This is a genomic window from Exiguobacterium sp. UBA3968, assembly GCF_002385115.1.
Classification (GTDB): domain Bacteria; phylum Bacillota; class Bacilli; order Exiguobacteriales; family Exiguobacteriaceae; genus Exiguobacterium_A.
Genome location: NZ_DGCW01000007.1, coordinates 1 through 113,710 on the forward strand (window position 1 = coordinate 1; position 113,710 = coordinate 113,710).

Here is a 113,710-nt window from a genome sequence, read left to right on the forward strand (position 1 = left end):
TGTGACCGAAGTCACGATTGACGAAGCTTGCGCTTCATTCGTTTTTGTATTCCGTAGAATACGATTTTTGCCTCATCGTTCAGTTTTCAAAGTTCGTCATTGTTTGTTTTGAAAATGGTGGGCCTAAGTGGACTCGAACCACCGACCTCACGCTTATCAGGCGTGCGCTCTAACCAGCTGAGCTATAGGCCCGTCAAAGCAAACAAAATATGGTGCACCCTGAGAGATTCGAACTCCCGACCCCTTGATTCGTAGTCAAGTACTCTATCCAGCTGAGCTAAGGGTGCGATATGGTGCGGTCGAGAGGACTTGAACCTCCACGATGTTGCCACCACTAGGCCCTCAACCTAGCGCGTCTACCGATTCCGCCACGACCGCAAATATGAAATTAAAAATGGTGTGTCATGCAGGATTCGAACCTGCGACCCTCTGATTAAAAGTCAGATGCTCTACCAACTGAGCTAATGACACATATAAACTGGGCTGGAAGGGATCGAACCTTCGCGTGCTGGAATCAAAATCCAGTGCCTTACCACTTGGCTACAGCCCAAAAATGGCGGTCCTGACGGGATTCGAACCCGCGATCTCCTGCGTGACAGGCAGGCATGTTAACCGCTACACCACAGGACCGCAACTTGAAGTTGTAAACAACTCTTTAAAAAGAAATGGTGGAGGATGACGGGATCGAACCGCCGACCCCCTGCTTGTAAGGCAGGTGCTCTCCCAGCTGAGCTAATCCTCCATATGGTGACCCGTACGGGATTCGAACCCGTGTTACCGCCGTGAAAGGGCGGTGTCTTAACCGCTTGACCAACGGGCCATTTTGTAATTAATAATTATTCTCAAGAAACATTTTCACATAAGAGGTCTGGCGGAGATGGAGGGATTCGAACCCTCGCACCAGTTTCCCGGCCTACACCCTTAGCAGGGGCGCCCCTTATAGCCACTTGGGTACATCTCCAAAAGAATGGCTCCGCAAGTAGGATTTGAACCTACGACCTACCGGTTAACAGCCGGTTGCTCTACCACTGAGCTATTGCGGAACGTTACGTTCTATTCGGAACACTTTTATATAGTAGCAACTTTTTTTCTTTCCGTCAATGCTTTTTTAAAAAAGTTTTTAGCGACGATAAGTTGTTTAGTTGCTGTCGTTTTGACGACTTCTATAATTTATCATGCTCCGAAATGAACGTCAACTACTTTTGTAAAAAATCTTTCCGCGACAACGACCACATCGATACTTTTCCGTATTCATGCGTCTTTTCCTTCTATATAATGTACTGCATTTCTCACATTCATAAAGATAGGATTTTTTTTCGTCTTCTTGTCTTCTCGGACTGTATCGAAGCCCACCGTAGCGCTCTAACCATTCTTTAAAGTCTTGATCTTGATGGCGGTGTCCCATTCCTGCTAGATGTAAATGATAGTGACACAGTTCATGAATCACAATTCCGCGGAAGACTTTCATGTCATCGATGTATCGTTTATTGAAGTCTAAGTGATGATCGCCTAAGAAGTAGCGACCACCTGTCGTCTTTAGGCGTGGGTTAAAATAAGCTTCATGTCGAAACGATAAGGAAAATACGTCGAGCGAAAGTTGCTCGACGTATCGTTGTAATTGTTCATTCGTCATTTCGGCGGAACCAGCGTCAAACCAATGCGTCCTCGCTCCGGTTCAACATTCGTCACCCATACCGTCACGATATCCCCGACAGCGACAACATCAAGTGGATGTTTGACACGCTTACGACTGAGCTTCGAAATATGGATCAATCCATTCTCTTTCACCCCGATATCAACGAACGCACCAAAATCAAGAACATTACGGATCGTCCCTTGGAATTCCATCCCGACTTGAATCATATCCATCGATAGAACATCTTGGCGAAGTAACGGTTTATCGAGTGCTTCTCGCGGGTCACGTCCCGGACGTTGTAACGCCTCGATGATGTCACGTAACGTTGGCTCTCCGATCTCGAGCGTCTGTGCCATCTCCGGTAATGCCAATGTGGACAATTGTTCCCGGAGTGCATCCGTTCCGACTTGATCGAGCGTTAAACCTAGTGTCTTGAATAACCTTTCGACTGTTTTGTACTGTTCCGGATGGATTGGCGTCCGGTCGAGCGGATGCGTTCCATCTAAGATCCGGAGGAATCCAGCTGCCTGTTCATAAGCTTTTGCACCAAGACGAGGGACTTTCAATAATTCCTGACGCGTCTTGAACGTTCCAAGTTCCGAGCGACGTTCGACGATTTTTTTCGCCGTCGCTTTCGTGATTCCTGCGACGTAACTCAAAAGCGGTTCTGACGCTGTATTGACATCAACTCCGACCTGGTTGACGACCGTTTCGACGACAAAATCAAGCGTCTCCTTCAATTTCGTTTGCGAGACATCATGTTGATATTGACCGACACCAACCGATTGCGGATCGACTTTGACGAGTTCTGCCAGTGGATCCTGCAAGCGACGTGCGATCGAAATTGCGGATCGTTGTTCGACTTGAAGCTCCGGAAACTCCGTTCGGGCAATCTCTGAAGCGGAATAAATACTTGCCCCTGCCTCGTCGACGATCGTAAAGGCAATATCTTTCTGCCCCTTCATCCAATCCGCAACGAATGCTTCTGTTTCCCGCGAAGCCGTCCCATTGCCAATCGCAATCAATTCAATACCATACGTGTCGACGAGCTTTGAAAGGGTTTGGCGCGCTTCTTTCGCTTTTTGCTCTGACATCGTCACGTAGATGACACCGACTTCCTTCATCTCACCCGTCGGATCGATGACCGCCCACTTACACCCCGTCCGATAAGCCGGATCAAGACCAAGCATGACTTTCCCTTTCATCGGTGGCTGCATGTAGAGTTGACGGAGGTTCTTACCGAAGACATCAATCGCCTGAAGTTCTGCTTTCTCAGTCAGTTCGTTCCGAATTTCTCGTTCGATAGCAGGAAAAACGGATTTTTTATACCCCGTTGTGATTGCCGCTTCGACGATGTCACGTTTCTTTGGCGCCAGTTGTGCATATGAACGAAGTAACGTTGGTAAAACCTGCTGTTCCTCTAATACGACCTTCACCGAGACGATTTTCAACGACTCAGCACGGTTGATCGCAAGAATCCGGTGCGGAACAATCTGTTGAATCCGTTCGTTGTAAGCATAGTACTGTGCAAAGACACCTTTTTCATCGACTGCGTCCTTTTTCTGTTTCGTGACGATTTCTGCTGAACGACGTATTTGCTTGCGTATGAACTCACGCACCGTCGCTTGTTCGCCCCACTCCTCAGCGATGATTGATTGAGCTCCGGCAAGTGCTTCTTCTGAATCGAGTGTACCGCTCAAACGCTGAAATGTCGCTTCATCATAGGCAGACTTGTCGCGTAACCAGTCAGCAAGTGGCGCAAGCCCTGCTTCCCGTGCAATTTCCGCCTTCGTCCGACGTTTTGGTCGAAACGGTAAGTAAATATCTTCGACTTGTTGTAAGGTCGTCGCTTCTTCAAGCGTTCGACGGAGTTCCGGCGTTAGTACACCTTGTTCCTCGATTTTTTCAAGGACGTCACTTCGTCTACTTTCAAGTTGTGTTAATTGTTTATGTCGATCGAGGATCGCTTTAATCGCGACCTCATCGAGTTCTCCAGTCTGTTCTTTCCGGTAGCGGGCGATGAACGGAATCGTACCGCCTTCTTCCGTCAATTGTAAGACTGCCTTCACTTGAGCAGGACGTACATTCAATTCACTTGCGATTCTCTTTTCCATCTGCTTCACCTCTCATTCATTATACCGAAGAATGCATGGAAAAGAAAAAAGACTGACACGAGGTCAGTCTTTTGAGAATACTTCATTTGGTTCAACTTTAATCGCTTCACGTAACTTCTGCAAAGCACGTCGTTGGAGACGGGACACATGCATTTGTGAAATGCCGAGTAGTTCTCCCGTTTCTTTTTGACTCATATTGCGATAATAGGCACATTCGAGGATAGAACGCTCGCGGTCCGTCAAGACAGCAAATGCCTTTTCAAGAATCAGACGCTGATCGACAGAGTCATAGCCATTCTCTTGATTACCAACGAGGTCGAGCAAGGTAACGGTACTACCTTCCTGATCTGCCTCAATCGAGCTATCGACGGAGAGAGCTTGATAACTCTTACCCATCTCGAGTGTTTCAAGGACTTCCTCTTCTGATACTTCAAGGCGAGCAGCAATCTCATCGATGCGCGGAGAGCGTTGTAGCTCCGTCGTCAATTCCTCGACTGCCTTCTTAATTTTCGGACCGAGTTCCTTAATGCGACGTGGAACGTGGACGCTCCATGTCTTATCGCGGATGAAACGTTTGATTTCTCCGATGATCGTCGGAACAGCAAACGATTCAAAACTGCGACCAAACTCCTTATCGAATCGACGAAGCGCCGCGAGTAACCCAATCATACCGACCTGAACGAGATCATCATGAATCGGTCGACCACGCGAAAACTTTCGGGCCAAAGCTTCTACCAAGTCTGAATAACGCTCGAGTAATGCCGCATGCACTTCCTCATCTTGGTCGTCCTGCTGATACAAATCAATCAGTCGAAGTACTTCATCATCACTGTGATGGCGTTGTTGAGACTTTGCTGGCACTTTGACCCACCTCATCTCTATTCATATATTTTGTCATATGGACAGTGACGCCGTTCGCTTTCTCGATCGTTACTTGATCCATCAATGCTTCGATCATCAAGATACCAAGTCCTCCTTCATGCAAGGAATCGAGATCGTGTGCGTCCGTAATCGGCTCACTTTGGCGTTTAACCTCATCTTTATCGAACGTAATGCCGTTATCTTTAACGATGATCTCAAGACGATCATCTGGATAGACGTTGCATGTCAAGGCGATGCTACCATCTTCTTTTCCTTCGTACGCATGTTGAACAGCGTTCGCACATGCTTCTGAGACAGCGATTTTGATATCTTCGATGTCATCGTACGTATACCCCATTCGGTTCGCGACGCCTGAAACCGTCAAACGAGCGATGGCTACATATTCCGGTTTGGCCGGTAATGTCATGTTCAGTTGTTCGTTCTTCATTGCGTTCCACCTCGTACACCACTATCAATTGTAATGATGCTTGAAAGACCTGTGATCTCGAATAGACGACGGATACGTTCAGAGACGCCAACGAGCGTGAACGATGTTCCGTTCTTTTTCGCTGCTTTGAGGGCACCGACGAACACACCGAGACCGGTTGAATCCATATAATGAACTTCATCCAAGTGCACGATGACATCATTCGTTTCGACTGCCGGGACTAATTCTTGGCGAAGCTTTGGTGCCGTATACGTATCAATCTCACCTGCGATATAAAGATGCGTCTGACCGTCTAGCTGCTCTGTTTTAATTGTTAAATCCATCTTCAAGTTCCTCCTCAAGGAAAATCTGTCTATGTGGTCTTGCTATTCATCCTACCTCTTCCCTTTATAAAAAGGTCACTTGGGTATGTTTCCCCGTAAAGAAAACTTTGAAACCCATTTTTAAAAAAAGAGGTCAAAAAAAGTCGTATACGCTAGTATCGACTCTTCTTGTGTTGCGCTTCTATGTAAGTGCCTAAAAATCAACCAAGCCTAAGCTGATTGCGACGGCACTATTTACTTTCATCATCGTGTCCGGATCTAGATGTGTGACTTTATCCGTTAGACGGCGTTTATCAATTGTACGGATTTGCTCAAGTAAGATGACCGAATCACGTTCTAATCCGTGTCGCTCTCGATATACTTCCACATGGGTCGGTAGTTTGGCTTTGTCGATCTGTGCCGTGATCGCAGCCACGATGACTGTCGGGCTGAATCGGTTACCAATATCATTTTGTAGAACAAGCACGGGACGAACTCCCCCTTGTTCCGATCCGACCACAGGTGACAAATTTGCATAAAACACGTCGCCACGTTTGACTATCAAAGCTTACACCCCGCTTACTTGACGTAGGAGTGAGAACTCCGCCTCCGTTTCAATCTGGAACATTTCGCCTACGATCGATAAATTGATTGCTGCCATTTCTTCGTAACCACGCTTCAATTCCTCACGTAGCTGACGCTTGCGTTCTTCGGTCGTATGATTCGACTTCATCCCAATCGTCTCCTTCGCTACATTTCGCTCAACAAACTGCATTTCCCGTTGTTGGACCAAGATAATGGCACCTCCAGATTCACTGAAACCTTAACGAACGACTCACTTTCTACTTCAATATATCAGTCGAATTCAGAAAATACAATCAAAATTCAAACAAATAACATATTTTTGCCATCTTATTGATGTCTTATGCGAATCACTGACGCGGAACACGTTTCGAGAATTGACAGAGAACTTCATAGTTGATCGTCCCGAGCCAATGGGCCGCTTCCTCGATTGGTGCCCCTTCTCCAATCAAGATGACTTCCGTTCCAATCGGATATTCTCGCGGTAAACGAATCATCAAGCGATCCATACAGACACGACCGACGATTTCGCACGGTAGACCGTCTACAATCAGAGAATAGCCCTGAAACTTGCGTGACCAACCATCTGCATAACCAATCGGAACGGTACCGATCCATTCATCTGTCGGTGCCGTATAAGTCGCTCCGTAACTGATCGTCTGACCCGGTTCGACTTGTTTGACCTGCATCAGACGACTTTTCAGTGAAAACGCTGGTTTTAAAAATTCATAATGTCCTGCCATCTCATCCGACGGCATCGCCCCATATAACGCGATACCGACCCGAACGACGTTAAACGGCGCTTGTCCCGCTAAGCGAATCGCTGCCGCTGAATTAGCACAATGTACGTATCGAATGTCCGGTACTAGCGCGACATAGGATAAAAATGTCTCGAGCTGACGTTCGAACAATCGACTGTTCAGCTCGTCAGCGGTTGCGAAATGCGTATAGATGCCTTCGAGTTCGACAAGATCATCATTACACTCAACCAAAATATGCTTCAACTCATCGACATGCTGCAGTCCGAGTCGCCCCATCCCGGTATCGACCTTGATATGCAAACGGAGATGATCGATTTCCGTCAGATGCCGTTTCGCTTCTTGGAGCCAACCGGCTGAAAAGACAGGAACGGCGACATCGTAATTCGAAGCGACTGGCGCATGCTCCGGCAGTAAAGCTTCAAGCATCAGGATCGGCGCTTGGATACCCGCTTCTCGCAACTCAATCGCTTCTTCAAGGAGCGCAACAGCGAGTAAGTCAGCTCCATTTTCAAGGGCAATCTCAGCGACTGTCACTGCACCGTGACCATAGCCGTCTGCCTTGACGACTGCCATCACCTGTTGCTCGCCCATTCGTGTTTTAATTTCGCGTATATTGTGTGCGATCGCTTCCCGATCGATTTCAATCCAAGTTGGTCGATACATCCTAATCCCTCTTCTCTAATAAGACTTGCGCAGACGCGTAGTGCTCTGAATGTGTAATCGAGACATGGATGACGCCATTGAATGGTCCGCTCATGATCGGTCGTCCGGTCTCATCGTTTAAAACTTCGACGTCCTGCCAGGAAACCTCTTTTCCGACACCGGTTCCAAATGCTTTAACGAACGCTTCCTTTGCGGCGAAGCGACCTGCCAGGTACTCAATTTGCCGGTGTCCTGAAAGCGATTGAAATCGTTCTTGCTCTGCCTGCGTCAAAATTCTTCCTGCAAAACGTGGCTGTCGCTCGAGCGTTTGCTCGATTCGATTTAGTTCGACTAAATCGATCCCAATTCCATAAATCATCCGAGACGCCTCCACAGTTCTATTCTTCGCCATCTTCATATAGAATGAAGATGAAGCGAGGTGTTGTCATGTTTAGTCGAACGGAAAACCTACAAACGTTCACACGTTCTTATCCGGTCGTTTCGTTGTTCATTTTAATCCAAGTCGCCCTGTTTGTCATCGAACAGTTAGGTGGACTCCTTAATCTGACGTTCTCTCCCTTAAGTGCAGGCGCAGCAATCAATCTCTTAATCGGACAAGGTGAATGGTGGCGTGTCGTCACGGCCACGTTCTTGCATTATGATTTTTGGCACATTGCGTTCAATACGTTTGCCCTTGTCATCTTTGCTCCACCACTCGAGCGGATGATCGGGCATACTCGATTTGCTGCCTTTTATTTGCTCGTCGGTACGCTTGCGAACGTTTTGACGTACTTCACGAAAATCAATGAACCGTTCTATGGACAAGCTGGAGCATCCGGTGCCATTCTTGGTCTGCTTGGTTTTTATGTCTACTTGAGTCGCTTCAAACGGACGGTCATCATGGCAGACGATACACGGCTTGTGTATATCTTCACTGCAGTCACGGCAGTCTTTACGTTACTTGGATCGAACGTCGCTGTCTTCGGTCACTTGTACGGTTTCGTCCTCGGATTCCTTTTCGGATTCGTCTTCGGCAACCGCGCCGTGCCATTCACACGTCCGTTCCAAACGGGTCGTCGGACAAGTGGTGGTCCTGTCTTCGTAAGCGGTTCTGGGCAGTTGGGTCGTATCTTCTTCTATGTCATCATCGCCTTTGCTGTACTCGGATTATTCTTCCGTTACCTGTAAACCAGCATACAAAAAAAGGACTACGCTACATGCGTAAGTCCTTTTTTTGATTATTTGCGTAGAACTTCTGCCAAGTCCTTCACATCATCAATCAAGTTATGGATCGTCTCCTGATTATCCGTATAAAGTGCTTTTAATTCCTCAAAGCGTCCTTTCGGATCTTGTTTGACAGCAGACAATTGTGTTCCTGCGCCACTGAATGTTCGTTTCACTGCCGTGAACTGCGCTTGACGCGTATCTTTATGCAGTAGTGATAAAGTAGCGCCGACAAGTGCGCCACCAAGTGTTGCTACGACAAAATAGTTCTTCTTCATCTGTTAGTCCCCCTGCATCTCACTCATTTGTTGGTGGTACGATTTGATACCGTTTCATGACGGGAGAAGGCGCGAACGACTTCCCTGCCTCTTCAGCATACTGGTCTACCGTGAGACGTTCAACTGATTTTGCATAACGAGCCCCGTCGCTTGTCTCATGGAACTGAATCAATAAGACGAGATCCGTCCCCTTCTCGACACGTCCAATCCGAAAAGCCTGGAAGCCACCATATTCTGCTCCAATGACTTTTGGATTCGACATCACTTGATGTACGAATAAATCTCCGCTATTTTGATCTGCCGGAATCGACCAGTAGAAGAGACTGCCTTCATCCGAAAAATTTCCACGTGATTCGAGCAACGTGTAGGTATTGCCACTTTGAAAAGGTGATTTCGAGTCCGTCTCTATCCAGAGGATAGCGTCACCGCTTCCGCTAGCAACACGAATGTGAGCGTCCCGAGAACGAATTTGTTCAACAAACGAACCGCTACCGAATGTGATCGAAAGTTTAGATGGCATCACAGGCCTCCGCAAGTTGAAAGTCTTTTTCCGTCAATCCGTTTTCATCATGAGTCGTCGCCGCAAGTGTGACGTTTTTATAGTCAATCACGATCCGTGGATGATGATTCAAGTTTTCGGCGATACTCCCGACTTCCTGTACGAAATCCAGTGCAGCAGGAAACGATGGAAGTGTATACGTTCGGACGATTTCATCATCGACGATACTCCAATCCTGCAATCGTTCAAGACGCTCTTCCACTTCATACTCATTCAACCTAGCCATCCCTTTCTCCTCCTCTACTATCATTTTCGTCCTATACTTTATACCCCATTCTATTACTTCTCTATACCTGTTTGTATCCGATTTCTTCCTTTCGCCTTCTATGTGAGATAGAGTACAATGTGAAAGAGAACACTAATTCAAAACCGAAAGGGGCTCACGCACATGCGCGCTCTGATTGTCATTGATTACACGATCGACTTCGTTGCTGACGAAGGGAAGCTGACTTGTGGAAAACCAGGACAGGCGATTGAAGACCGGATCGCTACATTGATGGAGGAATTTTCAACAGAGGACTACGTCGTCATTGCCAACGATATTCATGAGGAAGGTGATACGTTCCATCCGGAAACTGTCCTTTTCCCGCCGCATAATATTCGCGGAACACATGGACGTGATTTGTTTGGGAAAGTCGCAGCCATGGCACGTGTCGCTGATCACGTCATTGATAAGACGCGTTACAGTGCGTTCGCCGGGACGGACCTTGATTTACGCTTGCGTGAACGTGGTATCCGCGAAGTCCACCTCGTTGGCGTCTGTACGGACATCTGTGTCCTTCATACAGCTGTTGATGCCTACAATCTCGGATATCATATCGTCGTCCATGCCGATGCGGTCGCAAGCTTTAACGCGACGGGTCACGACTGGGCGCTTACACACTTTAAACAATCGATCGGCGCAGAAGTCGTCGGCGAATAAGAAGGGATTTGTCCGTTATGTTACAACGTAATCTTGCACTCCATACCGATCTATACTTACCACGGTGGATGTATATCTACTGGAAAGAAGGACGTCACAATGAACGTGCCGTCTTCGATGTCTACTACCGTTCGAATCCGTTTGCAGGAGGGTATGTCGTCTTTGCGGGTCTTGAGAACATCATCGAGTACATTCAAACACTCCGTTTCACGGAAGAAGACATCACGTACTTGCAAGAGATGATCGGCTTCCCAGATGAATTCAAGGATGAACTGCGTCAATTCAAGTTCAACGGTTCGATTTCCAGTGTCAAAGAAGGTGAGATCGTCTTCCCGAACGAACCATTGATTCGGATCGAGGCACGAATTTTTGAAGCGAAACTCTTACAGACCGCGATTTTGAACATCGCGAACCATGAATCACTCATCGCGACGAAATACGCACGCATTCGTCAATCGGCACCCCGTGCGAAGTTTCTTGAAGCCGGTGCCCGACGTGCGCAAGGCATCGATGCTGCTTACTTCGGAACGCGTGCTTCGTACCTCGCTGGTTTTGACGTCACAAGTCTTGCTTCAGCAGGACGCGATTTCGGAATCCCATGTGGCGGAACGATGGAACATGCCGACATTCAATTCCATGATGATGAACTAACAGCATTCCGGACATTTGCTTCTCACTATCCGGATCAATCGACGTTACTCGTCGATACGTATGACACACTCAAGAGTGGTCTGCCGAATGCCATTACGGTCGCAAAGGAACTCCAAGCCAAAGGACATAAACTGCGCGGAATCCGAATCGATTCTGGTGACTTATCTTATTTGTCGAAACGTGCTCGTAACATGCTTGACGAAGCCGGCTTCCCAGAAGTCGACATCGTCTTGTCAGGGGATCTCGATGAGTACGTCATCCAAGATTTGCGCATCCAAGGCGCCCAAGCGAATACGTTCCTCGTCGGAACACGTGGTATTACAGCTTACGAGCAACCCGCTCTCGGAATGGTCTATAAACTGGTCGCACGTGAAGTAGACGGCGAACTCACGCCTGTCATCAAAGTGTCCTCGTCAAAAGCCAAGACGACGACACCACACATCAAGGAAGTCTATCGCATCATCGATCCGGTGACGGATAAGTTTAAAGGGGATTACGTGACGTTGATGGATGAGGATCCATCGACACTGGAAGCCGTCGATCTCATCGACGTCCGGGACCCATCGTTCCGTAACCGTGTGGAGCAGTTCAAGGTCGAACGCTTGCTTGAACCGATCTTCAAAGATGGAGAGTTAATCTATACAGTTCCAACGATCGAAGAGATCCGTCACTTCCATGAAACGCAGATTGGTCGTCTTTGGGAGGAGTACAAACGTCTCCGTTTGCCAGAGATTTATGCCGTCACATTCAGTGACCGTCTCTGGAAACTCAAACTCGACATGATTCGGGAAACACGACTCGCGAGTGGTTTAAAATAAGACGCACAAACAAGCGCCGTTCTTCCTCCCTCAGGATGAACGGCGCTTTTCTCATGTTAATCCTGCTTCGTTTCCGACAGGTGTCATTTCTGTTGGCGCTTGTTCCATCTTCTTACGAAAGTACCACGCGAAACCAAGCGCACCTCCGATGAAGACGATATACGTTATGCGTTGACCGAATTCTGCTAAGGAATCCGCGTAAAAAATACTGATTAAATGATCACTTCCACTAATGAGTAGCAAACAGGCAATCAGGAGCGCAATGCGATATGCAAGCGTCGGGCGGTCTGTCGGTTCAGCATGCCAATACATGATGATATGGTGGGCAAGTAAGACAATACCCAGGATTCCTAATATTCCAATGAGTACTTGCGGCATAATGAACGATCCTCCTGTTAGTAATATCTAGTCTTATTTAAACATAGTTCACACGAATTTCGTCAGGAAAAGTTTCCCGTCCCACATTCCTCACGGTATACTGTAGAAAAATCGTAAGCGATCAAGGGAGGGCATTTTTTCATGAAAACCTTTAAATTATGCACATTGCGCATTTTAATGGACGAGTCAGGACGTGATACGACGATTCCCGTCGCCATTCAAGACGGACTAACGGTCAGTACCGAACAAACGGCACAATGGGTCGCAGAAATCGTCGTTCCTTCGAGCGATCAGCCGATCGTCGATGAATTGTTCACAAAACATTTACGTGCTTTGATTGAAATCACGATCTCACGACCCGATAATGACCCTGCCGCGATGATCGTCACGCCTCTTGAACGGACTGCCTTAAGCGAACACGTCTCCTATGTCTTCACTGGTAAGATGGTCATGATGAAGAATGATTTATCCGAATCGATCTTACGTGAAGTCGTCGAGGATGGATTCGCTGGTGAGGAACTCGTCCAAGAATACAAGGATCGTCGTTCAAAACGCGGTGCACATATCACGAGTATCGCTAAAGAAACATTTAAACAGTATCTAGCAGAACATCCAGAAACACCGATTTCTTAAGGTTTTTCGACTTCGTCCGTGATGTGATCCGCTACATTGATTCGATCAATCGTATAGTGGTCCGTATATTGGATATAATTCGCACATGCATTTTTCAAAGGTGTCCGGTAACTGAATGTCTCATCAATCGACGATAAGGCTGCTTTGATCGTATGCGAGTGACAGACGATTAAGATTCGTTTCCCCTCATACGTTCGTGTCACTTCCTGTAATGCTTCGAATACGCGATCCTGAATCGCTTGTTCCGTTTCAAGACCCGGAACACGTTTCGTATCGTTCGCTTGAACAGCTTCATAAATCGACGCAACCGGTTCACCGGAAGCAGCACCAAATTCACGCTCAACGAGTCGGTCATCGGTCGCTGTGATCGTCAATCCGACCGCACGTCCGATGATTTCTGCTGTCTCAACAGCGCGAGACAACGGGCTTGCTAGCAAGACATCCCACTTTTCATTGGCTAGATAAGCGGCGCTGAGTTCCGCTTGTCTTTTTCCTGTTGCATTCAACGGGATATCTTCTCTTCCTTGGATTCGTTCATTTAAGTTCCAATCCGTCTGACCATGTCGCACTAAACAAATTTCAGTCATGTCTCTGTCTCCTTCATTCAAGAAATATGACTGATTGTATCATGTTTTTCATCGGGAAGTTGTCGCGGTGGCAATAACAACACCTGACAAGTGAAGCGTTCAATTCGTTCGAGCAGTCGTTCAATTTTCAATGGATTTTCTGTCTGTGCAAAACTAGCAAGTGAGTGGGTACCGTTCGGAAAAGAAAACAAACGGACATCAGCTCCGACATCGGCTCCTTTTTCAACGAAGTGAAGAGCTTGGGAAAACGGAACGATTGGATCTTTTTTGCCATGCAGGAGCATGATCGGTGGGGCGTCTGACGAGAGATGCGTCACAGGTGAAACGTGAGTCATGAGCTTGCGCCATTCTTCCCGTCCACCTTTATAAAACTTAATGTGAGCGATCCAGGTCTGAATGAAAGTAAACAATAAAAAATTCGTCGGTGGATATAAGGCAATGACACCACTGATCAATGGCATGTGTCGTTCATCGCGCTCACCAACGAAAGCAGATGGGGCAAGTGCCGTCGTCAGCATGAGTGCAGCTCCGGCTGAGTCTCCCCATACCATCATCCGTCCTCTTAAAATGCGAAGATCTTCTGCTTCTTTGTTCAAAAAGCATAAGGCATCCCGTACATCTTCGAGATTATCCGGAAAATAACTGCCTTCTTCAAACAGACGATAATCGATACTACAAACAGCAACCCCAAGTTCAAGCAGGCGATCAACGATCGGGCTAAAACAGAACAGATCCTCGCGCTCTCCACGAACGAATGCGCCACCGTGCGCGTAGATCGCGACTGGAAACGGTCCTTCCCCCGGCGGATAATAGAGATCGAGTTGTAAGGTACGGTCTCCCACTTGTTTGTAAGTGAGTGTCCGCGGTGCGAGTTGTTTTTCTGTGATTGGCAAGGCGGGTTCAGTCCACCGAAGTAATGCACCGTAATTGTTCCAGATACTTGCTCCCGCAGCTGCCGTCGTTAGTAGTGCAGCTCCCCCCATTAGCCATGCAGTTTCACGTTTCACTTGATCACCTCCAAAAGACGTATCAATTCCTTCATTTTATTATCCTTTTACCCCGTTTTAAAAGAAGTCGAACGTCTCGGTATTCGTACTTGACGCTTCTCAAACGTTCCGCTATAGTGAAAAAGTCCAAATCGGAATAATTACGTTTTAATAACGGAGGTAACATATAATGAAAAAAATCATTCCTGCTTTAACGGTCGCATTCGCGAGCGCAAGTATCCTCGCAGCTTGTGGATCAAACACCGATTCATCGACTTCAGATGATAAAAAGACGGAAATCTATACATCGACGTTCGCAACAGCTGCCATTGCCCGTGAAATCGGTGGTAATCAAGTCAACGTCAAGATGATCGTCCCACCTGGAGCAGATCCGCACTCCTATGAACCGACGTCAAAGCAACTCACTGAGATTGCCAAAGGTGACCTTTTCCTTTTGACAGGTACGACACTTGAACCCTATTCAAAAAAAATCCAAGAGAGTCTAAAAGGCACGGACGTCCGGTTCGTCGAGACGAGTAAGGATGTCACTTTGCTGGAATCGGATGCTACGCTTCACGCACATGAAGAAGAGGGACATACAGAAGATGAGCATGCGCACGAAGAAGCAGGGCACGATGATCACGCAACTGATGAACATGCGCACGAAGAGGAAGAACACGATCATGGAAAATACGATCCACACGTCTGGCTTGATCCTGTCAACGCCAAAGCAATGGCACGTTCTATCACAGTCGCCTTATCAAAAGAAGTACCAAAAGACAAAGCAACATTCGAAAAAAACTTGAAAGCGTTCGCTCAGCAGGCTGACGCACTCGATAAAGAGTTCAAGCAAGCCGTCGCTGACGGATCAAAAAAAGAACTTCTCGTCACACATGCAGCTTACGGTTACCTCGCCGAACGATATGGTTTCACGCAGCTTCCAATCGCCGGAATTTCCCCTTCCGATGAACCCTCACAAAAGCAACTGGCTGCTTTAGTGAAAGAAGCGCGGATGCATGATTTGAAATACGTCGCGTTCGAAGAAACGGTTTCACCAAAGGTTGCGCGTGTCATCCAAAAAGAAATCGGAGCTAAATCCGTGACGATCCATAACCTCGAGTCGGTGACGAAATCGCAGCAAAACAGCTCGTATTTTAAGTTGATGGAAGAAAACGTCCAGACGTTAGAACAGGCACTTCAGTAAAGTACAGTTGACACGCGTTACTCAATGCGGTACGGTAAGAAACGTGTTTTACAACAATTGAATGACTTCTTTTTATCGCGAGAAACGGAGGGACTGGCCCAATGATGTTTCGGCAGCGGACGATTTGATTCGTACTGTGCCAAATCCAGCAAGCGAAAGCTTGAGAGATAAGAAGAGCGTCTTTATTTCATAAAGACCTCCTTCTTTCTTGCGAAGGGGTCTTTTTTTGTATCTTTGAGAAACGAGGTATCAACAATGAAAGAAACGATTACGCCTAACAAATGGGCACTTCTTCCGCTCGTCGTGTTCCTGGTCCTCTTCATCGGAGCCGGTATCTTCTATGACGATTTTTACAAATTTCCGATTCTGATCGCCGCTTTGATCGCGTTGATCTTTGCTGCAATCATGACGAAAGGATCGATCAATCAAACGGTCGAACGTATCGCAACCGGTGCCGGAAATCCTGATATCATGATCATGGTCTTCATTTTCTTATTAGCCGGTGCGTTCTCTGGAACAGCGGAAGCGATCGGCGCAATCGAAGCAACTGTCAATGCTGCTTTGACGTTCTTACCTCCTTCACTCCTGATGAGTGGGATATTTGTTATCGCAGCATTCATCTCGATGGCAATGGGTACCTCGACAGGAACGATTGCCGCACTTGCTCCAATCGCCTTCGGTATTCATGAAGCAACAGGTATCAACGTTGCGATCGCAGCAGCGTCAGTCGTTGGTGGTTCGATGTTCGGTGATAACTTGTCGTTCATCTCGGATACGACAATCGCTGCCGTTCGGACACAAAAAACGAACATGCGCGATAAATTCCGGACGAACTTCATGATCGTTCTCCCGGCTGCCGTCTTAACGGTCATCTTACTCGCGTTCGTTTCTGGTTCTGGCGATGCGGCAGCAGCTAAAGCATTCGAGTTCTACAAATTAATTCCGTATCTCGCCGTCATCGTCCTTGCACTATTTGGTGTCAATGTCATTCTTGTTCTCGTCGGTGGCACATTGCTCACTGGAATCATCGGTATGATCGACGGTAGCTTTGGCTTAAGTGGGTTCGTCCTTTCGATGTCTGAAGGAATGATGGGCATGGCAGAGATTTCCATCTTGACACTCCTCATGGGTGGTCTCGTCAGTTTGATCACGTTCAATGGCGGAATCGCCTACTTGAAAGAGACGTTGACGCGCAAGATTTCACAGCGTCGCGGTGCTGAATTCAGTATGGCAGCACTCGTCAGTGCGACGAACCTCGCAACGGCGAACAATACGATCTCGATTCTCGTCGCTGGACCACTCGCGGCTGAAATCGCTGATACGTATGAAATCGACCGCAAGAAATCAGCGAGTATTCTTGATATCTTCTCTTGTGGTATTCAAGGCATCATTCCGTATGGGGCACAACTGCTGATCGCAGCAGAGTTGACGAAGACAGCTTCACCAGAACTGATTCCGTATCTGTTCTATCCGTTCCTGCTCTTCGTCTGTGGATCGATTGCCATCATCTTTGGTTTCCCACGTCCGAAAAAATCAGTTGCTCAACAGGAAAAAATCTCTTCTTAACCAACGACAGGTCCGATCATGGTGATCGGACCTGTTTCATTATTTTTTCTGCTTCGCTTGTCGTTCTAAAATCAAATACGCGATTGCTGGAAGTGGAAACTGAAGGAGTCCCGCGCCTCCCCATACCCACGGGTTACGTCCTGATTTTCGTGCACTGAAAAATAGGCTAACTGCTTGCGTGACCAACAAGGCACTAATACTAAGCCAAGCTCCCTTTGATAGCTTTTTATTCTTTTGAGCCATCCTTTCTCCCCCTCTTTCTGACATACGGTCAGATGTGATGAATTCTCTTTTATTTTAACCCATTCTATTCCTCCATGAGCATGGAAACGGACGGTTTCGTTCGTTCGTGCTAAACTAAACGAGCAAATCTAAACTACGTTTTATGAGGAGGAGTAACACATGCAATACGCAAAACTTTCAAACGGTATTACGATTCCCCAAATCGGATTCGGTGTCTGGCAAGTAGACGAAGAAACAGAAGCACCCGCTGCTGTTGCTGAAGCACTACGTGTCGGCTATCGTCATATCGATACAGCTGCTGTCTATAAAAACGAGCGCGGTGTCGCAAAAGGAATCAAAGAAAGCGGCGTGAAACGTGAGGATCTCTTCTTAACGTCGAAAGTCTGGAACGATGATATTCGTGCCGGTCGGACGAAGGAAGCATTCGCAGAATCGCTCGAACGTCTCGAAACAGACTACCTTGACCTCTACCTGATCCACTGGCCAGTCGAAGGCTATATCGAAGCGTGGAAAGCAATGGTTGAACTTTATGAAGCAGGCAAGATCAAAGCGATCGGTGTCTCGAACTTCAAGGAACATCACCTCGATACATTGGCAGAAGAGGGCTTGATGGCACCAATGATCAACCAAGTCGAATTGCATCCACAATTGCCGCAACACGAACTGCACGAATACTTGCAAGATCACAACATCCAAGTCGAAGCATGGAGTCCACTCATGCAAGGGAAATTCCTCGAAATCAACGATTTCAAGGAAATCGCAGAGAAGCATGGTAAGACACCTTCACAAGTCGTCTTGCGCTGGCACCTCGACAACGGTATCGTTGCTCTTCCAAAATCCGTCACACCAGAACGCATTGCAGAAAACTTCGACGTCTTTGATTTCCAACTCGATGCCGATGATCTTGAGAAAATTGATCGTCTAGCAACGGATGTCCGCCTCGGACCGGATCCAGACGAAATCGATTTTTAATCTAAAAGTTATTGTAAAAAGAGTGATTTCCATGTGAAGTCATCTTGATTTAGATGAACGACAAGAGACCCGTTTCCAGTCGACGACTTGGAAGCAGGTCTCTTTTTTATAGATGGTACTAGTCATACGTAATAAATTAAAATCGTATCTTCCGCTTCTTCTGCCTTTTGAAAATAGGCACGCAGATCGGCGAACTGCTCCCAGACATATTCGAATTCGCCCGGTATTCCAGCTTCATCATGAATCGAAGCGAGTGCCCGTTGATCGAAGTTTCGCATCACTTCAGCGGAAATGATCAAAAGCGGTAAAGGAAGAATACCGACGATTGCCGCTTTTTCCTCATTGACGATCAACTCTTCACCAATGATCGCTCGCCCTAGATTATAGTGCGTGTCCTGATCAATATAGATATCGATTTGATTCATCAAATGGTAGATGGCATTCGTTTGTTCGAGGGCAAACAATTGTTCATGGTCGGGTTGTGTCTCATGAATGAATAATATCCAGTCCATGATGATGTGGGGATCGTTTCCGAACGACTCCCAGACCGCATCCGTGACGCGGACGAAATGTACGTTTTCCATTCTCCCCCTCCCTTCTGTACTCTGTATTCCCTTTTTAAATTCGTTCTATACAAAAAAAGAGCCAGATTTCTCTGACTCCCTTTTCCTTAGATTGCTTTTTCGTCTTCTTTTGATTCCTGCCATGCTTCAAGCGTATCTTTCCCTGGCAAGTTCGGAATTGAATCCGCATAGAAACGCGGCTCTTTCCCTGCTTTTCGTTGTGTCACATAATCATCGAGGGCAAGCTTCGCAATTTTTGCGAGACGGAAAATCGCATACAGATTGACGATCGCCATTAGTCCCATGAAGATGTCCGCTAAAGCCCACACGAGACTAGCCGACTCGACAAGTGAACCGAAGACGATCATGACGAGGACGAGTACGCGGTATGCCATCATGACTTGTTTATTTTCACGGATGAAGTTGATGTTCGATTCACCGTAGTAGTAGTTTCCGACGACGGAACTAAAGGCAAAGAGGAAGATGGCGAGTGCCATGAATCCTGTCGCAAATGATCCAACTTGCGACGCAAGTGCCCCTTGCGCTAAATCAATACCGGCTAAGGCATCTCCATTCGCATCTTTTGTCGGAACACCACTGACGAGAACAATCATCGCTGTCGCCGAACAGACCATCAACGTATCAACGAAGACCGCGAATGATTGAATCAAGCCTTGTTTGACCGGGTGGGAGACTTCAGCCGTTGCTGCTGCGTTCGGTGCCGAACCCATACCGGCCTCGTTCGAGAACAAACCGCGACGAATACCATTCAGAACGGCCGCCCCGATTGCTCCCCCTGCTAACGTCTTAAACTCGAATAACCCTTCTTGGAAAATCAATTTAAAGACGTTCGGTAATACTTCAAGATTCGTCACCATGATATACAGGGCAATCAGGATATAACCACCTGCCATGATTGGAACCATGAACGAAGCGACTGTCGCAATACTACGAACACCACCAAAAATGATCAGTGCCGTCAAGACGACCAATCCGACCGTAATCCACATCTTATCCACACCATATTGACTTTGCAGTGACAAGGAAATCGTATTCGATTGGACAGAGTTGAAGACAAAACCAAATGAGATCGTGATCAGAACACTAAAGACGATTCCTAACCACCGTTGTCCAAGCGCTTTTTCCATGTAATAGGCTGGACCACCACGCCATTCTTTTCCGTCACGTACCTTATAAATCTGAGCAAGTGTACTTTCAACGAATGCTGATGCCGATCCAATTAAGGCAATCAACCACATCCAAAAAACTGCTCCTGGACCACCTAGTGCAATTGCAGCCGCTACACCCGCGATGTTTCCGGTACCAACACGCGCTGCCGTACTGATTGCGAATGCTTGAAATGGAGAGACACCGTCTTTTCCATCATCTGTTCCTTGGAACAATAAGCGAACCATCTCCGGAATCATCCGGAATTGAACGAACCGCATTCGAAGTGTAAAATAAATGCCTAACACGACTAGAAGTGTGATCAATACATTTGTCCATAACAAATCACTGACTCTATTCACTAACCTCATTAATTCCTTTTCCATCAAAACTCCTCACTTTCATCCATCTTTTCTCTCTATTTGTATGTAAGTTTTTTTCACATGTGATTTATCATACGCAATTTTTTTTGAAAAATCAAACTCACTTATAACTCAGAACATAAAAAACGTGTTAAACCTCACATCAGATGTCAGGTTTAACACGTTCACATAGTTAATTCTTTTATTAGATGAACAGATTCAGGTTAGCACCATCTGTTGCGCCGAGATAACTCGCGACACCACCGTAATCAATGCCGTCGAGGAGTTCTTCTTTCTTAATGCCCATGATATCCATCGACATCGTGCAGGCAATCATGCGGACACCCGCCGCTTGCGCTTTTGCCATCATCGTCTCGAGCGCATCGACTTGTTTATCCTTCATGACTTTTTTCATCATTTTTTGACCAGCACCTGCCATATTCATGTTCGAGAGTGGCAGTTCCCCGGCGTGTTTCGGCATCATCATCCCCATCATCCGCTCAATACCGGCTTTCTCGACGGCAGGAGCATCCGGTTTTCGAATGATGTTCAAGCCCCAGAACGTAAAGAACATCGTCACTTGCTTCCCCATTGCTTGTGCACCTTGTGCGATGACAAAGGACGCAAGTGCTTTATCAAGATCACCACTAAAGACGACCATCGTCGCATCATCTGCCGGATTAACTTGAACCGGTGTTGCAGCAAGTGTCTCCCCTTGCCCTTTTTCAAGCAAGACCTCAACGACCCCTTGATTCATCTCCGCTGAATGGACCGTGTGTCCTAGTTTTTTCGCCCATGCTTGAACGTCCGGTAAGAATCCCGGATCCGACGCTTTGACAAAAATTTGCTCGCCATCCGTCATCTGATCGATTTTTGTTTTTAACTCTAAAATTGGACCCGGGCACTGTAAGCCGCACGTATCGAGCAACATCACTTGTGCCGGTGCAGCCTTCGTTGTTGGTTCACGTTTCGTTACCGTCACAGCTGTCTCCTCCTCCGCTTGGCTTCGTGCTTTTTGATCTCGATGCACGACCGACCATGTTTTGTAGCCGCCGCTTAAGTTTTTGACATCATAACCGTGTTGTTGCAACAATTGACTCGCAACATATCCACGTAATCCGACTTGGCATGTTACATAGATCGTTTGATCTTTCGGCAGATCATCTAACTTCTCACGTAACGTCGGTAACGAGATGTTGACCGATCCCGGAATCGCACCTAACTCGTTTTCCGATGGTTCACGGACATCGAGTAACAAACCACCGTTTGCGACGATTGCATCGATTTCGTGCCAATGAACGTTCGTACTGTCACCTAAGACGATATTTGACGCGATATATCCTGCCATGTTAACCGGATCTTTTGCTGAACTATACGGTGGTGCATATGATAGTTCAAGATCTGGTAAATCAAGCACTGTCAAGCCGCCTTTAATCGCTGTCGCGAGGACATCAATTCGTTTCTCGACACCTGTCATACCGATTGCCTGTGCACCATAAATCGTTCCTTCAATTGGATCAAATAACAGCTTCATCGAAATGGGACTCGCTCCTGGGTAGTAACCCGCATGGGATCCCGGATGGAGGTGAATCGCTTCATAACGCATACCGAGCTGACGCAATCGTTTTTCGTTGTTACCGGTAGAAGCGACTGTCAAATCGAAGACTTTCGCTACTGCTGTACCGAGCGTTCCACTGTACCGGACATCGCGCCCGGCAATGATGTCGGCGACGAGGCGCCCTTGACGGTTCGCCGGCCATGCGAGCGGTACATGTGTCGCTTCCTTCGTGATAAAATCTTTAACTTCGATCGCGTCACCAATCGCAAAGATCGACGGATCGGATGTCCGCAGTTGATTGTCGACTTGAATCGTCTGTTTGATTCCAAGCGTTAAACCAGCATCTGCTGCGAGCGTGCTCTCCGGTGCGACACCGATTGATAAGATGTTCATCTCTGTCTCAATCACGCGTCCACTTGTCAAGACGACACGACGACCTGCTTCTTCAAAACGAGCGACGCCATCTTCTAGAATCAGCTCGACGCCTTTTGCCCGAAGATGTTCATGAATGATCGCTGCCATTTCCGGGTCGATCGGAGCCATGACTTGGTTTGCCATTTCAACGAGGGTAACGTGTGCCCCACGTTCGACAAGATTTTCTGCCATCTCGAGACCGATGAATCCTCCACCGATGACGACTGCCCGTTCCGGACGTGTCGTATCGACGTATTCTCGCATCCGGTCCGTATCCGGAATGTTCCGTAACGTAAAGACATTTGTTGCATCACTCAGTCCTTTAATGTTCGGACGAATTGGTTTTGCACCTGGAGAAAGAATTAGATGATCGTACGATTCATCGTATTCTTCACCTGTGTCAACGTTACGGATCGTGACAGTCTTCGCTTCACGGTTGATCCGAATCGCTTCCGACAAGTTACGGACGTCTAAATTAAATCGTGCATGCATCCCCTCTGGCGTTTGGACAAGTAATTTATTGCGATCTTTAATGACATCTCCGATATAGTAAGGCAGTCCGCAGTTCGCGAACGAGATCTCTTTTCCGCGCTCGAGCAAAATGATTTCTGCCGTTTCGTCAATCCGGCGTAGTCGTGCCGCTGCCGTTGCGCCACCTGCGACGCCACCTACGATGATCGTTTTCATCTAAATGATTCCTCCTTGAAGTACTATCTGCCACTCAATATACCCTGTTAGGTATGTATTTTCAAGTCAGTTGCTTGCGGCTTCACAGATATGACATATCCCATTCGTTTTGTATTTTCTTCCTATCTGAACGGACATTAGTTGCATTTCCTTCTGAAATGCTTGAAACTAAATCTATAGTATATAAAGGGGGATTTTGCAATGGACCAGGAACGTAACTCGAACGAATCAAACGAGAACAATAAAGTGACACCGATTCACCAAGATCGTCAACCCGAAACAAACGAACAAGGAATCGCGCCACAACAGCAACAACACTTGGAAGCTTTCCAAGCTTTCCTCGTCGAAAAAGGCATTCCAATGGAAGCTCGTGAGAATGAGACACACGTCTTCTTCATGACACAAGAAAAAACACCTGCTGGAGCAGAACCGATGATGATGATCGTCTTCAGTAAGACGACGACAGATGTTGAATTGTTCGCTCGTACAGTGACACACGTACCAGATGGTGTCGAGGATCTTCCGATTCTTAATGCCATTAACGATTTCAACCAAGAGTTCAAATACTTCCGCGTCGTTCTCGATAGCGACCGTGATGTCACGATCGCATCGACAATTGATCTGGATCACGGCTTCAATCCAGCAGCGATCTTCGGACATTCTGTCATGATGTTCCAAGCATCGGATGAAGTCTATACGTATTTGACAAAACTGTATGAACAGTTCTGATTTTTGATTTTGGACGGCTTTGGATTCTTATTCCAAAGCCGTTTTTTATTTAAAGTTCAATTAAAAATATGAATTATTCTCCTTACGTTCAGATTTCTGAAAACAACTACATGATAGAAACTTCTTATCACTTTTGTAGGAGGTCACGATTATGAAAAAGCGCATAAAACTAGCTTCGATCTTTATGTTAGCTGGCATCTTAGCTGCCTGCGGTTCGAACGAAACCGATACGACTGTACCGAAAAAAGAGCAGTCGACAGAAACGAAATCAGCGGATGCTGGAATCGCTGCAACGACATTGATAGATGAATTGACGATCTACAGCTCGATCAAAGCAGAACTCGACAAAGCGAAAGACGGACAAGCAATGGATTGGAAGATGGTCAAGACGAGTTATGAAGCAAAACTAAAAGGTGGTGTCAAAACGGTAGCACCAGAAATCGACCAAGTCATTCAATCCGCTTTAATAGATGTTGAAGCGAAGAATCTCGATCAGAACATCGCACGTCAACTCGTCGATAAAGGTCTACAATCCTATTTCTATCAATTACAAAAGGCAACTCAAGCAAAAACTGAAGAAGCACTCGTTGCGGGTAAACCGGAAGCTGCAACAGAAGCACTCAAAGATGTCGAAGCAATGGCAAAGACCGTTTTCATCCCGACAGCGAAAAAGTGCGACGTAAGCTACGATTTCAAAAATGAAGACGCGATTGCTCAAGCAATTACTTCTGGTCTATCTGCTCAGCAAGAAGCTATTGATACTAAAAAAATCGGTGACTTCAATGTCGCGAAACAAGTGACGGATAAATCGATTTATCGTTCGTTCTACTTGGCTGCACTCGATTATGCTCAAAAAATCGAGGATGGTGTCAAAAGCGGGACGGACGAAAAAGAATTACAGGTAGGGCAAGCAGAAGGATATGCTTCCCTCCTTGCAGTTGAAAAATCTTTAGCGGATGGCGAGGAAGAGACTGTCAAAATACTAAAAGAACGTTATGACTTCTCGAAGACAAAGCCAGCTGACGTTTCTTACAAAGAAATCGAAGGATTATTCGCACAAGCGTTGACGGAAAAAGTCGACGAATCTTATGAAGAAACACAAGAAGCAATCGAGAAGAAAGACATCGATACAGCACGGGCAAAAGCAATGGAAGCTAACCTGTTCATCGTTGCGATGAAACCCACGCTTGAAAACCGTCTCGGTAAAGAAAAAGTAGCGCAAATCACTAAAGATGCGAACGAATGGTTCGCGCTCGTTGAAAAAGGTGACGTCAAAGCCAAAATGATAGGTGAACGGATTACGGACGCACTCAAACCATTTAACTAAGCAAAAATGTTATGAAAACGGAGTGCTAAGGTGAACCTCTTCATGTCTACACCAAGCTTCCGCTTTACGAGTGATGCCCGATACAAATCAGAAGACGCGCAAGCGATTTGTATCAACTAACGATGCCATGATGGCATGACTATAAAAACCATGTCGATTCCCGAATGACACTGTGGAGATCGACATGGTTTTTTCATTGCTGTATATCGTAACGACGTTCCATATAATCAAAGGTACCGCCACTAATTTCAATCGTCCGGACCGGTTTAAAGCCAAGGCGGCGATACAGTCGTTGCGCTCCAACGTTCGTTTGATCAGCGTTTAACGTAAACGCTTGTAGTCCCTGTTTCTCGCCTACTTCCGCTGCTGCCTGCAACAGTTCCGTACCAATTCCTTTTCCACCATGACGCGCATCCACTGATAAGGTATCCAGGTAATAGACCGGTCCTTCCGTCTCGACGTCGATCTGGACGTCTTGACCTGTCCACTGTTTCAATTGTTCTTTAATTGGTTCGTCGAGTTGTTTCGCCTCTGTTCCGGCATAAGCGATCACGATGCCCGCTACTTCGTCCTTGATGATTTTCACGAGGATGTTCTCATGACTGAGCCGGTTTCCGGTTTGGGAAACGAAATAAGCGAGCCTTTCTAGAACCTCTTCTTTTTCTGTCGTTCCCGTCAATGTCTCAGCAATCTCATGAATCGCTTGCTCAATCAACGGGGCAATCTGTTGTGCTTCAGAAGCATCTGCTTGTCGAATCATCTAATCGTTCTCCTTTGAACTTATTTTCTAATTAATGAACCTGAAAAATCGGACTCGACGATGTCGAATCCGATACATGATTTTTTTAGATATTCATCCGTTTTTACTGCGTCACTCTCTTTATGACAGGTGCTGGTACGATGATAGGCTCCCGTGTCATGACAGCAACGACACGACCGGCAATCGCTACGGCCAGTAACGTATATAACGTTAAGCTGAGCGGCAGATAGACGAGTGAGATGACTAACACGATGGCATCGAGTCCGAACAAAATCGTCCCGATTGATAGACCTGTCAGTTTGCTGAGTCCCATCGATAGCAAATCGTCTCCACCTGTTGCCGCTCCACTTTTCAAAACAAGTCCGAGACCATACCCGGTCACGATTCCGCTAGCGATCGCTGCGATGAGCGTCGCTGGCCAAGCCTGTTCTGGAAAGTGGAACAAATCGAGTCGGTGCCACATTTCATAAAAGAGTGATAACGCACCTGCTGATAGTAATGCTTCACTGACGAAACGCTTGCCTTTGAAGTACAAGGCACCGATGAAAAATGGAATATCGAGCACGATCATCGAGATCGAAGGATTGATATCAAAAAAGTATCGACCAAGCAACGATAATCCGATAAAGCCGCCTTCTGCTAATCCGAACTGTTCATTCAATGTGTAGTAACCGAACGCCATGATCAGCGTTCCGGTTAAGATGGTTGCGATTCGTTTCATGTTTTATTGTCCTCTCCCATTTACATCGTGGGAGAGGTTTTATACGTCCCGTTTGGGTATTCATCTATTTTCGCTCTCCCTGATTTTTATAAGCCATTACCGTCTTGTTCGTCTTGACCGGTACTGCTAAAAATCAGGTAAGCTGAATAGATGATTGGTCCTCTCGGTATCCATCGGTTTCCACCCCTTCATTAAAAATCTATTTTCATTATAACCCGAATTTCAGTAACTAAAACAGTTTTACGCATTCTTCACATAATCCAAACACCTTTGCTCACTCATTCACAATTTAGACAAGATTATGCTCAATGTTGAACAAACTACTTGAAAGTGAACTTGTGAAGGATTACACTAAGTATATCAAATGAATGTGATTTACATCACAAACAAAACACAAAGGAGACTTTACCCATGAAAGTAGCAGTCATCGGATGTACACACGCAGGAACAGCAGCAGTCAAAGAACTCGCTTCACAACAAGATGTCGAGATCACCGTTTATGAGCGGAATGACAATGTATCGTTTCTCTCTTGTGGGATCGCACTTCACGTCGGTGGTGTCGTCAAGCACGCGGAATCGCTATTTTACTCGTCACCAAGTGAACTTGCTGAGCTCGGAGCCGATATGCGTCTGAAACATGATGTACTTGAAATCGATAGTGAACGTCAAACGATCGTTGCGAAAAACCTCATGACTGGTGAAGTCGTTCACGATACGTACGATAAACTCATCATGACGACTGGATCTTGGCCAATCATTCCAATGCTTCCTGGTATTGAGTTGAATCAAATCGAGCTCTGTAAAAACTATCACCACGCTCAAACAATCATCGAAAAAGCATCAGATGCAGAGCGGATCACGGTCGTTGGTGCAGGCTATATCGGTGCTGAACTCGTCGAAGCGTTTGAAGCCTACGGAAAAGATGTTACGTTCATCGACAGTGCAGATCGCATTCTCAACAAATACCTCGACCGCTCGTTCACTGACGTCATTGAACGCGAATTAACAGATCGCGGCATTCGTCTTGAACTTGGACAAACCGTCCAAAGCTTCAAAGGAGAAAACGGTGCTGTCACACACGTCGTTACAGATAAAGGCACATTTGAAACGGATCTCGTCATTCTCTGTGTCGGTTTCCGCCCAAGCACGGAACTCTTAAAAGGACAAGTCGATATGTTACCGAACGGTGCCATCATCGTTGACGATTATATGCGGACGAGCAACCCGAACATTTTTGCTGCTGGTGACAGCTGTGCCGTCTATTACAACCCAGCTCGGACACATGCCTATATTCCACTCGCAACGAATGCTGTCCGGATGGGTACGCTCATCGGAAAAAACTTACTCGCGCCAAAGATTCGTTACCAAGGAACACAAGGCACATCTGGTCTTCGCTTATATGATTTGAACATCGCGTCGACTGGTTTGACAGAAGAAGCGGCACCCTTGTTCGGACTTGAAGTGAGCAGCACGACAGTTACAGATGCGTATCGTCCAGAGTTCATGCCAACAGCAGAAGACGTCCAATTGAAGCTCGTCTTCGAGACGGCAACACATCGTGTCGTCGGTGCACAAATCATCTCAAAAGTTGATTTGACACAGGCAATGAACACACTTTCTGTCGCGATTCAAAATGACATGACACTTGAAGAGCTCGCTTTCGTCGATTTCTTCTTCCAACCGCACTACAACAAACCGTGGAACTTACTAAACCAAGCAGCTCTACAAGCAATGAGCGAGCGCCAATCAGCTCGTGTCTAAATTTATTGCAAGATAGATTAAGTGCAATTTTTCTCTATTATGAGGAGAAAGATTGCACTTTTTGTTCATTTCGAACCGTTTTCTATAAAAGAACACGTCATGCAGTTTGCGATTTGAATGCGTAATCAATGACTGAACGTTACAGTCACCTCTTCATTTTTCCGTTTCAATCTGATAAAGATGCTGCCAGTCCTGATACGACATCGTTCCGTTCATCGTCTCCATATCAAAGCGTAACGGTGCGATCAATTCGAGTGAATTACCATCTGGATCCTCGAAGTAGATTGCTGCGTGCGCATGTGGATGATTATTGAGAACGAGCGGTTGATTTGCTCCTGCTACACCGAAGGCTGATCGAACTTCAATCCCTCTCTCCTTTAACCAGTCCTGTGCTTTGTCGATATTTTCATGCTCCATCCGAAACGCAACATGGCGAATCGACGGATGATACGGTAACTCAGCTTGACCTGCTTTCCATAGCCCCAACCAACTCTTACCGTGCTCGATCCAAAAGAAAGCGACGCGTTCATTTCGGAACGCACATTCAAGACCTAACTCTTCGTAAAAGACAATCGATCGTTCGAGCTCTTTGACCGGTAAATGGGCTTCATACAGTCCAGCAATCATCTTCTTCACACTCCTCTTTCTCGAGTGTAAGCCATCAATTTCCAAATTTACTACCATCAAAAACGTTTAATCCGACTTGTTGAGGGAACATACAACCTATACCAAAACCAACTTTCAGGAGGAATGTTTACATGGCTGCATCGAAAAATCCGTTAACAAAATACTTCAATGACGATTTCCCAAAACAATATCAGGACGCCCCAGCGGTTCAAGCAAAAATGGAACCTGTTCCCGATTGTGGAGAAGAAAGTTATAAAGGTTCTGGCAAATTGATCGGCAAAAAAGCACTGATTACGGGTGGCGACTCCGGCATCGGCCGAGCAGCAGCAATCGCCTACGCTCGTGAAGGGGCTGATATCGTCCTTAACTACTTACCGGAAGAACAACAGGATGCTGAAGAGGTCAAAGCACTCGTTGAAGCAGCGGGACAAAAAGCATATCTCTTACCTGGTGATTTAAGTGATGAAGCGTTCTGTGGACAACTCGTCAAAGAAGCACATGAATCACTCGGTGGACTCGACATTTTGGCACTTGTCGCGGGTAAACAACAAGCTGTCGAAAACATTCTCGACCTTTCGACGGAGCAATTACGCAAGACATACGAAATCAACGTCTTCTCCCTCTTCTGGGTCGTCAAGGCAGCCTTGCCACTCTTAAAGGAAGGCGCTTCGATTATCACGACGACATCTGTCCAAGGATATAATCCAAGCGCGAATCTCTTGGATTACGCTTCGACGAAGTTTGCCATCAACGGTTTCACGCGTGGACTCGCTAAACAAGTCGCGCCAAAAGGAATCCGTGTCAACTCCGTCGCACCTGGTCCGATTTGGACACCGCTTCAAATCTCGGGTGGTCAGCCAAGCGAGAACATTCCAGAGTTCGGGCAGGAAACACCACTGAAACGAAGTGGTCAACCGGTCGAACTGTCTGATGTCTATGTCTTCCTTGCTTCAGACGCTGCAAGCTATGTCACAGCGCAAATCTATGGTGTCACAGGTGGAATCGAGTTAGCATAAGGATCGAATCTCGACAGGGTAGCTTCGGCTATCCTGTTTTCGCGTGTCTTAACGGGATATCAGTTGCATCACCCGGTGCCATTTAGTCTAATGAAAGTAATAACGATGAAGGAGTGAATCAGATGACTGAAAAAGAAAAGATGATTAAAGGGGAACTCTATTTAGCACAAGATCCGGAACTCGTGGCCGACCGCATCCGGGCACAATCGCTCTGTTATGAGTTTAATCAATTGAGTGTCCATGATCGTGCCAAGCGAAAGATGCTTTTGCAACAATTATTTCAGACGGAGCAAGCCGACTTTTACATCGAACCGACCTTTAAATGTGATTATGGCTACAACATTACGTTAGGGGCTCGTTTTTATGCCAACTATGACTGTGTCTTGCTCGATATTTGTCCGATTACGATCGGCGACAACTGCATGCTTGCTCCAGGAGTACATATCTATACCGCGACCCACCCACTCGATCCTGTCGAGCGCAATAGCGGTTATGAATTAGGAAAACCAGTCGTCATCGGGAACAATGTCTGGATCGGTGGACGCGCGGTCATCAATCCCGGTGTGACGATCGGAGATAATGCAGTTATTGCCTCAGGTAGTGTCGTCGTCAAGGATGTACCGGCAAACAGCGTCGTTGGTGGAAATCCAGCTCGGATCATCAAGACGATCTAATTCTCATCAAATTCTAATCTGTTCCTCAGTTTCCTTTCACGTGGTCTGGTTATTCTAGGTATAAGAACAACAGCCACTACTCAAAGGAGGACATCATCATGACTGAAAAACGAACAGATAAAGGAAATAAACGTTTCAAAAAAGGAATCGCTACACTTGCCGTAACGGGTACAGTCTTAACAGGAGCTGGTGCGTTCCTACTCTTCACAGGCCCAGGACACTCTCTCGTCAACTCGACGGTCACCACTTCACAGCAGACAGAGCAAAAAGTCGAAGCTGCTTCGCGCCAAGTCAAACAAAAGCTTCCTGCTTCAATGCGTGACGATCAAGAAATCGAAGGCACATTGCAGAAACTATCAGATCGTTCGATGACGATCGACGTTAACGGTGACGCTCAGACGTATGACTTTGCTTCGTCAGTAGAACGTGAAGCCGTGCAAAAAGAGGATTGGGTCAAAATCGATCTGAATGCGAATCAGCAAATCACGGAACTTGAGCGAGAAGATCCAGATGATCGCAATGACCGAGAGGACGATGGCAATCGCTCAAATGATTCATCGGACGATGCGAATGAACGGTACGGTATCCTTCGTGCCCTATCACAAAGTGAATTGACACTCGAACAAGAGGGACAAGAGACGATCTACGCAATGGCGGATCGTGCGGAACGTGACGCTGCGAAATCTGGGGATATCGTAAAAATCGAATTGAATGCAGATGGTCAAGTCCGTGAGCTTGATCGGGAAGAGGATGACGAAAATCGTAATGATGTACGCGATGAAGACCGTGACGATGCACGGGAGCAAGAAGTCCGCGGTACACTCTCTAAAATAACGAATCAAGAGATCGTCATTGAACAGAATGGTGCGCAAAAATCGTACTCTCGTACATCAAACATGGAACAAGATGATGACGTCCGAGTTGGTGGTTCCGTCAAACTTGAGTTGAACGCATCAGACGAAGTGACAGAAATCGATGAATGATCATTAAAGGAGGATGTTTATGTCAACCACCATCTTAATCGTTGAGGACGACGCGAAAATCGCGCGCCTCCTTGAACTCGAACTCCAATATGCCGGGTACGCGACACGTGTCGCCCCCAACGGAAAAGATGGTCTCGCTGCCGCTGAGCATTCGGTTGATCTCGTCTTACTCGACGTGATGATGCCGGAGCTGAGCGGCTTCGAGGTGTTGCGCAGGCTCCGTGGAAAAGGCATGCACGTCCCCGTCATTATGCTAACAGCACGTGGAGAAGTGTACGATAAAGTCGCGGGACTCGATCTTGGTGCGAATGATTATGTGACGAAACCGTTCGAGATGGAGGAACTCCTTGCTCGGATCCGAGCGTTATTACGCACTCCGACTTCAACTAGTAACGCACCGCGCACGTTACAGTTCGCTGATCTTGTACTCAATCTTGATCGACATGAAGCATTTCGCAATGAAGGGCGACTCGATTTGACACCACGTGAGTTCGAACTTCTGACATATTTACTAGAAAACAAGGAACATGTCCTGACACGCGAACAAATCCTAAATCACGTCTGGGGGTACGATTACTTCGGCGAGACGAACATCGTCGACGTCTACATCCGTTATCTTCGCAAAAAAGTCGATGCCCACCCTCCAGCTTTGATTCAGACCGTTCGTGGGGTTGGTTATGTGCTACGGGAGGCGATCCCATGAAGCTTCGAACGAAGCTTGCTTTATCCGTCACCGCCTTTACGACACTCTTGTTATTCTTTTCGTTCATCGTCGTGACACTCGTCGTCCAAAATCATTTAATTGAATCGCGTTATACCCAACTGGAACAGGCAGAGGAATTGATGGAAGATGATTCATCGGTCCGGACATTGCTGACGCTTCATGAGGATGCTGTCGTCTTATCGAACGAAAATGGACGCTGGGTCATCTCAAACGATGAAGATGGCGACGACTCGTCTACTGTTAACGGAGACGTACAAGCAAATGACCTCCCCGGTATCCCACGCTCGAAGGAACCTTTTAAGTCTGGCGATTGGTTCGGCATCGTCTATCAGGATCAAGCCTATCTGTTCGAAGATGAGAGCGTCGATGATACAGTCTCGACACTCGTTTTGACCTTCACCATCGTGTTAGTCGTTGGAATCCTGATCGCGTTCATCAGTAGCTTCTGGATTGCTTATCAGACGCTCCGCCCGCTCAGGCAACTAAATGATACGATGCAACGAATCTCCTCTTCTGGAACGCTTGAGACCGTGCAGACCAAACGTGATGATGAGATCGGTCGCCTCGGTCGCGTCTTCAATCAGATGATTGGTCGTGTCGATCAGACGATGGAACAACAACGGCAGTTCGTCGCGGATGTCTCGCATGAAATGAAGACACCCTTGACCGTCATTGAGGGATACACTCAATTATTGAAACGCTGGGGCAAAACGAAGCCCGACGTACTCGATGAATCGATCGAACACATCTTGCAGGAGACACATGCGATGCGGACGACCTTGATTGAGCCTATGCTCGAATTGTCTCGTCTCGGTTACGAGGAAACATCTGTCGAAGTGATTGACTTAGCAGACCTTGGAAGCGAACTCGCTGATCGGATGTATCACGCAACAGGGACGATCATTCCTGTTGATGCCTCCGGAACGATTCGGGCAAATCGCGAAGCGGTGTTACGTATCTTGACGATCTATATCGATAATGTCCTGAAGTATGCTACTTCACCAGAATTGTACCTGCGCAAAGAACGTCTGGCTGTCCTTGATCGGGGAACGTCTCTAACGGACGAAGAACGCGCTCGGTTATTCGACCGGTTTTACCGACTCGATGCAGCACGCGATCGTTCAGGAAGTGGACTCGGATTGTCGATTGCTGCAGCTCTAGCGACGACACATCATTTTAAGGTCGGTAGTGAAGAGCGTCAGCCAGATGGAAGCTGCTTCTATTTAATCCCCGAGCAGTCTGAATGAAACTTTTTCTACAATTGTGTCGTACACTTAAGGAAGAACGTCACATGATGAAAGAAGGAATTTCACGATGGCTAAAAAACGTTGGGGTGGACTTGCTGTTGCCGGCGCCTTTCTCTTGACGAAAGGAAAGGTCATCCTTGCCTTATTGAAATTTTCAAAGTTCGGAGGCACTTTGATTTCGTTCGGAATCTCTCTTCTCTTTTACGCTCAAATATTCGGTGTTTGGTTCGGGGTCGGATTGCTCTATCTCCTATTCATTCATGAGATGGGACATCTACTCGCCGCTAAACGACTCGGTTTTAAGACCGGTCCTGCCATTTTCGTTCCGTTCATGGGAGCCGTCATCGGCATCAAGGATACATTTCGAACGCCAAAACAAGAAGCGATTCTCGCGTACGGTGGACCACTCGCTGGTCTCGTATCCCTGATTCCGCTTGCGATCGGATATGCTGTGACGGGAAATGACTTCTGGCTCGTCATCTTCCACCTCGGGGCTCTATTGAATCTCTTCAACCTACTTCCCGTCAGTCCGCTTGACGGCGGACGGATTCTTGCGGGACTTCCGATCATCGTCTGGGTCGCGGGACTTGCTGCCTTGATTGCCTACGGTATCACCCACTTTAGTCTGATTTTGCTCTTGATTGCCTTTTTAGGCGGCAGTGCCGTTTGGAAAAGGTATAAGTTCGCGAAACAATATGAGGCGAACCGGTCGACCTTAATGTTGTACCGTGCCGCACGTGAACGCGTTTTACGGGCAAAGGCAGAGCAAGAACGTGCAGACGCTGAAGTCGCACTTGCTCCAGAACTAGAAGGTGAGGAAGAACAAACAATCGAGAGTACCTACGATCCGATCGCTTGGTCACTTCGTCTCGATTTACAAGACTTGCGACAAGCGAGTCCGGAAGAGGCACGTCAGGAAGCAGACGATCTGTTACGGTATCAATATGATGCCGCCAACGATTACGATGCCTTATTGCGACGGATCGATCAGCGAATTGAACCACTTCGTCTTGCTGAAGAGTCTGTTCAGTATCATCAGATGCCGAAAAAACAACAAACGATCACGCTCCTCGCTTATTTGGCGCTCGGTGCTATTTTATTCATTGCTTTCGAATATTCGAAAGGTTACCTGCCTACACCATCTTAAATCGAGATTCATCGGATGCGCTTCATGCGCATCCTTTTTTCATAGAACGAACACATTGACTAGAGTGATTTCTTGCATCTCGTTAAAGAAGCGACTACTCTGAGTAAAACCCTACTTACCACTTGTCTAAAATAGGAGGTCCTCCTTCCATGAATAAAAACACTGCCCGTTTGGGTGAAGCACCTGTCAATCAGCTTTTACTTAGTCTCTCTTTACCAGCGATGGTCGGGATGCTCGTCACGGCACTCTACAATATCGTCGATACGATTTTCGTCGCTCAAGGAATCGGTACGGCTGCCGTGGCCGCCGTCGGAATCGCTTTCCCCGTCCAGCTCGTATTAATGGCAATCGCCAACTCGATCGGGATCGGTGGTGCTGCAATTGCGTCACAACGACTCGGTCAAAAACAAACAGATGGTGCCAGTCGTGCTTATGCCAACGTCTTGATGGCTGTTTTCTTCATCAGTATGCTCGCTATCATCAGTGCTTTCATCTTCGTCGAACCGTTGCTACGTCTCTTTGGAGCGACGGATGAGATCATGCCGTACAGTATCGCTTTCTTACGCGTCCTCTTGATCGGATCTCCTTTCTTCATGTTGACGATGGCGTCGAGTGCGATGCTCCGCGCAGAAGGACGCGCGAACTATCAGATGCGCGTCATGCTGACGACGGTTGCGATCAATATCGTCCTGACACCGCTGTTCATCTTTGGTCTTGATTGGGGCATCCAAGGTGCTGCACTCGGGACAGTCGTTGCGCAAATCGTTGGTGCTGTACTTGTTTTTCGATTCTTCTTTACGAAACGCCGACAAACTGGCTTGACGCTCAATCGGAGTGCTTTTAAACCTGATTTCCGATTAACGTTCCGGATGATGCAAATTGGATCATCGTCGTTCATCATGCAAGTCTCTCAATCCGTTCTATTCATCACTGTCAATCATATGCTCGTCCGGTACGGGGGTACGACAGAACTGGCAACGTTTGCAGTCATCAATAAGTTCATGGCGCTCGTCGGTATGCCGATCATGGGGATCGTGCAAGGGATGCAACCGATCGTCGGGTATAATTTCGGATCCCGGCAGTTTAGCCGGATGTCGCTCGCCATCAAGTTGGCAATCCGCTACGGTTTATCGTTATCGATCAGCTTGTGGTTACTCATTCAACTGTTCCCTCGTTTTTGGGTCGGCTTGTTCACAGAAGAGGCGACACTTCTACAGGAAGGCTCGAGTGCGATGCGTATCTTATTCGCCTTATCGTTCGTCTACGGAATTCAAATGATTGTCAACGGAATGTACCAATCGCTTGCAAAAGCAAAAGTCGCTTTATTCTTGTCCTTGTCACGCCAAACGTTATACACGATTCCACTCGTCTTGATATTGCCAGTGTTCTTCGGTGTCAATGGTGTCTGGTTCGCTTTTCCGATCGCTGATGCAATGGCTGTTTTGACGGCCCTTGTTTTCGCCTATAAAGATCGCGTTCTGTTATTTAAACCGGAAGAGTACGTCGCAGAGGAACAAAAAGTCGCCACCGCGAAGTGAATGGAATGGATCTAAGATCGTCTGCCTTGCAGATGGTCTTTTTTGATGGACTTCCAGAATACGAACATGTATTCTGTTACTAGTGAATGACAGAAAGGAGCCTGCTGGATGTATACATTAGCAATTGACTTTGAAACGGCAAACCGAAATAGCCGAAGCATTTGTGCGTTTGGTTGGTCCGTTCTCTCGAACGGTCGTGTCACGGAGAGTAAACAGGTCTTAATCAATCCAGAAGAAAATTTCGATGCTGGAAACATTCGGGTCCACGGAATTCGTCCGAGCGATGTCTTTGATGCGCCGACGTTACCTGAAGCAATGGAAGCCCATGGCTTATACGATTTGATTGCAGGCGCTCAACTGATCGTTGCTCACAATGCATCATTTGATATGGGGGCACTCCAAAAAGCGATTCAAAAATACGATATGTACCAGATGCCCGCTTTCACCTACGGCTGCACGGTCAAATTATCCCGCAAATTGTATCCTTGGTTGCCGAACCATCGATTGAATACGATGGCAGAGTTTCTCAACGTCTCTTTCCAGCACCATGATGCGAAAGAAGATGCCTACGTCTGTGCGTTACTCTTAAACGATATGTTGGAACGAACGAACCTACAGGATCCGGTCACATTGCATACGTTTTGCGGCGTTCGGATGGGACAGGTTGCATATTAAACAAAAAAACACTCTAGACACAAAATCTAGAGTGTTTTCAGGTTTGTAGACAACAGGGATGACTCCAAAAAATGACGCGTCTTTTCACGCCCTTTCCTCAGGCGAGACACAAGCCAGTTTTCCCGCTTCGAGCAGGAAAACGGGTCTCGTGTGTCTCTGACAGCGCAATGCGCTTTTTCCTGTAGGAGTGGCGTGAAGCGCGTTATTTTTTCTAGAAGAAGGATTCGAGAAGCGTTTTGTTCACTCGACATCGCTTTCTAGGGAAAAACAAGCAAGAGCGACCCTGCAGCGAAGCGAAGCGGCGCGATGCTTGTCCCAGGAAAACGATGCGAGACGAACAAAAAAGCGCAATCCTTCTCGTTAGAGAAAAATTGCACTTTACCTTCAGTCTCAAAGCACTCTAGACACGAAATCTAGAGTGCTTTTTGATGCTGTTCTATTATTTGCTTGCTTGTTTGATCGGGAACCAGCCTGGACGGCTTGTGATACCTGCCCATAATGCATCTGGAACGACGAGTTCTGCTTGTGCTTCTGGATCAAGTTCTGTCCGGATTGACGCAAGGTCACCCGCTTCGACTTTCTCAACCCATTTCGGTTCCATGATCAGTTCACGACCAAGAGCGATCATTGGAACGACAGCCAAACCTTGTTCGACTTCGTCCGCTGTGTGAAGCGATCCGACACCGATGATAGGTACTTGTTCACCAACACGTTCTTGAACGAGTGTAATAGGTGATGTCGTTTCATTTTCATCACGAATTGAACCTGCGAAGAAGTCCATCACGGAAACGTGCAAGTAATCGAGGTCTTTTTTCGCCAGCTCATCGACGAGGCGCATCGTATCATCGAGTGTGATTCCTGGATTTTCAATTTCTTCTGGAGAGAAACGGTATCCGACGATGAACGAAGGATGTTGTTTAGCGACAGCTTCGACTGCATCCACGACAGCTAATGGGAAGGCGAGACGTTTTTCTAAGCTACCGCCCCATTTATCTTCACGACGATTTGAGTGTGGTGAGAAGAACTGTTGGATCAAGTACGTGTTTGCACCGTGAATCTCAACACCATCAAATCCAGCTTCCATCGCACGACGTGTCGCTTGACCGAATGCTTCGATGATTGCTTCGACTTCTTCTGCCTCTAACGCACGTGGTGTCATCGCACCTTCACGCACGGGTGCAATAGCACTTGCACTGACCGTTTGCCCACCGACGAGTTCTGGTGGTGCCATACGACCAGCGTGGAAGATTTGTAAGATCGCTTTTGCGCCTTTATCTTGAATCGTTTTCGCGAGTCGCTTCAGACTCGGCACGAGATCGTCACGATGCGCACCAAACTCATTCGGGAATCCTTGACCGTCTGCTGTGACGTTCGCACATGCTGTAATGACAGCGCTGACGCCACCTGAACGTTCTGCGTAGTACGCGAGTTCCGCATCCGATACTTCGCCGTTCTCTTGTGCCGCATAGTTCGTCATCGGTGCCATCAAGACGCGGTTTTTCAGCGTCACACCGTTTGGTAGTGTAAATGGTTCAAACATTGCTTGAGTTGCCATGAGTGAAGTGCCTCCTCTAATTTCTTGAATTGAATATCGACAGTATACGCTCGTCTTCCTCTGAATAGCTACTGATGTGCTTACGCGATGTGTCACTTGCGGATCGCTTTACGACGCCCTCCCGGCCACCACCAGTTCCAGTGACCAAATAGCTTCATCAGTGCGGGGACAAGGAGCATCCGGACAATCGTAGCATCAATAAAAATTGCAAGCGCGATACCGACACCAAGTTGTTTGATCGGACTAACACCTGTAAAGGCAAACGCACCGGTGACGACGATCATGATCAAGGCAGCGGACGTAATGATTTTACTCGTCTTCGCCAGTCCCATCTCGGTCGCATGATCGTTATCGCCCGTCTCGTCATAATATTCTTCCATTCGCGAGACGAGGAACACTTCATAATCCATCGATAAGCCGAAGACGAGTGAGAAGATGAAGACCGGTGTTAGAATGCCGATCGTCTCCTGCGGAAGAACTGCGCCGGACTCGAACAAGACGACGAGTAATCCAAACGTTGCTCCTAAACTGAGCAAATTCATCAGAATCGCTTTGATTGGAATCAAGATGGATCGGAACGCGATTAGCAGAATGATGAATGTCGCCAAGACGACGACACCGATAGCCAGCGGGAGTTTCGATTCAATGGCATCATAAATTTCCTGATTAAAGGCTGCTGGTCCCCCGACAAGGTAACCGTCCGCCTGCACCTTTCGTATCCAGTCTTGCGAAGTAGCATCGCCGGGATCTCCTTTTAAATTGACGTTGATCCGTGCTTGATCGTTCTCTGATAGAAACGACTTCAGTGCATCGCGCCCAGCCGAAACAGCGAGTAACTGCTCGAGCGGAACCTGTTGCTGTTCCGCGATCGTTGCGGCGGACACGACGGAACGCACTTCTGAATCTGATTCGAGTCGAATCGTCACATCTTCGATTTTTTCTCGTCCCACCTCTGAGGAAGCATCCGCAGACAAGATGAGAACGGCGTCCGTTCCATCGTTCCCGAATGTTTTTTCCCACGACTCAAAGGCCAGACGCGACGGATAGGATTCCGGCAGGGCAGTTGCTTGCGGAATGTTCAACGTCAAGTCACGTAACGGAAATAAACAAGGTAAAAGAAGTAATAAAGATAGAATCGTCACTGTGACAGGGCGCTTCATGACGAAACGTGCGAGGCGGCGCCAACGATCTTCTCCACGACCTGCTTGTTGCCGGAAAAGTCGTCCTTTTTCTAGTACCTTCCCGAAAACGATTAATAGTGCCGGTAATAATGTCAACGCACTGACAACCGCCCCGAGTACCGAAACGAGTGTCCCGATTGCAACAGCGCGGAAGACATCAACATCAATCAACAACAATCCGGCAAGTCCGACGAATACACAGATTCCGGAAAATAAAATCGAGCGTCCTGCCGTCTCGACCGAACGAATCGCTGCCGATCGAATCCCTTGTCCGTCCTGCCGTTCTTCACGGAACCGATTAACGTATAACAACGAAAAATCAATGCCGAGTGCCAGCGAAATCATTGCGACCGCATTCAAGACGAAGATCGATAACTCTTGTTGTCCGGCAACGAAGTAAAGAACACCGGCACCAAAAACAAAAGTGACGAGTCCCATGATCAAGGGTAAGATGGTGGCAACGGGTGTACCGAAAACGAGTAGTAAGACGATCAATGCTGCCGGAATTCCGATTAACTCAGCTCGGATGAGGTCATTTTTGGACGCTGTATTCAAATCATCAACGACGACCGGTTCACCCGTTAGCCGAATCGTCCCGGTACCATCCAGTTGACGTGTGACCGCTGTTGCCCATTTCGCATCAAGTGTTGGTACACCGACTGTCACGTATCCCTTATCGTCCCGCATCGCTCGCGGATTTTCGACGGGACCAATGACGTTCCCGACTCCTTTGATGTCACGGAAGCGCTCGACATGTTGTACCATCGTTTGTCGTAGATTCTCTTGATTCTCAAATAGGACGATGATCGTATGTGGATCCTGCCCAAAATCTTGAGCGAGCACCGTTTCGACGCGTTGAAAATCACCGTCACGTGTAAATCCATTTCCTTCTAGACGATCGGGTAATTGATATGCAAAATAACCAAGCACGACGAGTAGAAGCCCCCAAACGACCAACACTCCTCGAAAATACGCACTAATCAGATGACCAAGCCGTTCCATGATGCGTCTCCTTCCTGTATAAACGTACAAAAAACATCCTTCTTGCTGAAAAGCGAAAAGGATGTTTCATTACGTCTTTTGAAAAATTTGAACCCATGTGTTGCCGAATGTAGTCGATGTCGACACGATCGCAAGACGCCGCGCCTCTTCATCGAGTAACACACTTTTGAGTAAAACGGAGGAGTAGCATCCCTCGAACTTATATTTCAGCTGACTCTTCTCATACAAGTAAAACCGAGAGGAATCGGTGATCGAAAACAATTGGTGCCGGTGGTCAACGAGTGAATACTCCGCGTAATCCGAAAAAGGAATGACCGATTCCTGATTCGTCGCGGCATCCCAAATCACATACCGTTCTTGTAGATCATCATAGGAGATGATCGTCGTAGGTGCGATGAATCGCTCGAACGTCAAACGTGTATCATATCCTCGCTCAACTAAGCGTCCGAACAGCGGCGCCTCTTCATAGTTTGAGTACCGCCAGTCCCCTGTTTGAACGTTCACACAGACGACGTCCGTTTCTGCCGTGTATAGGAAGATTTCATCATCTTGCCACAAGAATAAATTACTGAACCATGCTTCGGAGAAAGCAGCGGGTCGCTTAATGTAATTTAAATGCCCTTGCTCTAAATCCAATAAACCAAAATAAGCTGACTCTTCAAATACGATGAACAATCGTCCACCGCCTGGCTCAATGTACCAGGAGAATGGAACATACGCACATGCTGTTTCCCACAGTGGTCTTAAATCCGCATCACATTTCATAAATCCGTGGCGATCTCGAAAAAGAAGCAAATCCTCCCCGATGCGATCAAACAGTGAGACGGATTCATGGAGTAACAGCTCTGCAGCAGGTTTATACATATGCATCACTTCCTACTTCATACGGTATCAACCTTCTCAGTTTCTCGCTACTATTGATGCGCTCGGCTTGCACCTCCTGTTATACTAACTTCATGGAAAAAGGAGGACGAACACGATGAAACCTTTACAATTATCCGCAGAGACAGCTGTCGAACTTGCGAAACGTCTGAACGTACCACTTGAACAACTAATGCATATGCCACGCCATATCTTGATTCAAAAGCTCGTCGAACTCGAGCAGGAACAAGCGAACACGGAACCTGATTCGTCTAGCGAATCGGAATCTTGAGTAAGTAGCCTCTTTTCCAACGGTGGAAGGAGGCTTTATTTTTCACCTTAGGATTGCGGATGATATTCTGATTTACCATACCGGAAGACATTAATGATTGCTTTCCCATCACTCGGATAACCGTTCGGATGATCGATCGGGAAGAGGGAGAAAAAGACGAAATAAAACGAAAAATACGCGAATTGATAGGTAAAGATTGATGCTTCGAACACACCGGCGTAAATCAGACCATTGATGGCTAAGATACTCGCCACGTTTGCAATCGATCCACCGGCATAAACCAGAATGTTGGCGAATTTCGTCTCCTTACGTAGTGCCTCATATTGACACCAACCATCCCAAAAATAGACGCGATTCAAACGAATCGGACCAACACGAAGCAACGACTTTCCTGAACCGATATTGATCTCCATGTTTCCGCCGAATAATCGGGCAAAAAAGTAATGTCCCATCTCATGAATCAATGTCACGATAGGCAATAGTAAAAAGAACGACAAAAAGAATTTCCATAAATCACCGAAACCGAACATACAACGTACATCCTTTCACGTCAAAACAACATTTAAAATACTACATATGAATTGTTCCCGAAAGATGTATGTTCAAACAATCTTTCAATGATTTTCGTAAGTCAATTGTATGACAGGCTGACATCGGACTGTCATCCGCACACAAAAGAAGGACGAAGCCATTTAGTGCTTCATCCTTCTCCATTTAATCGGTTTTCTTTCGACGCTTGTTCGCTGCGTACAACAATCCGATGATCGTCAGTGCTGCACCACCTGCTACCGCGTATTTCTTGTAATCTGCTTTTCGTTCCGCAATGACCGTAGTCGTCAATGCTGGAACGACTAACTGTTTTTCTTCGTGCAACCGTGGTGCGTGTAATTTAACGGCACCCGACTCAACCAACACCTCGAATTCACCATTTGGCAATTCAATCGTGATATCTTTTTCCGTCGCATTGTGATAGACACGCTGCCGTTCGACGTATCCTTCATATGTTCGCTTCAGTTCAAAGGCAATGACACCTTCCTCTTCTTCAAGGAAACGAAGATGTTTTTTAATCATCGCCGCGTTTGCGAGACGGAACATCGGATACTGACGACGAAGGGCAATCAATCCTTTGACGTACTCGACTGCTGGACGCTCTGTTTCTGCCCGTTCATAGTCGAGGCGATTCACGACCTCTCCGGCATTGAAGCTGTCACGAATACCGTCTTTCGTCCGGAAGAACTCTTGTCCGGCATGGAGGAAAGGAATCCCTTGTCCCGTCAAAATGATCGCATTCGCAAGCATTTGCCGTTTCCGACGAATCTCTTCCGTGTCTTCTGGACGAGACACCGTCAATTTATCCCAAATCGTCAAATCATCATGAGCCTCGACGTACGAGACGACTTGATTCGGCTCATCGGCAAACCCTTGCGAAGAGACGTTACCAGCAATTCCCCGTTTGACTTCACTCGTCCGGTCAAATGCACCACTGATGAAACCACGGTCTTCTGGCGTTTGGACGTCGCCTTTGACCCCGTCCCGTAAACCGTTGTTGAAATGAGCGATTCCTGGCATCTTCGGTGCGTTGAAATAGTTCGCTTTTTCTTCCGGATCAAGTGGCGTATCGAGGTCCCAGCCTTCACCGATGATCAGAATCGATGGATCAATCCGGTCAAGTGCATGGCGCACTTGATTCATCGTCTCAACATCATGAAGTCCCATTAAGTCGAAGCGGAACCCATCGAGATGGTATTCCTTCGCCCAGTACGTCACACAATCAAGAATGAACTTTCGCATCATCAGACGTTCAGATGCAGTATCATTTCCACAGAAACTACCGTTTGAGAGACTCCCATCCGCCTCTTGACGATAAAAGTATCCAGGAACGAACTGACCAAGCGGAACCGTCGCCGCATCATACGTATGATTGAAGACGACGTCCATGATGACACGGATCCCGCGATCATGTAACGCCTGCACCAATTGTTTTAATTCAAGGATCCGCGTTCGTGGATCATCCGGATTCGAGGAGTACGAACCTTCCGGCGCAAAGTAGTTCACCGGATCATAACCCCAGTTATAGTTATCCGGGTCGTTCGGCGCTGTCTCATTGACCGAGCCAAAATCATAGATCGGTAGTAACTGGACATGTGTCACACCGAGGTCTGCCAAATAATCAAGCCCTGTCAATCCACCATTTGGTGTCCGTGTCCCTGCTTCCGTCAGTCCAGCGAACGTACCACGTGCAACGACACCACTGGCCGGATGACTCGTTGCATCGCGTACGTGTAATTCATAGACAACTGCGTCTTGCGAAGAATGGAACAATGGACGTTCTTCAATCCATCGTTCTGGTGTCACACTGGTCGGGTCAATTAATGCGCCGCGCTTTCCGTTCGTTCCGACGGCTTTCGCATACGGATCGACCGCCTCGACCTTTTGTCCGTTGATGCTCGCTTGAAACGTATAGAAATAACCTTCATATGTCGCTCGATCGAGTTCAACGACGTACGTTCCCCGTTCGTCTGCCACCATCTCGACCTCTTCGACTTTTCGTGCGCGTAGTGTCTTGTAGAGACGAATCACGACACGTTCTGCTGTCGGCGCCCACAAGCGCACGTGAATCGCTGTCTCTGAGAAGGTCGCTCCTAAATCATTTCCACTATAGGCAAATCGCTCATCCAGTTCTTGCGGTGTGAGCGTCAACATGTCTGCTGTTTGTTTCAAAGCCAAGCACCCCTTTCATTTCATGGTTTTTATTATAACAAAATTTCAAAGCAGTGGACGCTTCCGGTATTCCTCTCTAAAATAGAGAGTGGAATGAAAGGGGAGATTGAAATGGCAGCAAAAGATAATTCATTTGATATCGTGTCACAAATCAACATCGAGGAAGTCAAGAACGCGGTCCAAATCGCACTGAAGGAAATCACGAACCGCTTCGACTTCAAAGGTTCAAAGAGCGACATGAAGCTCGAAAAAGAGGATTTAATTCTAATCTCAGATGACGATTTCAAACTCGATCAAGTCAAAGATGTCTTAACAGCAAAATTGATCAAGCGCGAAGTCCCAACCAAAAACCTGCAGTATGAAAAAGTCGAGCAGGCTGCCGGGAATACGGTCCGACAACGTGTCATCCTGAAAAGTGGAATCGACCGTGACGACGCGAAAAAGATCAACAATGCCGTCAAGGAATCAAAATTAAAAGTGAAGACACAGATCCAAGATGACCAAATCCGCGTCACAGGTAAATCACGTGACGACTTACAACAAGTCATGCAGATCGTTCGTGAGCTTCCATTATCAGTCGATGTTCAATTCATTAACTTCCGTTAATCGATTGATCTGAACGCTCATATTCAAAAGATAGGCATAACGCATTTTCGGGTATCTCCTTAACAAAGGAGTGGTCGATCATGCGTTATGCCCTTTTTGCGGATCTTCACAGTTCAGTAGCTGACACAGCGGCTGTCCTAGCTGACATACGACAGCTCGCTCCCGATGCGCATTTGTTTTGTCTCGGTGATGTTCATGAATGCCATGTCGGTAAAAAGCGAGCGAAGCGCTATTCTTTCGAATCGCTCTCCCTCGTCGTGACGCTTGATGATGATTTTTTAAACCTAATTGATTTTAAGACGTTACTGGGTAATCAAGAAGAGCGCATCCTGTCGCTCGTTCCACCGCAACTATCTCCTGTCATCGATGCGTTACGCGACTGCCCTCGAAAACAACACATCGAGGGTGCATTGTTGATTCATGGAGATCAATTGAATTGGTCCCGTGATTTTTTGCCTGATCTGTCACAGCAACGTGAACCAGTACTCTTTTTTGGTCATAGTCATATCAGAGGTTTGTTTCGAAATGGTATTGCTCTGTCGAGCCCATTGTATCAATCTTTATCCATTAATGGAGGACGATATGCCATCAATCTAGGTCCTGTCGTGTTCGAACGAGAATGGTGTCTTTACGATTCAGTGCAACAATCGATCGTATTCTATCAGGCGAAGTAAGAGGATACGACAAAAGCCGTCGGGCACAGGGCTCGACGGCTTTTGTTCATGCATCTTATTGATCAGAGATAACGGACAAGCGATGCCTTGACGATATCCACTTGTGTGAAGTTCGTCTCTTCCGCGAATGCTTCGATGACTTGACGGACATCCCCTTGACGACGAACGAAGCTCGTCGGAACTGGTGTTGTACCGACAAGTTGCTCATGCAAACTCGTCAATCGATGATCATCGATGATCGTCGTCATCAAATCAAGGAACAGAAGAACATGCAGACGGTTCAAATAATCCCATGGTTTATCTTCCGAACGGAATTCATTACGAGCGAGCCATTTTTTTAATCCGATCGCATCGATTTGACTCAACGTCTCTGTCGTGCGTGCCGACTTCCAAAGCGTCAACAGTTCGCCGAGTTTTTTTCGTGTCTGTTTCTTACGCATGAAGAATTCAAAATTGTCTTTCGTGCGCAACGCGTCTCCTTCAATCGGAGCAATCAAATCAGCTTCCGGCGCCGTCACGAAATCGTGAACGAAATCGACAGACTCTCCCGGTAACCAAGCAGCGACTTTCCCGTGAAAATCAGCCATGAAGGCGACGGTTTCTGCCAAAGGCTCCTGCTTCATCTGTGAAGCAGCTTGCTGTAATCGGTCTTTCGTCTCAGTCTTCATAATCTACCTCTTCTTATTCGTGGATTGGTCTTACATTTCTTCCGGAGCGCCGACACCAAGTAAACGAAGACCTTCTGTCAAGACGATCGTGACGGACTTGACGAGTGCAAGACGCGATTGTTTTGCTGCGTCATCTTCGAGAACACGGACGTGTCCGTAGTATTTATTGAAGCTTTGTGCAAGATCTAAGACGTAACGGCTGATGATTGACGGCTCGCGACGTGTAAACGCGCGATCGATGACCGTCGAGAATTGGTTTAGCATCGAGACGACACCCCATGCATGATCATCGGCACTACCAGCGAATGGTGTGCCATCATAGCCACCTTTACGGAGCAACGAGTGCGCACGGGCATTCGTGTACTGGACATACGGTCCTGTTTCGCCTTCGAATTTCAACATCTGCTCAAGATCGAACTCGATGTTGTTCATCCGTTCGTTCTTCAAGTCGTGGAAGATGACGGCGCCGACACCTACTTGACGAGCTGTTGCTTCGGCATTCGCTAAGTTCGGATTTTTTTCCGCGATGTTTTGCTTCGCGACGTCGATCGCTTCTTGTAGTACTTCTTCAAGTAAGACGATCCGACCTTTACGCGTCGACATTTTCTTTCCGTCCTTCATGATCAGACCGAACGGCACATGGTGCATTCCGTCGACGTTCTCAAATCCAAGTTTCTTCAAGACTGCGAACAATTGCTTGAAGTGAAGCGCTTGTTCCCCACCGACGACGTAGAACGCTTGCTCAAAGCGGTACGTTTCGAGACGATAGACAGCAGCTGCTAAGTCACGTGTCGCATAAAGCGTTGCGCCATCTTTCTTTTTAATCAAGGCAGGTGGCATACCCTCTGCTTCGAGGTCAACGACCATTGCCCCTTCTGATTCGACGAGGAGATCTTTTTCTTCGAGCAAATCGATGACGTGTTGCATCTTATCGTTGTAGAAAGCTTCTCCGTTCAAGCTATCGAATTTAACTCCGAGCATCTCATAGACACGGTTGAACTCGACAAGTGAGACTTCACGGAACCACGTCCAAAGCGTCGTTGCCTGCTCATCACCTTGTTCGAGTTTTTTGAACCAGAGACGTCCTTCGTCCTCAAGCGTCGGATTTGTTTCCGCTTCTTCGTGGAACCGGACGTATAATTTCAACAATTCCTTGATTGGTTCTGCACGGACCGCTTCTTCCTCACCCCACATCGTGTAAGCCACCATCAATTTCCCGAACTGTGTTCCCCAGTCCCCTAAGTGGTTGACACCGACGACGTCGTACCCTTTTTTACGTGAGATTTGGTTGAGCGCATTTCCGATTACTGTTGAACGTAAGTGACCCATCGAGAAAGGTTTCGCGATGTTTGGTGATGAAAAATCAGTGACGATCGTTTTTCCATTCGCTTCACTTGATCCGAACGCCTCTTGCTCCGTCAGGACTTGGTTGACGATTTCTTGCGAGACGACTTCCCGGTTCAAGAAGACGTTAATGTAAGGACCAACAGCTTGAACGTTTGAGAACAACGGCGCATCAATTTTTTCTGCGAGCTCCGAAGCAATCATGTTCGGTGCTTTACGGAATGCTTTCGCGAGCATGAAACATGGGAATGCCAGATCTCCATGATCTTCATGTTTCGGTTGCTCGATCAGTTGTTCGATTTGTTCAACCGATAAGGCACCTTCCATGACTTGATGTAATACTTCTGCGTATTGCGTTTTATAACTCATCTTTATTTCCTCCTGCTTCACTGATTTTTGGCAATAAAAAACGCCCCTTGCGCCACGCGCAAAGAGACGGAATGACCGCGGTACCACTCTTCTTGGTGTCATTTTTGACACCCACCTTGTTCGGGGATAACGGGGTTCCCCCGGCTACGCCTTTTCCTTCAGGAATCGGGTAGCGTCTCAGAAGTGCGCTTCACGACCGGTTCGTCCTCAGGCTTCCACCATTCCCTGATTCGCTAGTTGACGAAAATCAACCGTTACTCTCTTCATCATCGACTGTATTCGATATCTTTCACATTATACGCAATTCTTTCTTTTCTCTCAACCTTATTTTTTTGGTAAATGGCTTATCAAAATTTCCACAATTCGGGTATAGGAATAAAAGATACTTCTCAGGGGGAGGGATGTTTCATGCGCCACTACCAACAGGTAGCCCGGACGAGCTGGATCGTTTTCAGTCTCGTCGCCTTGACGTTATTAGTGATTGGCATCGTTCATCCACCTACCTTCCATCCTTCCATCTCCATCGTCAATACTCTTTATTTGTTTGGGCTCGTTCTCCTGTTTCAGTTCGATAATGTCCGTCGTGGCGGCATTTATTATACATTCCAAGAAGGAATCATCTTATTTTTATTCCTCAATTACGGTTTGACGTACGCTTTGATTTTAAGCCAAGTCGGTATTCTCGTCTTTCAATTCATGTCTCACCGAAAAGCGATTCGCTGGAAACGTTTCGCCTATCTCTACCCGATCAACGCCTTGTTTGATTTAGTCTACATCTCGCTTCCGGTATTTGCGTATGAAGCGCTCGGTGGACCGACCGGCTCAAACTTTACGTATACGAAAGCCCTGCTTCCCTTCATCGGCTTTTTGATCACTGTCTTCCTTGTCTCTTACTTCCAATGTCTGTTCGTCAATCGCTTCCTCTACTTGAAATACGATTGGCGACGTCTCGTGAAGTTGCAGTCCCTCGTTTATGGAATCAGCATGTTAAGTGCTCTACTTGGAATCTGGTTCTACGATGAAAGTCCGCTCGTCGCGGCTACAGTATCCGCCTTGATTCTCTTCTTGTTCAAACGTCTGTTGCAAGAACGTGGTGACTCCCTTGAAGCAAACGATAATGCCAAACGATTTGATGATGCGAAGGAACACTTGTTGATTTCCCGCTTCGAGCGCGAGACGATCGATTCGTTACTCCTCGATTTACCACATCTGTTGCCGTTTTCTGAAGGTTGGATCTCAATTCAACAACAGCGGAAACAAGTCATCTATAACATTCGGACGAAACAACCAATCGACGTGTTACCACTGTTTCATTCCTTGTCAGCTGACGATTTGCATACCCCAATCATCTATGGTCTGCGTTGCGACTGGGGAAACGATATTCAAATCGGATTGCCTGTCGATCGTCACTCGATGCTAGCGATTCCTTCGATTACGAGCGGAGAGGTCGATGTTTCGATCATCCTGTTCCATCAAGTCGCAGACGCCTATGATGTGACAAATGCTGACGAATTATCTCGTTTGCTTCGTACCTTTTGTCGCGTCTTAGAACGCTCACGTGAAACGGTCCAACTCTATACGGAAAGTCGGACCGATGCTTTGACCGAATTACCGAATAGCCGTGCTTTTTATGAACACGGTCGGCAGGAATTTGCCGCTGACTCCTACCCGCTCTCCGTAATTCTGTTCGATATCGATCATTTCAAACGTGTCAATGATACGTACGGTCATAAAGTAGGTGATCTCGTCCTTCGTGAACTCGGCCGACGTATCCAGGCGATCCAATTGCAACATGATGATGTCTTTGCTGCTCGTTATGGTGGGGAGGAATTCGTGCTTCTGTTGCGAAATGGTAGTCAAGAGGCTGCTATTCAGATTGCCGAGACGGTCCGCCATGCGGTCATGGATCGTCCCTTCCTCGTCGATGGTCACCGACTGTCCTTAACCGTCAGCCTCGGAATTGATACAGTGGATGAAAGATATCAACGGACGTTCGAAGAATCGTTACGTCAAGCCGACCATGCACTCTATGTCGGCGGAAAACACAACGGACGCAATTGTACCGCGCATTATGCAAACCTTTGAAAGGTCGTGACTCTATTGTCGATTACGGAAATTGAAATGACGCTACCGACATCACAAGCCCACCGGACGATTCGAATTCATCGTCCGCCCCATTTGGATCCTTCTGAAGCATTACCAGTAATTTATATGCATGATGGACAAAACGTCTTTAGTGGAGAAACCGCCTCGTTCGGAAAAGGCTGGGAGATTCATCTTGCACTACAACAGACACAGATTCCGGCAATGGTCGTCGCGATTGACAGTCCAGAAGATAGAATGGATCGGTACGATGACTATGCTCCTTGGAGTGACGAAGCCTTATTGATGCGGAGCGCCTATCCTTCGCATCGGACGTCAATTGGTGGCAACGGTAAGGTCTATATGGACTGGATCATCCGCGAGTTAAAACCATACATTGATGCCAACTATGCGACACGCCCTGATGATACGACAATGATCGGCAGTTCGATGGGTGGCGTCATCTCGCTATATGGATTATTCGCGTATCCGGAAGTCATCACGCGCGTCGCTGCCTTATCGACTGCCGGATGGGCAAACTTCTCCTCACTCCTTGAATTCATAGAGCGAAGCCCGTCTCTGTCTGCAACGCATCGCTGTTATATGGACGTCGGCACAAAAGAAGTGAGTGGTCCGATGACCGAGACGGATTATTTACACACGAATGATGTCTTAGCGCGAGCGGTTGAACAGAAACTCACTCAAAGTCGCTATACGATCATTCCGGAAGCAATCCATCATGAAACGGCCTGGGCCAAACGTTTGCCAGATATTTTACGTTACTTGTTCCCGTCCTCTTGAATACACAAAAAAAGCCGGACGGTTTCTATTAAAGAAATCATCCGGCTTTTTACGCGTGCCTTATACTAATTCTTCTTGTTGCTCTTTTTCATAACGGTTGCGCGGATGCTCCCGGCATTCATCGGAACACGAACGCATGACTTTTGGTTCGCATTCTTCACAGCAGAAGTGCTGTCGATTACATTCCGGGTTTGCACAATTAACATAGCGCGTCTCCGGTTTTCCGCAGTAGTAACATTCTGAGACGACAGACGGATTGACGGTATTGACAGGAACTTGTACACGCTCATCAAAGACGTATAGTTCACCTTCCCAGTCTTCTCCTTGTGTCTGTTCATCTTTTCCATACATGACGACTCCGCCTTTCAGGTGGAAGATATCATCACTCTGTTGCCGTTTACGGAAGTACGCCGTGAATTTCTCACAACGAACGCCACCCGTACAGTATGTGAGAACCTTTTTCCCTTCAAACAAATGCTCGTTCTCGTCTAGCCATTCAGGGAATTCCCGTGAAGCATCGACATCGACTTTTACGGCATTCTTGAAGTGTCCGAGGTCGTATTCGTAGTTGTTGCGTACATCGAGAATGACGACGTCATCTTGTTTCATCATTTCTTTCCACTCTGCTGGTTCAAGATACGCAGCGTGTTCTTCTGGTACGTTGAATTCGTCCTCAAAACGCCATGTGACGAGTTCTTTTTTGTAACGGACGAACGTCTTTTTGAAGGCATGCTCTTCAACTTCATCAATTTTGAATTCGATGTCAGCGAATCGTGGATCCGCCGTCAAGTCCTTCATGTATTGTTCCGTTTGTTCGACCGTTCCAGAGAGTGTGCCGTTGATTCCTTCTGGTGCAATCAAAATCCGACCTTTGATACCGAGCTCTTTACAGTAAGCAAGATGCTCTTTCGTTAGCTGTTCCGCATTTTCAATTGGAACATACTTATAAAATAATAGTACGCGATAAGGTTTCATATTCCTCATTAGCCCCCATGTCAGTTTTTTGCAGTAAAACGAACGTTGGCAAACGAAGCGTCTAGCTATTGACTAGCTGGGAACGCCTGCAAAACGCACCCATTTAAGTATAATACCAACTCCCTTTCGAATGTACAATCTACAATTCCTGAATCCCTTTCAAGGAATTTCATTCCCTTTCTGAATCAGAAAGAGGTAAAATAAAACACAGTAGTACATCTCGCAAGGAGGATTCCGAATGCTCCATACACTTCGTAACTGGATCGAGCAGATGATTTTCTTTCTCCAAGACTTACCTGGAGGAGCTGCCACCGGTTTGATTGCCCCGTTTCTTGAGTCTCTATTTCCTTTCCTACCACTCGTCCTGATCATTTCCGCGAATGCGGCAACTTATGGTTTTGGTATGGGTGTTCTCGTATCATGGGTCGGGAGCATGCTTGGATCACTCGTCGTCTTCGCTTGTATTCGATATCTATTTCGTCGTCCGGTCACGCGTTGGCTTGAAAAACACCATGCCGCGCAACAGTGGATTGAACGTGTTCGTCACATGAGTCCCATCTCACTCGGATTCTTTTTTTCGCTTCCATTCATGCCTGCGTTCATCATCACGTCCATTTCTGCCATGATTCAACTATCGCTGCGGACGTATTTGATCGCTGCTGGTGCCGGGCGTCTGATCGTCGTCATCATCTTCTCGCTAATCGGAAAGGAATGGTCCACGTTCCTCGAACGTCCGATGCGTCTCGTCCTTCTATTTTTGATTTTACTCGCCATCTGGGGAGTTAGTCGCGGGACGGAAGAATGGTTGAAGCGTCGTGCCCTTTCAAAACGTGCGGATCATTTACGAGAAATCGAAGATAAGATCGAACGTCCATCTGAAAAATGACTCAAGCCTGTCTATGATTCCATAGACAGGCTTTTTAAGCTGTTCTCATTTTTCTAGGGACTAGGTCTTTTGAATCATTTTATAAAGTGATTAATATATAAAAATAACGTTCAAACAATGTTCAATATTGAAAACGCTTACATTAAATTGGTATGACCAATATTAATATAATAATGATTTTTTCTTCTTAAAAATTAGGATAGCTTTTCCAGAAACGACATCCTTATAATGAATTTACATTCATTCCTTAAAGGAGGCGTCCTCATGCATCAAGTGTCCGAAGTTCAAAAAAATGAAGCGACTCAATCTGCTCCAGCAATCGTCGAGAGTGCTACCTTTCAACAATTGATGCGCCAAAAGAACGGCTTCATTCTTCCAGCTATTAGTTTTTGCCTTATTTTTTATTTTGCGCTTCCGATTTTGACAAGTTACTTCACGATTTTGAATGAGCCAGTATTCGGTGATATTACAGGAGCTTGGGTATTCGCATTTGCCCAGTTCATCATGACGTGGACGTTCTGCATGATGTATAGCAAAAAAGCACGTGCCTTTGATCGACTCGTCGAACAGATCAAGGAGGAGTCGAAATGAATTATACTGCCGTTGCCCTATTCGCAGCGATCGTCGGTTTGACGCTCGTCATTACATACTTTGCTGCCCGTAAAACAAAAACAGCTAACGACTTTTATACAGCGGACGGCGGACTCACTGGTGCACAAAACGGGATGGCGATTGCCGGCGACTACATGTCAGCCGCCTCGTTCCTCGGAATTGCCGGGATGATCGCTTTAGCCGGATTCGACGGATTCTTTTACTCGATCGGCTTCCTCGTTGCTTATCTTGTTGTCTTGTACCTCGTTGCCGAACCACTTCGGAACCTCGGAAAATACACGATGGCTGATATGATTGCCGCTCGTTTTAACGCCTCAAAAGTTCGTGGAGTCGCTGCCATGAACTCGATCGCGATCTCGATTTTTTACATGATCGCGCAACTCGTCGGTGCAGGTGCCTTGATTGAATTGTTGTTAGGAATTCCTTATACGACGAGTGTCATCATCGTCGGTATCTTAATGACGGTCTACGTCGTCTTCGGTGGTATGACTGCGACTTCGTGGGTTCAAATCATCAAAGCGATTCTCTTGATGGCAGGAACAGCCGTCATCTCGTTCATGGTCTTCGCGAAGTTCGATTTCTCGATCTTCAAGATGTTTTCAGAAGTGAAACAAGCCACGCCGCTCGGGGATTCATTCTTGAATCCTGGAAACAAATTTAAGTTACCACTCGATACGATTTCGCTCAATCTCGCGCTCGTTCTTGGAACAGCTGGATTACCACATATCTTAATTCGTTTCTTTACTGTTAAGGATGCTCCGACAGCTCGTAAATCCGTCGTGTACGCGACATGGATCATTGGTGTCTTTTATATCTTGACGATTTTCCTCGGCTTTGGTGCTGCTGCTTTCGTTGGTTCTGAAGATATCATCGCTGCTAATGCTGCTGGTAACATGGCTGCGCCACTTCTCGCTAAAGCACTTGGTGGCGATTTACTCTTTGCCTTCGTCGCTGCGGTCGCTTTTGCGACAATCCTCGCTGTTGTTGCAGGACTCGTCTTATCCGCTGCGTCTGCCTTTGCTCATGATTTTTATAGTCATATTCTACGCAAAGGGCAAGCAACTGAAAAAGAACAGATGACGGCAGCACGACTTGCTTCCATCGCTGTCGCCTTGATTTCGATGGTACTGGCATTGTTCGCACAATCGATGAACGTCGCGTTCCTCGTATCGCTTGCCTTCGCTGTCGCGGCAAGTGCCAACTTGCCAGTCATTCTCTTGACGATCTTCTGGCGCCGTTTCAATACTGGCGGAGCTGTCACAGGTATGGTCGTCGGGTTATTCTCTTCACTGATTCTCGTCGCACTCAGTCCAAACCTTTGGGCAGTCGACGGTTCAGCCTTGTTCGTCGGGGAAGCCCTCTTCCCGCTGACGAATCCAGGAATCGTCTCCATCCCGCTTGGTTTCCTCGGAGCTATCGTCGGGACATTGTTGACGAAATCGAACGAGGTTGCCGGTAACTTCGAACGTATCTTAGTCAAGGCCAATACCGGTATCGATGCAGCAACGGAAGTCGCCGCGTCAAAAGAATAATTTCCCCTTAACGGCTCCTTCAACCCCCTTGAAGGAGCCGTCCCCTTTTACATTCTTCTCATTCATTGCCATACTAAGTGAATAATAGAGAAGAAAAGGAAAGGAAGACTGTACATGGATCTCGCTTTTTATTATTTCTTAATCCTCGGATTTTTCATTGGAATCATTTCCGGATTTTTCGGAATCGGTGGCGGTATCATCTTGACGCCCCTGTTACTCATTTTAGGATATGCTCCGAGTGTCGCGATCGCGACGAGTCTTATGCTGACACTTGGATCTACCGTTTCAGGAACGATCTCTCACTTACGTCTTAAAAATGTCGTCTGGCGCGATAGTCTCGTCGTCGGTGGCGTCGGAATCATCGGTTCGACGATCGCGACACCACTCGTTCTTCGTCTAGAGGCAGTCAATGGTGCTCATCTCGTCATCTCAATCGTTTATATCGGTCTCTTACTCTACTTCGCGAATAAATTCTTACGTCCGAAATCAACAATGGGTGAACAGACGGGGTGGAAAAATCGATATCTCGCTCTTGCCTTCACTGGTTTGTTCGCCGGATTCATTTCTTCATTACTTGGTGTCAGCGGTGGCTTCATCATCACCCCGTTACTCGTCGGGATCGTTGGCTATGAGTTGAAACGTGCGGTCGGAACGAGTATTGCTTCCGCGTTGCTGATTGTCCTATCGGGACTTGTCAATTACACGGTCGCAAGTACGAACATCGATATCCTGGTCGGAATCATGCTGATCGTCGGTGCCTTGCTCGGAGCACCGATTGGCGCGAAGCAATTGACGCACTTCGAAAGCCCATTCGTCAAAAAGTACCTCGGTATCTTCTATTTGACGGTTGCGATCAGTGTTTTACTCGAGGTCATCGGCTGGAACGTCGCTTCACTCTCTGTCCTCGTTGCGCTGAGTTTGATTTTCTTACTGACACTCCTCATCTACAGTCGTCGTCGGACGAATGGATGAATCGTCTCATCATAAAAGCCGTGGTGCCTGTTTAAAGGCATCACGGCTTTTATTCGTTTAAGCGACTCGTTTATGACCCGCCCGTTCGTAATTCCTCGTTTGTTCAATGACCAAGTGCGACAAGAACAGCATCCCGATCAAGTTCGGAATCATCATCAATCCATTTGCGATATCTGCGACGAGCCACAACGGTTCTAATTGCGCGACGGCACCATAACAGGCTGCGAGTGCAAAGAATACACGGTATCCTTCGTTGAAACGTGTCGTACCGCTCAAGTACTCCAAGCACTTCTCTCCATAGACATACCAACCGATGATCGTCGAATAACCGAAGAAGAAGACGGAGAATGCGACAGTCCATTCTCCAAATGATCCAAGGACGCTCGCAAAGGCGGTTGCTGTCAGTGCTGCCCCGGAAAGATTCGCATCATGCGTCATACCTGAATGTAGTCCGCCTGACGGATCCCAAAAGCCTGTCGTCAGAAGGACGAGTGCCGTCATCGTACAAACGATCAAGGTCACGATGAAGGTACTCGTCATCGAAATCAATCCTTGTTCGACCGGACGCTCACTTTTCGCAGATCCGGCAATCAATGCTGCTGTCCCAAGTCCTGCTTCGTTCGTGAAAATACCACGTGCTACACCGACTTGCATCGCCATCATGATCGATACACCGGTGAAGGCTCCTGCAGGCGCAAGCGGCTGGAGGGCGTACTCAAAGATTAAACCAAAGGCTGGTAGAATCTGATCCGCCTTCAATATTAAAAGGATACAAGCGGCACCGATATAAAGTAAGCTCATGATCGGAACAAAGATCGTCGAGATCGCACTGACGCGTTCAAGTCCACCACGAATCGATACATAGACCGCCAGCGCGAGCAGAATGCCGAAGAGTAGAAGCGGTACATGAAACGATTGCTCAAGCACCGTTGCCATCGCATTCGCTTGCACGGTGTTCCCGACACCAAATGATGCAATCAAACCAAATGCCGCAAACAAGATGGCGAGGAATTTAAATTTTGCACCTAGTCCCTTTTCGATATAATACATCGGTCCACTGACAGCTTCGCCGCGTTCATTTCGACTTCTAAAAAGAATCGCAAGAAGACTTTCCGCATATTTCGTCGCCATTCCGATCAAACCGATGATCCACATCCAAAAGACTGCACCCGATCCGCCCATCGTCAAGGCGACCGCGATTCCCGCGATGTTTCCGTTCCCGATCGTCGCTGCAAGAGACGTCATTAACATCTGAAAGCTACTAATTTCCCCTTCACCCTGTCCTGATTTTTGAACAGACAATTGAAACGCTTGTTTCAAGCGACGAAACTGAAGACCACGTAAACGAATCGTAAAGTACACTCCCGTTCCTACTAACAACACCATGCTTGGAATTCCCCAGACCCAAGCAGATATCAGACGTAACACATCCATGCCATTTCATCCTCTCTCTTTTTTCCGAGGCTTACCGTAGCATGGAGTTGTGTTTTCATACAATACGAAAGAATACTTTTTGTGATTTTACACAACAGAAGCTATACTAAAGATACTGAACGAGAGAGAAAGAAGGGATTCCTCCATGTTAGAAGCTTCATACCATTCGTTAGACGATTTAGCGGAAGCGATCGGTATCGCCTTAAATGCGCCGATTACGATTGAAGATCGTAATCACCGTCTCCTTGCCTATAGTACGCATACTGCTGACACGGACCCTGCTCGTGTCGCAACGATCATTGGTCGCCGGGTACCGGAATCGGTCATCGACCAACTCTGGAAAGACGAAGTCATCCAGAGTCTCGCTACTCAAGACGATCCGCTCATCATTTCTGCGCGCACGGATGTTGGACTGAATGACCGCGTCGCCATTGCCATCAAACAAGATTCAGAAATTCTCGGCTACATTTGGTCGATTGCTCGCAGTACCCCGTTCACTCCATCAGAACTAGCAGATTTAAAGAAAGGAGCTCTGCTTGCTCAACGTCAATTACTAGCGATCGACATGCAGAAAAAACGGAAGGAAGAGCAGACGGAACAATTCTTCTTTGAGTTATTACATGAAGAACTATCCGAGTCGGAGATCCTGAAGATGTTTTCTAAGCTCCATGTCGCACCCCCTGGCATTAGTCGTTTGACGGTCATCCGTTTTTCAGAAGCAATCACACCACGACTTGCGGATCGTCTGCGCTATTTATTGACGATCCAACAGACGGTTCGTCCATTACTTTACGCATATGATGAAACAGATTTTATCTTGTGGATCAGCACAAACGACCGCGACGCAGAACAAGAGCGTCTACAGTTTGACGCCTTCATTCAGTCCTTCCGTCAATTGCTCGCGGAGCGGTTTGATTATACGGATTTCGTTGCGGCAAGTAGTGAAGTCTTCACGGGCGTCCAAGCGCTTCCGGAGCGTTACGAAGAGGCGGGTATCGTCTTACGTTTGAAAGATGCCTTTCCATTCGAACTGAAGAACGTGACGCGTTACGAACGTCTCGGCTTGTTTCAGCTCTTGCCAATTTTTTCAGAACGTTTGCGACGACGAACGGTTCGTCTCGAAGAAATCGAGCGATTGCGTGCTTACGATGTGAAACATGCCTCCTCTTTATGTGAGACGCTAGAATGGTTTCTTCATTATGATGGGAACGTCAAGCAAGTCGCTTCCCATCTCCATGTTCATCCGAATACGATCCTATATCGGATGCGACGGATCGAGGAGGAAGCTGGTATCCGGATGGAATCACTACCCGAACGTTCCTTACTTTATTTGTACCTAAAAGCAGACCGATATCCTTTGTGATTTTACACAAAGGATATCGGTTATTTTTGAAAACGCCGATAAAGTAGAGCGCTTTCATCTCTCGTATAATGAAGAAGAAGAGAAATTGATTTGTTTATTTGCGAAAGGGGATCGCGTTCACATGATCATTGGAGTATTAAAGGAAATCAAAAACAACGAAAACCGTGTTGCATTAACACCTGCCGGGGTAGCAGCGTTACATGCACAAGGACATCGTGTCATCATTGAATCGATGGCAGGCATGGGGAGTGGCTTCACGAACGAGGAGTACGTCAAAGCTGGTGCTGAAATCATCGCGACTGCTGCTGAAGTCTGGGCAACAGCCGAACTGGCTTTAAAAGTCAAAGAGCCAATCGCTTCAGAGTACCAATATTTCCGTCCAGACCTGACATTATTCACGTATCTCCATCTAGCTGCTGAGCCAGAACTGACACGTGCACTCGTTGATTCGAACATCACAGCAATCGCTTATGAGACAGTCGAGAAGAACCGCACACTTCCATTATTAACACCAATGAGTGAAGTCGCCGGTCGTATGGCATCACAAATCGGTGCACAGTTCTTGGAAAAACCACACGGTGGTATGGGCATCCTGCTTGCAGGTGTCCCTGGGGTTCGTCGTGGAAAAGTAACAGTCATCGGTGGCGGTGTCGTCGGAACAAATGCTGCGAAACTCGCTGTCGGTCTTGGTGCAGATGTTACGATCATTGATGTTAGTCCAGAACGCCTTCGCCAGTTAGATGATATCTTTGGTAACTCGATCAATACATTGATCTCAAACCCGTACACGATTGCTGAAGCGGTCGCTGAAAGTGATCTCGTCATCGGTGCTGTCTTGATTCCAGGTGCAAAAGCACCGAAGCTCGTCACTGCCGACATGGTCAAACGGATGAAGCCAGGTGCTGTCATCGTTGACGTTGCCATCGACCAAGGTGGAATCTTTGAGACGGTTGACCGCATCTCGACGCATGATGATCCAACGTACGAAAAATTCGGTGTCGTTCATTACGCGGTCGCGAACATGCCGGGTGCCGTTCCACGTACGTCTACCCTGGCATTGACGAACGCAACGCTTCCGTATGTCCTTGAACTCGCGAATAAAGGCACACATCGTGCGCTTGCTGAAAACGATGCTCTCGAAAAAGGATTGAATGTCGCGCAAGGCTTCGTCACGTATGAAGCGGTCGCACGCGATCTCGGATACACGTACAAATCCGTTGAAGATGTACTTCACTTACACGCATAATTTCGAAAGTAAAAATAGCCGATGCTTCCTTTTCTAGGAATGATCGGCTATTTTTTATGAAAAGAAGAAATTGCGGACGAATCTCTTCATTATTTCTTGAGGCACCACTCGGCTTGTCATATGATGAAAATGAAAATATATGATTTTGAACTAATAGAGGGGATTTCATTACATGACACAAACCGTAACCGCTCATTCTCACGAACTTCAGAGCCATGTCGCTGAAGTTGCGTTACTCGAAGCACTGACATCTGATACAGAAGAGAACGTACGTATTGCCGCAACCGAGCGCTTACGTGTTCTTGTTCCATCCCATCCATTGCTCAACATTGCTACAGCCCATTCCCTTTATTTTAAGAACGAACTCACTCAAGCGCGTCGACTTATTGAAGAGACGCACCAGCAAATCGGCGAGCATGTGCAAGGATACATTCTTCTCGGTATCATCAGTGAAGAGGAAGGATATATGCACGAAGCAGAACAGTTTTTCCTTTCAGCCATCACACGTTTCCCGGAAGAACCGGCAGGACATCGTTCTCTTGCCGTCCATTACAATCATCGACAATTTTATGGAGAATCAGCCGTCCATGCGTTTACATATTTAAAGAAAGTTGGCGCATCTGGAATCGATACGCTGATGGCTATTGATTCCATCCAACAACTAGACGGTCATTCGATCGATATGTTGGAAACACTCTATGCGTTAATCATCGGGATATCTCATCTCGATAAAACGGCTGTCTTTCATGCGACTGCTTCTGCTAATCAAGGTATTCAATACGAGATGCTACATGCTACATTGAGCGAAGACAGCGACGATACACTCTACGCTAAACTCGACGAACGCATTTCCAATATGCTCGAGCACGGCTTGTACGCAGCTGTTTATGACGATTCCGAAGAAAAAATCTATCGCTATGTTTTCCGTGATATGTGTCGAGATATGACCATCCGTCATGCAGGATGGCGTGCGTACCCAGACTATATTCGACTACGTTTTCTCTATTTCAAACAATTGTTGTTACGCGACTGAAAGTCAAAAAGCAAACGCAACGAGTGCCGCGATCGTCCATGGCAAGATTAAGTTGTCGAGATCGCGATATGAGATTGCTTCGATTAAGGCTGCGATGTTTGCAAGCAAGAAGCCGTAACTGACAGCGAGCCAAATCGGTTGTCCATAAAATAAGAACGTTACAGTCAAAACAAGGAATGACGCTAAAAACAAAGCGATACTTCCTTCAAAGGAACGTTTCGTCTCACCGCGGACGTAAAACGTCTTCCCGAAGCGTTTTCCGACGAGTGCCGCGAGACCATCTCCCCAAGCGAGCACCATGCTTCCCGCAACGAGTGCCATCGGTTGTCGTTCGAAGAAGAATAGGACGAGTCCTGCCAATGCGAGCGGATAATAGACCGTTCCATAAGAAGGACGGTCGACGCCATGCATCTGTCCAATTCCTTTTCGTAATGTCAACAGATTGACGAGAGCAAAGAAAAGTAATGGTACGATCGCGATGTACCAGTGATCAAGCCATAGCAGCGCAAGAAATACCCAGTGACCGACAGCGACATGAATCCATTTCCGAACCGTCTCGGGAGAAAAACCGAAACGGCGTCCAACGAATTCAAGAATGACGAGAATGAAGCCAACGATTCCAATCGTGCCAATGGCAGCAAACCATTCCATCGTGATTCCCCCTTTCCTATTATTGTACGTTGTTTTAGTTGCCATTTGCCCTATTGAACCTTCATTTGATAACATAAGGTCAAATGACGTCCTAGAGAGGAAGTTTTGGAAATGTATGATGCTCAAGCAGTCCAAACATTATCAAGTTGTCTGCAACGCCTGAACGAGGGGAAAGGAATCGAACCCCTCGTCGCAATAGAAGGAACGGAATTGCCAAAGGTCATCAATCGCCTGAAACAATTCGATCCATTAAAAAATGGTTTATCGATCAATGAAATCGTTCATTTGGCAAATGCTCTAATCGGAGAACACATGTCAGCGACGACGATCCAGAACTGGACGAAACGTGAAGTTCGGGACATCATCGGCGTACCGCACCGTGGGAAAAAATACTCGATCAATCAAGCCGCCATCATCTACCTGTTGGATGATTTAAAACACCTCTTCTCGTTAGAAGAAACACGGGAACTGCTGACGATCGTCTTCCAGAACCCAAATATCGATGAGGATGATTTAATCAGCCCTCTTAATTTTTATCTCGTCTATACGCAGCACGCGGAGACAAGTGGACCGATCGAATTAACGGAGAAGCGTCTCAAACGCTCGCTCGAGCGGATTAACGCCTACCGCCCTGAAACTGTTCATGTCTTACAACTCTGCCTCTACGCCCGTCGTGTGTCGCATTTGACACACGAAGCCAAACAACGCCTCCATCATGTCCTGCAAACGACATGATGAAAAAAAGATGCCATCCATGTCATGGAAGGCATCTTTTTTTATTTAAACAGCTGTCAGTGATTTATAGTGGACGTTGTTCGTCAGACTTTTCAGGACAGAGAGTAGTTCGTACATCGAGAGCTTGTCAGCATCCTTGACAAGACGGTATTCATCACCGTCCTGCAATAATTCCGCAACGACTTCTCCGGCTGCACTCCGTACGGAGAATTTTCCTTTTGTCAGGTCGAAGGAAATCGTGAACGTACCACGCTCATATACGTTGTACTCACATTTCTTCGAGAAGAGCGAAAACTTCTCGCGCATTTGACCTACCTCTTGTCCATCATGGTTCATCACGACCCATTTCTTACATGTCGGAATGAACTTACCAAACGCTACCCCTCTACCTTCACCATTCATTACTTGAACACGACCGCTTTCGTCGTGTTGAACCGCACCGATCATTTGGTGCGCTTCATCATAAATCGCGGCATGACCTTGCGAAAAAACGCAACCCTGCACATAGACAACTTTGCGCAACAGAAATTCTCCTCTCACTGCTAAAACGTGCTGGTTTTTCGTCCCCAGTTTATTTAGACATCCTGTATAGTTTAACTTTCTTTATCTGTATGATATTTCGTTAACGAAAATGATTATTGCACCGTTTCTTCAAATTGACAACCCCCTTTTGTCGACAATCATTCGACAAGTTCAATGCAGGTTCATCTCCTTTGCAAATGCGAGCAATTCTTCCCGATCGATGAGGCGAACTTGATTCGGTTCTGCCAGTTGATACGCGGCTTCTGTAAAGGTCGAATTCGTAACGACCCATCCCTCGTCCATTTCGTAGAATGGAACCGAGGCAGCGACCTGTTGAACCGCTTCGAGCCCTACAGCCGCACTGTATCGCTTCGCCTGGATGGCAATCTTATACCCTCGTTCATCCTCTATCAACAAATCTGCTCCGAAGTCGCGTGAGGCAGGTGTCAACTCGACCCGATATCCTGCTGTTTCAAATAAATCGGCAAGCCATTCTTCAAATTCTCGTCCTTCCATTCGATCGAGTCTTTTTTCAAGCGACGGCGTTAAAACGGACAAAAGAAGAAAAAGGATACACCCTACTATACTGATGATTAAGATTAAAGGTTCCCAAGAACTCGAAAAAAAATAAGTTCCGAAAATTCCTATCATGGCAAACAAAGCTGCTAGTAACAATCGTTTTCTTTTTAATTGTTTCATCCTACTTTTCCCCTCTACTTCGTCGTGACCTTTTTTTCACTATACTAAAATTCTTCGTTGGTTGCTTCCTTCGACAGGAAACGCGGCTCGTCTTGCAGAAGTAAACTAACGAGGAAAGACTGTCTTAAAATCCACGGTCGAAGACCAGTCAGGAGGTAGCTCATGGCAGAACATTCATCTCCTTCATCGCTACGGATCATCTATTCGACGTTACGTGCTATGAAAGAACCCGTACTTCTTGTCGATGCAGATGGAAAGATTCACTTTCATAATGACGCGTTTCAACACCAGTTCATGACCGCTCCGGATAAAGAAACGATCCAGGAACTTTTTTCGATTACGGATGATTTGTTTCCGATCCAACAGGAAACCATCATTTTGACGACACATCAGTTAACAGTCACAGCGATTGAAGAGACGGACTATTTTCTTGTCCATGTCGCTTCTCTTAAAATAGAAGACTTATTCGATTCAACGCTTGATGCTGCCTTATTCATCACAGATCCGGAGTTTCGGATTCGAGCATACAACGAGGTAGCCAGTACCTTATTCCGATTCGATCTTGCTGAAGACATCATCGGTCTAAAACCGACGATTCTCCATGACGCAAAGGAAGTCGCTACCCGCCGTCAACATCTTGAACAACTGAACTTAAAAGATTTATCAGATGAACAACTCTTCTTACTCCATGGTCGGGAAGCGGAAAATGAATGGACCTATCATCGTCTGGATGGTTCGACGTTCCATGGACGGCTTTATATGACACGTCTGCCGAATGATACGTACTTTTTACTCATTCAGGACATCACGACACAAAAACAAATCGAATGGCACCTGACGAAAAGTGAACGCCGCTTCCGACTCTTCTCGGAGTCCGTCGTCGAAGCCGTCATTTTTCATGATCATGGCATCATCATCGATGCCAACCGTGCAGCAGAGGTCATCTTCCGGACGAAGCTTGAAAAGATGAAAGGAAAAACGACACTTGAGTTGATTCATCCGGATCATCATGCGCGTGTCTTACAACGAATCGAAGAGCATCGAGAAGAGCCCTATGAAGTTCTTGGTCAACGTGCTGACGGAACTTCTGTCGAAATCGAAGTTTTCCCACGTGAAATCATCTACAACAATATTCGCATGCGCGTCGCCGTCGTTCGTGATATCACGGAACGAAAAAAAATCGAGAAAATGCTTGAACGTGAAAAAAATGCCATCATGCGTCAACGTGACATCACACAATCGATTCTTCAAGCCTCTAATGAAGGATTCCTGCTGACGGAAGAGGATGGAAGTTTCATCTTCATGAACGTCAAAGCACGCAAGTTACTTGATGTACCAGGGATTGCGCCAAGTAAGATCCAAGAACGGATCAGCTTGATCCCGAATCTTGATTTGAATACCCGATTCGATATGTTACGACAAGTCGAAGAGCTACTCGCCGGAAAACATTCTGAACTATCGTTTCGTTTTACGTTACAGCGACCGAACGAATCAAGTCCACTTTATTTTGAATTTTATGCGACGGCGATCAAGAAGGAAAAGAGTCGTATTTCTCGTCATGGTTTCTTATTCGTTTTCCGTGACCGAACTGAGGAAGCAAAGATGGATCAAGTCAAGGATGAACTTGTCAGTACCGTATCGCATGAGTTACGGACGCCACTCTCATCGATCCTTGGGTATATGGAATTGCTTCGCTACCGAGAGCAACCAGCTGATAAAATCAAACGTTATGTCGAAATCGTTCATGAAGAGACCAAACGGCTGACGACACTATTAAATGAGTTTTTAGATATTCAGCGTCTAGAGGGTGGAAAACAGGAGTATATCTTTACCTCGTTCTCATTACGCGATCTCCTCACATCGACCGTCGATGCCTATCGGGAAACCGTCGAACACCGGATTGAATTGGAACTGCCGGAAGATCCTGTACTCGTTTTTGCGGATGAGCACAAAATCAAGCAAGTCATGTTGAACTTGCTTTCGAATGCTATTAAATACTCTCCACAGGCGGATCACATCCAAGTCCGTCTCTCGGCAAACGAAGAGAAAGCGACGTTCTCCGTGGCCGATTACGGACTCGGTATTCCACAAAATGCATTCGACAAACTCTTTACGAAATTTTACCGGGTCGATAACTCGGACATCCGAAAAATTGGTGGTACCGGACTCGGTCTTGCCATCTGTAAGGAAATCATCGAATCACACGGAGGAGCGATTTCAGTTGAATCAGAAATCAATGATGGTTCGACGTTCACCGTCGTTCTCGAACGCGATCCAAGAAAGGAATGGAATTGATGCGGACCTATTTCATGACGGGTTTTCCCGGCTTTTTAGCGACCAAACTAATTGAACAACTCGCACGTATTCCAGATCAAATCGCTTGTTTTCATGTGCTTCATTTATCGTCAGAACGAAACGCAGCTGTTAAGCGACGCGATGATCTTTTAGAACGCACATCCTTGCGACCTGAGCAACTCGCGTTGCACGAAGGCGATATCACGCTCGAACAACTTGCTTTGTCGTCTGATACACGGATGATCCTGCAACAAGAGGTCACACATATCTTTCATCTCGCCGCACTGTACGATTTAGCTACGGCATATGAACCTGCCTTTCGGATCAATGTCATCGGTACCGCGAACGTGACACAGTTTGCCCACACGTGCCGTGCTTTAGAACGCTATATCTACTTCAGTACAGCGTATGTCTCCGGTCTGCGCTCCGGAACGATTCTCGAAGAGGAATTACAGGCAAGTCGCTTTAAAAATGCTTACGAAGAAACAAAATACCTTGCTGAAGTTCGCTTACGCAAAGAACTCGGAACGATTCCTTATACAATCATCCGCCCCGGCATCGTCGTTGGACATTCTGAAACAGGTGAAACACCGAAATGGGATGGTGTTTATTTCGTTTTGAACGCGATGCGTCTCCTGCAATCCTTTGCTCCTCTTCCGTATCCTGGTCGAGCAAACGCGCTCGTCCATCTCGTGCCATATGATTATGTCATTGAAGCGACTGCTTATCTCAGTCATGCACCCGTCGGAAAAAATAAGACATATCATCTGACGGATCCATTTCCACATGGCGCACGCGCGATTTTCGAGATGTTACATGTCGCCTATTATGGACGTTACCCGCGTGGTATCGTACCATTTCGGCTCATCAGTACGGCGTTGACACCCACCGTCGCAAAACGACTCCAGATGCAACGTCAGACACTCGATTATTTCATCCATCCTGTTCAATACGATACAACACAGGTCTTACGTGATTTACGAGATACTGGAATCATTTGTCCGGACCTAACAGAAACGATGCCTCGGCTCGTCCAGTATTACCAAACACACGCGACACACTAAAAAAAGTCCAATTGCTCTTCCCTAAGGGAAGTCGATTGGACTTTTTTTATCGGTTACCCGATCAACATATTTTCTTTTGGATAACGAATTGTCCGGTCTCGTTGTGCCGCAAACGTGAACAAGATCGTCAAGGATCCCACACGCCCGAGCAGCATCATGAACATGATTAAGAACTTCCCAAAGCTATTTAACTCTGGTGTCACATTCAATGATAGACCGACCGTCCCGAATGCAGAGACGGTCTCAAAGAATAGACCGATGAACGATAGATTCGGTTGACTCAACGCAAGGAGCGTCGTAATCAAAGCGATGAACAATAAACTGAAGACAGCAATCGCATACGCTTTTTGGATTGCCTGTGCTTGCACCGTCCGTCGCATCAGAACGGTCTCACGCTGTCCGCGTAGATACGTCCAGACATTCTTTAAGATGACCGCCGCCGTCGTAACCTTGATCCCGGAGCCTGTCGACGCGGAACCTGCTCCAATATACATTAAGACCATCATCAAGCCGATCGAGAGCGGCACCATCGTCGTTAAGTCGATTGTCTGGAAACCAGCCGTCCGTGTCGTGACGACTTGGAAGAATACGATATGAAGTGCATGAAAGAACGACTCGTCGCGTAATGAACCTAAGTGAGACACCCATTCATAGAGCATCATCGCTAAGACACCCAGTCCGTTAATGACGAATAACGACAGCACCATCAATTTCGAGTGTAGGGAGATTTTTTTGAAGCTTCGTTTTCCCGCGATGTCAGCAATGACCGTAAAGCCTAATCCACCAATCATCAAGAGCGCCGCGATCGTCAAGATGAACGTCGTATCTTGTTGGAAACCAATCAAGTTATCGCCCCAAAGTGCGAACCCTGCATTGTTAAAGGCAGATACGGCATGGAACAAACCGTAGTAAAGTGCTTTCCCAAAGCTATATTTGTATTGAATGAACAAATCGAGCGCAATCAAGAACATACCAACGATTTCGACAAGGACTGTCGTGACGATGATATTTCGAACAAGACGAATCGTTCCCCCTGGGCTATCGAGGTTGAACATTTCTTGGATGATGATGCGCTGACGAATTCCGATTTTTCGCCCTGTCACGCTCAGCAAGACGAGCGCAATCGTCATGAAGCCGAGCCCTCCGACCTGAATCAAGAGCATCATGATAAGTTGCCCGAACAGATTAAAGGCTTCCGCGATATTAATCGTCGATAGACCGGTAACGGTTCCGGCAGAAGTCGCGACGAACAAACAATCGATGAAGGAGATATCTTGCCCCTCCTGTTGCGAAATAGGCAACCATAACAAAAAACCACCTAGCAAAATCGTCAATGTGAAACCCGTCGCGATGAAGCGTGCCGGTTTATCGAACAACTGATGGTACATCAATTCACCCACACGACCAAAACGTGCCAGTGGTGAACGTCTTTTATGCGAGAACATCTTACTCCCCCTAGATTTTTTTCAGACAGAATTGTCTTTATCATACTCCCTCGAATTAAGAAGTTCTATCGAAATATGCAATCGACTAAACGTTTTCTTATTTTTTTGGTAAACTAGATAAAAGTGGACGTGTAATCATTAAAGGAGGTTGAGGGAAACAGTGGACCCTAAGACGGCTGATCATTCGATTGAGGATGTCTGGCGAAGGCTGGAACGGCAATCACAATGGATGCCTGCGCAATTGTATTATCAATTTGAGGAACTCTTGTCACTACATTTGGAGCAACCGATTCTAAATGAATTGTATCAAGTGTTAAAAAAATACGACGTACTGACCGATATAGAGCGTGACGAACGAAACGAAAGCATTCAAATGCTAATCGATGAAAACGGCGCTTGATTCTCGGTTTTTGGATTTCCGAGCAGAAGAAGTGTCTTCTGCTCTTTTATTTTTCGTTCTTATACGCATTACATACAGAAAGGTGGCACACATCAATCATGGATATCGTGTCGATAATCGGGATCATACTAGGTCTTATCACATTGATCGGAGGAATGATCTTAAAAGGTGCGCCTCCAGTCGCCCTACTTAACCCTGCAGCCCTCGTCATCATCTTCGTCGGGACAGCCGCTGCCATCATGATTTCCTTCCCGAAGGAACGCCTAAAGGTACTACCGGCACTGTTTAAAGTCATCTTTTTCGAACAAAAATTAATGACGAAACAAGTCTTACTCGGACAGTTTCTGACACTTTCGACGCAAGCACGGAAAGAAGGACTGCTGTCATTAGAAGCAGCTTTAGAAGAAGTCGACAATGCGTTCATGAAGCGTGGTGTCATGATGGTCATCGATGGGCAGCCATCTGAATATGTCGAGGACGTCATGACGCGCGACCTCGAAAACATGACGGAACGGCATCATGCCAATGCAAACATCTTCACGCAAGCTGGAACTTACGCTCCGACCCTTGGGGTTCTCGGTGCCGTCGTTGGTCTTGTTGCCGCTTTATCCGATCTGTCGGATATTGAAAAATTAGGTCATGCGATCTCAGGTGCCTTCATCGCGACGCTGTTCGGGATTTTCACCGGGTATGTCCTTTGGTTCCCGTTCGCAACGAAACTGAAGCAAAAATCAGCGAGCGAGATTCAACTGTACGAGATGATGATCGAAGGCATTCTGTCGATCCAAAACGGTGAATCACCAAAAAACTTAGAAGATAAGCTACTCGTGTACCTGACACCGAAGGAGCGTGCGAATTATGAAGCGGAAAAAGAAGCCGCATGACGAACATATCTCCGAAGGCTGGTTGATTCCCTACGCCGACTTATTGACCTTACTTCTAGCACTCTTCATCGTTCTTTTTGCTTCGAGTAATGTCGATGCCGTCAAGCTAAAAGCGATGTCCCAGTCGTTTAGCTCCGTCTTCAATGGTGGTTCAGGGATGATTACGAACAGCTCGCTCTCCACTCAAGAAGAAGAGGATTCGAAAAAACTCGACGCGCGAACGAAGGCACAAAGCTATGAAATCGCAGAACTCGAGAAGATTAAAGACGAAGCAAACAAATATATCAAAAATGAACAGCTCGAAAAAGACATCAAGGTGGAAATTACAAATGAAGGACTTGTCTTCACGATTCGTGACCGAGCCCTCTTCTCGCCAGCTCAAGCAGAAGTAAGAGGACGCTCGCTTCAAATCGCAGAAGGCATGAGTGCACTACTCGTCAAGGCAGGACAACGTCAGATTCAAGTCTCTGGTCATACGGATAATATCCCAATCAATACGGCACAGTATCCATCAAACTGGGAACTCAGTGCAGACCGGGCGATCAGTTTCATGCGTGCCTTACAACGTAATCCAAAGCTCGAACCAAAACGGTTTACTGTCAGCGGTTACGGAGAGTTCCAACCGATTGCGTCCAATCAAACAGAAGCCGGTCGTAGTCAGAATCGACGTGTCGAGGTATTGATTCGACCATTGATCGACTTAAAAGCAAACGTACTCGACGAAACGAAAGTTAAGTCCGGCACGTAAAAAAAGATCCTTCGTGGTTACCCACGAAGGATCTTTTCAATAATACGGACGAATCATGATATAGACGATGACGCCAGTGAAGCTGACGTATAACCAAAGCGGCATCGTAAAGCGTGTCCATTTTTTATGCTTTTCGAAATTTTGATTCACAGCATGCGCGAGTGACATCAAGACGAGCGGAACGATGACTGCAGCTAGAATGATGTGCGTAATCAAGATGAAGAAATAGATCGGACGAACAAATCCTTCTCCACCAAACTTCGTCGATTCACTGACTGCATGGTACGTGACGTATGAAATCAAGAATAGCGTTGTCGTCGTCATCGCACCACCAATGAAGCGGCGATGATTCACGCGGTTACCGCGACGAATCGAAATCCATGCGCCGAGCAACAGCATGAAGGTAAAACTATTAAAGATGGCGTTCAAAAAAGGAAGTAACGTCCAATCGAATCCTGAGTCGACTTGTACAGGTGGCGCAAAAAATAAGAGAGCCACGAGTAGGTTGATGACAAGAGTCAACAGGATGACGAGTGGGACAAAATTCCGTTTAGTAGCAGGTTGTTGCATGAATCATTCTCCTTGTTTCCAGTCGAAATAACGTTTCAACCATTTTGGGATCGGACCAGCGAATAAACGCTCACGCCAGTAGACATCAGCAGCACGCTGAACGGCAGCACCACGAATCGGATACGGATGCACGACACGTGACAGTTGACCGACCTTATCTTTACGTGCCATTGCATAGACGACTTCTTGCATCCACTCGCCGGCTTGTTCTCCGATCGCATGTGCCCCGATCAGTTTCCCGCGTTTATCGGCGATGAGCTTGACGCGCCCTTCCGTCTGACCATTGATGACGAAACGATCCACTTCATCGAGACCCGTCTGGTAGACTTTGATGTCACCGTGTTTCTTACGTGCTTCTTCTTCTGTCAAACCGAGATGGAACAATTCAGGCGTTGTGAATGTTACCCACGGGACCGCTCGATAATCAGGTTTCGTCCGTAAACCGAACAAAGCATTTGTGACGACGGTTTTTCCTTCTAGTCCTGCGACGTGCGTAAACGGTAAGGAATCAATCGTATCTCCGACGGCAAAGATATGCCGCTGACTTGTCCGGAGCGAACCGTCGACTTGGACGAATCCTTTTTCGACATGAACACCAGCCCGGTCAAGACGTAACGCCTCGATGCGTGGCTTACGACCGACCGCGACAAGAACGGCATCCGTTTCGATGACACGTGATTCCCCATTTGCTTCGACCGTCACTTCGATGCCTCCAGCTGACTTGCGGACATGCGTGACCTTCGTATCGAGATGCAACGTCAATTCTTGCTCGAGCTGACGTTGAATGACTTCGACCATGTCACGATCTTCTTTTCCGAGCAGCGTCTTCATGCCCTCGATAACTGTGACTTCCGTTCCGAGGTGCGCGTAAGCTTGCGACAGCTCAAGACCGATCGCCCCACCACCAATAACGAGCAGCCGCTCAGGACGCTCTGTTAATTCAAAGATCGTCTCGTTCGTTAAATAATCGATCGTATCTAGTCCATCAATCGGTGGAATGATCGGTTGGGATCCTGTTGAGATCGCAAACTTTTCACCAACGACAAGCTGTCCCGCTACTTCGACTTCATGTGCACTAAGGAATGTCGCTTCTCCGATATAGACATCGACACCAAGATCTTCAAATCGTTTCGTTCCATCATGTGATTGAATGATGTTACGCGCACGATCAACGCTTGCTTTCGTTTTGGAATAGACCGCGTCTCCGTTCAGCGTCACGTTGTATTTTTCAGCCGTCCGCTTCATGACGTGCACGTCGTGTGCGGCTTCAATCAAAGCCTTTGAAGGAACACAACCATAATGGAGACAATCTCCACCTAGATGTGCATGACGTTCAATCAGGGCAACATGTGCACCAAGACTTGCTGCACCGGCAGCAATCGTCATTCCGGCTGCACCACCACCGATGACAACTAATTGATAGGTCTTCATCGCAAACCCTCCTCATACCGACGTGTGATGTCTTCCATCCGTTTACGGTTGACGCCCCAGTCAGAGTATCCGACACGTGATGCCGAACGGAAATGAATCACTTGCGCGGCTTCATCGAAGTAAAATTCGACGTCATCCTTGAAGCGAAAGACTTTACTCGTGAAGATGGCATGGATGTATGTTCCTTCCTCCTTAACGATTTTGACTCGGTCGAGGCTTTGTAGAATACGTAAGAGGTGGAACTTCGAATCCGCAAGCGTTCCTTTGAACGGGAGCGGACGCATTTTCATATCCTGTAGATCGGTTTGAGTAGATACCGCATTCGGTTTTCCGGAGAGCGGTTGAAGCGTACCATTTGAAACACCAAGTGCCATGACTGATTCCTCCGTTTCCTATCATCTGATCCATTTCGTACTATAATCTACTTTACTTTACCAGTTTCTGTTTCACTCTGCCTGTCTGAGTGTTTACGCTTTCGTGACAGGGAGCAGAATCGTCGCGATGACGCCGCCTTCTGGCTGATTGTCGATGAATAGCTTGCCTTCATGTGCTTCAACAAGCTCTCGACAAATCGATAGCCCGAGTCCCGTTCCGCCCTTTCCTTTTTGCACTTGATAAAACTTTTCCGTGACATGACGTAGGTGTTCTTTCGGAATACCAGGTCCTTCGTCACTGAAAGAAAGGAATAACACACGCTCGGAACGAACGAGTCGAACCGTAATCGCTCCTCCAATTGGTGAAAAACGGATTGCATTATCAAGCAGGTTCAAGAAGACTTGTTTCAATCGGTTTTCGTCGTATAGACCAATGACTTGCGCCGGTAACTTTTGCACAATCTGAACATTTTTCTCTTCCAGCTTTTGCCGTAGTTGCGCTGCGACGGTCTCGATGATTTCCGTTAAGTTGACTTCCTGACGGTATAGGACGAGACGACTCGTCTCGAGTTTTGAGAAATCGAGTAACTGTTCAACGAGCGAAATCAAACGCTCCGTCTCTGAATGAATGATGCCCATCCCAAGCGACGCCTCTTCCGGCAACTGATCCTGTTCGACGAGTAACGTCTCACTCCAGCCTTTGATCGATGTCAACGGTGTCCGTAACTCATGGGAGATACCCGAAATGAATTCATCTTTCAATGTTTCCTGTTGTTTGATCTGTTGCCCCATATAATTGATCGTCCGTGCTAGTTCTCCAAGTTCGAACGAATACTCCTCGTTCACCTTAACGTCGTAATGTTGTTTCGCGATTTGGTCCGACGCACCGATTACCTCTTGGATAGGTCGAACGATCGAAGACACCAGACGTGAGGAATAAATGAAGGCAAGTCCCCAAACTACTGTACCCAAGAGGACGATCGCTAAACAAATTTCAATCACACGTCGGTCGATTCGTTCAAGCGATGTCGTATAACGGAGCGCTCCCGTCGTCTGACCGAATGACACGACAGGTTCCGTCACTTCCAGCAAATGCTCTCCCGTCGCCTCATCGTCATATCGTTTCGTGACGGTTTGACCCGCTCTTACTTGATTGACTGCCTCTCGCGTCAATTTACGTTGCGAAATGAACCCTGTCGAGGAATAGCGCGGAATGCCTGTCGCATCCAACACTTCGATTTCTGCATCTGGATAGGCATAAGAATCGAGTACATCATGAATCGTCGCTTCTGAATCCGTGTAATCATAAGCGAGACCACTATTTGCAAACAACACCGCACTCGCATTCGCATGACGTTTCAAGACATCCGTCGCCGTCACGTAATAATAGTTATAGGTCACGAATGAGAGAATCCCGATGACAAGTAGGACCGTCACCGTGATGATCGTCATGAACCGCATTAATATCTGGCGCTTCATTCTTCGTTACGCCACTTGTATCCATGTCCCCACAGTGTCTCGATGAACTTCGGTTCCGCTGGATTTTCTTCGATTTTTTGACGAAGACGGCGAATGTTGACATCGACTGTCTTTCGATCGCCGAAATAGTTCTCGCCCCATACCGCATCGAGTAGTTCATCTCGCGACATGACTTGATCCTCATTTTTAATGAAATGACAAAGTAAATCATATTCAGTCGGCGTCACTTCGACGTCAATGCCGTCTTTTTGGACACGCTTCGCTCCTAAATCAATTCGGAACGGTCCAGAAACAAGTTCACGCGGCTGTTTTCTGCGGCGTAATGTCTCTACCCGTCGCAGGAGCGACTGGATACGTGCGAGTAATTCTGCTGGACTGAACGGCTTCGCGATGTAGTCATCGGCCCCTACGCTTAGTCCCATGACTTTATCTTCTTCTCGCGTCCGTGCCGTCAGCATGATGATCCCGACCACTTCATCCTTCGCCCGCGCCTGTTCACAGACAGCGAAACCATCGACTTCTGGCATCATGATATCCAGTAACAGAATATCAAAGGTTTGTTGATCAAATTGCGCGAGTGCCTCTTTTCCGTTTTCCGCTTCAATGACGTCATAGCCTGCCCGTTTCAAATTGATGACGATGAAACTGCGAATCGCGTGTTCATCCTCGGCTACTAGTATTTTGGTCATTCTTTTCTCCCCCTGATTCTTTATTCCACGAGTGTGACACGATTGACGAACATTTCATAATCCTTCGTCGCATCGATCACATAGACATAATCGATGCCCTCTTTAATTTTTCGTTTTTGGTCACTAGCAATGTATTGATTCTTTGGAATGATCTCTAATTCAAAATCAACCTGCTTCGTATCCCGATTGATGAAACGAACGCGATTTTCACGTTTTTCGATCGTTTCCCGTGTCGCCCAATTGGCCGGGAAACGCATAACGAAATTGTATTCCTGATCAATGTACTGCTCTTCCCGTAGTTCGAATCCACTCTCAAGAAATGGCGGATTGTCCGATCCATTCCATGTGTAGTACGCGGTGATACGTGGTTTCGGCTCACCTTCACGCCCTTCACTACCGCCCGGCGTATATTGATGACCGAACTCGACGATTCCGTCTTGATCGACATCCTTCGGAAACGTATACATCGGTTCAACGATCTCATCGACTTGACCGAAGCGCACTTGTTCCAACGTATCGTTCGCTAAACGGAATAATGCGATGTGCATCTTAGCATCACGTGTATAAGAGACAATCAAGCCTTTATTGCGCGCAGCATTGATCGTATCGACTTCAAATAAATCATGTTCTGCGAATAAATCGCCATCTTTTGTCGCTAGCGTCGTCTCTTGACGCTTTTTCGACAAGATATCCTTATAATAGATCAAACGAGATGGACTTCCCTTTTGTAGAAGCACCATATCTCGCTCGCGATCTTGATTCAAATCATCCACCGACAGGCGGTCATACCGATCCACCTTCGTGACATCTCGTTGCTTCGACAACAGCTGTTCAATGATATATAACGTGCTTTCACCATAACTGGTAATCCCGATGACTAAATGGTTTTGTTTATGTTGCGCGTCAGATACGACTTCGAGTCGATCGATGGCTCGCCCATCAGCAACTGTCTGCCGTGTCACAAGTCGCCATTTTTCACCTTGTCGTTCATGAACGAGAAGATGAATCGTGAAACGTCCATCCTGCTCACTACGGTAGAAGGTGATCGCCTCATCCTTACCGTTTCGATCTAAATCAACGAGTTCGTATAGACGGGATACTGCTTGATTTCGTGGCGCCACGATTTCTGCCTGTTTCGGCAAATCGCGGTCAATCCGCTCTTTCAACGACTGCTCCCATGCCGGAAGGGACGGATGTTGGAGTAGAGAGGCGGGATGCGGAAACATCGTACTGCATCCTGCTAATAATAGACTTGATATGATCATGAAGAGATATTTCATAAAGTTGGAATCCTTTCCGTACGGGCTCTGTTTCCACTTTATCATACTCTCTCAATGGAGAGTATATTGTCGAATGGGACACAAGTTGTTACGATATACAGATAATTGAAAGGGGTTTGAATGTATGACGTACAAAATGATTGTTCTCGATTTAGATGATACCTTGTTGACAAGTGATCATACGATTTCACCACGTACGAAAGAAGCCTTACTTGCTGCGCAACGTCGTGGGAAGAAAGTCGTTCTTGCAAGCGGTCGTCCGACATATGCGATGCTTGATCTTGCAGAAGAACTAGAACTCGCACGATACGGAAGCTACATCCTGAGCTTCAACGGAGCTTCGATCATCGATTGCAAAACGAACGAATCACTTTTCCTCAGTACCCTCTCTCCGGAGACGGTCCATGGTCTTTATGATGTAAGTAAACGGGAGGATGTCTACATTCACACGTATGTCGGACATGAGATTCTGACAGAACAACCGAACGAGTATACGACACTCGAAGGACAATTGACTGGTATGGACGTCATTCCCGTCGCTGATTTTAAAACAGCGATTCAAACACCTGTCGTCAAGTGTTTAATGATGGCAGAAGAGACACACCTCGCGCGGGTCGAGCAGACGCTTCAACAAGAGCTTGCAGGGGAACTCGCGGTTGCTCGCTCAAAGCCATTTTTCCTTGAATTCACGGAAGACGGTGTCACAAAAGGCACAAGCCTTGCCTTACTGTCTGAGAAGCTTGGTATCGCTCAGGAAGAAGTCATTGCTTGTGGAGACGGCAACAACGATCTATCGATGATCGAATGGGCAGGTCTTGGCGTCGCGATGGCGAATGCAGCCGATACCGTTAAAGAAAAAGCCCAGTATATGACTGCTTCGAACGATGAAGATGGTGTCGCCCTCGTCGTCGAAAAGTTCATGATGGATGAAGAACCGACTATCTCAAGTCACTGAGTAACTCAAAAAAGCGTGTGTTCCGCATTCAACGGAACACACGCTTTTGATTTACGATAAACACCAGTCAATTGGCTCTCTTCCCTGCTCTTTCAGCCAAGCATTCGTTTGCGAATAAGGTTTGCTACCGAAAAATCCTCGGCTCGCTGATAAGGGACTTGGATGAACGGCTTCGAGAACAAGATGACGATTCGTATCAATCAGCACCTTTTTACTCTTCGCGTGATTTCCCCATAGGATGAACACGATCGGTTGTGTCTGTGTTCCTAGGACTTCAATGACCCGATCCGTGAATGATGCCCAGCCTTTTTTAGCATGCGATCCCGCTTTTCCTTCTTCAACCGTGAGCGACGTATTCAGTAAAAAGACACCTTGTCGTGACCAAGCTTCGAGATTTCCGGATGTAGGAGCCGGACAACCGATATCCGCGACGAGTTCCTTATACATGTTTCGAAGGGACGGCGGGATCGGAACTCCGTCATGGACAGAAAAGCTGAGTCCGTTCGCTTGTCCTGGACCATGGTAGGGATCTTGTCCTAAAATGACGCACCGGACGTCTTCCAGTGCGACCGCATCAAACGCATGAAAGATCCGCTCTTTCGGAGGATAGACGGTCGTCGTTTGATAGGCTTCCTTCAAAAAAGCCCACAACTCCTGAAAATAAGGTTTTTCCTTTTCTTCTTTTAACACCGTTTGCCAAGATGGATGCACATGGATCCGCTCCTTTTTCAGTCTCAAGTCGCTGTTCGTACGTCTTGATTCTGCTATGATGGATGATGAGGTGGGAAACTATGATTCAGACAAAACAATTATTTGGACTACCATTCGTCGATGCGACACCTTCGCAATGGTATACCCATATTAAAACAATCTTACACGACCGCGGAAAAGCCTTTCTTGTCACGGCGAATCCTGAGCTCGTGTTGCGTGCATTGCGCGAACCTTCTTACGAAGCCATTTTACGGCAGGCGACGTTTATCACACCAGATGGAATTGGTGTGACCGCTGCCAGTAAACGAATGGGAGCGCCCCTCACTGCGACATTGCCAGGGATCGAGACGGCACGTGAACTATTGCGGACGGCAGATGCACTGAAGAAGCGTGTCTTTTTGCTTGGTGGACGCCCGGAAGTTATGAAATCGTTGATCCATCAGTTATCGATTCGTTTTCCGAACATCCGCTTCGTCGGAACGTTTCACGGTTTTGGAAGGACAGAGGAAGCAACGCAAGCGATCGCAGAAGTACAAGCTGATCTTATCCTCGTCGCACTCGGTGCGCCAAAACAGGAGGAATGGATCGCTTCTGTTTATGATCAAGTCGATCACGGCATCTTCATCGGTGTCGGTGGTGCATTCGATGTCTGGTCCGGACATAGTAAGCGTGCTCCAAAATTATTCCGTCGCCTCAAGCTAGAGTGGCTCTATCGTATCTCGACGCATCCCCGCGGCTTTGAGAAATTAAAAGATTTGTTGCTCTTCCTGACGCTTGTGCTTCGCAAAAAATCAACGCTCTCTTAACTCAATACAAATACAAAAAGGCTCCCGACACGGCGGGAGCCTTTTTTACGCTTATCTTATGCGTTGACAGTCGAGAATGAACGACCGAGTTCTTTCGCTTTTGCGATTGCTGCTTCTTTGATTTCTTCTGCTTTTTCTGGGTTCATCGCCATACCTTCGATGAAGAGGGCATCGTAGTCTGTTACACCAGTGAAAGCAAGTGCTTGACGGAGGTAGTCATCACCGAAGTTAAGACCAGATCCTGTGTACACGCCACCTGTCGCTTGGATGTGGAGTGCTTTTTTGCCTTCCATCAAACCTTTAGGACCTTCTGCAGTGTAAGCGAATGTTTTACCTGCAAGAAGTACGCTGTCGATGTACATTTTGAGACGTGCTGGGAAAGAGAAGTTCCACATTGGTGTGACGAAGACATACTCATCTGCTTCCATGTATTGTTCGAGATGTTTTGTCATCGTACCAACTTTTGCGATCTCCACTTCTGTTAATTCTTCGCCTGTTGCGAATTTGCCCCATGCGCTTAACACGTCTGTGTCGATTTCTTGGACTGTTTCGTTATATAGGTCAAGAACTTCTACTTCAGCTGAAGGATTCGCTGCTTTGTAGCTTTCGAGGAATGCTTCACCGACTTGAAGGCTGAAAGAGTGTTCTGTAGCTTTTGGGTTAACAGTTACATAAAGTAATTTAGTCATTATTATTTCTCCCTTTTATTTAAAGTAAATTCTGTAAATAAACATACCAACCACCTTTTCGTTTGTCAATTAGTTTGACTTTTGATTGTAGAAAAAAAAGCTCAAGTCCGTGACTTGAGCCTTTTCCATCATATGAGTGCTAATCCTTATGCATTTTCGAGCGGCGTATAATGTTCGGCTCGTAAACCGATTCGTTTCAATTGATCAATCAACTGTTCCTTTTCCGACACTGACAAATCCTTGAACAAGTCTGCTAAAAAGGCTTCATGCTTCGGGAATGTCTCTTCCATCAGTTCGCGTCCAGCTTCCGTTAATGTTCCAAACGTGACACGACGATCCGTCGCACATGATTTTCGCGCAATCAATCCACGCTTTTCGAGTTTATCGACGACATACGTCACACTGCCGCTCGTTAACAGAATTTTATCGCCAATCTGTTGTAAAGGCGTATCCCCTTTGTGGTAAAGCAATTCCAGGACTCCGAATTCCGATAAATTCAACTGATGTGTTTTGATGTCTGCCTTTACTTGCTCCGTCACCGCATGCATCGTCCGAGATAGAACAACGAGCATTTTTAATGCCAGCTTCGAGTCTGTCGATTCCATTTTACGTTCGCCCCTCTTTGTGTTGTATCGTCACAATCATAGACTTCTTTGTCTACTCGGTCAATTCTTGCTGAATTTTCTCAATCAATCCATTGCTCAAAATAGTTCTTGCCGTGAAACGCGTTTCATACCCTATCGTCTTGATATACACTAAAAAGGAGGTAATCATCATGTCGATCCATACTCGGTTAACCCAGCTATTCAAGCGGAATGTTGCTTTTGAATGGGCGATTGAACAATTGCACACACCAGCAGGCTATTATTTGTGTCAACACACGTTGGTTGATCAATATCCTGATTTGTCTCCTCAAGAAAAAACACGACTGCTCTCAAAAATCAATGAATTGGCTGAACAGACATCTCCATTCTCGGCTCCCGTCTCCCGACAGGATTGGCGCCGACTTGAACAACGATTATCTCGCCAGACCTAAAGGAGGGATGCGCGATGACGAACATCCGAGACTTGGCACGTGAAGCAAACGTGTCCGTCACGACAGTCTCACGTGTACTAAATGATCACCCATACGTGGCGAACGAGAAGCGACAAGCTGTCCGAGAAGCGATAGTAAAACTTGGCTATATCCGTAATCAAACCGCTGTCCATCTTTCGACGGGCATGACGAAGACGGTCGGTGTCATGCTCCCATTCGTTGATCATCCATATCACGCCGCCATTCTCCAAGGCATCGCACAAGCGGCTTTTGACGCCAGTTATCGTTTCTTGACATGGCAAACGAATTATGTGGAAACGCATGAGCAACTCGCTCTTGATGCGCTAGCGCAACAGGAGATCGACGCACTCATCGTCGTGTCGCACAGCCTTCCGTTATCAGCGATTTTACCGTACGAACGCTATGGACCGATTGTCTTTTGTGAACACCACGAAGACGTCGCTGCTGTCTATATCGATCACTATACGGCCTTTCAACAGGGACTTGCACATCTACGACAACAAGGACATACAAGCATTGGTATTTGTCTCTGGCGCCCCGACAGTACGAATAGTTTGGCGCGTAAACATGCGTATCAAGAAGTTGTCAGTGACACGTTCGTCTATGAACAGACATTGACGATCGAAGATGGTGCGAACGTCGCAAGGCGCTGGATGCAACAGAAACAACGACCGAGCGCCATCTTGACTGCCAGTGATCACGTTGCCGCGGGACTGATCTTGGAACTACGAAAACAAGGCTATCAGGTCCCGGGAGATCTCTCTGTCATTGGCTTTGATGGAAGTGAACTCGCTGAAGTCTTATCGATGACGACGATCGCGATTCCATATGCTACGATCGGACGACATGCTTTTCAGCTAACAGTTCGAAACGATATGAATATTCGTCCGCAAATCGAAGTACCGTCAACGTTCATTGCTGGAACGACCGTTCTTCCTTATACCTGAATCCATATAAAAAAGCGACGAGTTCATCGATTTGAATTCGTCGCTTCATTTCGTTTAAAGTGCCCCTGCTGCTACATACCGTGATCCCCAGTAGCCGCCACGGAACGATTCTTTGACAACTCTTCCATAATACGAGTTCGCATTGATCATCGTACTCCCATCGACAGCGATCCCAACGTGCTGAATGCCACTACCGTGTGTAAAGAAGACGAGATCTCCGGCGCCAGGAGCTGTACGTTTCGTCGATGAATACTGAGCAGCTGCTGTGCGCGGAAGTGATTTTCCTAGTGCTTGATAGACGTAACGTGTAAATCCAGAGCAATCGAAGCTAACTGGACCCGTCGCGCCAAAAACATAAGGGCGTCCTTTAAGACCTTCCGCTACCGATACGATTGTTGACCCTGTTTTGCTCAATCCTTTTGTTGCTTTTGCATTGTATGCTTTCGTATACATCGAAGCGATATACGCTGTTTTTCCTTGATGACGAATTTGGTACCAATCTTTCACTTTTCCGCTCACTGCCACGGACTGTCCAAGTTTCAATTGACCGACTCGCTTACTCGATGCTGTCGCTTTCGCTCGGATATTTAACACATCCACGGAGATCGTGACTTTCTTACTCGTTGCGGCTTGTGTTGATGACGGAACGAGTGTCCAGCTACTGATTAGTAACGTTAAGGTTAGCAAAACGCGAGTGACAGTTTTCATCGATTCATTCTCCTCTTATGTATGAGTATAATATGCACTTGAATTGTCAGATAATTTCTGTTTTTATCCTATCACGTTCCAGATTTTCATCATGTTACAGTTATTTAACGCGAATTCTTTTTTGTAATACTTTTGTAACAAAACAAAAAAACAGATATGCTGAATGGCTTATTCTCGCCATTTCTGCATATCTGTCCGTTTTAGTGATTTAATCGTTTTTTCAAGAATCAATTGACTTCTTTTTTCGGAAACGTGCTAAGAATTCGTACACGATTGGAACGATAAGAAGTGTCAACAATGTCGAACTTGTAAGTCCACCGATGACCGTCACGCCTAATCCTTTTGAAATTAATGCGCCACCTTCGAGTCCAAGGGCGAGTGGTGCAAGGGCACCGATCGTCGCAAGGGCTGTCATCAAGATTGGACGTAAACGTGTACCTGCTGCATCGAGTAGTGCTTGACGCGTCGATAAACCTTCTGCTTCTTTATGAATGACACGGTCGATCAAGACGATCGCATTTGTCACGACGATCCCAATCAACATCAAGGCACCGATTAAGGACGATACAGAAATCGTCTCGCCTGTAATCAGAAGTGCAACGAGCCCACCGATGATTGCGAATGGAAGTGAGAACAAGATGACGAGTGGCGTCAATGCTCCTCCGAACGTAATGACAAGGACGAGATAGACGATGGCTACAGCTGCTGCCATTGCTAGACCGAGTTGTGTGAATGATTCTTGGATCTGTTCAGTAACTCCACCTTGCTCATATGAGACACCCGTTGGACGATCGATATTCTTGACGGATTTTTCAATCGCTTGAGAAGCTTCTGTTGCTTTATCCGTTTTCAGTTCTGCTGTCACAGTAGCAACGAGTTTTCCATCGCGTTCGTTGAGTGAGTCAGGTGTCGTTCCTTTTTTCACTTCAACAAAATCGGACAGTTTACGAACACCAAGTGGTGTCACGACATCTGTCTCTTCCAAGTCTCGTATCGAATCATATGTCGTTTGTTCGTTTGGAACGATGACATCGAGTTCCTTCCCATCCACCTTAATAGTAGAAAGTGGTTTTTCCTCACCTTGGACATTCGCGATACCTTGTGCGAGTTGTGCTGTTGAAATACCGAACTCAGCCGCTTTTTGCTGATCGACTTCGAACGTATACTGCGTATAAGCTTCTTTTAAATCTGTCGTTACTTTTCGAACATATTTCGTTTCGCCTTCGATCGCATCGACGAATTTCGGTGTAACTTTTTCTAAATCTTCAATGTTATTCGCGAAGATCGAGTACGAGACACCTGACGACGCAGCTCCACCACTAAAGTCTTGCTCTTTCCATTCTCCTGTCGGAATGTCGGCATTCAACTGCTTGATTGCTGTCTGTTTAACATCTGCGAAATCTTCTGTGTCTGGATCATACTGGACGATAAAGACACCTTGTTTTGTATTCCCTGGGTTCAATGGATTTTCTCCACCGACGGTAAACTGAAGATTGTCGATATTTTTTTGTTTGTTGAAATAATCTTCTGCTTGATCAGCTGCTTTTAACGAATCATCCAACGTTTGTCCTGGTTTTGGATTGTACGTGACATACAGTGTTTTTTCTCCTTCTTGATTCAAGAAGTTGACACCAATTGTTGGTACAAGTGCAAAACTTCCGATCAATAGTAGGACGGATAGTCCAAAGACGATGAATTTATGGTTCAACGACCAATTCAGCATACGACGATAACCGTTCGCTAACTTCCCACCTTCTTCTTTTTCTGGTTTTGGTGCCTTACCGCGCTTAAAGAGCGAGTCCGCAAACATCGGAACGACCGTGACCGCTACGATCAAGGACGCAAATAGTGCAAAGACGACTGTCAATGCGAACGGTAAGAAGAGTTCTCCGACGAATCCCGTAACAAATCCGAGTGGTAAGAATACAGCAATCGTAACGACCGTTGACGATGCGATTGGAATGAATACTTCTCGTGTTGCACTGATGATCAGTTCTTTTCCTTTTAACTTTTCTGTCGGATCCGTCAAACGACGGTAAATATTTTCGATGACGACGATGGAATCATCAACGACTCGACCAATTGCGACCGTCATTGCCCCAAGCGTCATGATATTTAAAGAAATATCCATCTGCTTCAGCACAAGAATCGCCATCAGAAGAGATAGTGGAATCGAAATGACTGCGATGATCGTTGATTTGATGTTTCGAAGGAACAGCAAAATGATGACGATGGCAAATAATGCACCAATCAGTGCCTTACTAATCATCGTTGAAACGGATTCCTCGATTGGTTTCCCTTGATCAAGTGTCACAGATGCATTGACCGTTCCGTTTTCTTTTTCAAAGTCTTTAATCGTCTGCTTGACGCCATTGACGACATCAACCGTATTTGCGTCCTGCGATTTCGTCACTTGAACACCAATCGATCTTTCGCCATTCGAACGAGAAATCGATTCTTCAATCCCTTTGTCTTCAATCGTCGCGACTTGCGACAACGTGACAGTTGGTACTTGTGTTGGTGCTTGAGTTGCTTGTCCCGACGTAGCACCTGTCGATGGTGTCGTTTGGGATGCTGCCTCTCCTGTTGCTGATGGTGCTTGCCCTGCTTGCCCTGCTTGCCCTGCTTGCCCTGCTTGCCCTGCTTCAGGAGTATTCGCTGCTGGCGGTGTATATGGAAGACGAAGATCTTTTAATTCTTTGACCGTCGTTGCTTTTCCATCTAGTACAACTGCCTGTTCTTTATCTCCTAGCTCGTACAAACCAAGCGCTAAACGTGAATCATTAGCTTGAATTAATTGTTTCGCATTCTCTTCTGTTAAACCGTAACGTTCGAGTTTTTTCTCATCAAATTGAATCTCAATTCGACGAATTTCTTGACCTGCAACTTGAACCGTTTGAGCACCTTCGATTCCCTCAAGCTTCGGTTGAAGTTCGTTTTCGACGAGTTTCGTCAACTCAGACAGAGAGCGTTCCTTGTCTGAGACAGCGAATCCGATGACTGGAAATGCATCAAAGGAAATCCGTGATACTTGTGGCTCTTGGACACCTTCTGGTAGTTCTACGTTTGAAAGAGCTTCTTTTACCTTTTGCTCTGCTTCTTCCATGTCTGTACTGAAGTTGTAGTCAATTTGTAAGTTCGATGCATTTTGGAAGGACGTCGAACGTACAGTATCGACACCTGGTAAATTTTCGACCTTACTTTCAAGTTCTCGACTGACTTCATCTAAAACCTGTTCTGGTGTAGCACCCGGATAAATCGTCGTCACGGACACGGTTGGTGTCGTGATGTCTGGCAATGTCTCAAGCTTCATCGATGTTCCCGCATAAATACCGGCAACCGTGATGATGATCGTCATAAGCCAGAGGGCAAACTTATTGTTCACCGAAAACTGGATGATCTTTTTCATCGTATGGTTCTCCTTCACTCTTCAATTTGCTTGTCTAATTGTCGTGCACGTTCTATTAATTGCTGAATCAATCGTTGTCGGATAGTCGGAGAAGGTGCACCGAACTGAAAATGCTCCGACAGTTTCAAACCGTCTAATGTAAAACGAATCGATAACACCTCAACCGGATCCATCTGTTCTGTCAGTTGGCGGAAGAAATGCTCAACTTGTCGCTTTCGTTCCTCGACGAACGTCGCGTGATCCTTTAACAAGGACAATAAGTAAAGAAGCGCATCCATGTCGAGGTGGAATTCCTCTTGCTGCTGGATTTGCAACGTCACGAACGCTTCCATCGGTCCCATCGTCAACTGATGCTGTTCGTACAGTTCAAATTGACGTGCTTCTTGCGCTTCGATGACTCCCATCAGCAACGCTTCTTTCGAAGCAAAATGATACAATAGTCCACCTTTCGAGACATTTGCCTGTTTCGCGACTTCATCGAGCGTTAGCTGAGTAAAGCCTTGTTGCAATATGATCGCTGTCGTTGCTTCAAGAATCCGGCGACGTGTCTCTTGTGCTTTTGCACTAGCCAAAAGCCTCCCCCTTTTCCTATCTATTTTACTGTACCGTCTGGACGGTTTCTTTTTATAGTGTACGGATTCTCATTTCGAGATGCAATCGCTTTGCTTATGTTTCACGTGAAACTTTCGTGAACAAAAAAAACGCTTACGCATTTTATTATACGTAAGCGTTCTGAAGTGGATTATTCGTTTGCTTCACGTGCACTCTCTCGTAGCGCCGCTTGCATCGTTTCGAACAGGTGACGCTCCCGTAACACTTGGACACCACGATCCGTCGGTCCACCAGGTGCTGCAACGTCAGCAATGAGACGATCTGTGCTCTCATTAGAACGCATGAGAATTTCAGCTGAACCTTTCATCGCTTGAGCAACGATTCGACGTGCATTTCCCTCTTCAAAACCGGCATCCGTCAAAACTGGTACCATACCAGCTACGATTTCATAGAAGAATGCTGGACTACATCCAGCTGCCGCCATGAACGCTGGCATCGTTGTTTCATTTGCCTCCGCGATTTCTCCGACACGTTCAAATAATGCCTCGACTACACTTCGGATCTCTTCGTTCACGCGTGAGCCGAACCATAGTCCAGTCATTCCTAATCGATGGGCAACGGGTGTATTCGGCATGACAGCAACTGTCGGACGTTCTGTTAACCGTTCGATTTCGTCCGGTGTAATGTGAGCCGCAATCGAAACGATCGTTTGATGCGTCCATTGTTGGTTTGCTACGTAGGCAAGTACACCATCGGGTTGCATGCCAAGCATGACGACATCATATAAGGAGACATCTTCTTGCTCGACCGTTTGAATGCCGTGTCGCGCCGCGACTTCCGTCAAGCGTGCTCCACCACTGCGATTCGTCATCGTAATGTCCTCACGCTTAAATCCAGAAGCGACCCACCCTTGAACGAGCGCCTCACTCATCGCACCTGCTCCTACTACTAATAGTTTCATCGTCTATCCTTCCTTTCCCTCAAAAAAAGACCAGTCATGACTGGTCTTATGCGGGTCCATTATACACGAACAGCTAAATCTTCAACAGCGACGACACGAAGACCCTTGTCGTCAAGTTTCTTCACGATTTTTTTCTTCGTCTTCTCGTCACAATCCGTTGGTAACGTAATTAATACGCGACGCATGACACTACTCTTTGCATCGAGAGTCATCAGACTCGCCACCGTTGAATATTTGTTAACGATCTTCGAAATTTTCTCGAGCGCCCCTTTTTGTTCACTTAAGGCTACCGTTAAGACGTAACTTCCCGAATCACGATTCCACGCTTCCTCAAGCATTCCAAGCATCTTCCCGTGCGGTAAGATACCGAAGAAATGACCGTCGTCATTTAAGACCGCAATATACGGTAATTCCTTAATTGAGAAGAAGACTTCAAAGAAATTACTTCCTGTATAGATGTATTTGGATGTATTCTTAATCAGCGACATGACATTGTCGTCTAAACTGCCACCATTCATCCCATGACGATAAATGTGCATCTTATAGATATTCCCCTTGAAATCCTGTCCTGTCTGACTAAGAACCGGGACACATCGGTATCCGGTTTTTTCAAGCGTGTCAAGCGCTTCACGGATCGTCGCTGTTTCGGAAATCGTGACACATTGGTGCTTCGGGATACATAAACTTTGAACGAGCATAATAAAATCCTCCTCTTTTACCTAATTACGCAGACTTAATCATATCATTCGATTTTCATACGCCATATCCTCTTTTCCCACTTCTGATGCGCTTTTATTCTTACAATCACAAGACATTCGCTTGTAATCACAACGCAATCCAACCTATTTCAATTAAGTACACATGTAATCTCCTATTGTCAGATAATTTATTAAATCTACAATCACCTTCATATTAAGATTTATTAAGATTTCGTAAAGACGCTTCATAAATGTATTCTTTTACAATACCGTCTGCTACAATCGAACTCGTGAAGTTGCTTCACTATTCTATTCTTGTTCTTAATATGGAGGCAGAAGAAATGTTTAGTAAAAAACAAGATCCATTCGCAGTTAAATTATCAGAAATCGCAGGACACTTAAAAACGACTTCGCAATTCTTCGTTGACTTTAAAATCAACGGCATCGCGGATGTAAAAGAATTTGCACATAAAGTAAAAGACTTCGAAACAGCTGGGGACGATTTGATGCATCAGTTGATCATCGACTTGAACAACGCGTTCATCACGCCAATCGATCGCGAAGACTTACTCGCACTCGCTAACGCACTCGATGACGTCTTAGATGGCTTTGAAGAATGTTCTGCTATTTTCGAAATCTATAATATCGTTCAAGCAGACGAGCACATGATTAAGTTCGTTGATGAAATCAACATCGCTGTTTCAGAACTCGCAACGTCAATGGATCTTCTTGTTGCACGTAAATTGCAACCGATGCGTGAACATGTCATTAAAATCAAAGAACAAGAGACGATTTGTGACAACTTACGCCGTAAATCAATCAAAGCATTGTTCGCAACAGAAACAGATCCAATTAAAATCATTCAATACAAAGAAATCTATGAATCGCTCGAATCAATCGCGGACTACTGCCAAGACGCAGCTAACGTCATTGAAACGATCATCATGAAAAACGCTTAAGTGAGGAGCTAACGAGATGGATAGCCTGTTTATCATCACCGCCATAATCGTGATTCTCGCACTTAGCTTCGACTTCATCAACGGTTTCCACGATACAGCGAACTCAATCGCGACTGCTGTATCGACTCGCGCTTTGAAACCACGCCATGCCATCATTTTGGCTGCATCGATGAACTTCCTAGGTGCAATCACATTCACTGGAGTCGCAAAAACGATCTCTGGTGACATCGTTGACCCGTCAACACTTGAACACGGGAGCTATGTCGTCATCGCTGCCTTGATTTCAGCCATTGCTTGGAATCTCTTGACTTGGTACTTTGGAATTCCGTCAAGTTCGTCGCATACACTGATTGGTTCGATTGCTGGTGCAGCTGTTGCCTCTGTTGGATTTGGTGGCATCGAAGCAAAAGGGTTCTTGAAAATCGTTGAAGCTTTGCTGATTTCACCAGTACTCGCCTTTACACTCGGTTTCATCGTATATGCAGTCTTTAAAATCATCTTCAAAAAAGGAAATTTGGCGAAAACGAATCGTCGCTTCCGCCACGTCCAAATCGCAACTGCTGCATTACAATCGTACACACACGGTACGAATGATGCGCAAAAAGCGATGGGGATCATCACACTCGCTTTGATTTCGTCTGGTTTCCAAACGGATCACGAAGTTGCCACTTGGGTTAAACTTTCCTGTGCGATCGCAATGGGTCTCGGAACATCTGTCGGTGGATGGCGCATCATCAAAACCGTCGGTGGTCAAATCATGAAAATCCGTCCAGTCAATGGTGTAGCAGCTGACTTAACATCAGCAGCAATCATTTTTGGTGCAACGGCGATTCATCTTCCTGTTTCGACGACACACGTCATCTCATCTGCCATCTTAGGTGTAGGTACATCGCACCGTAAGAAAGGTGTCAAGTGGGGAACAGCGCAACGCATGCTTATCACATGGGTCATCACATTGCCGATTTCAATGGCTTTAGCTGCTATGATCTACTATATTCTCGACTTCTTATTCATTAAATAAGTACGCACCCCGCCTATTCAAGATAGGTGGGGTTTTGTCTACGCTAGAAGCGTCGACAGTTGTTGTTTTTCCCATAATTCGCTATCATGAAGAACAAGAAGGATTGTCTATTTCTTTAGGAGGAATGCCCCATGACAAAACGTAAAGCCTTAACGATTGCTGGTTCCGACACGAGTGGTGGAGCTGGCATTCAAGCTGATTTAAAGACGTTCCAAGAACTTGGCGTCTACGGAATGAATGCCTTGACGGTCATCGTCGCTCAAGATCCTGATCACTCTTGGCATCATGCGGTTTACCCAATCGACACAGAACTCGTCCGGACACAAATCCACACGGTCCTTGGAGGTATTGGTGTTGATGCGATGAAGACGGGAATGCTCCCGACTGTCGAAATCATTGAAGCCGTTGCCGAAAAAATCAAATCATCCGGCGTCCAAAACGTCGTCATCGATCCTGTTATGGTCTGTAAAGGCGAGGATGAGGTGCTAAACCCTGATACAGCGAACGCACTTCGTGATGTCTTGACACCACTTGCGACAGTCGTCACACCGAACGTCTTTGAAGCAGGTCAATTATCGGGTCTTGGTAAAACGCCAGCAACGATAGACGAAATGAAACTTGCAGCAGCGCGGATTCATGAAAAAGGTGCGCAATACGTTCTTGTTAAAGGTGGCAGTAAGATTGACCATCCACAAGCAGTTGACGTGCTTTATGACGGAAAAGAGTTTATCCTGATTGAGGACGAACGAATCGAGACACCGTACACGCACGGTGCCGGCTGCACGTACTCTGCAGCAATCACGGCCGAACTCGCAAAAGGTGCATCGGTAGAAGCTGCTGTCCGTACAGCAAAATCTTTTATCACTTCTGCGATTCGTCATTCATTCCGTTTGAATGAATACGTCGGACCAACTGATCACGCTGCACATCGTACAGTCCAGTCTTGATCCGCTTAAGAAGTCCGCGATATCCGCGGACTTCTTTCTGTATAGGAGAGGAGAATGATTTATGCAAGCCATTGATTTACAAGAGATACAGCGTTATATCGACGAACATGCGAATACACCGTTATACGTACACGTTGAGACGACGAACGGTGCCTACGCGACGCACCAAGATCCGACCTTCCATAGCGCAGGGATGTTTTTCCGTAATGCGGAAATCACTTACGAACGTGGTTTGATCACAGGAAACGGTCCTTACCGGATCGGTTTGAAACTTGCACACGGCTGGTTATACGGTGAGGGATTAACTGATTTCGAATTTGCTGGGGATCAATTGTTGATTGCCGGTCACGATGTCGAAGGACGTCTTGCGATTGCTTTTGAACTTAGCCCGACACCATTTGCTCAAGGTGCAGAGGAGGTAGACGCATGACACACGAAGATCATTTACTCGTCGTCTTCCCTCACCCGGATGACGAAGCCTTCAGTTCTGCTGGTACGATCATCGAGCACGCAGAAAATCGTGGTCCTGTCACATATGCTTGTTTGACACTCGGTGAGATGGGCCGTAACATGGGACGCCCTGTCTTTACGAACCGGGAACAGCTCGCAACGATTCGTAAACGTGAGTTGATCGATGCAGCTGAAAAAATGAAGATTTCGGATCTCCAAATGTGGGGACTTCGCGATAAGACCGTTGAATTCGAGGATGAAGCGGCACTTGCTGACCGTATCCTTACCTTGATTCAACAAACGCGCCCGACTCGCTTGATTTCATTTTATCCGGGTTACGCGGTCCATCCCGATCACGAAGCGACAGCTCGCGCCGTCGTTCGTGCCCTTCGGATGATGGATCCTGCCGATCGCCCTGAGTTCCTTGCGGTCGCTTTTGCGAACAATACGAAAGAAGAGCTTGGAGAAGGAACATTCATTCACGATGTCAGTGCCTATACGGATCAAAAGATCAAGGCACTCGAAGCACACGCTTCTCAAACAGGTGGTTTGATGAAAGTCATCTCGGAAGACTCGAACATCCGTGACCTGCTCGTCAAAGAACGCTATTACCACTATCCGCTGTAATTTCCTATTAAGAGATGCCGATCGTCCGAGCGACAATCAGCATCTCTTTTTTGGCCTTCATTAGAAAACGTCGACTTTTTTGATGGCTTCTGCTAGTGTGAATAGTTGAGACTACGTCTCCGGAGTTCGTAACCTCCTCCGTTATAAAAACTAGGAATGGAAGTGTACATTATGAAAAACGAACGTGCTCTTGTCGTCTTCAGTGGCGGCCAAGACTCAACGACTTGTCTGTTTCAGGCACTGAAACAGTACGAAGAAGTCGAAGTCGTGACGTTTAATTACGGACAACGTCATGCACAAGAACTCGAAGTCGCACGCGACATCGCCTCTGAGCTCGGTGTCAAACACCATGAGCTTGATCTCTCTCTTCTCAGTCAACTAACGAGTAACGCCTTGACTGACCACAGCCAAACCATCACGACGAACGAAGATGGTCTCCCTTCTACTTTTGTAGATGGACGGAACCACCTGTTTCTTTCGTTCGCAGCCGTCCTCGCGAAAGGACGCGGAATCCGTCATATCGTCACTGGCGTATGTGAAACGGACTTTTCTGGTTACCCAGACTGCCGTGATGCCTTCATCAAGTCACTGAATGTGACATTGAACCTTGCAATGGACTATCCATTCGTACTGCACACGCCACTCATGTGGCTCGACAAAAAAGAAACGTGGGCGCTTGCCGACTCGCTCGGTGCGTTTGATTTCGTTCGAAATCGCACGTTGACGTGTTACAACGGCGTCATTGGAGATGGTTGCGGCGAATGCCCGGCCTGTGAATTACGAAAAAATGGATTAGATGCATACATCAAGGAGGTTCAACACACATGACATTCAATTACGAAGCACCTGAAACGGTCGAGCGCCCGACTGGCGACTCGCTTATCTATACGAAATCTCGCGTCATGATCGTCAAAAAATTAACGTTTGACGCAGCACACCACCTATATGATTACGATGGGAAATGCCGTGCGCTTCATGGTCATACGTACCATGTCGATATGGGCATCAGTGGTTTTCTTGATCACCGCGGTATGACACTTGATTTTGGTGATCTTAAGAAAATCTTTAAAACACATCTCGAACCACTTCTCGATCACCGTTATTTAAATGAATCATTACCATACATGAATACGACAGCTGAAAACATGGCGGCGTGGATTTTTGAGACGCTCGGACAACACCTTCCAGACGAACGTGGACTTCGTGTCGAATTCGTCAAACTTTATGAGACGCCGACTGCTTTTGCTGAAGTCCGTCGTGAGTGGATGAACGAAGCATGAGTGCCTTAACGAAAACGCCAAAAATTCCGGTTCTCGAGATTTTCGGACCAACGTTCCAAGGGGAAGGACGATCAATCGGTCAAAAGACGATGTTCGTCCGAACCGGTGGCTGCGACTATTCCTGTTCGTGGTGTGACTCCGCCTTCACATGGGATGGTTCTGAAAAACCTGAACTCTTGACGGCAGAGACGATCATGGAACGCCTCGATGCACTCGGCTCTTACGGACATGTCACGATTTCTGGTGGGAACCCGTTACTTCATGCTTCGATCGGTACGCTGGTTGAGGCATTAAAAGAACGAAACATCACGATGTCGGTTGAGACACAAGGTTCTTACTGGCAAAATTGGTTACTTGATATCGATGACGTCACACTCAGTCCTAAACCGCCTTCAAGTGGCATGAACATCGATTTTGATCGTTTGGATGTTTTTTTCAAGCGTCTACCAGAACAACAGCGTGCCGTTAAAATCGTCATTTTTGATGAAGCAGATCTTGATTTCGCGGCGATGATTTCAGAGCGATATGCCTTAAAAACGCTCTATCTATCACTCGGAAATCCGGATCCGCACGAAGAAGGTACGATCGCCCCACGGATGCTACACGATTTAAAAACACTTTGGGAACGCGTTGCTCGTGATGAACGTTTTAATCACGCACGTGTCCTACCACAACTACACGCCCTCGTTTTCGCGAACGATCGTGGCGTCTAAGGAGAAATGATTCATGCGCCCTGAAGATCTAAACGACTTATCGTTACTCGGCCAAAAAGCCGTTCCATACATTTTCGAATATCAACCAGAAGTACTCGAAGCGTTTCCGAACCGCCATCCGGAAAATGATTACTTCGTAAAATTCAATGCACCAGAATTTACGAGCCTTTGCCCGATTACGAATCAACCGGACTTCGCGACGATCTACATTTCGTATATCCCGGATGAAAAACTCGTCGAATCGAAATCACTTAAATTGTATCTATTCAGCTTCCGTAATCACGGTGATTTCCACGAGAACTGCATCAACGTCATCGGGAAAGATCTCGTGAAATTGATGGAACCGCGCTACCTCGAAGTGTGGGGAAAATTTACGCCACGTGGGGGAATTTCGATTGACCCGTACTACAACTACGGAAAACCTGGTACAAAATATGAACGAATGGCAGAACATCGTCTATTCAATCACGATCTCTATCCTGAGACTGTCGATAATCGTTAAACGCTCAAAAGAGGAACAGTGGACTTTTCCACCGTTCCTCTTTTTCATACCCATTAACTCGACGGGATGTCGATCAAGGTCGTACGATCGTGCTGACAGATGACTTCAGATGACCAAATATAAATATGCCGTAACAAATGATCCGCAGGAATCTGCAAAGCACGGACCAGCCGCTCAATCATTGAAAAAGACGGATCCATAATGCTATTTTCGATACATTGAATCATCTCAAGTGTCATTTTAGTCAATTCAGCTAATGTATGCTGATCTAACTGATGACGTTCTCGTAATGTACGAATCCGCTGACCGTACTGCCCGATCGGTTGAATCCCTTCTTTCATCCGCCCAACATCTTTTCTTTTTTGAAACCAAACAATGTTCACTGTAGCCTTTTTCTCTTTTTTTTAAATTTGAATACCTTTCCGAACTGTCATTTTTCCACTGAAATAAATTTCCGAATGTTTTTCTTATAAAACACTAGCTTTTTAAAAAGTTATCGCTTACAATTCTATATGCAAACGGTTGCATTAATCGCTTACATTATTGCACTGTTCTTACACACATATTAGAGAAAAAGAGATAAAAAGGAGTGAATGATCTTGAAAAATGCTATTTCGTTCGATTTTTGGCAAAAACTCGGGAAAGCCTTGATGGTCGTCATCGCGGTTATGCCTGCTGCAGGAATCATGATCTCGGTCGGGAAACTGATCGGCATGTATGGAGGCGATATCGCGTTAATGCAAACGATTGCTCGAATCGTTGAAGATTTAGGTTGGGCCATCATTACGAACCTTCACGTCTTATTCGCCGTCGCGATTGGTGGGTCATGGGCAAAAGAACGTGCTGGTGGTGCGTTCGCAGCGTTACTCGCCTTCATTTTAATCAACCGTGTCACAGGAGCTATCTTCGGCGTCAACACTGACATGATCGCGGATCCAAAAGCAACGGTCGATTCATTGCTTGGTTCTGAGCTCATCGTAAAAGATTATTTCACTTCAGTTTTAGGGGCACCTGCGCTTAACATGGGAGTATTCGTCGGAATCATCTCTGGTTTCCTTGGTGCCGTTCTCTTTAATAAATTTTATAACTTCAGTAAATTGCCAGATGCGCTTGCCTTCTTTAACGGAAAGCGTTTTGTTCCATTCGTCGTCATCGGTGGATCGGTTGTTGCAGCATTCGCCTTATCACTCGTTTGGCCGTTCGTTCAAGGCTTATTGAATGACTTCGGTCGCTGGATTGCCTCTTCACGTGATTCTGCACCGATCATTGCACCGTTCGTATACGGTACACTGGAACGTCTATTACTTCCGTTCGGTCTGCACCATATGTTGACTGTACCGATGAACTACACGGAATTAGGTGGAACGTACAAAATCTTGACAGGTGCTGCTCAAGGATCGACGGTTGCTGGTCAAGATCCGCTTTGGCTCGCTTGGATCACTGACCTTGTCAACTTAAAGCAAGCCGGTAACACACAAGGATACAATGACTTAATCAATAGTGTCGTTCCTGCCCGCTTCAAAGAAGGACAAGTCGTCACATCACTTGCTTCATTGATCGGTATTGCTGTCGCAATGTACATGTCAGTCGATGAAGATAAGAAAAAAGCATACAAACCGGTCTTCCTATCTGCAGGACTCGCTGTCTTCTTGACAGGTGTCACAGAGCCAATCGAGTTCATGTTCATGTTCATCGCTCCTGTTCTTTACGTCATCTATGCTGTACTAACAGGTGTTGCCTTCGCACTAGCGGATGTCATGCATCTTCGGATTCATGCGTTCGGTGCGATCGAACTTCTGACACGCATTCCATTGATTGCAAAAGCTGGTTTGATTGGTGACTTAATTCGTTTCATCGGTGTGTGTGTGTTCTTCTTCTTCTTGAACTTCTTTACTTTCCGTTTCGTCATCAAGAAGTTCAACTATGCGACACCAGGTCGTAACGGGAACTATCTGGACGATATCAACGTATCGACTACTGAAGCTTCAGATGAGGCTGCTGCGACATCCGCTCCTGCCGATGGTTCACAAGCTTCTCAAATCATTGATTTACTGGGTGGACAGCAGAACATCGAAGACGTCGATGCCTGCATGACACGTCTTCGTGTCACCGTTAAGAATCCAGCGCTTGTCGCACAAGAAGCGGACTGGAAAGCAAACGGTGCACTTGGTCTGATCCTTAAGAACAATGGCGTGCAAGCCATCTACGGTCCAAAAGCCGATATCTTAAAATCAGATATCCAAGACCGGATCGGCGCATAAACCTGCGAGATTAGGGAACTACCTAAAGGTGAAGCTCTTTCATAAGAGTTTCACCTTTCTTATTTGAAAAATCAGGAGGATCACTCATGCGTCTACTCACATTGAACTGTCATTCGTGGCAAGAAGAACAGCCACTCGAAAAATTAAAGCAGATCGTCCAACAGATCCTCGCACAAGATTATGATGTCATCGCACTGCAAGAAGTCAGTCAATTAATGGATACACCGATCGTCCATGATGAGGTGCGTAATGATAATTTTGCTTATTTAATTCAGCAAGCCTTAAAGGAACAAGGTCAAACCTACTCCCTCATCTGGGATTTTGCCCATATCGGATACGATAAATACGAAGAAGGACTCGCCTTATTGACGAAACACCCGATCTTGAAGTCAGACAGTTATTATGTCAGCCGTAGTCAGGATACACTCGATTGGAAATCACGGAAAATCGTCCGTGCCACGATCCAAGTCGACGGAACACCCATCACGTTCAATACCTGTCATCTCGGCTGGTGGGCAGATGAAGTCGAGCCGTTCCAGGAACAATTCAACCACTTGATGGCTCGGATGGATCCACTTGAATGGACGTTTTTCCTCGGGGATTTCAACAATGATGCCTTAGAACGAAATACAGGGTATGACTATATGATGCAACGAGGATTACATGACGTTTTTCTGCTTGCTAAGGAAACGGTCGGGATTGAAACGATCGATGGCAACATCGATGGATGGGAAGACAATCAACAAGGATTACGCATCGATCTTGTCTTATCGAACCGAAAGATCGATGTCGAGCGCGTCGGTGTCGTCTTCGATGGGATTCACGGACCCGTCGTTTCCGATCACTACGGGGTTGAGGTTGATATTCGGATTCAAAAAAATGAAAATTGATTGTTGACAACGCTTTCTTTTCTGCTTTATGATGAAATCAAATCAATAGTGCGGATTGTGACAGTATGGCTGGCAAGACCGAAATGACACCTTCTTAGGAGAGGTGTCGTTCGGTCTTGCCTTTTTTTGTCTCATCTAGCGTGTTTCACGAAAAAAGGAGGACTTTTTAGATGGACTATCAACAAACTGCTAAACGTGTACTTGAACTTGTCGGTGGACGCGAGAACATCATTACTGCCGCTCACTGTGCGACACGCTTACGCCTTGTTTTACATGACGAATCAAAGGTAGATCAAGCGGCACTTGAAGATTTGGATGGTGTGAGTGGTGCCTTCTCGAGCTCTGGTCAATATCAAATCATCTTCGGGACCGGTACCGTTAATAAGGTATTCGCTGCGTTTGCACCACTCGCTGGTGTGAAAGTCGATGGAGAAGAGCCACTCGACGTTAAAAAGGCTGCATCTCAAAAATTAAACCCGTTCGCCCGTCTTGCCCGTTCCCTTTCGAACGTCTTCGTTCCACTCATTCCGGCCATTGTCGCAGCTGGTCTCTTGATGGGATTACTCGGTATGATCAAAGCATTCGGTTGGGTCGAGGGCGATTCGCCGATTGTTCAACTACTTGATATGTTCTCGTCTTCAGCCTTCATCATCTTACCGATCCTGATCGGTTTCTCGGCAGCTCGTGAATTCGGTGCAAATCCGTATCTCGGTGCCGTCATCGGGGGAATCATGACACACCCGTCCCTCTTGAATCCATGGACACTTGGGAACAGTGATCCTGAAGTCATGAAATTCCTCGGAATGAACATCGAGTTAATCGGATACCAAGGAACGGTCTTCCCGGTTCTCTTAACTGTCTGGGTCATGGCAAAGATTGAACAACAAGTCCGGAAACGGACACCCGAAACGCTTGACTTACTCGTCACGCCGTTCGTTACGGTTCTCGTCACTGGATTCCTGGCATTGATCGTCATTGGTCCGATCGGAACGTTACTCGGAAAAGGCATTTCATTCGTACTCGTCTTCTTCTATGAACAGTTCTCAGTCATCGCTGGTCTCCTGTTCGGTGGACTGTACTCGACGATCGTCATCACAGGGATGCATCACAGTTTCCATGCGATCGAAGCAGGATTACTTGCCGATAAAAGTATCGGAAAGAACTTCCTTTTACCGATCTGGTCGATGGCGAACGTCGCTCAAGGTGGTGCCGGACTTGCCGTCTACTTCTTGACGAAAAACGTCAAACTCAAAGCACTTGCCCTACCGTCTGCGTTCTCAGCCTTTCTCGGTATCACGGAACCTGTCATCTACGGCGTCAACTTACGTCTTGGAAAACCATTCATCGGCGGTGCAATCGGTGGTGCGATTGGTGGCGGTTATGTCGTCTTGACGCAAGTCGCGGCGAACGCCTACGGACTAACTGGAATCCCGATGATCGCGATCGTCGCCCCGCTCGGTGCAACGAATTTGATCAACTACCTCGTTGGATTCGCGATTGCGGTCGTCACTGCTTTTATTTCGACTGTCGTCTTGATGCGTCTTGATGCACGTAAACAAAAAGAAACAGACATTGCTGCTTAATCCTTCATGCGACCAAACCGGGTCCACTGACTCGGTGGTCGCATTTGTCGGTTCGCAAAGCTCTATGTTCGCTTTATAATAAAGAAAAGACTGGAAAGGAGGACGTCAGGCTGATTATTCATAAAATCCTCAACAACAATGCAGTTGTCGTTAAAGAAAATGGACAAGAACGCATCATCATGGGACCCGGTATCGCCTTTGGAAAAAAGAAAAAAGATCCGATCCAAGCGACGAAGATCGAAAAAATGTTCATCCCTTCGTTTGAAAATGCGGAACAGTTCAAAGAGATTCTGACGACGACACCACTTGAGATCATCGACTTATCCGAACGCATCATCTCGCATGCAGAAGGTGAACTTCAGACGCCGTTTCATGACTATATTCATGTCAGTCTGACGGATCACCTCGCTCATGCCGTACGGCTAGCACGTGAACAACTCGTCGTGCATAATCGACTAGCAGAAGAGATTCGTCTTTTATATGGACCAGAGTATGCGATCGGAGAATGGGCAGTCCTTGAAATCGAACGCGCGTTACAGGTCACCCTCCCTAAAGAAGAAGCAGCGAACATCGCGCTTCACTTATATAATGCACGCCAGACTCATCCGAACATGGCAACTGCTTTGCAGACGGTCACGTTACTCAATGAACTGCGTGAACAGATTGAAGTCTTTTTTGGAAAAACGATCGAAACATCGTCGATGACGTACTATCGTTTCTTCACGCATATGAAATTGGTCCTCGCTCGGATCGAACAGGGAGAAACGTTACACGACATGGATGACGTAATTCTATCAGCTGTCAAAACCCGTTATGCAGACGCCTACGCCTGTGCGAATCAGATGGGAGACTGGCTGGCAGTCGAACTCGATACGCGTGTCCCTGAATCAGAAATTGGTTATATGGCTTTACACATTGAACGGATTCGTCCCGACCTTGAAAGGAGTTCTACGTATGAAAATCTTTAGTTTAGGGGAAGCACTGATTGATTTGATTCCTCTTGATGCCGAAAACATGACATTTCAAAAAAATCCTGGGGGTGCTCCTGCCAATGTCTCCGTCGGACTCGCTCGATTAGGCGCAGACAGTTATTTTCTTGGAGCGGTCGGAGATGATTCGATGGGCCACTTCTTGAAAGATACGTTACATCACTATGGCGTCCGCACGGATTACCTCATCCATGATTCAACACAAAAGACAGGTCTTGTCCTCGTCACGAATGGGCAGGATGGCGAGCGGTCATTTGAGTTCATCAATGCGGAACGCGCTGATATGCATTTTCACGAAACACATGTACCAGAGGACTTCGAGTCTGTCGATTTATTACACATCGGCTCTATCTCTTTGATCACTGGTGAAGCCGTAAACGCTACACGAACAGCTATCGCTCGTGCGAAAGAACACCAAGTGCCTGTCTCGTATGATCCGAACTTGCGTGAATCGTTATGGCCAAATCTCGATGAAGCACGGACGACGATCCGGTCCGTCCTACCGGATGCACAAATCGTCAAACTCGCCGAGGAAGAGTTAACGTTTTTAACAGGACAAACAGACCTTGATGACGGGGCTGCCGAATTGTTAGCTGAATACCCGATCCGTCTTCTCGCTATCACGCGTGGAAGTGAAGGGTCGATTCTGTATACGGATCACGCGATGGCTGTCATCGATGCGATTACGGTCGACGCGATTGATACGACAGGAGCTGGGGATGCTTTCATGTCCGGGTTACTCTATCAGTGTGCGTTACGTGATTTTTCATTCGCTTGGTCAGCAGATGAACTTCATGATATCGGACGATTCGCAGCGATTTCAGGTGGGCTTGCTGCTTCCGTCAAAGGTGCAATGGCTGCCTTGCCAACACTTGATGAAGTCGCTCATCGCTTGAGTTAAATCCGTAAAAAAAGACGGAGAGATTCCGGACGCAGTGCCGGAATCTCTCCGTCTTTTTCGTTTGGTTGATGAATCGTTTCTTCCTAAAGAATCGATCAAGGCATATCGATAAATTGTTTGATTTCGTCTAACGCCTCATCTTGTTGCTCTTTTGACGTCAATGGGCTCCTGTTGTCCCCTTTTTGTGGTCCATACATACCAAAGTTCGCATGATTTCCTTGTTTGATTTCATGGAATACCGCATCTTTTCGAACATTCTTCTTACTTTTTTCGATATCAGCGATTGGTAAGACACCATCTTGTCCACCATAGACCGTTAGTGAGGGCACATCAATCGAATCAATCGGATAGGATGCGAGGAAGATGATTCCTTTAATCTTCGAATGTTGTTCGACGATTGTCGAAGCCGCGCTTCCACCTAGTGAATGCCCGATCAGATACCACTTTTTGACCTGCGGATATTCCTCGACGATATCGAGTCCTTCGTTTGCATCGAGCAAGGCAATCCGAAACGGTAGCTTCGGTATGATGACAAAATGTCCATCTTTCGCTAGTTGATTACCATAATAACTGTAAGCAGCTGCATCGACTTTTGCTCCTTGATAAAAGATGAATCCGACGTCACTCGTCTCTTTTCCAAACGTGACTTCACGTGGTGTTTCCGTCTCCACGTAAGACGCCGCTTGCTGCGAAGCGTCATAATCGAATTGTGCCCAAATCATAAAGGCAAATACGAGTAGCGCAAGTATTGCAACAATCGTTCCAAGGATTCGTTTACTCCATTTTTTCATGTCATTCCCTCCCTATAGCGTTATACCCATTATTATGTGTTAAATCACATATGAAAACAAATGATAGAATTTTCAGTCATTGTAAGCATCCCTATCTCTTTTTCATGAATTGGTTTAAGATAAAGTCACTATTGTTTTTTCGAAAGGAGATTTACGTTTTGCCGCGTACCCTTGTGTCTACGATTCAATGGTTTTTATTCATCATCTGTACCAACATTGCCCCACCCCTTGCCATCGCAGCATCGTTTGAACTCTCGGGTGCCGAGACGCTTTCCTTTTTATCTCGTTGTCTATTCGTATTTGCCATCTTAAGTCTATTTCAAGTCCTACTCGGACACCGTCTTCCAATCATGGAAGGTCCTGCTGGAATTTGGTGGGGAGTATTCGCTCTCTATTCATCGATTGGTGTCACGCTGTACGGCAGTTATTCGAACACGCTACAATCGCTCGGATTCTTACTCTTACTCAGCGGAATCATCTGTATCATCTTGACGGTGACAGGTGTCTTACGACGCTTAGTTCCGCTCTTCACTCCACAAGTCATTGGTGTTTATATGTTATTGCTGTCGGCACAGCTGTCGGGATCCGTCATGAAAGGATTGTTGAATATCGAAGACGGACGGATTCAAGCATTACCTGCCGTCATCTCGATTTTGACCGTCTTGATCTCGCTCTATTTAGAACGCAGTGATCGCTTACGACAATATGCTTTATTGATTACACTACTCGTCGGTTGGAGTATGTTCGCACTGATCGGACGTGCTGAGATGCCGAGCTTTGATGGTCCACTGTTCACTTTACCGAGCCTATTACCATTCGGCGGTATTCATATCGATTGGAGCCTATTACCGACTGCTATCATCATCTCGTTACTCTTGATGACGAACGTCTTAGCGAACATCAAGGTCATTGAACGAATCATCAGTGCGAAGCGCGGAGAAACGGTCAAAGGACAAGTCGGGACGGCTGGTATCACGGCTGGTATCGGACAACTCTTCGCCGGTCTGTTCGGTACAGTGGGTCCTGTTGCTATTTCCGGAACGGCTGGATTCATCGCCTCAACGGATAATACGGACCGCAAAGCGTTCGTTTATGCGAATATCACGTGTCTCTTCCTCAGTATCGTGACACCGTTCGTCGGTTTGATTGCTAAAATCCCTGTCGCTGTTGGTTATGCGATGGTCGCCCCGATCGTTGCCGGCATGGCAATCATCGGCGTCACGGAAGCGGCTCGCGATTTGAATCGTCAAACAGCGATGATCACAGTTGGTCTTCCAGTTCTCGTCGGCATCGGTGCGTTGTTGTTACCGAAAGAAGCAACGGCCGATTTACCACCACTCATGACGACACTGATGTCGAACGGTCTCGTCCTCGGAACGTTAGTCGCTTTGCTTGCAGAGGCCTTACGCCATATCCGGACGAATGATTAATAAAAAGACGCTTTCTCGATCGAGAAAGCGTCTTTTTTGAATATCTTAACGAATGCCGCGCATGTATTTTTGAAGTTTTGGTGCGAAAGCGAATAAGAGTAATCCGAAGATGACGGCAACGATACCTGTGATACCGAAATATAGAATCTCTGTATCCGCTTTATAGTACTTAACGATTTGCGCGTTGACCGCTTGTCCCGTTGCGTTCGTCAAGAACCATAGACTCATTGTTTGCGCTGAGAAGGCTGCCGGCGCCAATTTTGTCGTTGCCGATAAACCGACTGGTGACAAGAAGAGCTCACCGATGACGACGAGGAAGAAGCTGAGCGTCAGCCAGAGCGGACTAACTGTTGTTTCAACACCGAATAGGATACCTGGTAGTGTCATGACGATGAACGAAAGCCCTGCAAACAGAAGACCGAACGAGAACTTTTGCATCGTCGTCGGTTGACGATCCCCTAGCTTGACCCAGAAGCTTGCAAATACAGGTGCTAATACGATGATGAAGAGCGGATTCAACGATTGGAAGAATGCCGGTTGAATCTCAAATCCTAAGAATGAAAGGTTCGTCCGTTCACTTGCGAAGATCGAGAGGACATATGAACCTTGTTCTTGGATCGCCCAGAAAATCGCTGCTGCGATGAAGAGCGGAATATAAGCAATCAAGCGCGATCGTTCGTCATCTGTAATCTTTGGACTACGAAGCATGACTGTGAAATAGGCGATGGGAATCAAGATTCCGAGAATCGTGACCATCAAGGTAAAGCGAGAAATCGTCAACAATCCTGTCATCGATGCAATGACACCGAGAACCGCAATGACGACGACAACGATCGACGCAATCGTAATGAAGCGTTTTTTCTCGTCCCCTTTTAATGGGTTTAAGACATACGTACCTGCTTGACCAAGGTTTTTCTTTTTCGTCAGGACGAAGACGATAAGTCCTGCGAACATTCCGATGGCGGCGAGTGCGAAACCAGCATGGTACCCACCACGGTCAGCCACTTCACCGACGACGAGTGGTGAAAGGAATGCCCCAGCGTTGATCCCCATGTAGAAGATACTAAATCCAGCATCACGACGATTATCCGTCTTACTGTACAAATCTCCGACGATATTCGATACGTTCGGTTTCAAGAAACCGGTACCTATGACGATGAGTCCCATCGAGACGAAGAGTGCCGTAATGCCTGCTGGTAAAGCAAGAACGATATGCCCCAGCATTATCAAGATACCACCATAGAATACAGTTCGAGACGTACCGAGCAAACGGTCAGCTACCCATCCACCAATGATCCCAGACATGTAGACGAGTGAACCGTAAACGGCCATGATTGACGCAGCTGTCGTCTTGTCAATTCCTAGACCACCATTTGCGACTGAGTCGTACATATAGAAGATAAGGATGGCACGCATACCATAGTAGGAGAAACGCTCCCAAAACTCGGTGAAGAAGAGGGTGAATAACCCTTTCGGATTTCCAAAGAATCCTTTTTGCGGAACGGTCTTATAGACCTGATCGCGATCAAACTCTGCCATATGATTGGCTCCTTTCATCTGCCCTGAATAAGTGCATAATCCATCATCTTTTCCCGCTTTCCCCAAACGATAAGCGTGACGAAACAGATAGGATACGAATACACTGTTTTGCCTGAATTGTCTCACTTCTTTTTTTATATATGAGACAGCACTTTACCATTCAACCGCAAATCATTTGATGAGTCAAATATTATTTATATTACAAGAATAATAAAAGAGCAACCGACAAGTCGGCTGCTCAAGATTGCATCTGTTTTGATTCGATGATCGTAATTCCAGGCGGCGCATGTAGCGTTTCATGAATCATCGCCGCAGCGACTTGACCGGCTTCGATCGGAGCGATGGCACTGCGTTTTAATAACGGTCGTAACACCGTCGAAATTTTCGCAGCTGCCTGTTCGCCTAAACGAAACTCGTCTCTTTCTCCTAACAAGAGCGAAGGTCTGAAAATTAGTAATGCATCGTATCCTAGTACGCGTAGTCCATTTTCCGTATCCCCTTTTACGCGATTGTAGAAGGTTTTGGCATTCGGATGAGCACCAAGAGCTGAAATCAAAGCAAAACGTGTCGCACCGAGATCTAACAGTTCACGACCAAGTTCAACCGGATACGTATAATCAACTAGACGGAATGCATCTTGCGAGCCTGCTTGTTTAATCGTCGTACCTAGTGCACAGTAGACGTGATCAACGACAGGCAATTCGATTTCTGTCACACGATCAAAATCAATCACCCATTCTTCAAGTTTCGGATGAAAACGGCGTATCGGTCGGCGAACAAGAACATGTACCTCGCTATATGCCTCTTCTGCCAACAAACGGTCTACGAGTTCTTGGCCAACTAGACCGGATGCTCCTAAAATGGCTGCTCTCATATGTTTCTCCCTCCTTCATGCTGTCGACCGATTGGTACGAAATAGGAACGATTCCCAGTAATCCGTTCTCCAGCACGTACACCAATCGCACTCGGTCTTCCACCTAAAATAAAAACACCGTACATATACGCGACGTCTCCCTCTTCTTGAAGTGGATACATCGGTAATTCTCGATACGCCTGATAGACAGCCGGTTGATCAAGAAACGTATGCTGTTCATTCTTTAGCAGCACTTCTCCCTGTCCGTCATGGACCGTTACAGTGTCCCCTTCGCGTCCAAAGATCGGTTTCTTGACGAACGGTTGTCGGCTTGAGATGAATGCATCTTCTGATAAGTATGTCGGTAAAAAATAACGTGCAATCATCGTATGATCCATTTCGCTCAAGTATGGATGCTTGGTTTCGTGTAACATCCAGATCAACGCAAGAACCGACTTGGCTTGCATTAAAAAAGCAGACGGTGGATTGATGATTTCTAGCCGCCCCGTCTCGACAAGTTGCAACAATAACTGTCCTAGGTTTCGCCCCTCTTCATCCCGGTCCAGCAAAGCCATCTCGATTGGAAAGGTTTGCCGATATAAAATATCAATTCTTTTACCTGTCTCATCGTACAAGCCCTCTTCCGGGCGAATCTCTAGTGCATCAAGCGGACAATAGACCGCGCTACTCCAGAACGACTGCAAATACTCAGACGTCAGCCGATCTTCGATATGGTCGCCATGTGAAGTGAATACAACATGCGGATCCTGCTTCGTCCGATATGTCGCTGCTTCGATTGCACGACGGACAGCTTCCTTGAGCCATTCGTTTTCTCCATCATTGACACGTTTAAATCCTTGTTTCTCTGCTACGACATCGTTGACTTCAAATACTTCCTTAATGAAGGTCGGCGTATCGGCATTCCATTCCATGAGTGAAATGCGATCAGCCGTCACAATGAAATCAAAGCGCCCGATGACGGTCAGCGGTCGCATCGTCTCGAGTCGTAAGAAGGCAAGACTTTCGACTGGGAAACCAAGTTCAAGTAGTGCCTGATCATCCATTGAGCGAAGAATCGGAAGTACTTTTTCAAATATCCGATACACTTCTTGCGCCGCGATATGCAGTTGATCGATTCGTTTGTCCGAGATCGGCATGATTTCCGTGACAGCGTACGGTTCCCCGTCTAGCACATCCCAAAAATGATCGATGTCTCCATAAAAGGTCTGTCGTTTATTCATCCGCCGAAAAAGCCGGAGGACGAGCCCGTTCCGAATCCTTTTGTTTTCGTATTGTAACTCTTTACTTTTTTCGATTTCGGCGTATATCCTTTCGTTCGCATCGCACTGTGCATCAAGGCACGTGAAGCGAAATAACTACCACCCCAGTAATAGTAGCCTGAATGAGTCGACGAACTATCATCACAGTACCAGACACCTTCATCGTTATCATATTCATAGTCATCACAATCCGGATCATCTGGTCGTTCCGCTCGCGCATCATCCGATCCACACCCACTTAATGTCGTTCCGATCAACAGTGTCGCAGCTAGTGTAGCTTGTTTCATCCAATTCACCTTCTCAGTCCCCTTTCCTTTTACTCTCGTTATGGATAGTATACGCTTTTTCGAAGAGAAAAGTTTCTTTGTTCTGCCGGAACTTTTTTTATCAAAATGTGGTAATAGTATCTATAGAATGAAAAGGAGGATTTACGCATGTCACTTGCCTACTATGTTGAAGAAAATAGTGAATTCCAGCCGATCTATCAATATGATCGTTATGCGATCGAACCGGAAGAAATCATCGCCCACCAACTCTGCGAATTCCATATCATCGAAGGACATCAATACGAGCTTCGTTCCAATGAGATGGCAGGTGAATACGATCAATTGATTGTCGACCACATCAAAGCATCACCGCGTGCGACGGAAGAACGTGTTTATCCACCGCATCAAATTCATATTGAATTCAGACAGTATCTATCCGACAGCGCCCAACCGCTTTTAAAGACATCAACGGTTCCAAATCACATCCAAGCGATGCGTTTTTTGATCAAAGACAAGATTGAAGTCGAAGGACACGGTATTTTTGAGCGTGACAGCTGTGAAATTGATATCGATCGGAATTGTTATGTCGTCTATCTTGCAGATACACTTTGAGATGTAAAATCGAGTCTCTTCATTTCCAAGAGACGTTTTTTTTGGCATACTAGAAGGTAAGAACGAATCAATCGAGGTGAACGAACATGAGTGAACAACCAAAAAAACTATCATTGCAAGAGGCAATGATCGAGCGCTTGAAAGCAAAAAAACAAGCGCAAACTAAACGTCCGACTGGCTTACAAGGAACACAAACGAAACAATTGACGAGCCAACAGACGAAAAAAGCGAATAACCAGAAAAAACGGACAGGCGTCTAAGTCACAGGAATTCATGAAATAAGGAGCAATTATGAGTATTTTAACGGTATCTAACTTAAGTCACGGATTCGGTGACCGCGCCATTTTCGAAAATGTCTCCTTCCGCCTGTTAAAAGGCGAGCACATCGGTCTCGTTGGTGCGAACGGTGAGGGGAAATCGACGTTCATGAATATCATCACGTCGCAACTTGAGCCGGATGAAGGGAAAGTTGAATGGGCGAAGCATGTGCGCGTCGGCTATTTAGACCAGCACGCTGTCCTTGAAAAAGGATTAACGATTCGGGATGCTCTCAAAGGTGCATTCCAGTACATGTTCGATATCGAACAGGAAATCAATGATTTGTACGGTAAAATGGGTGAAGTCGAGCCAGAAGAACTCGAAAAAATGCTCGAAGAAGTCGGTGTCTTACAAGACATTTTGACAAATAACGACTTCTATACGATTGATGCAAAAGTCGAAGAAATCGCACGCGGTCTTGGTCTCGATGAAATCGGACTTGACCGGGATGTACAGGAGCTCAGTGGTGGACAGCGGACGAAAATTCTGCTTGCGAAACTCCTTCTTGAAAAACCAGATATTCTCTTACTTGATGAGCCGACCAACTATCTCGATGTCCAGCATATCGAGTGGTTAAAACGCTATTTAAATGAATATGAGAATGCATTCATCTTGATTTCGCACGATATTCCATTCCTCAATAGCGTCATCAACTTGATTTATCATATGGAAAATCAAGAATTGAACCGTTATGTCGGTGACTACGACAACTTCGTCACGATCCACGAAGCGAAGAAAAAACAACTTGAGTCTGCATTCAAGCGTCAACAGCAGGAAATCTCTGAGTTGAAGGATTTCGTTGCCCGGAACAAGGCGCGTGTCTCGACACGGAACATGGCGATGTCACGTCAGAAAAAGCTTGATAAGATGGATGTCATCGAACTCGCACAGGAACGGCCAAAACCAGAGTTCCACTTCCTCCAAGCACGGACACCAAGTAAATTGATGTTCGAAGCAAAAGGTCTTGTCATCGGATACGATGAGCCACTGTCTCGTCCTCTTGATTTGACGATCGAACGCGGACAGAAGATCGCCTTGCACGGTGCGAACGGAATCGGGAAATCGACGTTGCTCAAGAGTTTACTCGGTGAAATCCCGGCTGTCTCGGGTGTCGTTGAGCGGGGAGAGAACTTGCATATCGGGTACTTCGAGCAAGAAGTCAAAGAGAAGAACTCGAATACGTGTATCGAAGAGATCTGGAATACGTTCCCGTCTCTGACACAACAGCAAGTCCGCGCCATGCTCGCGAAGTGTGGTTTGATGACGAAACACATCGAATCGAAAATCGAAGTACTCAGCGGTGGAGAAAAAGCGAAAGTCCGTCTTTGTAAATTGATGAACACGGAATCGAACATCCTCGTACTCGATGAGCCGACGAACCACTTGGACGTCGAAGCAAAAGAAGAATTAAAACGTGCGTTACAAGAGTACAAAGGAACCGTCCTCTTAATCTCACACGAACCAGAATTCTATGAAGCTGTTGCAACAGACTTATGGAACTGTGAATCATGGACGACAAAAGTATTCTAAGCCATGCTTTACAAAAGATGGGATGCCCAGATGGGTATCCCATCTTTTTAGTTCATACACTTAATCATTGCATGATTGTGCATCTTCACGCACACTAAGACTTAGAAAATGGTTATGAAGGAGCGTGTTTTTTTGGAAACGATCACGAAAAAAGCAACTTTATCCTATTTACATGTTCCAAGCGGTGGTTCGGAACAATTGATTGCCCGCCTCTATTCACCTGAACATACAGAGGATGCTCCATTAATTGTCCTCTTTCACGGATTTCCCGGGAAACAGTTAAACATGGACTGGGCAGTACAACTTCAAAGCGCAGGATACCATGTGCTTGTCACGTCATATCGTGGAACGATCGGAAGTCCCGGAACCTTCCGATTCCAACATGTTCTGGAAGACGCAACGGCAACTTTACGTTACGTCTGCTCCAAGTCTTTCACTACTGAACACGGTATCAAGGCTGATCAGATTACCGTTGTCGGTCATAGCATGGGTGGGTTCGCCGGTCTTCATGCTTTTGCTGAGACACCGGAGGCTGAACATTATGTCGGGATTTCTCCGTTTAATTTTGGACTCGTCGGTCAGCTCGTCCTCGAACATCCGGAATACGAGCCTGTGCTTCATGGTATTCTCGAGCGAGGAGCTGCTTTCCTAAATGACGCCACTGCTGACGCGTTACTTGACGAGTTAAAGCACCATCATACGACATGGAACTTACTGACGCTAAAAGAACGTCTAGCCGATCGCTCGATGTTGCTCATGACGTCAGAACGGGACGAAACATCGATCAAGGCGCTCCATCATGACTTATTGGTATCGGACAGTCCGTTTGAGGAAGCGATCGTCGATAGTGATCACAACTATATTGAGAATCGGGATGCTGCCTTTAACGAATGGACAGCTTGGCTCGCCCGACAATGAAAAGAGCGCTCAGTGTACGACTGAGCGCTCTTTTGCTGAAGTTCGAGTCCGTTGCATAGGACGGATCCGCATCCGGTACAGAACAAGTGTGAACATCGTCAATGTCGAGACAGCGTACCAAACCGTCGTAAATAGTGTTCCGGTATCTGTACCGATGAAAAGACCATGTGCCGTCATCAATAGCCAGGCAGGTAAAACAAGCCAATGTGTCAATTTCCAAAGCGTCTTGCCTAGCGTCTCCTTCAAGAAATCCGAAGTCACGAGAACGAACCCGAATAAGTAGAGACTGATCGTTCCAAATGCATTCCAAAGCGGTTCATAGGAAGCTTGTCCTGGAATCAAGACCTCGAAGATTGTCAGTGGTGCGTACGTATCCACAATGATGAGCGTCGCATGGAGGACGATTGCGAGCAATCCTGCCCAACCACTATATAAGTGCACGTGATGCAATCGTGCTTTTTGCTTTTTGAGAGCCGGGTAGGAACCAAGCAATCCTGCTAGGACTGAAATCGTCATGAAGAAGTGTCCGCTTAAGCCACTCAAGCGAATCATCGTCCATGTCGAGAACAACCATTTCATCCAGTCCATATCTCACTCACTCCTTTCTGTTCGCTTCGCCATTCTCCTGTAGTGTCTAAAATCAGTAATCGTCCTTTTGGAAACCAACGAAACAATTTTTCTTGACGTTCTGCTTCTGTCATCTGAAAGGCAAGCTTTGTCATGACTTCCGCTTCATAGAGTTGTGGAGCAGACGCCGTCGCTTGCAGAATCGGACTCCTCGTCGGACGCCCTGTTCGTCCATCTAACAAATGATGATGCGTCTGTCCGTCCGTCTTCCACGATCGATAGACACGGTTCGATGTCGCAATCGCACCTTGTCGTAATTGCACATCAGCGACGCGTTGTTCGGTCTCGGGATGCGTAATTGTGATATTCCATGGTTTCTCCTCAGACCAGACGATGACGTCACCTCCCGCTTCAATCAGTCCACGGTTCCAGGTTTTTCGTAGGCGTTGCGCCGCGATCATCGCGGCAGCACCTTTTCCGATTCCACCTAGATCGATAAAGCCGCCTCCGACTCGAGTCACGTCGCATCCTTCAATGATGAATGGTGCGATTTCCGGTGGAGCCGTTTCTTCATAAGCGATGGCTTGCGTGAACGGAAACGATTGCCGGTAACCATTAGCTTGTTGTTGAGCTAGCAGAAACGGAGAAAAATAATGTTCCGTCTGTTCGAAGTATCGTGTGGCGCGTGCCAGTAAGCGGGCTAACGGTAAGGACACCGATATCATGTCCCCGATCCGCAAACGATTCAATCGACTAACCTCACTTTGATCATCAAAGCGTGACCACTGTCGATCGACGTAATGAAAGAAACGGATGAGTTCCTCCCACTCGGCTTCATCAATCGGCTGATCCGTCACGATTCTCACCTGATTATGCATCGCATACAATTGTCGCTCCATTTTCCTCCTCCTTACCTCGAATGACTGGACTGACCGTCACTCGACCCACCTGGTTGACTGAATCCAGACGATTCGTCGCCCTGCCATTGACCATCATCATCTTCGTAATATCCATCATCTTCTCTATATTCGTCTTCATCATCGCTATATTGATTTCCTTGGGATGGTAATGTCGTATCATTCGAATACGTATCGCCTGTCGAAACAGGTGTCGTCGAGGAATCGCTCGAACTGACATTCAACTGACCAATCGCAAGTCCGATGAAGACGGAACTACTAAGCCCGACGAGCCATTTCGCAAATGGTTTTGGTTTCATCTGTTTCCTCTCCCTTCTTGTTACGTTTACTGTATCGAAAAAAACTGACAACTAACTGACGGCAACTATGGGATAATGAGAAAAAAAGAGGAGCGATGTGCATGCGCGTTTTGGTAGCAGAAGATGATCAGCGTCTTGCGAAGATGTTACGCCTCCATTTGGAGCGGGCAGGATATCAGGTAGATGTTGCACGGGATGGAGTGGAGGCGCTCCTCCAATGTCAGACGTATCGCTATGACTTACTCGTTCTCGATTGGATGATGCCTCGCAAGAGCGGAGTCGAAGTCGCCGCTACTTTACGCCAAGAACAGTTTGAAGGCGGCATCTTGATGCTGACTGCTCGCGATACGGAAATTGATCTCGTCCATGGTCTTGATAGTGGAGCGGATGACTATCTCGTCAAACCGTTTCAATCAAATGAACTTTTGGCACGACTGCGCGCGCTCAGTCGTCGTCAACAAAAGGCATTCGTGTCGACGGTCACCTTCAATGGACTAGTCCTTGATCTGTCCTCACAAACGATTTCCTATGAACACCATCCGATTGATTTAACACGACGTGAATTCGAATTCCTTTCTTTGCTCCTAAGACGACCTGAACAGGTGATGAGTCGTGAATTAATCATCGAAGTCGTGTGGGGCATCGGTGCGGATATTACGGATAACGCGCTCGATGCGCTCGTCCGACTTGTTCGAAAAAAACTAGATGCGGTCGGTGCTCCTAATTTGATCCGGACAGTTCGCGGATTCGGTTATCGATTAGGTGATCCACATGCTTGACTCGATTCGAAAACGACTGACGTTATTATTCAGTGGTTCGTTCTTTTTTGTACTAGTCCTCATCTTGATTGGTGTGTATGTCACGAACGCTCAATTGCTGAATCGAATGGAATTGAATCAATTGAAGGGCATATCTGATCGCGATATCTTCGAACGGATCGAGCACGGAGAAGATCAATTCATCCAAAATCCGATCTACTTTCAGTTACTCGATGATTCAGGAAACGAACGCTATGAAAGTCTGCCGCCAGACGTCGAGTCCAAAACACTGCATCGTTTTTTAAGGTCAGATGATACGACGAAACAAGTGGACTGGGATGATCGACACTTCTTACTGTATCAACGGAGTACCGAAGAAGGACGACTACTGCTGATGAAGGACATCTCTCCGACAGAAGATACCTTACAGCGATTGATTGCCGTTCTTGCGGGGATTGCGGTTCTCGCAACGATTGTCCTGACACTAGTCGGAT

119 protein-coding genes, 10 tRNA genes, 1 riboswitch and 1 other annotated feature (1 of these 131 cut by a window edge) are annotated in these 113,710 nt (G+C 46.7%); of the genes, 61 read left to right on the forward strand and 68 right to left on the reverse strand.

Features of this window, described 5'->3' with window-relative positions; all coding sequences use genetic code 11:
* Positions 1-115: 115 nt before the first annotated feature.
* The 19 genes from B3S86_RS12685 to acpS form a co-directional block, all read right to left on the reverse strand.
* A tRNA-Ile gene (locus tag B3S86_RS12685) sits at positions 116-192 on the reverse strand.
* A gap of 18 nt (positions 193-210) precedes the next feature.
* Positions 211-287: transfer RNA gene (locus B3S86_RS12690), tRNA-Arg, on the reverse strand.
* Positions 288-291: 4 nt separating this feature from the next.
* Positions 292-378 (reverse strand) — tRNA-Leu (locus tag B3S86_RS12695).
* A 17-nt stretch (positions 379-395) separates the two neighbouring features.
* Positions 396-471: transfer RNA gene (locus B3S86_RS12700), tRNA-Lys, on the reverse strand.
* A 7-nt stretch (positions 472-478) separates the two neighbouring features.
* Positions 479-550 (reverse strand) — tRNA-Gln (locus tag B3S86_RS12705).
* 4 nt (positions 551-554) lie between these two features.
* A tRNA-Asp gene (locus B3S86_RS12710) sits at positions 555-630 on the reverse strand.
* A 36-nt stretch (positions 631-666) separates the two neighbouring features.
* A tRNA-Val gene (locus B3S86_RS12715) sits at positions 667-742 on the reverse strand.
* 3 nt (positions 743-745) lie between these two features.
* A tRNA-Glu gene (locus B3S86_RS12720) sits at positions 746-820 on the reverse strand.
* Between the two features lie 49 nt (positions 821-869).
* Positions 870-961 (reverse strand) — tRNA-Ser (locus B3S86_RS12725).
* Positions 962-968: 7 nt separating this feature from the next.
* Positions 969-1,043 (reverse strand) — tRNA-Asn (locus tag B3S86_RS12730).
* A 149-nt stretch (positions 1,044-1,192) separates the two neighbouring features.
* Positions 1,193-1,633 (reverse strand): SprT family protein, encoded by a 441-nt coding sequence (locus B3S86_RS12735; protein ID WP_290753372.1) that lies wholly within the window; start codon positions 1,631-1,633, stop codon positions 1,193-1,195.
* Positions 1,630-3,750 (reverse strand): Tex family protein, encoded by a 2,121-nt coding sequence (locus B3S86_RS12740; RefSeq protein ID WP_290753374.1) that lies wholly within the window; start codon positions 3,748-3,750, stop codon positions 1,630-1,632. The genes B3S86_RS12735 and B3S86_RS12740 overlap by 4 nt, the downstream gene beginning before the upstream one ends.
* Before the next feature lie 63 nt (positions 3,751-3,813).
* On the reverse strand, positions 3,814-4,611 hold the full coding sequence (gene sigB / locus B3S86_RS12745) for an RNA polymerase sigma factor SigB (protein ID WP_023469620.1): 798 nt from the start codon (positions 4,609-4,611) through the stop codon (positions 3,814-3,816).
* The gene (gene rsbW, locus B3S86_RS12750) at positions 4,577-5,059 is read right to left on the reverse strand and encodes an anti-sigma B factor RsbW (RefSeq protein WP_035412210.1); all 483 of its coding nucleotides are present in this window, start codon (positions 5,057-5,059) and stop codon (positions 4,577-4,579) included. The genes sigB and rsbW overlap by 35 nt, the downstream gene beginning before the upstream one ends.
* Positions 5,056-5,382: an STAS domain-containing protein gene (locus tag B3S86_RS12755; RefSeq protein WP_029342841.1), complete on the reverse strand. Its 327-nt coding sequence runs from the start codon at positions 5,380-5,382 to the stop codon at positions 5,056-5,058. The genes rsbW and B3S86_RS12755 overlap by 4 nt, the downstream gene beginning before the upstream one ends.
* 193 nt (positions 5,383-5,575) lie before the next feature.
* Positions 5,576-5,926 carry a type II toxin-antitoxin system PemK/MazF family toxin gene (locus tag B3S86_RS12760; RefSeq protein ID WP_023469623.1) on the reverse strand — a complete coding sequence of 117 codons (351 nt, stop codon included), beginning with the start codon at positions 5,924-5,926 and terminating at the stop codon, positions 5,576-5,578.
* A 3-nt stretch (positions 5,927-5,929) separates the two neighbouring features.
* Positions 5,930-6,154, reverse strand: coding sequence for a hypothetical protein (locus B3S86_RS12765; RefSeq protein WP_023469624.1), 225 nt, complete (start codon positions 6,152-6,154; stop codon positions 5,930-5,932).
* Positions 6,155-6,293: 139 nt separating this feature from the next.
* Positions 6,294-7,367 (reverse strand): alanine racemase, encoded by a 1,074-nt coding sequence (gene alr, locus B3S86_RS12770; protein WP_290753381.1) that lies wholly within the window; start codon positions 7,365-7,367, stop codon positions 6,294-6,296.
* A gap of 1 nt (position 7,368) precedes the next feature.
* Positions 7,369-7,725: a holo-ACP synthase gene (gene acpS / locus B3S86_RS12775; protein WP_056059916.1), complete on the reverse strand. Its 357-nt coding sequence runs from the start codon at positions 7,723-7,725 to the stop codon at positions 7,369-7,371.
* Positions 7,726-7,793: 68 nt separating this feature from the next.
* Here acpS and B3S86_RS12780 point away from each other — a divergent pair, with 68 nt between their 5' ends.
* Positions 7,794-8,534 (forward strand): rhomboid family intramembrane serine protease, encoded by a 741-nt coding sequence (locus tag B3S86_RS12780; RefSeq protein ID WP_290753384.1) that lies wholly within the window; start codon positions 7,794-7,796, stop codon positions 8,532-8,534.
* Between the two features lie 50 nt (positions 8,535-8,584).
* Here B3S86_RS12780 and B3S86_RS12785 read toward each other — a convergent pair whose 3' ends face one another.
* From B3S86_RS12785 to B3S86_RS12795, 3 genes are read right to left on the reverse strand one after another with little or no spacing between them, the layout of a single operon-like run.
* Positions 8,585-8,848, reverse strand: a complete 264-nt coding sequence (locus B3S86_RS12785; protein ID WP_035412200.1) for a hypothetical protein — start codon at positions 8,846-8,848, stop codon at positions 8,585-8,587.
* Between the two features lie 19 nt (positions 8,849-8,867).
* A complete protein-coding gene (locus B3S86_RS12790; RefSeq protein WP_035412198.1) occupies positions 8,868-9,368 on the reverse strand; it encodes a hypothetical protein in 501 nt (166 codons plus the stop codon).
* Entirely contained in the window at positions 9,358-9,633 is a 276-nt protein-coding gene (locus B3S86_RS12795; protein WP_035412195.1) for a 4a-hydroxytetrahydrobiopterin dehydratase, read from the reverse strand. Before B3S86_RS12795 ends, B3S86_RS12790 begins: the two co-directional genes overlap by 11 nt.
* Positions 9,634-9,795: 162 nt before the next feature.
* On the opposite strand from B3S86_RS12795, the gene B3S86_RS12800 reads away from it, so the two are divergent.
* Together B3S86_RS12800 and B3S86_RS12805 are read left to right on the forward strand one after the other, a co-directional pair.
* The gene (locus B3S86_RS12800; protein ID WP_056059910.1) at positions 9,796-10,329 is read left to right on the forward strand and encodes a cysteine hydrolase family protein; all 534 of its coding nucleotides are present in this window, start codon (positions 9,796-9,798) and stop codon (positions 10,327-10,329) included.
* A 17-nt stretch (positions 10,330-10,346) separates the two neighbouring features.
* A complete protein-coding gene (locus tag B3S86_RS12805) occupies positions 10,347-11,798 on the forward strand; it encodes a nicotinate phosphoribosyltransferase (RefSeq protein ID WP_035412190.1) in 1,452 nt (483 codons plus the stop codon).
* A gap of 51 nt (positions 11,799-11,849) precedes the next feature.
* Here B3S86_RS12805 and B3S86_RS12810 read toward each other — a convergent pair whose 3' ends face one another.
* Entirely contained in the window at positions 11,850-12,176 is a 327-nt protein-coding gene (locus B3S86_RS12810) for a hypothetical protein (RefSeq protein ID WP_029342848.1), read from the reverse strand.
* Between the two features lie 141 nt (positions 12,177-12,317).
* On the opposite strand from B3S86_RS12810, the gene B3S86_RS12815 reads away from it, so the two are divergent.
* Positions 12,318-12,809 (forward strand): YwpF family protein, encoded by a 492-nt coding sequence (locus B3S86_RS12815; protein ID WP_035412187.1) that lies wholly within the window; start codon positions 12,318-12,320, stop codon positions 12,807-12,809.
* Here B3S86_RS12815 and B3S86_RS12820 read toward each other — a convergent pair.
* Both B3S86_RS12820 and B3S86_RS12825 read right to left on the reverse strand, forming a co-directional pair.
* Positions 12,806-13,396: a histidine phosphatase family protein gene (locus tag B3S86_RS12820; protein WP_035412184.1), complete on the reverse strand. Its 591-nt coding sequence runs from the start codon at positions 13,394-13,396 to the stop codon at positions 12,806-12,808. The two genes, B3S86_RS12815 and B3S86_RS12820, sit on opposite strands and share 4 nt — an antisense overlap.
* Positions 13,397-13,413: 17 nt before the next feature.
* Positions 13,414-14,403, reverse strand: coding sequence for an alpha/beta hydrolase (locus B3S86_RS12825; protein ID WP_290753398.1), 990 nt, complete (start codon positions 14,401-14,403; stop codon positions 13,414-13,416).
* A 169-nt stretch (positions 14,404-14,572) separates the two neighbouring features.
* Here B3S86_RS12825 and B3S86_RS12830 point away from each other — a divergent pair, with 169 nt between their 5' ends.
* Positions 14,573-15,586, forward strand: coding sequence for a metal ABC transporter solute-binding protein, Zn/Mn family (locus tag B3S86_RS12830; RefSeq protein ID WP_290753401.1), 1,014 nt, complete (start codon positions 14,573-14,575; stop codon positions 15,584-15,586).
* Between the two features lie 69 nt (positions 15,587-15,655).
* Positions 15,656-15,760: riboswitch (SAM riboswitch) on the forward strand.
* 81 nt (positions 15,761-15,841) lie between these two features.
* Positions 15,842-17,152, forward strand: coding sequence for a Na+/H+ antiporter NhaC family protein (locus B3S86_RS12835; protein WP_290753404.1), 1,311 nt, complete (start codon positions 15,842-15,844; stop codon positions 17,150-17,152).
* Positions 17,153-17,191: 39 nt separating this feature from the next.
* Here B3S86_RS12835 and B3S86_RS12840 read toward each other — a convergent pair whose 3' ends face one another.
* Complete coding sequence (locus B3S86_RS12840) at positions 17,192-17,395, reverse strand: hypothetical protein (protein ID WP_035412176.1); 204 nt, start codon at positions 17,393-17,395, stop codon at positions 17,192-17,194.
* Between the two features lie 159 nt (positions 17,396-17,554).
* On the opposite strand from B3S86_RS12840, the gene B3S86_RS12845 reads away from it, so the two are divergent.
* The gene (locus B3S86_RS12845; RefSeq protein WP_050678472.1) at positions 17,555-18,367 is read left to right on the forward strand and encodes an aldo/keto reductase; all 813 of its coding nucleotides are present in this window, start codon (positions 17,555-17,557) and stop codon (positions 18,365-18,367) included.
* A 122-nt stretch (positions 18,368-18,489) separates the two neighbouring features.
* Here the strand turns inward: B3S86_RS12845 and B3S86_RS12850 are convergent, their stop codons facing one another.
* From B3S86_RS12850 to B3S86_RS12860, 3 genes are all read right to left on the reverse strand, one after another.
* Complete coding sequence (locus B3S86_RS12850; RefSeq protein ID WP_214856632.1) at positions 18,490-18,951, reverse strand: YfbM family protein; 462 nt, start codon at positions 18,949-18,951, stop codon at positions 18,490-18,492.
* A gap of 86 nt (positions 18,952-19,037) precedes the next feature.
* The gene (locus tag B3S86_RS12855) at positions 19,038-20,483 is read right to left on the reverse strand and encodes an alanine/glycine:cation symporter family protein (protein ID WP_290753410.1); all 1,446 of its coding nucleotides are present in this window, start codon (positions 20,481-20,483) and stop codon (positions 19,038-19,040) included.
* Between the two features lie 181 nt (positions 20,484-20,664).
* Positions 20,665-23,118, reverse strand: a complete 2,454-nt coding sequence (locus B3S86_RS12860) for a CoA-disulfide reductase (protein ID WP_290753413.1) — start codon at positions 23,116-23,118, stop codon at positions 20,665-20,667.
* 201 nt (positions 23,119-23,319) lie between these two features.
* Between B3S86_RS12860 and B3S86_RS12865 the strand changes: the two genes are divergently transcribed.
* On the forward strand, positions 23,320-23,847 hold the full coding sequence (locus tag B3S86_RS12865; RefSeq protein WP_023469644.1) for a YbjN domain-containing protein: 528 nt from the start codon (positions 23,320-23,322) through the stop codon (positions 23,845-23,847).
* A 151-nt stretch (positions 23,848-23,998) separates the two neighbouring features.
* On the forward strand, positions 23,999-25,174 hold the full coding sequence (locus B3S86_RS12870) for a hypothetical protein (protein WP_290753417.1): 1,176 nt from the start codon (positions 23,999-24,001) through the stop codon (positions 25,172-25,174).
* A gap of 193 nt (positions 25,175-25,367) precedes the next feature.
* Here B3S86_RS12870 and B3S86_RS12875 read toward each other — a convergent pair whose 3' ends face one another.
* Positions 25,368-25,934 carry a GNAT family N-acetyltransferase gene (locus B3S86_RS12875; protein ID WP_290753420.1) on the reverse strand — a complete coding sequence of 189 codons (567 nt, stop codon included), beginning with the start codon at positions 25,932-25,934 and terminating at the stop codon, positions 25,368-25,370.
* Positions 25,935-26,037: 103 nt separating this feature from the next.
* A complete protein-coding gene (locus tag B3S86_RS12880; protein WP_290753423.1) occupies positions 26,038-26,655 on the reverse strand; it encodes a YitT family protein in 618 nt (205 codons plus the stop codon).
* Positions 26,656-27,066: 411 nt separating this feature from the next.
* Here B3S86_RS12880 and B3S86_RS12885 point away from each other — a divergent pair, with 411 nt between their 5' ends.
* Positions 27,067-28,416: an FAD-dependent oxidoreductase gene (locus tag B3S86_RS12885; RefSeq protein ID WP_290753426.1), complete on the forward strand. Its 1,350-nt coding sequence runs from the start codon at positions 27,067-27,069 to the stop codon at positions 28,414-28,416.
* A gap of 153 nt (positions 28,417-28,569) precedes the next feature.
* Here the strand turns inward: B3S86_RS12885 and B3S86_RS12890 are convergent, their stop codons facing one another.
* Positions 28,570-29,043, reverse strand: a complete 474-nt coding sequence (locus B3S86_RS12890; RefSeq protein WP_290753429.1) for a VOC family protein — start codon at positions 29,041-29,043, stop codon at positions 28,570-28,572.
* A gap of 131 nt (positions 29,044-29,174) precedes the next feature.
* On the opposite strand from B3S86_RS12890, the gene B3S86_RS12895 reads away from it, so the two are divergent.
* The 8 genes from B3S86_RS12895 (at position 29,175) to B3S86_RS12930 (ending at position 37,047) form a co-directional block, all read left to right on the forward strand.
* Entirely contained in the window at positions 29,175-30,059 is an 885-nt protein-coding gene (locus B3S86_RS12895) for an SDR family oxidoreductase (protein ID WP_035412151.1), read from the forward strand.
* Between the two features lie 122 nt (positions 30,060-30,181).
* Entirely contained in the window at positions 30,182-30,733 is a 552-nt protein-coding gene (locus B3S86_RS12900; protein WP_035412148.1) for a maltose acetyltransferase domain-containing protein, read from the forward strand.
* Positions 30,734-30,831: 98 nt separating this feature from the next.
* Positions 30,832-31,716, forward strand: coding sequence for a hypothetical protein (locus tag B3S86_RS12905; protein ID WP_290753434.1), 885 nt, complete (start codon positions 30,832-30,834; stop codon positions 31,714-31,716).
* A gap of 19 nt (positions 31,717-31,735) precedes the next feature.
* Positions 31,736-32,419 (forward strand): response regulator transcription factor, encoded by a 684-nt coding sequence (locus tag B3S86_RS12910; RefSeq protein ID WP_290753437.1) that lies wholly within the window; start codon positions 31,736-31,738, stop codon positions 32,417-32,419.
* Positions 32,416-33,687 carry a HAMP domain-containing sensor histidine kinase gene (locus B3S86_RS12915; protein WP_290753440.1) on the forward strand — a complete coding sequence of 424 codons (1,272 nt, stop codon included), beginning with the start codon at positions 32,416-32,418 and terminating at the stop codon, positions 33,685-33,687. The genes B3S86_RS12910 and B3S86_RS12915 overlap by 4 nt, the downstream gene beginning before the upstream one ends.
* A 67-nt stretch (positions 33,688-33,754) precedes the next feature.
* The gene (locus tag B3S86_RS12920; RefSeq protein ID WP_035412136.1) at positions 33,755-34,834 is read left to right on the forward strand and encodes a site-2 protease family protein; all 1,080 of its coding nucleotides are present in this window, start codon (positions 33,755-33,757) and stop codon (positions 34,832-34,834) included.
* 149 nt (positions 34,835-34,983) lie between these two features.
* On the forward strand, positions 34,984-36,372 hold the full coding sequence (locus B3S86_RS12925; protein ID WP_290753444.1) for an MATE family efflux transporter: 1,389 nt from the start codon (positions 34,984-34,986) through the stop codon (positions 36,370-36,372).
* Positions 36,373-36,480: 108 nt separating this feature from the next.
* Positions 36,481-37,047: a 3'-5' exonuclease gene (locus tag B3S86_RS12930; RefSeq protein ID WP_290753447.1), complete on the forward strand. Its 567-nt coding sequence runs from the start codon at positions 36,481-36,483 to the stop codon at positions 37,045-37,047.
* Positions 37,048-37,486: 439 nt separating this feature from the next.
* On the opposite strand, the gene B3S86_RS12935 is transcribed toward B3S86_RS12930, so the two are convergent.
* The 3 genes from B3S86_RS12935 to B3S86_RS12945 form a co-directional block, all read right to left on the reverse strand.
* Positions 37,487-38,602 (reverse strand): NADH-dependent flavin oxidoreductase, encoded by a 1,116-nt coding sequence (locus B3S86_RS12935; protein WP_290753450.1) that lies wholly within the window; start codon positions 38,600-38,602, stop codon positions 37,487-37,489.
* 92 nt (positions 38,603-38,694) lie between these two features.
* Positions 38,695-40,785: an MMPL family transporter gene (locus B3S86_RS12940; protein ID WP_290753453.1), complete on the reverse strand. Its 2,091-nt coding sequence runs from the start codon at positions 40,783-40,785 to the stop codon at positions 38,695-38,697.
* Positions 40,786-40,854: 69 nt separating this feature from the next.
* Positions 40,855-41,649 (reverse strand): hypothetical protein, encoded by a 795-nt coding sequence (locus B3S86_RS12945; protein ID WP_290753456.1) that lies wholly within the window; start codon positions 41,647-41,649, stop codon positions 40,855-40,857.
* 115 nt (positions 41,650-41,764) lie between these two features.
* On the opposite strand from B3S86_RS12945, the gene B3S86_RS12950 reads away from it, so the two are divergent.
* Positions 41,765-41,938 carry a YycC family protein gene (locus B3S86_RS12950; protein ID WP_069201452.1) on the forward strand — a complete coding sequence of 58 codons (174 nt, stop codon included), beginning with the start codon at positions 41,765-41,767 and terminating at the stop codon, positions 41,936-41,938.
* Between the two features lie 47 nt (positions 41,939-41,985).
* On the opposite strand, the gene B3S86_RS12955 is transcribed toward B3S86_RS12950, so the two are convergent.
* Positions 41,986-42,468, reverse strand: a complete 483-nt coding sequence (locus tag B3S86_RS12955; protein WP_056059874.1) for a site-2 protease family protein — start codon at positions 42,466-42,468, stop codon at positions 41,986-41,988.
* A 184-nt stretch (positions 42,469-42,652) separates the two neighbouring features.
* Entirely contained in the window at positions 42,653-44,659 is a 2,007-nt protein-coding gene (gene pulA / locus B3S86_RS12960; protein ID WP_235513987.1) for a type I pullulanase, read from the reverse strand.
* 111 nt (positions 44,660-44,770) lie between these two features.
* Between pulA and B3S86_RS12965 the strand changes: the two genes are divergently transcribed.
* Entirely contained in the window at positions 44,771-45,265 is a 495-nt protein-coding gene (locus tag B3S86_RS12965) for a YajQ family cyclic di-GMP-binding protein (protein WP_023469671.1), read from the forward strand.
* 80 nt (positions 45,266-45,345) lie between these two features.
* A complete protein-coding gene (locus tag B3S86_RS12970) occupies positions 45,346-45,939 on the forward strand; it encodes a metallophosphoesterase family protein (RefSeq protein WP_290753467.1) in 594 nt (197 codons plus the stop codon).
* 62 nt (positions 45,940-46,001) lie between these two features.
* On the opposite strand, the gene B3S86_RS12975 is transcribed toward B3S86_RS12970, so the two are convergent.
* A complete protein-coding gene (locus B3S86_RS12975; protein WP_035412119.1) occupies positions 46,002-46,607 on the reverse strand; it encodes a hypothetical protein in 606 nt (201 codons plus the stop codon).
* 30 nt (positions 46,608-46,637) lie between these two features.
* The gene (gene argS / locus B3S86_RS12980) at positions 46,638-48,320 is read right to left on the reverse strand and encodes an arginine--tRNA ligase (RefSeq protein WP_290753471.1); all 1,683 of its coding nucleotides are present in this window, start codon (positions 48,318-48,320) and stop codon (positions 46,638-46,640) included.
* 59 nt (positions 48,321-48,379) lie between these two features.
* Positions 48,380-48,599: a binding site (T-box leader), on the reverse strand.
* Between the two features lie 129 nt (positions 48,600-48,728).
* On the opposite strand from argS, the gene B3S86_RS12985 reads away from it, so the two are divergent.
* Together B3S86_RS12985 and B3S86_RS12990 are read left to right on the forward strand one after the other, a co-directional pair.
* Positions 48,729-50,405: a GGDEF domain-containing protein gene (locus B3S86_RS12985; protein WP_290753474.1), complete on the forward strand. Its 1,677-nt coding sequence runs from the start codon at positions 48,729-48,731 to the stop codon at positions 50,403-50,405.
* 15 nt (positions 50,406-50,420) lie between these two features.
* Positions 50,421-51,203 carry an alpha/beta hydrolase gene (locus B3S86_RS12990; RefSeq protein WP_290753477.1) on the forward strand — a complete coding sequence of 261 codons (783 nt, stop codon included), beginning with the start codon at positions 50,421-50,423 and terminating at the stop codon, positions 51,201-51,203.
* A gap of 60 nt (positions 51,204-51,263) precedes the next feature.
* Here the strand turns inward: B3S86_RS12990 and B3S86_RS12995 are convergent, their stop codons facing one another.
* Complete coding sequence (locus B3S86_RS12995; protein ID WP_290753479.1) at positions 51,264-52,178, reverse strand: rhodanese-related sulfurtransferase; 915 nt, start codon at positions 52,176-52,178, stop codon at positions 51,264-51,266.
* Between the two features lie 238 nt (positions 52,179-52,416).
* Here B3S86_RS12995 and B3S86_RS13000 point away from each other — a divergent pair, with 238 nt between their 5' ends.
* The 4 genes from B3S86_RS13000 to B3S86_RS13015 all read left to right on the forward strand — a co-directional run bounded on the left by B3S86_RS13000 (position 52,417) and on the right by B3S86_RS13015 (position 56,180).
* On the forward strand, positions 52,417-53,064 hold the full coding sequence (locus tag B3S86_RS13000; RefSeq protein ID WP_290753481.1) for a TVP38/TMEM64 family protein: 648 nt from the start codon (positions 52,417-52,419) through the stop codon (positions 53,062-53,064).
* A gap of 264 nt (positions 53,065-53,328) precedes the next feature.
* Positions 53,329-53,655 (forward strand): DUF485 domain-containing protein, encoded by a 327-nt coding sequence (locus B3S86_RS13005; protein ID WP_056059859.1) that lies wholly within the window; start codon positions 53,329-53,331, stop codon positions 53,653-53,655.
* Positions 53,652-55,208, forward strand: a complete 1,557-nt coding sequence (locus B3S86_RS13010; protein WP_035412105.1) for a solute symporter family protein — start codon at positions 53,652-53,654, stop codon at positions 55,206-55,208. Before B3S86_RS13005 ends, B3S86_RS13010 begins: the two co-directional genes overlap by 4 nt.
* Positions 55,209-55,322: 114 nt before the next feature.
* A complete protein-coding gene (locus B3S86_RS13015; RefSeq protein WP_290753485.1) occupies positions 55,323-56,180 on the forward strand; it encodes a sulfite exporter TauE/SafE family protein in 858 nt (285 codons plus the stop codon).
* Between the two features lie 57 nt (positions 56,181-56,237).
* On the opposite strand, the gene B3S86_RS13020 is transcribed toward B3S86_RS13015, so the two are convergent.
* The gene (locus B3S86_RS13020) at positions 56,238-57,614 is read right to left on the reverse strand and encodes an alanine/glycine:cation symporter family protein (RefSeq protein ID WP_290753487.1); all 1,377 of its coding nucleotides are present in this window, start codon (positions 57,612-57,614) and stop codon (positions 56,238-56,240) included.
* 145 nt (positions 57,615-57,759) lie between these two features.
* Between B3S86_RS13020 and B3S86_RS13025 the strand changes: the two genes are divergently transcribed.
* From B3S86_RS13025 to B3S86_RS13035, 3 genes are all read left to right on the forward strand, one after another.
* On the forward strand, positions 57,760-58,977 hold the full coding sequence (locus tag B3S86_RS13025; protein WP_290753489.1) for a PucR family transcriptional regulator: 1,218 nt from the start codon (positions 57,760-57,762) through the stop codon (positions 58,975-58,977).
* Positions 58,978-59,098: 121 nt separating this feature from the next.
* Entirely contained in the window at positions 59,099-60,223 is a 1,125-nt protein-coding gene (gene ald / locus B3S86_RS13030; RefSeq protein WP_029342897.1) for an alanine dehydrogenase, read from the forward strand.
* Between the two features lie 172 nt (positions 60,224-60,395).
* The gene (locus tag B3S86_RS13035; RefSeq protein WP_290753492.1) at positions 60,396-61,256 is read left to right on the forward strand and encodes a tetratricopeptide repeat protein; all 861 of its coding nucleotides are present in this window, start codon (positions 60,396-60,398) and stop codon (positions 61,254-61,256) included.
* A gap of 3 nt (positions 61,257-61,259) precedes the next feature.
* Here B3S86_RS13035 and B3S86_RS13040 read toward each other — a convergent pair whose 3' ends face one another.
* Positions 61,260-61,907 (reverse strand): diacylglycerol/polyprenol kinase family protein, encoded by a 648-nt coding sequence (locus B3S86_RS13040; protein ID WP_035412085.1) that lies wholly within the window; start codon positions 61,905-61,907, stop codon positions 61,260-61,262.
* A 111-nt stretch (positions 61,908-62,018) separates the two neighbouring features.
* On the opposite strand from B3S86_RS13040, the gene B3S86_RS13045 reads away from it, so the two are divergent.
* Complete coding sequence (locus tag B3S86_RS13045) at positions 62,019-62,642, forward strand: DUF1836 domain-containing protein (protein ID WP_035412080.1); 624 nt, start codon at positions 62,019-62,021, stop codon at positions 62,640-62,642.
* Positions 62,643-62,687: 45 nt separating this feature from the next.
* On the opposite strand, the gene B3S86_RS13050 is transcribed toward B3S86_RS13045, so the two are convergent.
* Both B3S86_RS13050 and B3S86_RS13055 read right to left on the reverse strand, forming a co-directional pair.
* Positions 62,688-63,164 (reverse strand): hypothetical protein, encoded by a 477-nt coding sequence (locus tag B3S86_RS13050; RefSeq protein ID WP_056059846.1) that lies wholly within the window; start codon positions 63,162-63,164, stop codon positions 62,688-62,690.
* Positions 63,165-63,335: 171 nt separating this feature from the next.
* A complete protein-coding gene (locus B3S86_RS13055) occupies positions 63,336-63,680 on the reverse strand; it encodes a restriction endonuclease (RefSeq protein ID WP_231496919.1) in 345 nt (114 codons plus the stop codon).
* A gap of 345 nt (positions 63,681-64,025) precedes the next feature.
* On the opposite strand from B3S86_RS13055, the gene B3S86_RS13060 reads away from it, so the two are divergent.
* Both B3S86_RS13060 and B3S86_RS13065 read left to right on the forward strand, forming a co-directional pair.
* Positions 64,026-66,158 (forward strand): PAS domain-containing sensor histidine kinase, encoded by a 2,133-nt coding sequence (locus tag B3S86_RS13060; RefSeq protein WP_290753498.1) that lies wholly within the window; start codon positions 64,026-64,028, stop codon positions 66,156-66,158.
* Positions 66,158-67,222: an SDR family oxidoreductase gene (locus tag B3S86_RS13065; RefSeq protein ID WP_056059841.1), complete on the forward strand. Its 1,065-nt coding sequence runs from the start codon at positions 66,158-66,160 to the stop codon at positions 67,220-67,222. The genes B3S86_RS13060 and B3S86_RS13065 overlap by 1 nt, the downstream gene beginning before the upstream one ends.
* 53 nt (positions 67,223-67,275) lie before the next feature.
* On the opposite strand, the gene B3S86_RS13070 is transcribed toward B3S86_RS13065, so the two are convergent.
* Positions 67,276-68,667 carry a TrkH family potassium uptake protein gene (locus tag B3S86_RS13070; RefSeq protein WP_035412070.1) on the reverse strand — a complete coding sequence of 464 codons (1,392 nt, stop codon included), beginning with the start codon at positions 68,665-68,667 and terminating at the stop codon, positions 67,276-67,278.
* Positions 68,668-68,827: 160 nt separating this feature from the next.
* Here B3S86_RS13070 and B3S86_RS13075 point away from each other — a divergent pair, with 160 nt between their 5' ends.
* The 3 genes from B3S86_RS13075 (at position 68,828) to B3S86_RS13085 (ending at position 70,699) form a co-directional block, all read left to right on the forward strand.
* Positions 68,828-69,067 carry a hypothetical protein gene (locus B3S86_RS13075; protein WP_023469697.1) on the forward strand — a complete coding sequence of 80 codons (240 nt, stop codon included), beginning with the start codon at positions 68,828-68,830 and terminating at the stop codon, positions 69,065-69,067.
* Between the two features lie 98 nt (positions 69,068-69,165).
* The gene (motA, locus tag B3S86_RS13080) at positions 69,166-69,951 is read left to right on the forward strand and encodes a flagellar motor stator protein MotA (RefSeq protein ID WP_035412066.1); all 786 of its coding nucleotides are present in this window, start codon (positions 69,166-69,168) and stop codon (positions 69,949-69,951) included.
* Positions 69,926-70,699: a flagellar motor protein MotB gene (locus B3S86_RS13085; RefSeq protein WP_035412064.1), complete on the forward strand. Its 774-nt coding sequence runs from the start codon at positions 69,926-69,928 to the stop codon at positions 70,697-70,699. Before motA ends, B3S86_RS13085 begins: the two co-directional genes overlap by 26 nt.
* A 36-nt stretch (positions 70,700-70,735) precedes the next feature.
* Here B3S86_RS13085 and B3S86_RS13090 read toward each other — a convergent pair whose 3' ends face one another.
* From B3S86_RS13090 to B3S86_RS13115, 6 genes are all read right to left on the reverse strand, one after another.
* On the reverse strand, positions 70,736-71,269 hold the full coding sequence (locus B3S86_RS13090; protein ID WP_056064864.1) for a DUF420 domain-containing protein: 534 nt from the start codon (positions 71,267-71,269) through the stop codon (positions 70,736-70,738).
* A 3-nt stretch (positions 71,270-71,272) separates the two neighbouring features.
* Entirely contained in the window at positions 71,273-72,700 is a 1,428-nt protein-coding gene (locus tag B3S86_RS13095; protein ID WP_035412058.1) for a dihydrolipoyl dehydrogenase family protein, read from the reverse strand.
* Positions 72,697-73,074, reverse strand: a complete 378-nt coding sequence (locus tag B3S86_RS13100) for a DUF1499 domain-containing protein (RefSeq protein ID WP_056064860.1) — start codon at positions 73,072-73,074, stop codon at positions 72,697-72,699. The genes B3S86_RS13095 and B3S86_RS13100 overlap by 4 nt, the downstream gene beginning before the upstream one ends.
* 93 nt (positions 73,075-73,167) lie before the next feature.
* Positions 73,168-74,553, reverse strand: coding sequence for a sensor histidine kinase (locus B3S86_RS13105; protein ID WP_035412052.1), 1,386 nt, complete (start codon positions 74,551-74,553; stop codon positions 73,168-73,170).
* Complete coding sequence (locus B3S86_RS13110; protein WP_035412051.1) at positions 74,550-75,242, reverse strand: response regulator transcription factor; 693 nt, start codon at positions 75,240-75,242, stop codon at positions 74,550-74,552. The genes B3S86_RS13105 and B3S86_RS13110 overlap by 4 nt, the downstream gene beginning before the upstream one ends.
* A 20-nt stretch (positions 75,243-75,262) precedes the next feature.
* Positions 75,263-76,522 carry a hypothetical protein gene (locus tag B3S86_RS13115; RefSeq protein ID WP_290753507.1) on the reverse strand — a complete coding sequence of 420 codons (1,260 nt, stop codon included), beginning with the start codon at positions 76,520-76,522 and terminating at the stop codon, positions 75,263-75,265.
* A gap of 124 nt (positions 76,523-76,646) precedes the next feature.
* On the opposite strand from B3S86_RS13115, the gene B3S86_RS13120 reads away from it, so the two are divergent.
* Positions 76,647-77,477, forward strand: coding sequence for a Cof-type HAD-IIB family hydrolase (locus tag B3S86_RS13120; protein ID WP_290753509.1), 831 nt, complete (start codon positions 76,647-76,649; stop codon positions 77,475-77,477).
* A 51-nt stretch (positions 77,478-77,528) separates the two neighbouring features.
* On the opposite strand, the gene ung is transcribed toward B3S86_RS13120, so the two are convergent.
* Positions 77,529-78,188: a uracil-DNA glycosylase gene (gene ung, locus B3S86_RS13125; RefSeq protein WP_290753511.1), complete on the reverse strand. Its 660-nt coding sequence runs from the start codon at positions 78,186-78,188 to the stop codon at positions 77,529-77,531.
* 80 nt (positions 78,189-78,268) lie between these two features.
* Between ung and B3S86_RS13130 the strand changes: the two genes are divergently transcribed.
* Positions 78,269-78,994 (forward strand): WecB/TagA/CpsF family glycosyltransferase, encoded by a 726-nt coding sequence (locus B3S86_RS13130; protein ID WP_290753513.1) that lies wholly within the window; start codon positions 78,269-78,271, stop codon positions 78,992-78,994.
* Between the two features lie 56 nt (positions 78,995-79,050).
* Here B3S86_RS13130 and B3S86_RS13135 read toward each other — a convergent pair whose 3' ends face one another.
* Both B3S86_RS13135 and B3S86_RS13140 read right to left on the reverse strand, forming a co-directional pair.
* Positions 79,051-79,683 (reverse strand): NAD(P)H-dependent oxidoreductase, encoded by a 633-nt coding sequence (locus B3S86_RS13135; protein WP_023469709.1) that lies wholly within the window; start codon positions 79,681-79,683, stop codon positions 79,051-79,053.
* A 146-nt stretch (positions 79,684-79,829) separates the two neighbouring features.
* A complete protein-coding gene (locus tag B3S86_RS13140) occupies positions 79,830-80,288 on the reverse strand; it encodes a MarR family winged helix-turn-helix transcriptional regulator (RefSeq protein WP_035412039.1) in 459 nt (152 codons plus the stop codon).
* 170 nt (positions 80,289-80,458) lie between these two features.
* On the opposite strand from B3S86_RS13140, the gene B3S86_RS13145 reads away from it, so the two are divergent.
* Together B3S86_RS13145 and B3S86_RS13150 are read left to right on the forward strand one after the other, a co-directional pair.
* The gene (locus tag B3S86_RS13145) at positions 80,459-80,719 is read left to right on the forward strand and encodes a hypothetical protein (RefSeq protein WP_035412036.1); all 261 of its coding nucleotides are present in this window, start codon (positions 80,459-80,461) and stop codon (positions 80,717-80,719) included.
* A 14-nt stretch (positions 80,720-80,733) separates the two neighbouring features.
* A complete protein-coding gene (locus B3S86_RS13150; RefSeq protein ID WP_290753517.1) occupies positions 80,734-81,687 on the forward strand; it encodes a LacI family DNA-binding transcriptional regulator in 954 nt (317 codons plus the stop codon).
* Between the two features lie 54 nt (positions 81,688-81,741).
* On the opposite strand, the gene B3S86_RS13155 is transcribed toward B3S86_RS13150, so the two are convergent.
* The 5 genes from B3S86_RS13155 to cbpA all read right to left on the reverse strand — a co-directional run bounded on the left by B3S86_RS13155 (position 81,742) and on the right by cbpA (position 88,015).
* On the reverse strand, positions 81,742-82,395 hold the full coding sequence (locus B3S86_RS13155; RefSeq protein WP_035412031.1) for a C40 family peptidase: 654 nt from the start codon (positions 82,393-82,395) through the stop codon (positions 81,742-81,744).
* Positions 82,396-82,615: 220 nt separating this feature from the next.
* Positions 82,616-85,804: an efflux RND transporter permease subunit gene (locus B3S86_RS13160; protein ID WP_290753523.1), complete on the reverse strand. Its 3,189-nt coding sequence runs from the start codon at positions 85,802-85,804 to the stop codon at positions 82,616-82,618.
* Positions 85,805-85,818: 14 nt separating this feature from the next.
* Positions 85,819-86,376, reverse strand: coding sequence for a TetR/AcrR family transcriptional regulator (locus B3S86_RS13165; RefSeq protein ID WP_035412025.1), 558 nt, complete (start codon positions 86,374-86,376; stop codon positions 85,819-85,821).
* A gap of 170 nt (positions 86,377-86,546) precedes the next feature.
* Positions 86,547-87,317 (reverse strand): pyrroline-5-carboxylate reductase family protein, encoded by a 771-nt coding sequence (locus tag B3S86_RS13170; protein WP_035412024.1) that lies wholly within the window; start codon positions 87,315-87,317, stop codon positions 86,547-86,549.
* Positions 87,318-87,376: 59 nt separating this feature from the next.
* The gene (gene cbpA / locus B3S86_RS13175) at positions 87,377-88,015 is read right to left on the reverse strand and encodes a cyclic di-AMP binding protein CbpA (RefSeq protein ID WP_035412021.1); all 639 of its coding nucleotides are present in this window, start codon (positions 88,013-88,015) and stop codon (positions 87,377-87,379) included.
* Between the two features lie 341 nt (positions 88,016-88,356).
* Between cbpA and B3S86_RS13180 the strand changes: the two genes are divergently transcribed.
* The 9 genes from B3S86_RS13180 to queF all read left to right on the forward strand — a co-directional run bounded on the left by B3S86_RS13180 (position 88,357) and on the right by queF (position 94,514).
* Positions 88,357-88,974, forward strand: a complete 618-nt coding sequence (locus B3S86_RS13180) for a DUF47 domain-containing protein (RefSeq protein ID WP_035412018.1) — start codon at positions 88,357-88,359, stop codon at positions 88,972-88,974.
* Positions 88,975-88,990: 16 nt separating this feature from the next.
* Entirely contained in the window at positions 88,991-89,995 is a 1,005-nt protein-coding gene (locus B3S86_RS13185; RefSeq protein WP_035412015.1) for an inorganic phosphate transporter, read from the forward strand.
* A 131-nt stretch (positions 89,996-90,126) separates the two neighbouring features.
* On the forward strand, positions 90,127-90,942 hold the full coding sequence (pdxK, locus tag B3S86_RS13190) for a pyridoxine/pyridoxal/pyridoxamine kinase (RefSeq protein WP_023469720.1): 816 nt from the start codon (positions 90,127-90,129) through the stop codon (positions 90,940-90,942).
* Positions 90,943-91,003: 61 nt separating this feature from the next.
* Positions 91,004-91,372 (forward strand): YojF family protein, encoded by a 369-nt coding sequence (locus B3S86_RS13195; RefSeq protein WP_035412012.1) that lies wholly within the window; start codon positions 91,004-91,006, stop codon positions 91,370-91,372.
* Positions 91,369-92,019, forward strand: coding sequence for a bacillithiol biosynthesis deacetylase BshB2 (gene bshB2 / locus B3S86_RS13200; RefSeq protein WP_214856686.1), 651 nt, complete (start codon positions 91,369-91,371; stop codon positions 92,017-92,019). Before B3S86_RS13195 ends, bshB2 begins: the two co-directional genes overlap by 4 nt.
* 171 nt (positions 92,020-92,190) lie before the next feature.
* Complete coding sequence (queC, locus tag B3S86_RS13205; RefSeq protein ID WP_023469723.1) at positions 92,191-92,847, forward strand: 7-cyano-7-deazaguanine synthase QueC; 657 nt, start codon at positions 92,191-92,193, stop codon at positions 92,845-92,847.
* Positions 92,844-93,299, forward strand: a complete 456-nt coding sequence (gene queD, locus B3S86_RS13210; protein WP_023469724.1) for a 6-carboxytetrahydropterin synthase QueD — start codon at positions 92,844-92,846, stop codon at positions 93,297-93,299. Before queC ends, queD begins: the two co-directional genes overlap by 4 nt.
* Entirely contained in the window at positions 93,296-94,012 is a 717-nt protein-coding gene (queE, locus tag B3S86_RS13215) for a 7-carboxy-7-deazaguanine synthase QueE (RefSeq protein ID WP_035412005.1), read from the forward strand. The genes queD and queE overlap by 4 nt, the downstream gene beginning before the upstream one ends.
* 13 nt (positions 94,013-94,025) lie before the next feature.
* Positions 94,026-94,514, forward strand: coding sequence for a preQ(1) synthase (gene queF / locus B3S86_RS13220; protein ID WP_035412002.1), 489 nt, complete (start codon positions 94,026-94,028; stop codon positions 94,512-94,514).
* Positions 94,515-94,567: 53 nt separating this feature from the next.
* On the opposite strand, the gene B3S86_RS13225 is transcribed toward queF, so the two are convergent.
* Positions 94,568-94,855, reverse strand: a complete 288-nt coding sequence (locus B3S86_RS13225; RefSeq protein WP_290753539.1) for a helix-turn-helix domain-containing protein — start codon at positions 94,853-94,855, stop codon at positions 94,568-94,570.
* Between the two features lie 258 nt (positions 94,856-95,113).
* Here B3S86_RS13225 and B3S86_RS13230 point away from each other — a divergent pair, with 258 nt between their 5' ends.
* The 5 genes from B3S86_RS13230 to B3S86_RS13250 all read left to right on the forward strand — a co-directional run bounded on the left by B3S86_RS13230 (position 95,114) and on the right by B3S86_RS13250 (position 101,138).
* Entirely contained in the window at positions 95,114-96,775 is a 1,662-nt protein-coding gene (locus B3S86_RS13230) for a PTS transporter subunit IIBC (protein ID WP_290753544.1), read from the forward strand.
* 86 nt (positions 96,776-96,861) lie between these two features.
* Entirely contained in the window at positions 96,862-97,665 is an 804-nt protein-coding gene (locus B3S86_RS13235) for an endonuclease/exonuclease/phosphatase family protein (RefSeq protein WP_035411996.1), read from the forward strand.
* 170 nt (positions 97,666-97,835) lie between these two features.
* Positions 97,836-99,248 carry a sucrose-specific PTS transporter subunit IIBC gene (locus B3S86_RS13240; RefSeq protein ID WP_290753548.1) on the forward strand — a complete coding sequence of 471 codons (1,413 nt, stop codon included), beginning with the start codon at positions 97,836-97,838 and terminating at the stop codon, positions 99,246-99,248.
* A 125-nt stretch (positions 99,249-99,373) separates the two neighbouring features.
* Positions 99,374-100,216, forward strand: a complete 843-nt coding sequence (locus B3S86_RS13245; RefSeq protein WP_290753837.1) for a PRD domain-containing protein — start codon at positions 99,374-99,376, stop codon at positions 100,214-100,216.
* Positions 100,203-101,138 (forward strand): carbohydrate kinase family protein, encoded by a 936-nt coding sequence (locus B3S86_RS13250; protein WP_056064831.1) that lies wholly within the window; start codon positions 100,203-100,205, stop codon positions 101,136-101,138. Before B3S86_RS13245 ends, B3S86_RS13250 begins: the two co-directional genes overlap by 14 nt.
* Positions 101,139-101,233: 95 nt before the next feature.
* On the opposite strand, the gene B3S86_RS13255 is transcribed toward B3S86_RS13250, so the two are convergent.
* Entirely contained in the window at positions 101,234-101,929 is a 696-nt protein-coding gene (locus B3S86_RS13255; RefSeq protein WP_290753555.1) for an alpha/beta hydrolase, read from the reverse strand.
* A 158-nt stretch (positions 101,930-102,087) separates the two neighbouring features.
* Here B3S86_RS13255 and B3S86_RS13260 point away from each other — a divergent pair, with 158 nt between their 5' ends.
* The gene (locus B3S86_RS13260) at positions 102,088-103,359 is read left to right on the forward strand and encodes a purine/pyrimidine permease (RefSeq protein WP_056064828.1); all 1,272 of its coding nucleotides are present in this window, start codon (positions 102,088-102,090) and stop codon (positions 103,357-103,359) included.
* A 45-nt stretch (positions 103,360-103,404) separates the two neighbouring features.
* Here B3S86_RS13260 and B3S86_RS13265 read toward each other — a convergent pair whose 3' ends face one another.
* The 4 genes from B3S86_RS13265 to B3S86_RS13280 all read right to left on the reverse strand — a co-directional run bounded on the left by B3S86_RS13265 (position 103,405) and on the right by B3S86_RS13280 (position 107,318).
* The gene (locus B3S86_RS13265) at positions 103,405-104,898 is read right to left on the reverse strand and encodes a peptide MFS transporter (protein ID WP_035411982.1); all 1,494 of its coding nucleotides are present in this window, start codon (positions 104,896-104,898) and stop codon (positions 103,405-103,407) included.
* A gap of 238 nt (positions 104,899-105,136) precedes the next feature.
* Positions 105,137-105,772 carry a hypothetical protein gene (locus B3S86_RS13270; protein WP_035411980.1) on the reverse strand — a complete coding sequence of 212 codons (636 nt, stop codon included), beginning with the start codon at positions 105,770-105,772 and terminating at the stop codon, positions 105,137-105,139.
* Positions 105,769-106,992: a glutathionylspermidine synthase family protein gene (locus B3S86_RS13275; protein WP_290753564.1), complete on the reverse strand. Its 1,224-nt coding sequence runs from the start codon at positions 106,990-106,992 to the stop codon at positions 105,769-105,771. Before B3S86_RS13275 ends, B3S86_RS13270 begins: the two co-directional genes overlap by 4 nt.
* Positions 106,989-107,318 (reverse strand): hypothetical protein, encoded by a 330-nt coding sequence (locus B3S86_RS13280; protein ID WP_035411974.1) that lies wholly within the window; start codon positions 107,316-107,318, stop codon positions 106,989-106,991. The genes B3S86_RS13275 and B3S86_RS13280 overlap by 4 nt, the downstream gene beginning before the upstream one ends.
* Positions 107,319-107,465: 147 nt before the next feature.
* Here B3S86_RS13280 and B3S86_RS13285 point away from each other — a divergent pair, with 147 nt between their 5' ends.
* The 4 genes from B3S86_RS13285 (at position 107,466) to B3S86_RS13300 (ending at position 110,675) form a co-directional block, all read left to right on the forward strand.
* Positions 107,466-107,909, forward strand: a complete 444-nt coding sequence (locus B3S86_RS13285; RefSeq protein WP_056064819.1) for a hypothetical protein — start codon at positions 107,466-107,468, stop codon at positions 107,907-107,909.
* A gap of 86 nt (positions 107,910-107,995) precedes the next feature.
* Complete coding sequence (locus B3S86_RS13290) at positions 107,996-108,169, forward strand: hypothetical protein (RefSeq protein ID WP_023469740.1); 174 nt, start codon at positions 107,996-107,998, stop codon at positions 108,167-108,169.
* A 31-nt stretch (positions 108,170-108,200) separates the two neighbouring features.
* Positions 108,201-109,757, forward strand: coding sequence for an ABC-F family ATP-binding cassette domain-containing protein (locus tag B3S86_RS13295; RefSeq protein WP_023469741.1), 1,557 nt, complete (start codon positions 108,201-108,203; stop codon positions 109,755-109,757).
* Positions 109,758-109,889: 132 nt separating this feature from the next.
* On the forward strand, positions 109,890-110,675 hold the full coding sequence (locus tag B3S86_RS13300; protein WP_035411968.1) for an alpha/beta hydrolase family protein: 786 nt from the start codon (positions 109,890-109,892) through the stop codon (positions 110,673-110,675).
* A gap of 9 nt (positions 110,676-110,684) precedes the next feature.
* Here B3S86_RS13300 and B3S86_RS13305 read toward each other — a convergent pair whose 3' ends face one another.
* From B3S86_RS13305 to B3S86_RS13315, 3 genes are read right to left on the reverse strand one after another with little or no spacing between them, the layout of a single operon-like run.
* The gene (locus tag B3S86_RS13305) at positions 110,685-111,263 is read right to left on the reverse strand and encodes a hypothetical protein (RefSeq protein ID WP_035411965.1); all 579 of its coding nucleotides are present in this window, start codon (positions 111,261-111,263) and stop codon (positions 110,685-110,687) included.
* Positions 111,251-112,141: an FAD:protein FMN transferase gene (locus B3S86_RS13310; protein ID WP_290753572.1), complete on the reverse strand. Its 891-nt coding sequence runs from the start codon at positions 112,139-112,141 to the stop codon at positions 111,251-111,253. The genes B3S86_RS13305 and B3S86_RS13310 overlap by 13 nt, the downstream gene beginning before the upstream one ends.
* An 11-nt stretch (positions 112,142-112,152) precedes the next feature.
* On the reverse strand, positions 112,153-112,458 hold the full coding sequence (locus B3S86_RS13315) for a hypothetical protein (RefSeq protein WP_290753575.1): 306 nt from the start codon (positions 112,456-112,458) through the stop codon (positions 112,153-112,155).
* A gap of 101 nt (positions 112,459-112,559) precedes the next feature.
* Here B3S86_RS13315 and B3S86_RS13320 point away from each other — a divergent pair, with 101 nt between their 5' ends.
* Both B3S86_RS13320 and B3S86_RS13325 read left to right on the forward strand, forming a co-directional pair.
* Positions 112,560-113,237, forward strand: coding sequence for a response regulator transcription factor (locus B3S86_RS13320; RefSeq protein WP_035411955.1), 678 nt, complete (start codon positions 112,560-112,562; stop codon positions 113,235-113,237).
* Positions 113,230-113,710, forward strand: the 5' end (the start) of a protein-coding gene (locus B3S86_RS13325; RefSeq protein WP_290753580.1) for a sensor histidine kinase. 689 nt of this gene lie beyond the right edge of the window; only the first 481 of its 1,170 coding nucleotides appear in the window; it begins with the start codon at positions 113,230-113,232; its stop codon lies off the right edge, out of view. Before B3S86_RS13320 ends, B3S86_RS13325 begins: the two co-directional genes overlap by 8 nt.

What these genes read in the sequence shown, in the direction of transcription:
- B3S86_RS13110 (WP_035412051.1), bottom strand. Translation starts at nt 75,242, where the DNA reads ATGACCAAAATACTAGTAGCCGAGGATGAACACGCGATTCGCAGTTTC.
- B3S86_RS12925 (WP_290753444.1), top strand. Translation starts at nt 34,984, where the DNA reads ATGAATAAAAACACTGCCCGTTTGGGTGAAGCACCTGTCAATCAGCTT.
- B3S86_RS13140 (WP_035412039.1), bottom strand. Translation starts at nt 80,288, where the DNA reads ATGGAATCGACAGACTCGAAGCTGGCATTAAAAATGCTCGTTGTTCTA.
- B3S86_RS13285 (WP_056064819.1), top strand. Translation starts at nt 107,466, where the DNA reads ATGTCACTTGCCTACTATGTTGAAGAAAATAGTGAATTCCAGCCGATC.
- pdxK (WP_023469720.1), top strand. Translation starts at nt 90,127, where the DNA reads ATGACAAAACGTAAAGCCTTAACGATTGCTGGTTCCGACACGAGTGGT.
- B3S86_RS12785 (WP_035412200.1), bottom strand. Translation starts at nt 8,848, where the DNA reads ATGAAGAAGAACTATTTTGTCGTAGCAACACTTGGTGGCGCACTTGTC.
- B3S86_RS13180 (WP_035412018.1), top strand. Translation starts at nt 88,357, where the DNA reads ATGTTTAGTAAAAAACAAGATCCATTCGCAGTTAAATTATCAGAAATC.
- B3S86_RS12830 (WP_290753401.1), top strand. Translation starts at nt 14,573, where the DNA reads ATGAAAAAAATCATTCCTGCTTTAACGGTCGCATTCGCGAGCGCAAGT.
- B3S86_RS12870 (WP_290753417.1), top strand. Translation starts at nt 23,999, where the DNA reads ATGAAAAAGCGCATAAAACTAGCTTCGATCTTTATGTTAGCTGGCATC.
- B3S86_RS12860 (WP_290753413.1), bottom strand. Translation starts at nt 23,118, where the DNA reads ATGAAAACGATCATCGTAGGTGGCGTCGCAGGTGGCGCAACGGCAGCG.
- B3S86_RS13315 (WP_290753575.1), bottom strand. Translation starts at nt 112,458, where the DNA reads ATGAAACCAAAACCATTTGCGAAATGGCTCGTCGGGCTTAGTAGTTCC.
- B3S86_RS12815 (WP_035412187.1), top strand. Translation starts at nt 12,318, where the DNA reads ATGAAAACCTTTAAATTATGCACATTGCGCATTTTAATGGACGAGTCA.
- B3S86_RS13145 (WP_035412036.1), top strand. Translation starts at nt 80,459, where the DNA reads ATGTCGATCCATACTCGGTTAACCCAGCTATTCAAGCGGAATGTTGCT.
- B3S86_RS12935 (WP_290753450.1), bottom strand. Translation starts at nt 38,602, where the DNA reads ATGGCAACTCAAGCAATGTTTGAACCATTTACACTACCAAACGGTGTG.
- B3S86_RS12905 (WP_290753434.1), top strand. Translation starts at nt 30,832, where the DNA reads ATGACTGAAAAACGAACAGATAAAGGAAATAAACGTTTCAAAAAAGGA.
- B3S86_RS12875 (WP_290753420.1), bottom strand. Translation starts at nt 25,934, where the DNA reads ATGATTCGACAAGCAGATGCTTCTGAAGCACAACAGATTGCCCCGTTG.
- ald (WP_029342897.1), top strand. Translation starts at nt 59,099, where the DNA reads ATGATCATTGGAGTATTAAAGGAAATCAAAAACAACGAAAACCGTGTT.
- B3S86_RS12945 (WP_290753456.1), bottom strand. Translation starts at nt 41,649, where the DNA reads ATGTATAAACCTGCTGCAGAGCTGTTACTCCATGAATCCGTCTCACTG.
- B3S86_RS13095 (WP_035412058.1), bottom strand. Translation starts at nt 72,700, where the DNA reads ATGAAGACCTATCAATTAGTTGTCATCGGTGGTGGTGCAGCCGGAATG.
- B3S86_RS13045 (WP_035412080.1), top strand. Translation starts at nt 62,019, where the DNA reads ATGTATGATGCTCAAGCAGTCCAAACATTATCAAGTTGTCTGCAACGC.
- B3S86_RS13255 (WP_290753555.1), bottom strand. Translation starts at nt 101,929, where the DNA reads ATGAAAAAATGGAGTAAACGAATCCTTGGAACGATTGTTGCAATACTT.
- B3S86_RS12910 (WP_290753437.1), top strand. Translation starts at nt 31,736, where the DNA reads ATGTCAACCACCATCTTAATCGTTGAGGACGACGCGAAAATCGCGCGC.
- B3S86_RS12800 (WP_056059910.1), top strand. Translation starts at nt 9,796, where the DNA reads ATGCGCGCTCTGATTGTCATTGATTACACGATCGACTTCGTTGCTGAC.
- B3S86_RS12895 (WP_035412151.1), top strand. Translation starts at nt 29,175, where the DNA reads ATGGCTGCATCGAAAAATCCGTTAACAAAATACTTCAATGACGATTTC.
- B3S86_RS12840 (WP_035412176.1), bottom strand. Translation starts at nt 17,395, where the DNA reads ATGGCTCAAAAGAATAAAAAGCTATCAAAGGGAGCTTGGCTTAGTATT.
- B3S86_RS13130 (WP_290753513.1), top strand. Translation starts at nt 78,269, where the DNA reads ATGATTCAGACAAAACAATTATTTGGACTACCATTCGTCGATGCGACA.
- B3S86_RS13320 (WP_035411955.1), top strand. Translation starts at nt 112,560, where the DNA reads ATGCGCGTTTTGGTAGCAGAAGATGATCAGCGTCTTGCGAAGATGTTA.
- B3S86_RS13090 (WP_056064864.1), bottom strand. Translation starts at nt 71,269, where the DNA reads ATGCAACAACCTGCTACTAAACGGAATTTTGTCCCACTCGTCATCCTG.
- B3S86_RS12995 (WP_290753479.1), bottom strand. Translation starts at nt 52,178, where the DNA reads ATGAAACCTTATCGCGTACTATTATTTTATAAGTATGTTCCAATTGAA.
- B3S86_RS12845 (WP_050678472.1), top strand. Translation starts at nt 17,555, where the DNA reads ATGCAATACGCAAAACTTTCAAACGGTATTACGATTCCCCAAATCGGA.
- B3S86_RS13060 (WP_290753498.1), top strand. Translation starts at nt 64,026, where the DNA reads ATGGCAGAACATTCATCTCCTTCATCGCTACGGATCATCTATTCGACG.
- motA (WP_035412066.1), top strand. Translation starts at nt 69,166, where the DNA reads ATGGATATCGTGTCGATAATCGGGATCATACTAGGTCTTATCACATTG.
- B3S86_RS12835 (WP_290753404.1), top strand. Translation starts at nt 15,842, where the DNA reads ATGAAAGAAACGATTACGCCTAACAAATGGGCACTTCTTCCGCTCGTC.
- B3S86_RS12880 (WP_290753423.1), bottom strand. Translation starts at nt 26,655, where the DNA reads ATGAAACGAATCGCAACCATCTTAACCGGAACGCTGATCATGGCGTTC.
- B3S86_RS13105 (WP_035412052.1), bottom strand. Translation starts at nt 74,553, where the DNA reads ATGAAGCGCCAGATATTAATGCGGTTCATGACGATCATCACGGTGACG.
- B3S86_RS13020 (WP_290753487.1), bottom strand. Translation starts at nt 57,614, where the DNA reads ATGGATGTGTTACGTCTGATATCTGCTTGGGTCTGGGGAATTCCAAGC.
- B3S86_RS13025 (WP_290753489.1), top strand. Translation starts at nt 57,760, where the DNA reads ATGTTAGAAGCTTCATACCATTCGTTAGACGATTTAGCGGAAGCGATC.
- B3S86_RS13005 (WP_056059859.1), top strand. Translation starts at nt 53,329, where the DNA reads ATGCATCAAGTGTCCGAAGTTCAAAAAAATGAAGCGACTCAATCTGCT.
- B3S86_RS12790 (WP_035412198.1), bottom strand. Translation starts at nt 9,368, where the DNA reads ATGCCATCTAAACTTTCGATCACATTCGGTAGCGGTTCGTTTGTTGAA.
- bshB2 (WP_214856686.1), top strand. Translation starts at nt 91,369, where the DNA reads ATGACACACGAAGATCATTTACTCGTCGTCTTCCCTCACCCGGATGAC.
- B3S86_RS13310 (WP_290753572.1), bottom strand. Translation starts at nt 112,141, where the DNA reads ATGGAGCGACAATTGTATGCGATGCATAATCAGGTGAGAATCGTGACG.
- B3S86_RS12890 (WP_290753429.1), bottom strand. Translation starts at nt 29,043, where the DNA reads ATGATTGCTGGACTGTATGAAGCCCATTTACCGGTCAAAGAGCTCGAA.
- B3S86_RS12950 (WP_069201452.1), top strand. Translation starts at nt 41,765, where the DNA reads ATGAAACCTTTACAATTATCCGCAGAGACAGCTGTCGAACTTGCGAAA.
- B3S86_RS12805 (WP_035412190.1), top strand. Translation starts at nt 10,347, where the DNA reads ATGTTACAACGTAATCTTGCACTCCATACCGATCTATACTTACCACGG.
- B3S86_RS13250 (WP_056064831.1), top strand. Translation starts at nt 100,203, where the DNA reads ATGAAAATCTTTAGTTTAGGGGAAGCACTGATTGATTTGATTCCTCTT.
- B3S86_RS12920 (WP_035412136.1), top strand. Translation starts at nt 33,755, where the DNA reads ATGGCTAAAAAACGTTGGGGTGGACTTGCTGTTGCCGGCGCCTTTCTC.
- B3S86_RS13055 (WP_231496919.1), bottom strand. Translation starts at nt 63,680, where the DNA reads ATGGAAGGACGAGAATTTGAAGAATGGCTTGCCGATTTATTTGAAACA.
- B3S86_RS13135 (WP_023469709.1), bottom strand. Translation starts at nt 79,683, where the DNA reads ATGACTAAATTACTTTATGTAACTGTTAACCCAAAAGCTACAGAACAC.
- B3S86_RS13070 (WP_035412070.1), bottom strand. Translation starts at nt 68,667, where the DNA reads ATGTTCTCGCATAAAAGACGTTCACCACTGGCACGTTTTGGTCGTGTG.
- B3S86_RS13195 (WP_035412012.1), top strand. Translation starts at nt 91,004, where the DNA reads ATGCAAGCCATTGATTTACAAGAGATACAGCGTTATATCGACGAACAT.
- B3S86_RS12940 (WP_290753453.1), bottom strand. Translation starts at nt 40,785, where the DNA reads ATGGAACGGCTTGGTCATCTGATTAGTGCGTATTTTCGAGGAGTGTTG.
- B3S86_RS12900 (WP_035412148.1), top strand. Translation starts at nt 30,182, where the DNA reads ATGACTGAAAAAGAAAAGATGATTAAAGGGGAACTCTATTTAGCACAA.
- B3S86_RS12865 (WP_023469644.1), top strand. Translation starts at nt 23,320, where the DNA reads ATGGACCAGGAACGTAACTCGAACGAATCAAACGAGAACAATAAAGTG.
- cbpA (WP_035412021.1), bottom strand. Translation starts at nt 88,015, where the DNA reads ATGCTCGTTCAAAGTTTATGTATCCCGAAGCACCAATGTGTCACGATT.
- B3S86_RS12820 (WP_035412184.1), bottom strand. Translation starts at nt 13,396, where the DNA reads ATGACTGAAATTTGTTTAGTGCGACATGGTCAGACGGATTGGAACTTA.
- acpS (WP_056059916.1), bottom strand. Translation starts at nt 7,725, where the DNA reads ATGATTTATGGAATTGGGATCGATTTAGTCGAACTAAATCGAATCGAG.
- queC (WP_023469723.1), top strand. Translation starts at nt 92,191, where the DNA reads ATGAAAAACGAACGTGCTCTTGTCGTCTTCAGTGGCGGCCAAGACTCA.
- B3S86_RS13160 (WP_290753523.1), bottom strand. Translation starts at nt 85,804, where the DNA reads ATGAAAAAGATCATCCAGTTTTCGGTGAACAATAAGTTTGCCCTCTGG.
- B3S86_RS12930 (WP_290753447.1), top strand. Translation starts at nt 36,481, where the DNA reads ATGTATACATTAGCAATTGACTTTGAAACGGCAAACCGAAATAGCCGA.
- B3S86_RS12755 (WP_029342841.1), bottom strand. Translation starts at nt 5,382, where the DNA reads ATGGATTTAACAATTAAAACAGAGCAGCTAGACGGTCAGACGCATCTT.
- B3S86_RS12965 (WP_023469671.1), top strand. Translation starts at nt 44,771, where the DNA reads ATGGCAGCAAAAGATAATTCATTTGATATCGTGTCACAAATCAACATC.
- rsbW (WP_035412210.1), bottom strand. Translation starts at nt 5,059, where the DNA reads ATGAAGAACGAACAACTGAACATGACATTACCGGCCAAACCGGAATAT.
- B3S86_RS13040 (WP_035412085.1), bottom strand. Translation starts at nt 61,907, where the DNA reads ATGGAATGGTTTGCTGCCATTGGCACGATTGGAATCGTTGGCTTCATT.
- B3S86_RS13085 (WP_035412064.1), top strand. Translation starts at nt 69,926, where the DNA reads ATGAAGCGGAAAAAGAAGCCGCATGACGAACATATCTCCGAAGGCTGG.
- B3S86_RS13015 (WP_290753485.1), top strand. Translation starts at nt 55,323, where the DNA reads ATGGATCTCGCTTTTTATTATTTCTTAATCCTCGGATTTTTCATTGGA.
- B3S86_RS13035 (WP_290753492.1), top strand. Translation starts at nt 60,396, where the DNA reads ATGACACAAACCGTAACCGCTCATTCTCACGAACTTCAGAGCCATGTC.
- B3S86_RS13280 (WP_035411974.1), bottom strand. Translation starts at nt 107,318, where the DNA reads ATGAAACAAGCTACACTAGCTGCGACACTGTTGATCGGAACGACATTA.
- B3S86_RS13305 (WP_035411965.1), bottom strand. Translation starts at nt 111,263, where the DNA reads ATGGACTGGATGAAATGGTTGTTCTCGACATGGACGATGATTCGCTTG.
- B3S86_RS12855 (WP_290753410.1), bottom strand. Translation starts at nt 20,483, where the DNA reads ATGGAAAAGGAATTAATGAGGTTAGTGAATAGAGTCAGTGATTTGTTA.
- queE (WP_035412005.1), top strand. Translation starts at nt 93,296, where the DNA reads ATGAGTGCCTTAACGAAAACGCCAAAAATTCCGGTTCTCGAGATTTTC.
- B3S86_RS13290 (WP_023469740.1), top strand. Translation starts at nt 107,996, where the DNA reads ATGAGTGAACAACCAAAAAAACTATCATTGCAAGAGGCAATGATCGAG.
- B3S86_RS13235 (WP_035411996.1), top strand. Translation starts at nt 96,862, where the DNA reads ATGCGTCTACTCACATTGAACTGTCATTCGTGGCAAGAAGAACAGCCA.
- B3S86_RS12780 (WP_290753384.1), top strand. Translation starts at nt 7,794, where the DNA reads ATGTTTAGTCGAACGGAAAACCTACAAACGTTCACACGTTCTTATCCG.
- B3S86_RS12850 (WP_214856632.1), bottom strand. Translation starts at nt 18,951, where the DNA reads ATGGAAAACGTACATTTCGTCCGCGTCACGGATGCGGTCTGGGAGTCG.
- B3S86_RS12740 (WP_290753374.1), bottom strand. Translation starts at nt 3,750, where the DNA reads ATGGAAAAGAGAATCGCAAGTGAATTGAATGTACGTCCTGCTCAAGTG.
- B3S86_RS13225 (WP_290753539.1), bottom strand. Translation starts at nt 94,855, where the DNA reads ATGAAAGAAGGGATTCAACCGATCGGGCAGTACGGTCAGCGGATTCGT.
- B3S86_RS13120 (WP_290753509.1), top strand. Translation starts at nt 76,647, where the DNA reads ATGACGTACAAAATGATTGTTCTCGATTTAGATGATACCTTGTTGACA.
- argS (WP_290753471.1), bottom strand. Translation starts at nt 48,320, where the DNA reads ATGAGTTATAAAACGCAATACGCAGAAGTATTACATCAAGTCATGGAA.
- B3S86_RS13100 (WP_056064860.1), bottom strand. Translation starts at nt 73,074, where the DNA reads ATGGCACTTGGTGTTTCAAATGGTACGCTTCAACCGCTCTCCGGAAAA.
- B3S86_RS13270 (WP_035411980.1), bottom strand. Translation starts at nt 105,772, where the DNA reads ATGAGAGCAGCCATTTTAGGAGCATCCGGTCTAGTTGGCCAAGAACTC.
- B3S86_RS13185 (WP_035412015.1), top strand. Translation starts at nt 88,991, where the DNA reads ATGGATAGCCTGTTTATCATCACCGCCATAATCGTGATTCTCGCACTT.
- B3S86_RS12915 (WP_290753440.1), top strand. Translation starts at nt 32,416, where the DNA reads ATGAAGCTTCGAACGAAGCTTGCTTTATCCGTCACCGCCTTTACGACA.
- B3S86_RS13170 (WP_035412024.1), bottom strand. Translation starts at nt 87,317, where the DNA reads ATGAAACTATTAGTAGTAGGAGCAGGTGCGATGAGTGAGGCGCTCGTT.
- B3S86_RS12955 (WP_056059874.1), bottom strand. Translation starts at nt 42,468, where the DNA reads ATGTTCGGTTTCGGTGATTTATGGAAATTCTTTTTGTCGTTCTTTTTA.
- queF (WP_035412002.1), top strand. Translation starts at nt 94,026, where the DNA reads ATGCGCCCTGAAGATCTAAACGACTTATCGTTACTCGGCCAAAAAGCC.
- B3S86_RS12985 (WP_290753474.1), top strand. Translation starts at nt 48,729, where the DNA reads ATGCGCCACTACCAACAGGTAGCCCGGACGAGCTGGATCGTTTTCAGT.
- B3S86_RS13295 (WP_023469741.1), top strand. Translation starts at nt 108,201, where the DNA reads ATGAGTATTTTAACGGTATCTAACTTAAGTCACGGATTCGGTGACCGC.
- B3S86_RS13000 (WP_290753481.1), top strand. Translation starts at nt 52,417, where the DNA reads ATGCTCCATACACTTCGTAACTGGATCGAGCAGATGATTTTCTTTCTC.
- B3S86_RS12975 (WP_035412119.1), bottom strand. Translation starts at nt 46,607, where the DNA reads ATGAAGACTGAGACGAAAGACCGATTACAGCAAGCTGCTTCACAGATG.
- B3S86_RS13240 (WP_290753548.1), top strand. Translation starts at nt 97,836, where the DNA reads ATGGACTATCAACAAACTGCTAAACGTGTACTTGAACTTGTCGGTGGA.
- B3S86_RS13010 (WP_035412105.1), top strand. Translation starts at nt 53,652, where the DNA reads ATGAATTATACTGCCGTTGCCCTATTCGCAGCGATCGTCGGTTTGACG.
- B3S86_RS13150 (WP_290753517.1), top strand. Translation starts at nt 80,734, where the DNA reads ATGACGAACATCCGAGACTTGGCACGTGAAGCAAACGTGTCCGTCACG.
- B3S86_RS13155 (WP_035412031.1), bottom strand. Translation starts at nt 82,395, where the DNA reads ATGAAAACTGTCACTCGCGTTTTGCTAACCTTAACGTTACTAATCAGT.
- B3S86_RS13275 (WP_290753564.1), bottom strand. Translation starts at nt 106,992, where the DNA reads ATGAATAAACGACAGACCTTTTATGGAGACATCGATCATTTTTGGGAT.
- queD (WP_023469724.1), top strand. Translation starts at nt 92,844, where the DNA reads ATGACATTCAATTACGAAGCACCTGAAACGGTCGAGCGCCCGACTGGC.
- B3S86_RS13115 (WP_290753507.1), bottom strand. Translation starts at nt 76,522, where the DNA reads ATGAAATATCTCTTCATGATCATATCAAGTCTATTATTAGCAGGATGC.
- B3S86_RS13065 (WP_056059841.1), top strand. Translation starts at nt 66,158, where the DNA reads ATGCGGACCTATTTCATGACGGGTTTTCCCGGCTTTTTAGCGACCAAA.
- B3S86_RS12885 (WP_290753426.1), top strand. Translation starts at nt 27,067, where the DNA reads ATGAAAGTAGCAGTCATCGGATGTACACACGCAGGAACAGCAGCAGTC.
- B3S86_RS12970 (WP_290753467.1), top strand. Translation starts at nt 45,346, where the DNA reads ATGCGTTATGCCCTTTTTGCGGATCTTCACAGTTCAGTAGCTGACACA.
- B3S86_RS12810 (WP_029342848.1), bottom strand. Translation starts at nt 12,176, where the DNA reads ATGCCGCAAGTACTCATTGGAATATTAGGAATCCTGGGTATTGTCTTA.
- B3S86_RS13265 (WP_035411982.1), bottom strand. Translation starts at nt 104,898, where the DNA reads ATGGCAGAGTTTGATCGCGATCAGGTCTATAAGACCGTTCCGCAAAAA.
- alr (WP_290753381.1), bottom strand. Translation starts at nt 7,367, where the DNA reads ATGTATCGACCAACTTGGATTGAAATCGATCGGGAAGCGATCGCACAC.
- B3S86_RS12795 (WP_035412195.1), bottom strand. Translation starts at nt 9,633, where the DNA reads ATGGCTAGGTTGAATGAGTATGAAGTGGAAGAGCGTCTTGAACGATTG.
- B3S86_RS12735 (WP_290753372.1), bottom strand. Translation starts at nt 1,633, where the DNA reads ATGACGAATGAACAATTACAACGATACGTCGAGCAACTTTCGCTCGAC.